This is a genomic window from Bacillus sp. FSL K6-3149 (assembly GCF_038630515.1).
In the GTDB taxonomy this organism is placed as follows: domain Bacteria; phylum Bacillota; class Bacilli; order Bacillales; family Bacillaceae; genus Bacillus; species Bacillus pumilus.
The window spans coordinates 172,367-287,709 of the sequence record NZ_CP152034.1 but is presented as its reverse complement, the minus strand read 5'-3'; the positions used below and the strand labels follow the sequence as shown (position 1 = coordinate 287,709).

Annotated in this window: 123 protein-coding genes, 1 other RNA gene and 2 riboswitches (2 of these 126 running past the window's edge); of the genes, 96 read left to right on the top strand and 28 right to left on the bottom strand. The window is 41.9% G+C overall.

Going from position 1 to position 115,343, the window contains the following annotated elements:
- From gap to MHB83_RS01530, 10 genes are all read left to right on the top strand, one after another.
- On the top strand, positions 1-366 hold the 3' portion of the coding sequence (gap, locus tag MHB83_RS01575) for a type I glyceraldehyde-3-phosphate dehydrogenase (RefSeq protein WP_003212811.1). Its footprint begins 642 nt before the window's first position; the window shows 366 of its 1,008 coding nt (coding positions 643-1,008); the start codon falls outside the window, past its left edge; its stop codon occupies positions 364-366.
- Positions 367-579: 213 nt separating this feature from the next.
- Complete coding sequence (locus MHB83_RS01570; protein ID WP_003213359.1) at positions 580-1,764, top strand: phosphoglycerate kinase; 1,185 nt, start codon at positions 580-582, stop codon at positions 1,762-1,764.
- A gap of 30 nt (positions 1,765-1,794) precedes the next feature.
- Entirely contained in the window at positions 1,795-2,556 is a 762-nt protein-coding gene (tpiA, locus tag MHB83_RS01565; RefSeq protein ID WP_106029339.1) for a triose-phosphate isomerase, read from the top strand.
- Positions 2,549-4,084: a 2,3-bisphosphoglycerate-independent phosphoglycerate mutase gene (gene gpmI, locus MHB83_RS01560; protein ID WP_342496567.1), complete on the top strand. Its 1,536-nt coding sequence runs from the start codon at positions 2,549-2,551 to the stop codon at positions 4,082-4,084. The genes tpiA and gpmI overlap by 8 nt, the downstream gene beginning before the upstream one ends.
- 29 nt (positions 4,085-4,113) lie before the next feature.
- Complete coding sequence (eno, locus tag MHB83_RS01555; protein ID WP_003212752.1) at positions 4,114-5,406, top strand: phosphopyruvate hydratase; 1,293 nt, start codon at positions 4,114-4,116, stop codon at positions 5,404-5,406.
- Positions 5,407-5,662: 256 nt separating this feature from the next.
- Positions 5,663-5,932, top strand: a complete 270-nt coding sequence (locus tag MHB83_RS01550; protein ID WP_034620133.1) for a hypothetical protein — start codon at positions 5,663-5,665, stop codon at positions 5,930-5,932.
- A gap of 58 nt (positions 5,933-5,990) precedes the next feature.
- A complete protein-coding gene (locus MHB83_RS01545; RefSeq protein WP_342468157.1) occupies positions 5,991-6,758 on the top strand; it encodes an ABC transporter ATP-binding protein in 768 nt (255 codons plus the stop codon).
- Positions 6,730-8,127 (top strand): hypothetical protein, encoded by a 1,398-nt coding sequence (locus MHB83_RS01540; RefSeq protein ID WP_342496566.1) that lies wholly within the window; start codon positions 6,730-6,732, stop codon positions 8,125-8,127. Before MHB83_RS01545 ends, MHB83_RS01540 begins: the two co-directional genes overlap by 29 nt.
- Positions 8,124-8,492 carry a hypothetical protein gene (locus MHB83_RS01535; protein ID WP_050944185.1) on the top strand — a complete coding sequence of 123 codons (369 nt, stop codon included), beginning with the start codon at positions 8,124-8,126 and terminating at the stop codon, positions 8,490-8,492. Before MHB83_RS01540 ends, MHB83_RS01535 begins: the two co-directional genes overlap by 4 nt.
- Complete coding sequence (locus MHB83_RS01530; RefSeq protein WP_003213050.1) at positions 8,489-8,770, top strand: hypothetical protein; 282 nt, start codon at positions 8,489-8,491, stop codon at positions 8,768-8,770. The genes MHB83_RS01535 and MHB83_RS01530 overlap by 4 nt, the downstream gene beginning before the upstream one ends.
- A 22-nt stretch (positions 8,771-8,792) precedes the next feature.
- Here MHB83_RS01530 and MHB83_RS01525 read toward each other — a convergent pair whose 3' ends face one another.
- Entirely contained in the window at positions 8,793-9,257 is a 465-nt protein-coding gene (locus MHB83_RS01525; RefSeq protein WP_251190807.1) for a GNAT family N-acetyltransferase, read from the bottom strand.
- A gap of 15 nt (positions 9,258-9,272) precedes the next feature.
- The gene (locus MHB83_RS01520; protein WP_268492586.1) at positions 9,273-9,737 is read right to left on the bottom strand and encodes a hypothetical protein; all 465 of its coding nucleotides are present in this window, start codon (positions 9,735-9,737) and stop codon (positions 9,273-9,275) included.
- Between the two features lie 117 nt (positions 9,738-9,854).
- Here MHB83_RS01520 and MHB83_RS01515 point away from each other — a divergent pair, with 117 nt between their 5' ends.
- On the top strand, positions 9,855-10,487 hold the full coding sequence (locus tag MHB83_RS01515; RefSeq protein WP_003212698.1) for an NAAT family transporter: 633 nt from the start codon (positions 9,855-9,857) through the stop codon (positions 10,485-10,487).
- Positions 10,488-10,542: 55 nt separating this feature from the next.
- Here MHB83_RS01515 and MHB83_RS01510 read toward each other — a convergent pair whose 3' ends face one another.
- Positions 10,543-11,079: a GbsR/MarR family transcriptional regulator gene (locus MHB83_RS01510; RefSeq protein ID WP_212045549.1), complete on the bottom strand. Its 537-nt coding sequence runs from the start codon at positions 11,077-11,079 to the stop codon at positions 10,543-10,545.
- Positions 11,080-11,348: 269 nt separating this feature from the next.
- Between MHB83_RS01510 and MHB83_RS01505 the strand changes: the two genes are divergently transcribed.
- Genes MHB83_RS01505 through MHB83_RS01490 form a run of 4 tightly spaced genes read left to right on the top strand, consistent with a single transcriptional unit; the run spans position 11,349 to position 14,806 of the window.
- A complete protein-coding gene (locus MHB83_RS01505; protein WP_003212926.1) occupies positions 11,349-12,497 on the top strand; it encodes a betaine/proline/choline family ABC transporter ATP-binding protein in 1,149 nt (382 codons plus the stop codon).
- 13 nt (positions 12,498-12,510) lie between these two features.
- On the top strand, positions 12,511-13,164 hold the full coding sequence (locus tag MHB83_RS01500; RefSeq protein ID WP_003213477.1) for an ABC transporter permease: 654 nt from the start codon (positions 12,511-12,513) through the stop codon (positions 13,162-13,164).
- Positions 13,165-13,177: 13 nt separating this feature from the next.
- Positions 13,178-14,095, top strand: coding sequence for an osmoprotectant ABC transporter substrate-binding protein (locus MHB83_RS01495; RefSeq protein WP_340990162.1), 918 nt, complete (start codon positions 13,178-13,180; stop codon positions 14,093-14,095).
- Between the two features lie 21 nt (positions 14,096-14,116).
- Positions 14,117-14,806: an ABC transporter permease gene (locus tag MHB83_RS01490; RefSeq protein ID WP_003213726.1), complete on the top strand. Its 690-nt coding sequence runs from the start codon at positions 14,117-14,119 to the stop codon at positions 14,804-14,806.
- Between the two features lie 80 nt (positions 14,807-14,886).
- Here the strand turns inward: MHB83_RS01490 and MHB83_RS01485 are convergent, their stop codons facing one another.
- From MHB83_RS01485 to MHB83_RS01475, 3 genes are all read right to left on the bottom strand, one after another.
- The gene (locus MHB83_RS01485; RefSeq protein WP_050944175.1) at positions 14,887-15,207 is read right to left on the bottom strand and encodes a helix-turn-helix domain-containing protein; all 321 of its coding nucleotides are present in this window, start codon (positions 15,205-15,207) and stop codon (positions 14,887-14,889) included.
- 82 nt (positions 15,208-15,289) lie between these two features.
- Positions 15,290-15,691 (bottom strand): helix-turn-helix transcriptional regulator, encoded by a 402-nt coding sequence (locus MHB83_RS01480; RefSeq protein ID WP_340990160.1) that lies wholly within the window; start codon positions 15,689-15,691, stop codon positions 15,290-15,292.
- A 130-nt stretch (positions 15,692-15,821) separates the two neighbouring features.
- Positions 15,822-16,226, bottom strand: a complete 405-nt coding sequence (locus tag MHB83_RS01475; RefSeq protein WP_003213200.1) for a helix-turn-helix transcriptional regulator — start codon at positions 16,224-16,226, stop codon at positions 15,822-15,824.
- Positions 16,227-16,379: 153 nt separating this feature from the next.
- On the opposite strand from MHB83_RS01475, the gene MHB83_RS01470 reads away from it, so the two are divergent.
- The 19 genes from MHB83_RS01470 to MHB83_RS01380 all read left to right on the top strand — a co-directional run bounded on the left by MHB83_RS01470 (position 16,380) and on the right by MHB83_RS01380 (position 34,418).
- Positions 16,380-16,613 carry a helix-turn-helix transcriptional regulator gene (locus MHB83_RS01470; protein WP_003213379.1) on the top strand — a complete coding sequence of 78 codons (234 nt, stop codon included), beginning with the start codon at positions 16,380-16,382 and terminating at the stop codon, positions 16,611-16,613.
- Between the two features lie 26 nt (positions 16,614-16,639).
- The gene (locus MHB83_RS01465) at positions 16,640-16,930 is read left to right on the top strand and encodes an AbrB/MazE/SpoVT family DNA-binding domain-containing protein (protein WP_003213714.1); all 291 of its coding nucleotides are present in this window, start codon (positions 16,640-16,642) and stop codon (positions 16,928-16,930) included.
- A gap of 186 nt (positions 16,931-17,116) precedes the next feature.
- Positions 17,117-17,350 carry a preprotein translocase subunit SecG gene (gene secG, locus MHB83_RS01460; protein ID WP_003212746.1) on the top strand — a complete coding sequence of 78 codons (234 nt, stop codon included), beginning with the start codon at positions 17,117-17,119 and terminating at the stop codon, positions 17,348-17,350.
- Positions 17,351-17,474: 124 nt separating this feature from the next.
- Entirely contained in the window at positions 17,475-18,221 is a 747-nt protein-coding gene (locus tag MHB83_RS01455; RefSeq protein WP_212045548.1) for a carboxylesterase, read from the top strand.
- Positions 18,222-18,240: 19 nt separating this feature from the next.
- Positions 18,241-20,583: a ribonuclease R gene (gene rnr, locus MHB83_RS01450; RefSeq protein WP_212045547.1), complete on the top strand. Its 2,343-nt coding sequence runs from the start codon at positions 18,241-18,243 to the stop codon at positions 20,581-20,583.
- A 139-nt stretch (positions 20,584-20,722) separates the two neighbouring features.
- Positions 20,723-21,193, top strand: coding sequence for an SsrA-binding protein SmpB (gene smpB / locus MHB83_RS01445; protein ID WP_003213153.1), 471 nt, complete (start codon positions 20,723-20,725; stop codon positions 21,191-21,193).
- Positions 21,194-21,369: 176 nt separating this feature from the next.
- Positions 21,370-21,731, top strand: a transfer-messenger RNA (tmRNA) gene (gene ssrA / locus MHB83_RS01440).
- A 290-nt stretch (positions 21,732-22,021) separates the two neighbouring features.
- Positions 22,022-22,516, top strand: a complete 495-nt coding sequence (locus MHB83_RS01435) for a hypothetical protein (protein WP_212045546.1) — start codon at positions 22,022-22,024, stop codon at positions 22,514-22,516.
- Positions 22,517-22,527: 11 nt separating this feature from the next.
- Complete coding sequence (locus tag MHB83_RS01430; RefSeq protein ID WP_212045545.1) at positions 22,528-23,073, top strand: hypothetical protein; 546 nt, start codon at positions 22,528-22,530, stop codon at positions 23,071-23,073.
- Positions 23,074-23,484: 411 nt separating this feature from the next.
- Positions 23,485-25,095, top strand: coding sequence for a histidine kinase N-terminal 7TM domain-containing protein (locus MHB83_RS01425; protein ID WP_342496565.1), 1,611 nt, complete (start codon positions 23,485-23,487; stop codon positions 25,093-25,095).
- A 256-nt stretch (positions 25,096-25,351) separates the two neighbouring features.
- Complete coding sequence (locus tag MHB83_RS01420; protein WP_003213149.1) at positions 25,352-25,807, top strand: DUF6376 family protein; 456 nt, start codon at positions 25,352-25,354, stop codon at positions 25,805-25,807.
- Positions 25,808-25,908: 101 nt separating this feature from the next.
- Positions 25,909-26,214: a metal-sensing transcriptional repressor gene (locus tag MHB83_RS01415; protein ID WP_137054397.1), complete on the top strand. Its 306-nt coding sequence runs from the start codon at positions 25,909-25,911 to the stop codon at positions 26,212-26,214.
- 72 nt (positions 26,215-26,286) lie between these two features.
- Complete coding sequence (gene copZ / locus MHB83_RS01410) at positions 26,287-26,493, top strand: copper chaperone CopZ (RefSeq protein ID WP_012011271.1); 207 nt, start codon at positions 26,287-26,289, stop codon at positions 26,491-26,493.
- Positions 26,494-26,573: 80 nt separating this feature from the next.
- Complete coding sequence (locus MHB83_RS01405; RefSeq protein ID WP_342496564.1) at positions 26,574-29,009, top strand: heavy metal translocating P-type ATPase; 2,436 nt, start codon at positions 26,574-26,576, stop codon at positions 29,007-29,009.
- Positions 29,006-29,140 carry a hypothetical protein gene (locus tag MHB83_RS01400; RefSeq protein ID WP_267885135.1) on the top strand — a complete coding sequence of 45 codons (135 nt, stop codon included), beginning with the start codon at positions 29,006-29,008 and terminating at the stop codon, positions 29,138-29,140. Before MHB83_RS01405 ends, MHB83_RS01400 begins: the two co-directional genes overlap by 4 nt.
- Before the next feature lie 176 nt (positions 29,141-29,316).
- Positions 29,317-30,594, top strand: coding sequence for a cation:dicarboxylase symporter family transporter (locus MHB83_RS01395; protein ID WP_003213370.1), 1,278 nt, complete (start codon positions 29,317-29,319; stop codon positions 30,592-30,594).
- 16 nt (positions 30,595-30,610) lie between these two features.
- Entirely contained in the window at positions 30,611-32,056 is a 1,446-nt protein-coding gene (gene aspA, locus MHB83_RS01390) for an aspartate ammonia-lyase (protein ID WP_050944151.1), read from the top strand.
- A 116-nt stretch (positions 32,057-32,172) separates the two neighbouring features.
- Positions 32,173-33,489 (top strand): sensor histidine kinase, encoded by a 1,317-nt coding sequence (locus MHB83_RS01385; RefSeq protein WP_003213283.1) that lies wholly within the window; start codon positions 32,173-32,175, stop codon positions 33,487-33,489.
- Complete coding sequence (locus MHB83_RS01380; RefSeq protein ID WP_003212842.1) at positions 33,486-34,418, top strand: response regulator; 933 nt, start codon at positions 33,486-33,488, stop codon at positions 34,416-34,418. Before MHB83_RS01385 ends, MHB83_RS01380 begins: the two co-directional genes overlap by 4 nt.
- Before the next feature lie 16 nt (positions 34,419-34,434).
- On the opposite strand, the gene MHB83_RS01375 is transcribed toward MHB83_RS01380, so the two are convergent.
- Positions 34,435-35,043 (bottom strand): TetR/AcrR family transcriptional regulator, encoded by a 609-nt coding sequence (locus tag MHB83_RS01375; RefSeq protein ID WP_342496563.1) that lies wholly within the window; start codon positions 35,041-35,043, stop codon positions 34,435-34,437.
- Positions 35,044-35,132: 89 nt separating this feature from the next.
- Between MHB83_RS01375 and MHB83_RS01370 the strand changes: the two genes are divergently transcribed.
- Positions 35,133-35,681, top strand: a complete 549-nt coding sequence (locus tag MHB83_RS01370; RefSeq protein ID WP_003213116.1) for a hypothetical protein — start codon at positions 35,133-35,135, stop codon at positions 35,679-35,681.
- A 37-nt stretch (positions 35,682-35,718) separates the two neighbouring features.
- Here MHB83_RS01370 and MHB83_RS01365 read toward each other — a convergent pair whose 3' ends face one another.
- The 3 genes from MHB83_RS01365 to MHB83_RS01355 are packed head-to-tail and all read right to left on the bottom strand — an operon-like array spanning position 35,719 to position 38,286.
- Positions 35,719-36,657, bottom strand: coding sequence for a metal ABC transporter substrate-binding protein (locus tag MHB83_RS01365; RefSeq protein WP_137054401.1), 939 nt, complete (start codon positions 36,655-36,657; stop codon positions 35,719-35,721).
- Between the two features lie 13 nt (positions 36,658-36,670).
- Entirely contained in the window at positions 36,671-37,543 is an 873-nt protein-coding gene (locus MHB83_RS01360; RefSeq protein WP_003212785.1) for a metal ABC transporter permease, read from the bottom strand.
- On the bottom strand, positions 37,543-38,286 hold the full coding sequence (locus MHB83_RS01355) for a metal ABC transporter ATP-binding protein (RefSeq protein ID WP_012011260.1): 744 nt from the start codon (positions 38,284-38,286) through the stop codon (positions 37,543-37,545). The genes MHB83_RS01360 and MHB83_RS01355 overlap by 1 nt, the downstream gene beginning before the upstream one ends.
- A 431-nt stretch (positions 38,287-38,717) precedes the next feature.
- Here MHB83_RS01355 and MHB83_RS01350 point away from each other — a divergent pair, with 431 nt between their 5' ends.
- The 9 genes from MHB83_RS01350 (at position 38,718) to MHB83_RS01310 (ending at position 48,954) form a co-directional block, all read left to right on the top strand.
- On the top strand, positions 38,718-40,817 hold the full coding sequence (locus MHB83_RS01350; protein ID WP_003213268.1) for a heavy metal translocating P-type ATPase: 2,100 nt from the start codon (positions 38,718-38,720) through the stop codon (positions 40,815-40,817).
- A gap of 144 nt (positions 40,818-40,961) precedes the next feature.
- A complete protein-coding gene (locus MHB83_RS01345) occupies positions 40,962-41,648 on the top strand; it encodes a DsbA family protein (RefSeq protein ID WP_050944130.1) in 687 nt (228 codons plus the stop codon).
- Positions 41,645-42,058 carry a disulfide oxidoreductase gene (locus MHB83_RS01340; protein ID WP_003212957.1) on the top strand — a complete coding sequence of 138 codons (414 nt, stop codon included), beginning with the start codon at positions 41,645-41,647 and terminating at the stop codon, positions 42,056-42,058. The genes MHB83_RS01345 and MHB83_RS01340 overlap by 4 nt, the downstream gene beginning before the upstream one ends.
- Before the next feature lie 146 nt (positions 42,059-42,204).
- Complete coding sequence (locus MHB83_RS01335) at positions 42,205-42,816, top strand: trimeric intracellular cation channel family protein (protein WP_003212961.1); 612 nt, start codon at positions 42,205-42,207, stop codon at positions 42,814-42,816.
- Positions 42,817-43,138: 322 nt separating this feature from the next.
- Positions 43,139-45,154 carry a Na+/H+ antiporter gene (locus tag MHB83_RS01330; protein ID WP_003212699.1) on the top strand — a complete coding sequence of 672 codons (2,016 nt, stop codon included), beginning with the start codon at positions 43,139-43,141 and terminating at the stop codon, positions 45,152-45,154.
- Between the two features lie 63 nt (positions 45,155-45,217).
- Positions 45,218-46,087 (top strand): ROK family protein, encoded by an 870-nt coding sequence (locus tag MHB83_RS01325; RefSeq protein ID WP_335365179.1) that lies wholly within the window; start codon positions 45,218-45,220, stop codon positions 46,085-46,087.
- 69 nt (positions 46,088-46,156) lie between these two features.
- On the top strand, positions 46,157-47,002 hold the full coding sequence (locus tag MHB83_RS01320) for an aldo/keto reductase (protein ID WP_012011253.1): 846 nt from the start codon (positions 46,157-46,159) through the stop codon (positions 47,000-47,002).
- Positions 47,003-47,354: 352 nt separating this feature from the next.
- Positions 47,355-48,017 (top strand): ATP-binding cassette domain-containing protein, encoded by a 663-nt coding sequence (locus tag MHB83_RS01315; protein WP_340990140.1) that lies wholly within the window; start codon positions 47,355-47,357, stop codon positions 48,015-48,017.
- Positions 47,992-48,954: an ABC transporter permease gene (locus MHB83_RS01310; RefSeq protein ID WP_340990138.1), complete on the top strand. Its 963-nt coding sequence runs from the start codon at positions 47,992-47,994 to the stop codon at positions 48,952-48,954. The genes MHB83_RS01315 and MHB83_RS01310 overlap by 26 nt, the downstream gene beginning before the upstream one ends.
- Positions 48,955-48,984: 30 nt before the next feature.
- Here the strand turns inward: MHB83_RS01310 and modB are convergent, their stop codons facing one another.
- The 4 genes from modB to MHB83_RS01290 all read right to left on the bottom strand — a co-directional run bounded on the left by modB (position 48,985) and on the right by MHB83_RS01290 (position 53,044).
- The gene (gene modB / locus MHB83_RS01305; RefSeq protein WP_212045537.1) at positions 48,985-49,650 is read right to left on the bottom strand and encodes a molybdate ABC transporter permease subunit; all 666 of its coding nucleotides are present in this window, start codon (positions 49,648-49,650) and stop codon (positions 48,985-48,987) included.
- Complete coding sequence (gene modA, locus MHB83_RS01300) at positions 49,650-50,426, bottom strand: molybdate ABC transporter substrate-binding protein (RefSeq protein WP_342496562.1); 777 nt, start codon at positions 50,424-50,426, stop codon at positions 49,650-49,652. Before modA ends, modB begins: the two co-directional genes overlap by 1 nt.
- Positions 50,427-50,577: 151 nt before the next feature.
- A complete protein-coding gene (locus MHB83_RS01295; protein ID WP_340866524.1) occupies positions 50,578-52,428 on the bottom strand; it encodes an LTA synthase family protein in 1,851 nt (616 codons plus the stop codon).
- A 124-nt stretch (positions 52,429-52,552) separates the two neighbouring features.
- Entirely contained in the window at positions 52,553-53,044 is a 492-nt protein-coding gene (locus MHB83_RS01290) for a metal-dependent hydrolase (RefSeq protein WP_050944121.1), read from the bottom strand.
- 171 nt (positions 53,045-53,215) lie between these two features.
- Between MHB83_RS01290 and MHB83_RS01285 the strand changes: the two genes are divergently transcribed.
- From MHB83_RS01285 to MHB83_RS01275, 3 genes are all read left to right on the top strand, one after another.
- On the top strand, positions 53,216-53,644 hold the full coding sequence (locus tag MHB83_RS01285; RefSeq protein ID WP_003213061.1) for a MarR family transcriptional regulator: 429 nt from the start codon (positions 53,216-53,218) through the stop codon (positions 53,642-53,644).
- A gap of 82 nt (positions 53,645-53,726) precedes the next feature.
- Positions 53,727-53,870 carry a small acid-soluble spore protein SspJ gene (gene sspJ, locus MHB83_RS01280; protein WP_003213383.1) on the top strand — a complete coding sequence of 48 codons (144 nt, stop codon included), beginning with the start codon at positions 53,727-53,729 and terminating at the stop codon, positions 53,868-53,870.
- Between the two features lie 121 nt (positions 53,871-53,991).
- Positions 53,992-54,170: riboswitch (Lysine riboswitch) on the top strand.
- A gap of 193 nt (positions 54,171-54,363) precedes the next feature.
- On the top strand, positions 54,364-55,770 hold the full coding sequence (locus MHB83_RS01275) for an amino acid permease (RefSeq protein WP_050944120.1): 1,407 nt from the start codon (positions 54,364-54,366) through the stop codon (positions 55,768-55,770).
- Between the two features lie 35 nt (positions 55,771-55,805).
- Here MHB83_RS01275 and MHB83_RS01270 read toward each other — a convergent pair whose 3' ends face one another.
- Complete coding sequence (locus tag MHB83_RS01270) at positions 55,806-56,744, bottom strand: iron-hydroxamate ABC transporter substrate-binding protein (RefSeq protein WP_309215937.1); 939 nt, start codon at positions 56,742-56,744, stop codon at positions 55,806-55,808.
- 259 nt (positions 56,745-57,003) lie between these two features.
- On the opposite strand from MHB83_RS01270, the gene MHB83_RS01265 reads away from it, so the two are divergent.
- The 20 genes from MHB83_RS01265 (at position 57,004) to MHB83_RS01170 (ending at position 78,469) form a co-directional block, all read left to right on the top strand.
- Positions 57,004-58,056, top strand: coding sequence for an iron ABC transporter permease (locus MHB83_RS01265; RefSeq protein WP_137054409.1), 1,053 nt, complete (start codon positions 57,004-57,006; stop codon positions 58,054-58,056).
- On the top strand, positions 58,057-59,079 hold the full coding sequence (locus tag MHB83_RS01260; RefSeq protein WP_342496561.1) for an iron ABC transporter permease: 1,023 nt from the start codon (positions 58,057-58,059) through the stop codon (positions 59,077-59,079).
- Positions 59,080-59,100: 21 nt separating this feature from the next.
- Complete coding sequence (locus tag MHB83_RS01255; RefSeq protein ID WP_137054411.1) at positions 59,101-59,916, top strand: ABC transporter ATP-binding protein; 816 nt, start codon at positions 59,101-59,103, stop codon at positions 59,914-59,916.
- Positions 59,917-60,092: 176 nt separating this feature from the next.
- Entirely contained in the window at positions 60,093-60,815 is a 723-nt protein-coding gene (locus MHB83_RS01250) for a response regulator transcription factor (RefSeq protein ID WP_050944115.1), read from the top strand.
- A gap of 3 nt (positions 60,816-60,818) precedes the next feature.
- Positions 60,819-62,573 (top strand): HAMP domain-containing sensor histidine kinase, encoded by a 1,755-nt coding sequence (locus tag MHB83_RS01245; RefSeq protein ID WP_342496560.1) that lies wholly within the window; start codon positions 60,819-60,821, stop codon positions 62,571-62,573.
- A 136-nt stretch (positions 62,574-62,709) separates the two neighbouring features.
- The gene (gene uxaC / locus MHB83_RS01240) at positions 62,710-64,146 is read left to right on the top strand and encodes a glucuronate isomerase (RefSeq protein ID WP_050944113.1); all 1,437 of its coding nucleotides are present in this window, start codon (positions 62,710-62,712) and stop codon (positions 64,144-64,146) included.
- A gap of 68 nt (positions 64,147-64,214) precedes the next feature.
- Positions 64,215-65,225: a LacI family DNA-binding transcriptional regulator gene (locus tag MHB83_RS01235; RefSeq protein WP_253622245.1), complete on the top strand. Its 1,011-nt coding sequence runs from the start codon at positions 64,215-64,217 to the stop codon at positions 65,223-65,225.
- 59 nt (positions 65,226-65,284) lie between these two features.
- Positions 65,285-66,742, top strand: coding sequence for a tagaturonate reductase (locus tag MHB83_RS01230; protein ID WP_342496559.1), 1,458 nt, complete (start codon positions 65,285-65,287; stop codon positions 66,740-66,742).
- Complete coding sequence (locus tag MHB83_RS01225) at positions 66,739-68,232, top strand: altronate dehydratase family protein (RefSeq protein ID WP_226804035.1); 1,494 nt, start codon at positions 66,739-66,741, stop codon at positions 68,230-68,232. Before MHB83_RS01230 ends, MHB83_RS01225 begins: the two co-directional genes overlap by 4 nt.
- Positions 68,233-68,252: 20 nt before the next feature.
- Positions 68,253-69,644: a glycoside hydrolase family 28 protein gene (locus MHB83_RS01220; protein ID WP_137054416.1), complete on the top strand. Its 1,392-nt coding sequence runs from the start codon at positions 68,253-68,255 to the stop codon at positions 69,642-69,644.
- Positions 69,645-69,816: 172 nt separating this feature from the next.
- Entirely contained in the window at positions 69,817-70,767 is a 951-nt protein-coding gene (locus tag MHB83_RS01215; RefSeq protein WP_050944109.1) for an ABC transporter substrate-binding protein, read from the top strand.
- Positions 70,733-71,791 carry an iron ABC transporter permease gene (locus tag MHB83_RS01210; protein ID WP_050944108.1) on the top strand — a complete coding sequence of 353 codons (1,059 nt, stop codon included), beginning with the start codon at positions 70,733-70,735 and terminating at the stop codon, positions 71,789-71,791. The genes MHB83_RS01215 and MHB83_RS01210 overlap by 35 nt, the downstream gene beginning before the upstream one ends.
- Positions 71,788-73,068, top strand: a complete 1,281-nt coding sequence (locus MHB83_RS01205) for a heme ABC transporter ATP-binding protein (protein ID WP_310025268.1) — start codon at positions 71,788-71,790, stop codon at positions 73,066-73,068. Before MHB83_RS01210 ends, MHB83_RS01205 begins: the two co-directional genes overlap by 4 nt.
- A 122-nt stretch (positions 73,069-73,190) precedes the next feature.
- Entirely contained in the window at positions 73,191-73,760 is a 570-nt protein-coding gene (locus MHB83_RS01200) for a cob(I)yrinic acid a,c-diamide adenosyltransferase (protein ID WP_106035605.1), read from the top strand.
- 166 nt (positions 73,761-73,926) lie between these two features.
- Positions 73,927-74,319, top strand: coding sequence for a hypothetical protein (locus tag MHB83_RS01195; protein WP_050944105.1), 393 nt, complete (start codon positions 73,927-73,929; stop codon positions 74,317-74,319).
- Positions 74,320-74,334: 15 nt separating this feature from the next.
- The gene (locus MHB83_RS01190) at positions 74,335-75,000 is read left to right on the top strand and encodes a PspA/IM30 family protein (protein WP_003213665.1); all 666 of its coding nucleotides are present in this window, start codon (positions 74,335-74,337) and stop codon (positions 74,998-75,000) included.
- A 111-nt stretch (positions 75,001-75,111) separates the two neighbouring features.
- The gene (locus MHB83_RS01185; RefSeq protein ID WP_050944104.1) at positions 75,112-75,981 is read left to right on the top strand and encodes a DUF4097 domain-containing protein; all 870 of its coding nucleotides are present in this window, start codon (positions 75,112-75,114) and stop codon (positions 75,979-75,981) included.
- 30 nt (positions 75,982-76,011) lie between these two features.
- On the top strand, positions 76,012-76,776 hold the full coding sequence (gene liaF, locus MHB83_RS01180; protein ID WP_034620120.1) for a cell wall-active antibiotics response protein LiaF: 765 nt from the start codon (positions 76,012-76,014) through the stop codon (positions 76,774-76,776).
- Complete coding sequence (liaS, locus tag MHB83_RS01175; protein WP_003212649.1) at positions 76,773-77,837, top strand: two-component system sensor histidine kinase LiaS; 1,065 nt, start codon at positions 76,773-76,775, stop codon at positions 77,835-77,837. The genes liaF and liaS overlap by 4 nt, the downstream gene beginning before the upstream one ends.
- Entirely contained in the window at positions 77,834-78,469 is a 636-nt protein-coding gene (locus tag MHB83_RS01170) for a response regulator transcription factor (protein WP_003213157.1), read from the top strand. Before liaS ends, MHB83_RS01170 begins: the two co-directional genes overlap by 4 nt.
- A 48-nt stretch (positions 78,470-78,517) precedes the next feature.
- On the opposite strand, the gene MHB83_RS01165 is transcribed toward MHB83_RS01170, so the two are convergent.
- From MHB83_RS01165 to MHB83_RS01150, 4 genes are read right to left on the bottom strand one after another with little or no spacing between them, the layout of a single operon-like run.
- Entirely contained in the window at positions 78,518-78,886 is a 369-nt protein-coding gene (locus tag MHB83_RS01165; RefSeq protein WP_226804025.1) for a hypothetical protein, read from the bottom strand.
- A gap of 37 nt (positions 78,887-78,923) precedes the next feature.
- Positions 78,924-80,045 carry a Ger(x)C family spore germination protein gene (locus MHB83_RS01160; RefSeq protein WP_050944103.1) on the bottom strand — a complete coding sequence of 374 codons (1,122 nt, stop codon included), beginning with the start codon at positions 80,043-80,045 and terminating at the stop codon, positions 78,924-78,926.
- Positions 80,042-81,136 (bottom strand): endospore germination permease, encoded by a 1,095-nt coding sequence (locus MHB83_RS01155; protein WP_106029297.1) that lies wholly within the window; start codon positions 81,134-81,136, stop codon positions 80,042-80,044. Before MHB83_RS01155 ends, MHB83_RS01160 begins: the two co-directional genes overlap by 4 nt.
- Positions 81,123-82,547 carry a spore germination protein gene (locus MHB83_RS01150; RefSeq protein WP_226804022.1) on the bottom strand — a complete coding sequence of 475 codons (1,425 nt, stop codon included), beginning with the start codon at positions 82,545-82,547 and terminating at the stop codon, positions 81,123-81,125. Before MHB83_RS01150 ends, MHB83_RS01155 begins: the two co-directional genes overlap by 14 nt.
- 114 nt (positions 82,548-82,661) lie before the next feature.
- On the opposite strand from MHB83_RS01150, the gene MHB83_RS01145 reads away from it, so the two are divergent.
- On the top strand, positions 82,662-82,829 hold the full coding sequence (locus MHB83_RS01145) for a YvzF family protein (RefSeq protein ID WP_003213147.1): 168 nt from the start codon (positions 82,662-82,664) through the stop codon (positions 82,827-82,829).
- Between the two features lie 88 nt (positions 82,830-82,917).
- Positions 82,918-84,312, top strand: a complete 1,395-nt coding sequence (fumC, locus tag MHB83_RS01140) for a class II fumarate hydratase (RefSeq protein WP_137054422.1) — start codon at positions 82,918-82,920, stop codon at positions 84,310-84,312.
- Between the two features lie 79 nt (positions 84,313-84,391).
- On the opposite strand, the gene MHB83_RS01135 is transcribed toward fumC, so the two are convergent.
- Complete coding sequence (locus MHB83_RS01135) at positions 84,392-85,270, bottom strand: TetR/AcrR family transcriptional regulator (RefSeq protein ID WP_050944099.1); 879 nt, start codon at positions 85,268-85,270, stop codon at positions 84,392-84,394.
- 192 nt (positions 85,271-85,462) lie between these two features.
- Between MHB83_RS01135 and spxO the strand changes: the two genes are divergently transcribed.
- Entirely contained in the window at positions 85,463-85,627 is a 165-nt protein-coding gene (gene spxO, locus MHB83_RS01130; RefSeq protein ID WP_003212782.1) for an anti-adapter protein SpxO, read from the top strand.
- 20 nt (positions 85,628-85,647) lie between these two features.
- Here the strand turns inward: spxO and MHB83_RS01125 are convergent, their stop codons facing one another.
- Positions 85,648-86,979, bottom strand: coding sequence for a HAMP domain-containing sensor histidine kinase (locus tag MHB83_RS01125; protein WP_106032222.1), 1,332 nt, complete (start codon positions 86,977-86,979; stop codon positions 85,648-85,650).
- Complete coding sequence (locus MHB83_RS01120; RefSeq protein WP_335355884.1) at positions 86,976-87,653, bottom strand: response regulator transcription factor; 678 nt, start codon at positions 87,651-87,653, stop codon at positions 86,976-86,978. The genes MHB83_RS01125 and MHB83_RS01120 overlap by 4 nt, the downstream gene beginning before the upstream one ends.
- 336 nt (positions 87,654-87,989) lie before the next feature.
- Between MHB83_RS01120 and MHB83_RS01115 the strand changes: the two genes are divergently transcribed.
- Positions 87,990-89,360 carry a trypsin-like peptidase domain-containing protein gene (locus MHB83_RS01115; RefSeq protein ID WP_050944096.1) on the top strand — a complete coding sequence of 457 codons (1,371 nt, stop codon included), beginning with the start codon at positions 87,990-87,992 and terminating at the stop codon, positions 89,358-89,360.
- Between the two features lie 45 nt (positions 89,361-89,405).
- Here the strand turns inward: MHB83_RS01115 and MHB83_RS01110 are convergent, their stop codons facing one another.
- Positions 89,406-90,251 carry an oxidoreductase gene (locus MHB83_RS01110; protein ID WP_253622252.1) on the bottom strand — a complete coding sequence of 282 codons (846 nt, stop codon included), beginning with the start codon at positions 90,249-90,251 and terminating at the stop codon, positions 89,406-89,408.
- 111 nt (positions 90,252-90,362) lie between these two features.
- Between MHB83_RS01110 and MHB83_RS01105 the strand changes: the two genes are divergently transcribed.
- From MHB83_RS01105 to MHB83_RS01095, 3 genes are all read left to right on the top strand, one after another.
- Positions 90,363-90,809, top strand: coding sequence for a YusW family protein (locus MHB83_RS01105; protein ID WP_170965972.1), 447 nt, complete (start codon positions 90,363-90,365; stop codon positions 90,807-90,809).
- Between the two features lie 148 nt (positions 90,810-90,957).
- The gene (locus MHB83_RS01100) at positions 90,958-91,788 is read left to right on the top strand and encodes an ABC transporter ATP-binding protein (RefSeq protein WP_003213584.1); all 831 of its coding nucleotides are present in this window, start codon (positions 90,958-90,960) and stop codon (positions 91,786-91,788) included.
- Between the two features lie 71 nt (positions 91,789-91,859).
- The gene (locus tag MHB83_RS01095) at positions 91,860-92,111 is read left to right on the top strand and encodes a YusU family protein (protein ID WP_003213733.1); all 252 of its coding nucleotides are present in this window, start codon (positions 91,860-91,862) and stop codon (positions 92,109-92,111) included.
- Positions 92,112-92,144: 33 nt separating this feature from the next.
- Here the strand turns inward: MHB83_RS01095 and MHB83_RS01090 are convergent, their stop codons facing one another.
- From MHB83_RS01090 to MHB83_RS01080, 3 genes are read right to left on the bottom strand one after another with little or no spacing between them, the layout of a single operon-like run.
- On the bottom strand, positions 92,145-92,492 hold the full coding sequence (locus MHB83_RS01090; RefSeq protein WP_050944092.1) for a spore coat protein: 348 nt from the start codon (positions 92,490-92,492) through the stop codon (positions 92,145-92,147).
- An 11-nt stretch (positions 92,493-92,503) separates the two neighbouring features.
- Positions 92,504-92,737, bottom strand: coding sequence for a hypothetical protein (locus MHB83_RS01085; RefSeq protein ID WP_223250686.1), 234 nt, complete (start codon positions 92,735-92,737; stop codon positions 92,504-92,506).
- Positions 92,738-92,781: 44 nt separating this feature from the next.
- Entirely contained in the window at positions 92,782-92,919 is a 138-nt protein-coding gene (locus tag MHB83_RS01080; protein WP_003212904.1) for a YuzL family protein, read from the bottom strand.
- A gap of 199 nt (positions 92,920-93,118) precedes the next feature.
- Between MHB83_RS01080 and MHB83_RS01075 the strand changes: the two genes are divergently transcribed.
- The 19 genes from MHB83_RS01075 to sufB all read left to right on the top strand — a co-directional run bounded on the left by MHB83_RS01075 (position 93,119) and on the right by sufB (position 110,250).
- Positions 93,119-95,506 carry a 3-hydroxyacyl-CoA dehydrogenase NAD-binding domain-containing protein gene (locus MHB83_RS01075; RefSeq protein WP_342496558.1) on the top strand — a complete coding sequence of 796 codons (2,388 nt, stop codon included), beginning with the start codon at positions 93,119-93,121 and terminating at the stop codon, positions 95,504-95,506.
- 12 nt (positions 95,507-95,518) lie between these two features.
- Positions 95,519-96,694 (top strand): acetyl-CoA C-acetyltransferase, encoded by a 1,176-nt coding sequence (locus MHB83_RS01070; protein WP_342496557.1) that lies wholly within the window; start codon positions 95,519-95,521, stop codon positions 96,692-96,694.
- A gap of 14 nt (positions 96,695-96,708) precedes the next feature.
- Entirely contained in the window at positions 96,709-98,490 is a 1,782-nt protein-coding gene (locus tag MHB83_RS01065; RefSeq protein ID WP_251190843.1) for an acyl-CoA dehydrogenase family protein, read from the top strand.
- Positions 98,491-98,799: 309 nt separating this feature from the next.
- Complete coding sequence (locus MHB83_RS01060) at positions 98,800-99,156, top strand: arsenate reductase family protein (protein WP_003213086.1); 357 nt, start codon at positions 98,800-98,802, stop codon at positions 99,154-99,156.
- A gap of 66 nt (positions 99,157-99,222) precedes the next feature.
- Complete coding sequence (gene gcvH, locus MHB83_RS01055) at positions 99,223-99,606, top strand: glycine cleavage system protein GcvH (RefSeq protein ID WP_003213614.1); 384 nt, start codon at positions 99,223-99,225, stop codon at positions 99,604-99,606.
- Positions 99,607-99,650: 44 nt separating this feature from the next.
- On the top strand, positions 99,651-99,887 hold the full coding sequence (locus MHB83_RS01050) for a YusG family protein (RefSeq protein ID WP_003212882.1): 237 nt from the start codon (positions 99,651-99,653) through the stop codon (positions 99,885-99,887).
- 128 nt (positions 99,888-100,015) lie between these two features.
- Entirely contained in the window at positions 100,016-100,360 is a 345-nt protein-coding gene (locus MHB83_RS01045; protein ID WP_003213068.1) for a toprim domain-containing protein, read from the top strand.
- Positions 100,361-100,372: 12 nt separating this feature from the next.
- A complete protein-coding gene (locus MHB83_RS01040) occupies positions 100,373-100,675 on the top strand; it encodes a thioredoxin family protein (protein WP_003213095.1) in 303 nt (100 codons plus the stop codon).
- Positions 100,676-100,795: 120 nt separating this feature from the next.
- The gene (locus MHB83_RS01035) at positions 100,796-101,137 is read left to right on the top strand and encodes an SCP2 sterol-binding domain-containing protein (RefSeq protein ID WP_003212918.1); all 342 of its coding nucleotides are present in this window, start codon (positions 100,796-100,798) and stop codon (positions 101,135-101,137) included.
- 102 nt (positions 101,138-101,239) lie between these two features.
- Positions 101,240-101,348: riboswitch (SAM riboswitch) on the top strand.
- A gap of 154 nt (positions 101,349-101,502) precedes the next feature.
- The gene (locus tag MHB83_RS01030; protein ID WP_137054426.1) at positions 101,503-102,528 is read left to right on the top strand and encodes a methionine ABC transporter ATP-binding protein; all 1,026 of its coding nucleotides are present in this window, start codon (positions 101,503-101,505) and stop codon (positions 102,526-102,528) included.
- The gene (locus MHB83_RS01025; RefSeq protein ID WP_125586118.1) at positions 102,521-103,189 is read left to right on the top strand and encodes a methionine ABC transporter permease; all 669 of its coding nucleotides are present in this window, start codon (positions 102,521-102,523) and stop codon (positions 103,187-103,189) included. Before MHB83_RS01030 ends, MHB83_RS01025 begins: the two co-directional genes overlap by 8 nt.
- A 14-nt stretch (positions 103,190-103,203) precedes the next feature.
- Positions 103,204-104,025, top strand: a complete 822-nt coding sequence (metQ, locus tag MHB83_RS01020) for a methionine ABC transporter substrate-binding lipoprotein MetQ (RefSeq protein ID WP_003212678.1) — start codon at positions 103,204-103,206, stop codon at positions 104,023-104,025.
- 104 nt (positions 104,026-104,129) lie between these two features.
- Positions 104,130-104,498: a carboxymuconolactone decarboxylase family protein gene (locus tag MHB83_RS01015; protein WP_003212803.1), complete on the top strand. Its 369-nt coding sequence runs from the start codon at positions 104,130-104,132 to the stop codon at positions 104,496-104,498.
- A gap of 215 nt (positions 104,499-104,713) precedes the next feature.
- The gene (locus MHB83_RS01010; RefSeq protein ID WP_162839378.1) at positions 104,714-104,851 is read left to right on the top strand and encodes a hypothetical protein; all 138 of its coding nucleotides are present in this window, start codon (positions 104,714-104,716) and stop codon (positions 104,849-104,851) included.
- A 210-nt stretch (positions 104,852-105,061) separates the two neighbouring features.
- Complete coding sequence (sufC, locus tag MHB83_RS01005; RefSeq protein ID WP_003213654.1) at positions 105,062-105,847, top strand: Fe-S cluster assembly ATPase SufC; 786 nt, start codon at positions 105,062-105,064, stop codon at positions 105,845-105,847.
- 18 nt (positions 105,848-105,865) lie between these two features.
- The gene (gene sufD / locus MHB83_RS01000; protein ID WP_050944088.1) at positions 105,866-107,179 is read left to right on the top strand and encodes a Fe-S cluster assembly protein SufD; all 1,314 of its coding nucleotides are present in this window, start codon (positions 105,866-105,868) and stop codon (positions 107,177-107,179) included.
- Complete coding sequence (locus MHB83_RS00995; protein WP_003213010.1) at positions 107,179-108,399, top strand: cysteine desulfurase; 1,221 nt, start codon at positions 107,179-107,181, stop codon at positions 108,397-108,399. The genes sufD and MHB83_RS00995 overlap by 1 nt, the downstream gene beginning before the upstream one ends.
- Positions 108,389-108,835: a Fe-S cluster assembly sulfur transfer protein SufU gene (gene sufU, locus MHB83_RS00990; protein ID WP_003212941.1), complete on the top strand. Its 447-nt coding sequence runs from the start codon at positions 108,389-108,391 to the stop codon at positions 108,833-108,835. The genes MHB83_RS00995 and sufU overlap by 11 nt, the downstream gene beginning before the upstream one ends.
- 17 nt (positions 108,836-108,852) lie before the next feature.
- The gene (sufB, locus tag MHB83_RS00985; RefSeq protein ID WP_003213112.1) at positions 108,853-110,250 is read left to right on the top strand and encodes a Fe-S cluster assembly protein SufB; all 1,398 of its coding nucleotides are present in this window, start codon (positions 108,853-108,855) and stop codon (positions 110,248-110,250) included.
- 63 nt (positions 110,251-110,313) lie between these two features.
- Here sufB and MHB83_RS00980 read toward each other — a convergent pair whose 3' ends face one another.
- On the bottom strand, positions 110,314-110,964 hold the full coding sequence (locus tag MHB83_RS00980) for an NAD(P)H-dependent oxidoreductase (protein ID WP_335355886.1): 651 nt from the start codon (positions 110,962-110,964) through the stop codon (positions 110,314-110,316).
- Positions 110,965-111,047: 83 nt separating this feature from the next.
- On the opposite strand from MHB83_RS00980, the gene MHB83_RS00975 reads away from it, so the two are divergent.
- Complete coding sequence (locus MHB83_RS00975) at positions 111,048-111,980, top strand: WYL domain-containing protein (RefSeq protein ID WP_335355887.1); 933 nt, start codon at positions 111,048-111,050, stop codon at positions 111,978-111,980.
- Between the two features lie 76 nt (positions 111,981-112,056).
- Here MHB83_RS00975 and MHB83_RS00970 read toward each other — a convergent pair whose 3' ends face one another.
- A complete protein-coding gene (locus MHB83_RS00970) occupies positions 112,057-113,241 on the bottom strand; it encodes a DUF418 domain-containing protein (RefSeq protein ID WP_310025228.1) in 1,185 nt (394 codons plus the stop codon).
- Positions 113,242-113,493: 252 nt separating this feature from the next.
- Between MHB83_RS00970 and MHB83_RS00965 the strand changes: the two genes are divergently transcribed.
- Together MHB83_RS00965 and MHB83_RS00960 are read left to right on the top strand one after the other, a co-directional pair.
- Entirely contained in the window at positions 113,494-114,189 is a 696-nt protein-coding gene (locus tag MHB83_RS00965; RefSeq protein ID WP_050944081.1) for a response regulator transcription factor, read from the top strand.
- On the top strand, positions 114,176-115,343 hold the 5' portion of the coding sequence (locus MHB83_RS00960; protein WP_310025226.1) for a HAMP domain-containing sensor histidine kinase. Its footprint extends 140 nt past the window's final position; 1,168 of the gene's 1,308 nt are visible here — the first part of the coding sequence; it begins with the start codon at positions 114,176-114,178; its stop codon lies off the right edge, out of view. Before MHB83_RS00965 ends, MHB83_RS00960 begins: the two co-directional genes overlap by 14 nt.

Below are 115,343 nucleotides of genomic sequence, written 5' to 3'. Positions count from 1 at the left end.
GCTGTTTCACTTGTATTGCCTGAACTTAAAGGTAAATTAAACGGTGGCGCTATGCGTGTTCCAACACCTAACGTTTCTTTAGTTGACCTTGTGGCTGAATTAAACCAAGATGTAACTGTTGAAGATGTAAATGCAGCACTTAAAGAAGCAGCTGAAGGAGAACTTAATGGAATCCTTGGCTACAGCGAAGAGCCATTAGTATCTGGTGACTACAATGGTAATGCAAACTCTTCAACAATTGATGCTCTTTCTACAATGGTAATGGAAGGCAGCATGGTGAAAGTCATTTCTTGGTACGATAACGAGAGTGGATATTCTCACCGCGTTGTTGACCTTGCAGCTTACATTGCAAAACAAGGTCTTTAATTTGTCACACTGAAGGAACTCACTTGGTTCTTTCCTATAGACACGATATAATGAAGACGGACAAGGGAAGGGGAAGCATCCCTTTCCCTTTTTCTCTGTTTTTATCCGTTCTGCACGATTTCTCGTTTTGATGAGGGCAAAATGGGAAAAGGATAAAGAGAGACTTGTCCAATGCGTAAGGAAACCAGAATAAAGGAGGATCTCCTGACGAGCATGAATAAGAAATCAGTAAAAGACATTGACGTAAAAGGTAAAGTTGTGTTCTGCCGCGTAGATTTTAACGTTCCAATGAAAGACGGAAAAGTGACGGATGATACTCGTATTCGCGCAGCATTACCAACGATTGAGTATTTAACAGGACAAGGCGCAAAGGTACTACTAGCTAGTCATTTGGGTCGTCCGAAGGGTCAAGTTACTGAAGAACTGCGTCTGACACCTGTAGCGAAACGTCTTCAAGAGCTTCTTGGACAAGAAGTGAAAAAAGCGGATGAAGCTTACGGCGACAACGTGAAAAAGCAAATCTCTGACTTAAAAGAAGGAGATGTGCTAGTGCTTGAAAACGTTCGTTTCTATCCTGGTGAAGAAAAGAACGATCCTGAACTATCAAAAGCATTTGCTGATTTAGCCGATGTGTATGTCAATGATGCATTCGGTGCTGCACACCGTGCACATGCATCCACTGCTGGTATTGCAGCATATCTTCCGGCTGTTTCTGGCTTCCTCATGCAAAAAGAGCTTGAGGTTCTAGGAAAAGCCATTTCAAACCCTGATCGCCCATTTACAGCGATTATCGGTGGCGCAAAAGTAAAGGATAAAATCGGTGTGATTGAAAGTCTTCTTGATAAAGTGGACAACCTCATCATCGGCGGCGGACTTGCTTACACATTTGTGAAAGCACTAGGCCACGAAGTAGGAAAATCTTTATTAGAAGAAGACAAAGTCGATTTAGCGAAATCCTTTATGGACCGTGCAAAAGAAAAAGGCGTGAACTTCCTGATTCCAACAGATGTTCTGGTAGCCGACGACTTTTCAAATGATGCGAATACAAGCATTGTGCCAATCTCTGAAATTCCAAGTGATCTAGAAGCACTTGATATTGGAACAGAGACAATAGGCAAGTACGCTGATGTTATTAAAAACAGCAAGCTTGTTGTTTGGAACGGACCAATGGGTGTATTTGAAATCGACGCATTCGCTAAAGGAACAAAAGCAATCGCAGAAGCACTGGCAGAAGCAAAAGATACATATTCTGTCATTGGCGGTGGAGATTCAGCAGCAGCTGTTGAGAAATTTGGTCTGGCTGATCAGATGAGCCATATTTCTACAGGCGGCGGCGCTTCACTTGAATTTATGGAAGGCAAAGAGCTTCCAGGTGTTACTGCATTAAACGATAAATAAGACCAAAACTGCTATAAGGAAGTGTCAATCATGAGAAAACCAATTATAGCTGGGAACTGGAAAATGAACAAAACACTTGGCGAAGCGGTTAGCTTCGTTGAAGAAGTCAAGTCATCCATTCCATCTCCTGACAAAGTGGAAGCAATTGTCTGTGCGCCAGCTCTTTTCCTTGAAAAGCTAAACAGCCTTTCTAACGGAACAGACCTTAAAATTGGTGCACAAAACATGCACTTTGAAGAAAATGGTGCATTCACTGGTGAAATCAGTCCTGCTGCGCTAAAAGATCTTGGCATTGGCTACTCAGTGATCGGTCATTCAGAGCGCCGTGAATTCTTCGCTGAAACAGATGAAACAGTGAACAAAAAAGCACATGCTGCATTCAAGCATGGCATCGTTCCAATTATCTGTGTAGGTGAAACGCTTGAAGAGCGTGAAGCTGGCAAAACAAATGAACTTGTCGCTGATCAAGTGAAGAAAGCACTAGCTGGTTTAACAACTCAGCAAGTTTCTGAATCTGTTATTGCATATGAGCCAATCTGGGCGATCGGTACAGGGAAATCTTCTACAGCGAAAGATGCAAACGACGTTTGTGCGCATATCCGTCAAACGGTTGCAAGCGAATATGGTCAAGAAGCGGCAGACAGCCTTCGCATTCAATATGGCGGAAGCGTGAAACCTGCGAATATTAAAGAATATATGGCAGAATCCGATATTGACGGTGCTTTGGTAGGCGGCGCAAGCTTAGAACCTCAGTCTTTCGTTCAATTATTGGAGGAAGGTCAATATGAGTAAGAAACCAGCTGCATTAATCATCTTAGATGGATTCGGTTTAAGAGGCGAAACAGTTGGTAACGCTGTTGCCCAAGCAAAGAAACCGAACTTCGACCGCTACTGGAACGAATTCCCGCATCAAACCTTAACGGCTTCAGGTGAGGCAGTAGGCCTCCCACAAGGTCAAATGGGGAACTCTGAAGTTGGGCATTTGAACATCGGTGCAGGACGCATTGTGTATCAAAGCTTAACAAGAGTGAATGTTGCCATTCGTGATGGGGAATTTGAGAAAAACGAAACGTTCCTAGAGGCAATGACTTATGCAAAAGAGAATGACAAGGCCCTTCATTTATTCGGTCTCCTGTCAGACGGCGGTGTGCACAGCCACATCCAGCATCTTTTTGCCTTGCTGAAACTAGCGAAAAAAGAAGGCTTAACAAAAGTATACATTCATGGCTTCTTGGACGGACGTGATGTTGGTCAAAAGACAGCCAAAGTGTACTTAAACCAGCTTGAAGAACAAATCAAAGAAATCGGTGTCGGAGAAGTGGCAACACTTTCTGGACGCTATTACTCAATGGACCGTGACAAACGCTGGGATCGTGTGGAGAAAGCATATCGCGCGATGGCGTATGGTGAAGGCCCAAGTTATCAAAACATCTATGATGTCGTTGATGACTCCTATGAAAATGGAATCTACGATGAATTCGTTATTCCATCTGTCATCACGAGAGAAAATGGTGAGCCAGTTGCAAAAGTAAACGACGGCGATTCTGTGATTTTCTATAACTTCCGCCCAGACCGTGCAATCCAAATTTCGAACACCTTCACAAATGAAGATTTCCGCTCGTTTGATCGCGGAGAAGCACATCCGAAGCATTTACACTTCGTCTGCTTCACACACTTCAGTGAAACGGTTGATGGCTATGTTGCCTTCAAACCAGTGAATTTGGATAACACAGTAGGAGAAGTGCTAGCGCAAAATGGATTGAAACAGCTGCGGATTGCTGAAACAGAGAAATATCCTCACGTGACGTTCTTTATGAGCGGTGGACGTGAAGAAGAATTTCCTGGTGAAGACCGCATCTTGATCAATTCGCCAGATGTGGCAACCTATGACCTCAAGCCAGAAATGAGCGCTTATGAGGTAAAGGATGCACTTGTTGCAGACATCAATGCTGACAAGCATGATGCGATCATCCTGAACTTTGCTAACCCGGATATGGTTGGTCATTCAGGTATGCTTGAGCCAACAATTAAAGCCATTGAAGCAGTAGATGAATGCTTAGGAGCTGTTGTCGACGCAATCCTAGCAAAAGGCGGACATGCCATCATCACGGCAGACCACGGTAACGCAGACGTGCTGATTACTGAAGAAGGAAAGCCGCATACTGCACATACGACAAACCCTGTTCCAGTCATCGTAACGAAAAAAGGTGCAATGCTTAGAGAAGGCGGCATTCTAGCCGATCTATCTCCAACGCTTTTAGACTTACTTGGTCTTGAAAAACCAAAAGAGATGACAGGAACATCATTGATTCAGAAATAACAAATTGATTCAAAAGGAGAGAAATAACGATGCCATACATTGTTGACGTATATGCACGCGAAGTATTAGACTCTCGCGGTAACCCAACAGTTGAAGTAGAAGTTTACACAGAATCTGGCGGCTTTGGCCGTGCACTAGTACCAAGTGGTGCCTCTACTGGTGAATATGAAGCAGTAGAACTACGTGACGGAGACAAAGACCGTTACCTTGGAAAAGGTGTTCTGACAGCTGTAAACAACGTAAACGAAATCATTGCACCAGAGCTTTTAGGCTTTGATGTAACTGAACAAGTAGCAATTGACAAAATGTTAATCGAACTTGACGGAACAGAAAACAAAGGGAAATTAGGCGCAAACGCAATCCTTGGCGTATCTATCGCTGTAGCACGTGCGGCTGCTGATTTCTTACAAATTCCACTTTACCAATACCTTGGTGGATTCAACTCCAAAACGCTTCCAGTGCCAATGATGAACATCGTCAACGGCGGAGAGCATGCGGATAACAACGTAGACATTCAAGAATTCATGATTATGCCTGTAGGTGCACCTAACTTCCGTGAAGCACTTCGCATGGGCGCACAAATCTTCCATAGCCTGAAATCTGTATTAAGTGCAAAAGGCTTAAACACAGCTGTAGGTGACGAAGGTGGATTCGCTCCAAACCTTGGTTCTAACGAAGAAGCACTTCAAACAATCGTTGAAGCGATTGAAAAAGCTGGTTTCAAACCAGGTGAAGAAGTGAAACTTGCAATGGATGCTGCATCTTCTGAGTTCTACAACAAAGAAGACGGTAAATATCATTTATCAGGCGAAGGTGTTGTGAAAACATCTGCTGAAATGGTTGACTGGTATGAAGATATGGTATCGAAATACCCAATCATCTCGATCGAAGACGGCCTTGATGAAAACGACTGGGAAGGTCACAAACTATTAACTGAGCGTCTTGGCAGCAAGGTTCAGCTAGTAGGAGATGACTTGTTTGTGACAAACACGAAGAAGCTTTCTGAAGGAATCAAAAACGGCGTTGGTAACTCAATCCTAATCAAAGTAAACCAAATCGGTACATTAACTGAAACATTTGATGCAATCGAAATGGCAAAACGTGCAGGATACACAGCTGTTATCTCTCACCGCTCTGGTGAAACAGAAGACAGCACAATTGCAGACATCGCTGTTGCAACAAACGCTGGACAAATCAAAACAGGTGCTCCGTCTCGTACGGACCGTGTGGCGAAATACAACCAATTACTTCGCATCGAAGATCAATTGGCTGAAACAGCACAATATCATGGCATTGCAACATTCTATAACTTGAATAAATAATGCCAGCAACGCGCTGCGTTCCGCTCTTATAAAAGAGTGGGCGCAGCGTTTTTTTTTGTTGAATGAGATCCCGCAGCTGTTTCAATAGTCACATCCTATTTTTGTAAAAAGTCATCCTTCAGTCAGAGGGAAAGTGAGAAGATCCACCATTTATAAGCAATAGATCATGAAAAATCGACTAAAAATATGATCTGAAATGAACTTATGCTTTCTGTAAGGGGGTGGTATCATTTTACATATATTAGGGGGTGATGAGATGCTGAATCCTTTTAGCCTTCGTTTTCCAGTAGGTGTGTATATGTATATTCTCCACCTACTGGCGGCATATGATGAAAGGAAGCAACGAATTCTAACTTCTAAGAATGTACAGAAAAACGCATTTTGGATTTATGTCCTTGCCGCTATATTGGGCATTATTTCACTTGGAGCATTGATTTGGGCATGTAAGACCTTTGGACAGGGCTCCAAATTTTTAGGAGAGTTCAAATTATTAGGCATGTACGTTAAAATCCAATGCGGGTTCTAACAGGGATGAGAACAGATGCAAGGTCATCTGTTCCATCTGAAACAAACGGAGGGATATGATGCTGACATTACAATTACAAGAAAAAACGTATAGCCGCACCTTCTCTCTCCGCCATATACAAATGAACGTGGAGAAAGGCCAGATGATGCTTCTTTTAGGGCATAATGGTGCAGGAAAGACAACGATGATTCAAGCTATGTTTGGGCTGACGCCATTTACTGGCTACGTTTCCTTACATGGTGCACAGCTGAACCTTCAATCCTCAGCACATATTTCCCTGTTGAAAAAACATGTTTCCTATATTCCTGACGATCATGCGTTGTTCGATTATTTAACACCGAGGGAATACTTTCAATTACTTCAGCTGCCACATGAGCAAGATGTCACTCGAGAAGAGACATTCACCGATTTGTTTGAGCTGAGTCCGTATATGGATCAGCCAATCGCTCAGCTGTCCCATGGCAATCAAAAGAAAACACAGATCATTTCGCAGCTTCTCAGACCGTGTGATTATTATGTGTTCGACGAGCCAACGAACGGACTTGATCCAGATATGATGATCATCTTAAAAAAGGTGCTCATGAAGCTGAGAGATCAAGGCGCTGGCATCTTGATTTCAACTCATCATTTGAGTTTTGGTGATACATTATATGATCATCTCATGATCTTAAGAAATGGTGACGTCAAGCTGAATATGTCCCGCCAAGAAACGAATGAGACATTTCCTCATCAGGCACTTGAAGAGATTTATAAAGAAGTAAATCGAGATTACTATATGCAGGTGGAGAGGTTACTCAATGATTTGGACACGACACGTTCTTCATAAAATAGAGTGGGGCATGCTGACAACGAAAGGAAAGCAGCTTGGAAAAAAGTATCCTTTGCAGCTGCTCGCAGCCGCCGTTTTTCTCTTGCTCATCTATGCGATATACGTTGTCATCAGCCTGCGCTTTTACATGCAGGCAGGTGAAAGTGAGCCAGCTGCGCTATATCTCCAATTTGTCAAAATGTCGCTCTTACTATTAGGAGCAGGGATTGTGTTATCCCGCAATAAACTGAAGCGCCAAGAATATCAATTCTACTTTTTGAACAGTGCCATACAAAGTGTACCCTTTGTCCTTTGTGCGTATTTCTTTCCAGTGCTTTTTTGCTTCCTCATGGCTGGACTGCTTTTTTTACCGATTGTATTAGGTCTTTTTATCACAGGTGTCACCCCATCTCTGTATTGGATCATCGTTGTCTGCATCACATGCGGCATATTGGCACTTTATACGCTCTCTTCATGGATGCTAATGAGGATCGGTGTAAGTTATTTCGTATCAAAAACAAAGGAGCATTTACTGCTACAAACAATCGGCTTTGCGACACTTCAAGTACTCATATTTCTTCTTTTTCAAAAAGCAGTGGAGATGATCCATGTATGGCCGGCTGTCTATCTGACGTTGCTGGTAATTCTTCTAAGCTCTGGCTGGCTATGGGTAAAGGGCTTAGCAGCTTGCTATGTTCATCAAATGTTTTTGCAGCTGAAAACAGAGGTAAAGTCATTTTCTTACCAGAAAATTAGGACGTACTCTTCCTTTCTGACGCATGTGCGGCAGGAAATGGTCTATTTCATCCGATCAACTGTTTTTAAAGAACAAGGCATTTTGTTCCTCTTTCTCGTTTGTTTGACGATTGGGCTGCCATTTGTTTTTACACCGGAAGAAACTGGCTGGCTGTATGCCTTTATTGTGCAGTTTGCGTTAAAGGAAATATTGATCATGCTTCCGCTGATGATTGGCAAAGAATATCATATCAATCAACGGGCCATCTTTATGTTAAATACATCAAAGGGTGCGTATATATTGCCAAGAATTTTATTTTATTACACAATCAATTTACTCATTTATTTTGTGTATATTGGCCTTGCTTATTTGGTGATCGGTATTGAAAGTGAAGGTCATGGCTTGGCGAGTTTGTCCATTTTATTCATGACCGTCATGGCAGCCTGTACGGGGTTTGTCGTGAAAATCAGTGATTTTAATAAACTGTTTGTCATCGTGATGATGATTGCTGTATTCAGCTTCATCGATATGCTTTTATTAGAGTGGCTGTCAGCTCATATGTTTCTTCTTGCCACCGCTTATCTGCTTGGGTCACTTACCTTTTTCAGTTGTATATATGCTGTGATGTTAAAAAGGCCGATATTGCGATGATGGGGCTTGTCATTAGTTTACTAGCGGTTGTGCTCATTCATGAACTCGGTCATATGCTGATGATCATGGTGTGTAACAAAGTCGAAAAAAGGCCGCTCTTTGATTTTGTGGTAACGATTGATTGGAAGCATGTGGCGATCGTCCATGAGACATTTGCCCGGCCGAGCTTTAATCTGATGGTGGCACTTGCAGGTCCGCTGTTTCCGGTACTCTGCTCAATTGTGCTTTTATTAACGTGGAAGCATTCGGTGAGTCATCAGCTGCTGTTTTTTTCTTTACTGAACACTGTGATGCTGCATCCAGCTTGCCCAGACGGGAAAAATATCACAGTCAGTTTAAAAGAGATGAAGGAGAGAAAGAGATGATCAAAGTATTTCATTCGTTTTCTAGCGGCTTAACACTTGCGATGCTGTATATATTTGCTGTGTTTATGACCCCTGTCTTTTTACTACTGCTAGAGGTCAATCATATCGAATCAAGTCCAACGCTGTTTGGTATGCCATTTTATATTATGAAAATTGAAGAGTATCAATTCAGCTCTGAGGCGACGCTTTTTGGATGCGTTGTCTGCTTTTTAGCCGGCGCTGTGCTTTACTTTTTCATTCAATATGTGATTCATGCTATGAAGAAACGAAGAGCATAAAAAAAGCAGGCTGAACAAATAGTCAGTCTGCTTGAAATGTAAGTGACAGCCGTACCATATCTATACACTGAATCCCGTTTTCATAAATTGGTTCATCATAATGCTTAAGGAAGAAATCACGATCGATCGACGTTAGGCGGAAGCCGCATTTTTGATAAAGTGCGAGCTGCTGAATACTCGAGTTGCCTGTGCCGATTTCAATCGTATGAAAACCAGCAGCTTTCGCTTCAGCGATTGCATGGCGGATCAGCTGCTTCCCAATTCCCCTTCCTTGCCATGACTCCTTCACAGCCACATTCATGATTTCCACTGAATGCTGAGAGAGCGATGATAGCACATAGACACCAATCACATCATCTTCATGAAAAGCCGCATAACAAGAACCGGATTGTACATAAGCAAGAACCTTTTCCTTTGAAGGATCAGCTAATAGTAAAAGATCCATTGGGAGAGATTCATCATGAGATAATCGCCGAATCTGTATCACATTTTTTCATCCTTTCTATTCTTTAATATACCCTTGTTTCACGCCCCAATCGTATTGGTCCTGTACCCACTGTGAGGGAGGATGATGAGTGACATTCGGGTCTTTTTTGACAGTTGGTTTCCTTGTAGACTGAGCGGTCTGCTTATTTGCTTGAGCAGTGGCTTTTGCTGCTGCCAGCTCTTTTTGAAGCTGGTCGACTTTTATCTCAAGCGCTTTACGCTGTTTGACCTCTTTTTCATAGGCTTTCTTTTCTTTTTTGAGCTTTTTTGTGACGGTGGCTATTTGCTTTTTTTGTTCATCGTTTTTATGCTTCATATCTGTTTGATCTGATGTTAACTGCGAGAGCTTCAGATCGCTCGTTTTGCTTTCTTGCTGATGTGTTTTCTCTGCTTTTACGATGGTCTGCTGCTGCCCAACAATCCAGCCACCTAAGGCAATAACTGCTACAGAAAGAAGAATGATCGTCATTGTTTTCTTCATGTGTGAACCCCTTTCTTTAAACCATTATTATCATCGGTTAAAGATATACAGGTTTTAACATCACAAGGGAATATTCACATCAGAATGGCAGACACTATGCAAAAAGGAGGGTGTCTGTTGATTTCCTTTATGATTCATGTTGTCGTCTCATTATTTGCTGTATCAAACCCCATAGGAAACGTACCTCTTTTCATCACCTTAACAGAGGGCTATACAGAGAAAGAGCGCTCCCAGACAGCCAAAAAAGCCATCGTGGTCTCTTTTATTATTTTGATTGCCTTTCTATTGGCAGGCAGGCTCATTTTCAAACTGTTTGGAATTGATATTCATGCACTTCGCATCGCTGGCGGTATTTTTATTTTTGGTATCGCTTACAATTTACTGAATGCAAAAGAATCACACGTCCAAAATCCTCATTCGGAGGAAAAGGCAGAAAGCAAAGAGAAGGCAGATATCTCCGTTACGCCGCTCGCCATTCCGATCATCGCTGGTCCCGGTACAATCGCTACAGTGATGAGTTTAACCCCGGGAAGTCAAGGGATGCTCCACATGTTTGCGATTCTAATCGGCATTGTCATCGTTCTTGCCATGACGTATTATGCCTTTCATTATTCAAGTTTTATTATGAGAAAAATGGGGAAAACAGAGATGAATGTCGTGACGCGTTTGATGGGATTAATTCTGGCTGTAGTGGCAGTTGAAATGATCGGCGCAGGCTTAAAAGGGATGTTTCCGATGTTTATGTCATAAGTGTATATAAAAAAGCTGTTTTTTTCTACAATGATGTAAAATAAAACAGCTTTTTTTAAGGTTTCGGCACATGCTTAAATACTTCTTCACTTTCAAAGAACTCAATTAAGCGGCTAATCCAATCATAGTAATCAAGACTTTCCTTGATTTCTGAAAGAAGCAGATTGATTTTATCCTCTGTTTCTTCTGGTAAATCTTTCTGTTCAAGCAGCTCTTGCAATTCCTTGCACGTTTTCTTATGTGCTTTACGGTTTTTACTGACAACACGTGTCCAATTGGCTGCAAACAATGAAATAAACGTTTGGTATTGATCTTGCTCAACGTCATAAAGATCTTTACGTATTCCTTTTTCATAAACCTTTTCCGCAATATTTAAATCGAGCATTTCTCGAACGACTTGACTCATCCTCGTTTTGCTCATGCCGGTCGCCTCTGATAGCTCTTCCAGCGTCATTGGTTTACGGTTCATGTGAATGATACCAAGCACTCTACCCACTGTAGAAGAAAGACCAAAGGCATTCATGTTCTCTGCAGCTTTTTCAATATAATGATCCTGTGCTTTTTGAATGGCGCCTAGCGCTTGCTTGTCCACTCCCCGCTTCATCCCTTCACGACTGACAATTTGTAACACAATATATCATATACCTGTTTGTTGATGAAAACAATAAATATTGAGTAATTGCTAGTAATTTGGAGGAAAAAGGAGAGATATCTAGATATTACGGCGTTAACTGAAAATTTTATATAAATGTTATGCAATACAAACACATCATAAACTTTTTATTTTATAAAGTTTGCACTATAATTAATAAGGTGTAAATTTTCTGAATATATAGATCCAACTAATTGGAGGTGTCTCATTTGCTGAAACTAGAGAATGTATCTAAGACGTATAAAGGCGGAAAAAAAGCTGTCAAAAATATTGATTTAGACATAGCAAAAGGAGAATTTATTTGTTTTATTGGACCGAGTGGCTGTGGTAAGACCACAACCATGAAGATGATCAACCGACTCATCGAACCTTCCTCAGGAAATATTTTTATCGAGGGAGAAAATATCATGAAAAAAGATCCAGTTCAATTAAGAAGAGAAATCGGTTATGTGATTCAGCAAATTGGACTGTTCCCCCATATGACCATCGCGCAAAACATCTCACTTGTGCCGAAGCTCTTAAAATGGCCGGAAGAAAAACGGAAGGAACGAGCACGCGAACTGTTGAAGCTCGTCGACATGGGCCCAGAATTTTTAGAGCGCTATCCTCATGAACTCAGTGGAGGACAGCAGCAGCGCATCGGAGTTCTTCGCGCACTGGCAGCAGAACCCCCTCTGATCCTCATGGATGAACCATTTGGTGCACTTGATCCAATTACACGAGATACATTGCAGGAAGAATTTAAGAAGCTGCAAAAAACGTTAAATAAAACCATCGTATTCGTCACACATGACATGGATGAAGCAATTAAACTGGCTGACCGAATTGTGATTTTAAAAGATGGAGAGATTGTTCAAGTAGGCACACCAGAAGATATTTTGCGTAACCCAGCCAACGAGTTCGTTGAAGAATTCATCGGAAAAGAACGCCTGCTTCAGTCAAATCCGAATATGGAACGTGTAGAACAAATGATGAACACGTCACCAGTCACCATTACAGTCGAACAAACGTTGACTGATGCCATCTATATCATGAGAGAAAAGCGGGTCGATTCCTTGCTTGTAGTAGATGAACATGATGTGTTAAAAGGCTATATCGATATTGAAACAATTGATGCGAACCGCAGAAAAGCGGCTTTCGTTGGTGAGATCTTAAATACAGAGTTCTATACTGTACAAGAAGGCGCACTTCTCAGAGACACCGTTCGGAAAATCTTAATACGCGGTATTAAATATGTACCGGTTGTCGATGCCAAAGGGCATTTAAAAGGCATTGTGACACGGGCAAGTCTTGTAGATGTTGTGTACGACTCCATTTGGGGAGACGATACGCCAGCGTCTGCCATTGAAATGAACTAAGGGAGGTGGACACATGGATCAAATCATCGATTTTCTAGAGAAAAATGGTGGGGAACTCCTCACAAAAATGTGGGAGCATTTATATATTTCCTTAATTGCTGTCGTGCTAGGAATTATCGTTGCCGTTCCTTTAGGCGTCGTTCTCACGCGAATGAAACGAGGCGCAGGTTTTGTCATCGGTGTCGTGAATATCTTTCAAACACTCCCTAGTTTAGCGATTCTTGCATTTTTTATTCCTATTTTGGGGGTTGGGAAAATACCTGCAATCGTTGCTCTCTTTTTCTATTCGGTATTGCCTATTTTGAGAAATACGTATGCCGGCGTCCAAGGTGTGAACAAAAATCTGCTTGAATCCGGTAAAGGGATCGGCATGACGACATGGGAACAAATTCGTCTCGTGGAACTTCCACTTGCTGTACCGATCATTATGGCAGGTGTCCGAACGTCAACGATTTATTTAATTGGCTGGACAACACTTGCTGCTTTTATCGGTGGAGGCGGTCTTGGTGACTACATTTTGATTGGACTTCAGCTATACCAGCCGGAATACATTATTGCAGGTGCCATCCCAGTCACCATTTTAGCGGTCATCATTGACTTTACATTGATGAAGCTGGAGAAAAAAGTAACACCAGAAGGCTTAAAAGGATTGAAGGAAGTTTCATAAGGAGTTGGCTTATGTGAAGAATCGAAAAACAAAATGGATCAGCGCACTGCTTGCTGGATGCTTGCTATTGATAAGCGGCTGTTCACTTCCTGGACTAGCCGGCTCCTCAGGCAATACGCTGCGGGTGGGAGCACAAAACTTTACCGAATCAGAAATCATGGCCTATATGGTTAGCGAGATCATCGAACATTACACTGATAAAAAGACAACCATTGTGAAAAACTTAGGCTCTAATACCGTACAGCAGAAAGCAATGGAAAATGGGGATATCGACATTTCTGCGACAAGATATACAGGGACAGATTTGACGAGTACGCTTGGAATGGATGCGGAAAAAGACCCGGAGCGTGCAATGGAAATCGTCCAAAAAGAATTTAAGAAACGCTATGATTACAAATGGTTTGATTCCTATGGCTTTGACAATACGTATGCCTTTGCCGTGACGCAAAAGATGGCGAAGGAAAACAAGTTAGAAACGGTCTCTGACTTGAAAAAGAATGCGAAGAATTACCGGTTCGGTGTCGATAATATATGGCTCAAAAAGAAAGGCGACGGTTATGAAGGATTCGTGAAAACATACGGAATTGAATTTGGAAGCACGTATCCAATGCAGATTGGTTTAGTGTACGATGCATTAAAAAATGAAAAAATGGATATTGTGCTTGCCTATTCAACAGATGGGCGAATCAAAGCCTATAACCTCAAAATTTTAAAAGATGATAAGCGGTTTTTCCCGCCATATGATGCATCGCCCGTTGTCCCGAAAAAAGTTTTAAAAGAGAACCCAGGGCTTGATAAGGTGATCAACAGACTGATCGGAAAAATTAATACAGAACAAATGCAAGAGCTGAACTATCAAGTCGACGGAGAGCTTCAAGAACCAGCCACCGTTGCGAAGAATTTCCTGAAAAAGCACAATTACTTTGAGTAAGATGGGGAGGTGTCACGGCTGATGGACACACTGCAGCAATTATGGACGTATTATCAGCAGAACGGTTCATATGTGTTAGAAGAATTTTATCGGCATTTTCTCATGTCAGCGTATGGGGTGCTGTTTGCGGCAATAGTCGGAATTCCAGTAGGCATCTTTGTGGCGCATTACCGTAAGCTAAGCAATTGGATCTTCGCCATTACCAACGTCATTCAAACCATACCGGCGTTAGCAATGCTTTCCGTGTTGATGCTCGTGTTAGGACTTGGCGCAAATACAGTCATCATATCACTCTTTCTGTATTCGCTGTTGCCGATCATCCGCAACACGTATACAGGGATTGTCAGCATTGAACATGCTTATTTAGAATCGGGTAAAGCGATGGGCATGACGAAATGGCAAGTGCTGAGAATGGTTGAATTACCGCTTGCTTTATCGGTTATTATGGCTGGTTTAAGAACTGCACTGGTCATCGCTATCGGCATTACAGCGATTGGGACATTTGTTGGCGCGGGAGGTCTAGGTGATATCATCATCAGAGGATCAAACGCCACAAACGGAACAGCCATCATTTTAGCAGGTGCTATTCCAACTGCACTCATGGCCATTATCGCTGACCTAGTCATGGGCTGGCTCGAACGCTATTTAAGCCCAACGAACAAGAAAAAAGAAAGAAAAGCATTAGCTGAAAAAAACATGACATCTGCTTAAGCGGTTGAAAAGACAAAACCTCCCTTACATCTGTAAGGGAGGTAGTTTTATGATGATCAGGCAGTTCACATGCGGGTATTTTATGATTCAAGCGTGATCCATTCAGTAGACCACTTCGAAATTTCCTCAAAAACGGGTGCAAGGGAACGCCCCATATCAGTTAAAGAATACTCAATACGCACGGGTGTTTCAGCAAAAACCTCCCGTTTTACAATGCCTGCTGCTTCCAGCTCTTTTAATCTCTCAGATAATACTCTTCCGCTTAAATTTGTCAGAGCGGCCTCAATTTCACCAAAGCGCTGCGGACTTGAGAGAAGCTGAAAAACAATCAGTGCAACCCAGCGTTTACTCAATAACTCAACTGCTTTTTCAAACCGCGGGCACATGTCAGATTGATTCATCTTTCTTCACTCCAATCTGAACCCATTATACCGTAAATTTGTCATAAATCAGCTCAAAAAGCTTGTTAATGATCAAAACATTCTATGATGACGAACGGCTGTTTAATATAAATAACAGATAGCGGTTAAGATCTTCTATTTCTTTTTTCGAAAGAGTTGACCAAATGTCTCCATCAAATAGCTCGAGATCACCAAGTTCATATTGCGCTGCGGCTTCCTTTATTTTGGATAATGCCGTTTCCTCTTCCTTCAGCTGATGGACAGAAGAGGCTTCCTCAATATAGCCCGCAGCCTGCATCATTTCCTCATAAGGAACCTTTAATGCAACGGCTAGTTTTTTTATCGTAGGAGGCTTCGGAATGCCGCGTTTCCCATTTTCAATACGAGAAATACCAGCAGCACTGACTTCTGAATACATCGCTAATTGGTTCACTGACAGCTTCTTTTCCTCACGTAATGCTCTTAAGTATGCACCAAAGTTCATCAAGGCAAAACCTCACATGGTTATAGATTAGATATATCTATTTTACTTGATTTGTTGACTATTGGCAACAAGTATACCATGAAAATATTGACATTAGTTAATAGTGAATGTATCTTAGGGTTATGCCCCGCTATTTGTTCGTCTTTTTTTGGTTGATGAGCGTGAGAAAGTATTCATTCAGCTGGCTGATGTCTTGTGCGGATAGCCTTTCCCATAGGTCTCCGTCAAAAATGGGAAGATGTTCTACATCCTTTTGAAGCGCCGTTTGATAGATTTTCAACATGGATTCATATTTTGGTTTCATTTCATGAACTTGTTCCTGTTCAATATGACCGGCAAGCAGCATTAAATCCTCATAAGGCACCTTCAAGGCGTGTGCTAATTTTTTTATGGTTAAAGGCTTCGGCACACCACGCTTTCCATTTTCGATACGAGAAATACCAGCAGCGCTTACACCTGAATACATGGCGAGTTGATTGACAGACATTTTTCTATTTTCTCTTAAAATGCGTAATTGTTCACCAAAGTGATTCATGACATCGAACCTCACATTTCAGTATATGACTTATTTTAGTATGATCATTGACCAAAGGAAATAGCAGAGGGGTAAAAGTGTTGACTTAAGTTAATGAATCTGTTTCATGTGAGCACCTACACGTTGTACATATTGATTCCATAGGAGGTTGTAATGATGGTTGAAAAGATTCAGATCAGACGGACTTATGTCATGCAGTATATGATCGAAAACGATATGTCTTTAAATCAGCTCGCTGATGAAATTGGCATTTCTCCTGCCACACTCAGCAGGGTATTAAATGGTCATCGGAAACCAGGCCAGCTTGTCATTGGCAAAATGATTCATTACTTTGATAAAAAATTTGAAGATCTATTTTACTATGAAAATGTTGACAAAAGTCAATGAATGAAATGATCAAGGAGGCAATGTCGTTGAAAAGAACTGGGATGGTCAGACATATTGATTCACTAGGCAGAATTGTTCTGCCTTCAGAAATGCGCAAGGTACTCAATATTAAAGAAGAGCAGCTTTTAGAAATTTTCATTGAAGATCAAACTATTATGCTGAAAAAATATGATGCAGATAAGAGTTGCCTGTTAACTGGACAAGTGACGAAGTATAACAAAAGCTATGGAAATGGGAAAGTGATGCTGAGTCCTGAAGGAGCTGAACGTTTGTTAGTAGAATTAAAACAGCTATTGAAAGAAGAAGCAACCCGTTAAAAACGTGTTTTTAACCGAAAATTGCATATAAAAAATGCTGTATACTACTCTTTGGAATGAAATTGAATCAAAATAACGATTAAAGTCGAGAATATAGAGGGAATCTTTATTTTGATGTTTCGTGACATGCACCTTGTTTTCATGTAAAATAAAGTTATGTGTACCAGTTTGTCTGGAGGTGTTTTCATGCACGCATTTGTTATCACATTACTCGTAATTGTCAGTATCGCACTTATCATCGTTGTATTGTTACAATCTAGTAAAAGTGCTGGACTGTCAGGCGCTATTTCAGGTGGAGCCGAGCAGCTTTTCGGTAAGCAAAAAGCGAGAGGTCTTGACTTGATACTTCACCGTTTAACGGTTATTTTGTCAGTGCTTTTCTTCATCTTAACACTTGCATTGGCATATTTAGGCGTATAAAGCGCGAGTAACAGAAGGTCTGATCTTTTTTCAGACCTTTTTTTATTATCAGCACTCTTTTGTGTTTGTTTCATACATACAAGTGGAAAATATAAACCATATCGGAAGGAAAGGAAGTCACATCATGAAAGTTGTTACACCAAAACCATTTACGTTTAAAGGTGGAGAAAAGGCGGTGCTTCTACTTCACGGTTTTACTGGGAATACAGCCGATGTTCGAATGCTAGGCCGTTATTTGAACGAAAGAGGGTATACGTGTCATGCACCACAATATAAAGGACACGGCGTGCCGCCAGAAGAGCTTGTCCATTTTGGACCGGATGACTGGTGGAAGGATGTAGAAGAAGGCTATCAATTCTTAAAAGATGAAGGCTATGAGGAAATTGCGGTTTGCGGCCTATCCCTCGGAGGAGTTTTTTCATTGAAATTAGGTTACACTGTACCTGTAAAGGGAATTGTACCTATGTGTGCACCTATGTACATAAAAAGTGAAGAAGTCATGTACCAGGGTGTACTAGAATATGCCCGTAACTATAAGAAATTCGAGGGTAAGTCAGAGGAGCAAATTGAACAGGAAATGGAAGAGTTCAAGAAAACGCCAATGGATACACTGAGAAGCCTGCAAGAACTGATTGCAGATGTTAGAAATAATGTCGACATGATTTATTCACCTACTTTTGTTGTTCAGGCACGTCACGATCATATGATTAATACAGACAGTGCGAATATCATTTACAACGAAGTAGAGACAGATCAAAAGCATTTGAAATGGTATGAAGAATCAGGCCATGCGATCACGCTTGATAAAGAGCGCGAGAAGGTTCATCAGGATGTATATGCATTCTTAGAATCACTTCATTGGTCAGTTTAAATATATAGGGGGTTAGAGTGTGCAAAAAGAAGAATTTATGAATGAATTACTCGCTTTTATGAAAGATGAAGCGTATAAACCGTTAACCGTTCAAGAGCTGGAAGTGATGATGGAGATTACCAATCCAGATGATTATAAAGAGCTCGTCAAAGCACTTGTGATGCTGGAAGATCAAGGACTCATCGTTCGCACGCGCAGCGATCGCTACGGTGTACCGGAAAAAATGAACTTGGTAAAAGGAAAGCTGTCTGCTCATGCAAAAGGCTTTGCATTTGTGACACCAGAAGAGTTTGGACAGGATGATATTTTCATTCCGCCTAATGAGCTAGGCACAGCGATGAATGGTGATACGGTCATGGTTCGTGTCAGCCACAAATCAAACGGCACAAAAAAAGAAGGGACTGTCATCCGAATTCTGGAGCGTAATACTCAGACGGTTGTCGGTACCTATACAGAAACGAAAAGCTTTGGCTTTGTCATTCCTGATGATAAAAAAATCACAACCGATATCTTCATCCCGAAATCCGCTAAAAATGGAGCGGTCGAAGGGCATAAAGTTGTCGTGACGCTGACTAGCTACCCAGAAGGAAGAATGAGTGCAGAGGGCGAAGTCACTGAAATCCTTGGTCATAAAAATGACCCTGGCATTGATATACTATCAATCATTCATAAACACGGCCTGCCAGGTGAGTTCCCAGAAGAAGCGCTCCAGCAGGCAGTAGACACACCTGAAACGATTGATGAAAAAGACCTAGAAGGCAGACGTGACTTACGCAATGAAACGATTGTAACCATTGACGGAGCAGATGCGAAGGACTTAGATGATGCCGTTACGGTGCAAAAGCTGGATGATGGCAAATATAAGCTAGGGGTGCATATTGCAGATGTCTCTCATTATGTCACAGAGAACTCTCCGATTGATCAGGAAGCTTATGAGCGTGGAACGAGTGTATATCTCGTAGACCGCGTCATTCCGATGATCCCGCACCGCCTGTCAAACGGTATTTGCTCGTTGAATCCGAAGGTCGATCGTCTCACGCTGTCTTGTGAAATGGTTATTGATCGAAATGGGAAGGTCGTCAAACACGAGATTTTCCAAAGTGTGATCAAAACGACGGAAAGAATGACCTATACTGATGTGAATAAGATTTTAGTCGATCAAGACGAGGAGCTTATAGACAAATACGAGCCGCTCGTCCCAATGTTCCAAGAGATGGAGAAGCTTGCAGAGATCCTTCGCGACAAACGGATGGAGCGCGGGGCAGTAGACTTTGACTTCAAGGAAGCAAAAGTACTTGTAGATGATGAAGGCGCAGCAAAAGACGTTGTCGTTCGCGAGCGTTCAGTCGCAGAGAAATTAATTGAAGAATTCATGCTTGTTGCTAACGAAACAGTTGCAGAGCATTTCCACTGGTTGAATGTACCTTTCATTTATCGGATTCACGAAGAACCAAATCCTGAGAAGCTTCAGCGCTTTTTAGAGTTCGTGACAACGTTTGGTTACATTGTGAAAGGAACGTCGACAAACATCCATCCACGTGCACTTCAAAGTGTACTTGATGCTGTGAGGGATCAACCAGAAGAAGTTGTGATTCAAACTGTCATGCTTCGTTCGATGAAACAGGCGAAATATGATCCAGAAAGCATCGGCCATTTTGGTTTATCAACGGAATTCTATACACATTTCACATCACCGATCCGCCGTTATCCGGATTTAATCGTGCATAGACTAATTAGAACCTATTTGATTCAGAAAAAGACAGACGAAGCAACTCTAGAAAAGTGGGGTCAGCTGCTTCCTGAAATTGCAGATCATGCGTCTACAATGGAGCGCCGCTCAGTTGATGCAGAGCGTGAAACAGATGATCTCAAGAAGGCAGAATTTATGCTTGATAAAATCGGTGAAGAGTTTGATGGCATGATTAGTTCCGTGACGAACTTCGGACTATTTGTTGAACTGCCGAATACAATTGAAGGTCTTGTTCATGTCAGCTACATGACAGACGACTACTATCGCTTTGATGAGCAGCACTTTGCCATGATCGGTGAACGCACAGGAAATGTCTACCGTATCGGTGATGAAATCACAGTCAAAGTGGTGAATGTCAATAAAGATGAGCACTCGATTGATTTTGAAATCGTCGGCATGAAAGGCACCCGCCGTAAATCGCCGAAAGATTTTAAGTTTAAAAAACGAACAGATTCACCAGCGAAAAAAGGGCACGGAGGCCAAAATGCCTCTGGGGATAAAGCCAAAGAGGATAAAGGCGGAAGTGACTGGTTCACAGGCCGTAAGAAGAAGAAAAAGAAAAAACGCGTATTTGATAACGCACCAAAACAAAAGCGTAAAAAGAAAAAGTAACGTGACAAAAAGCAAATAGGGCATCACGCTCTATTTGCTTTTTGACCACATAGCGTCAGCGTTGTCTAAAGCTGGATTGTTTGATAAAATAATCCGTACGATTTGGACCGTGTTTGTGTCAAAAGGAGGGTGTACGCCAATGCCAAAGGGAGAGGGAAAGGTTGTTTCCCAAAACAAAAAAGCAAATCATGACTATTTTATTGAAGAAACGTATGAAGCCGGCCTTGTGTTACAAGGAACTGAGATCAAATCGATTCGTGCAGGAAAAGTGAATTTAAAAGATTCCTTTGCCAAAATCGAACGAGGAGAAGTGTTCCTTCACAACATGCACGTGAGCCCATACGAGCAGGGGAACCGTTATAACCATGATCCGCTGAGAACGAGAAAGCTGCTGCTTCATCGCAAGCAAATCAGTAAATTGATTGGTGCGACAAAGGAAGAGGGCTACTCACTCGTGCCTCTGAAACTCTATTTAAAAAATGGCTTTGCCAAAGTGTTGATCGGAATTGGTAAAGGGAAAAAGAAATACGATAAACGTGAAGATCTGAAGAAAAAAGATGCAAAACGCGAAATCGACCGTGCCTTCCGTGATCGACAAAAGCAATTCTAGCCTGATGCAGATGGCTTGCTGAGAGCGGAAGCATTATGCTACAATATGTTATGCAGTAAACAATCACCGCTTTTCTTACAGAAACCACCAGTTGTTTCAAGCGATAAGATTGTTATAATAGTTATATACGGAAGCAGTTAAGCTGAACGTTTCCATCCCGTATATCCCTTTTACAAGGGGACGTTACGGATTCGACAGGGGCGGTTCGAGCTTGAGCTGCGAGCCGAGAGGCGATCTCGTTAACACGCACTAAATGTAACTGGCAAAACTAAAAGTTTTAACCAAAACTTAGCACTAGCTGCCTAATAAGTGCAGCGAGCTCTTCCTGACATCGCCTATGTGTCTGTGAGGAGCCCAATGAAGTAGGCTACGCTTACGTTTTCGTCTGAGGACGTAAGAAGAGATCCATCAGACTAGCTCTCCAAGCGCCCGTCAGCAGGCATGAGGCTGAGTGAACACCAAATATGTTGACTACGCTCGTAGACGCTTAAGTAATCGATGTCTCTGGACGTGGGTTCGACTCCCACCGTCTCCATCAAAACTTTTAGAATGCAGTCGTATCAAGGGTTTGAAAGCCCTTGATGCGGGTCTGGCAATATGAAAAACTGAGATTTGAATTCAAAAAGACGCTATCGATAGCGTCTTTTTTTTATGCTTTTTATTTATAATCCCTTACAAAAAATCTAAAAGAGGTATTTTTTACTAAAAAATGAGTGAATAGCTAAATATAACTATTTTTGAGCCGATGATTAAATGTAGGGATATTTAACTATAATTCCATAGATTGTTTATTGACTAATTGGATAATAGCAGAAGGAGACAAAGCTAATGTTAAACAAAGTAAAACTGAGATCACTAATTGGAGCTATGGTGATTGGGCTACTAATGGTGTTCGGCACGGCATGCGGGAACAGTGAAAAGGCAGAGAAAGAATATGTTGAATGGTACGATGAATACCGCGTCGATATCGAAGGCGCAATGCTTACATATGCAAAACGTATGATGGAGATCGAACCTGGCAGCAAAGAATGGTTCAAGTCTGTTAAAAAATCACTAGATGGCTTACAAAAAGTTGTTGATAGTGTAGAAAACAAAAAGAATGTGCCTGCCGCTTATAAAAAAGCGCATGAGTATTTACTCAAAGCAAACGCAGGGTATCAATATCTTATCGATGAAACACCAAGTTCTATCAGAACAATGAACGAAGATTCCGTTGACGCACTCGAGACGATTGAGAAAAAGGTTGACTCAGCACTAGATGAAACAAACAAAGCAGATGACGAAGTGAACAAAGTTAGAAAAGACAAAAAAGATAAGAAATGAGGAAACAGATCTTGAAAACAAATAAATCAATCATTGCAACAATCCTTTTAGTATTCGTATTAGCACTGACAACAGCGTGTGGTAAAACAGAAACATCAAGTAGCGAGTCATCAAACCAAAAACAAGAAAGCGCATCATCAAAAGAAACAACGGCTGATTTAGAAGCATACCTTGTATGGTATGATGATCATATGAACGCACTTGAAGCTGAAGCTGCAACGTATGACGATCTTATGGGTAACTCAGCCGTTGGGAATAAAAAATGGGAAGCGAAAGTCGATAAATCACTCAAACGCGCTCAGAAGCTAGTTAAAGAGGGTGACGACAAAGAAGATGTTCCGAGTAGCTTCAAAAAGGCGCACAAACACGTACTTCTTGCCGGTACTGATTATCAATACATTATTGACAACACACATGCTATGATTGCTGATTATGATATTGACCTTATGGAAGACATTTCGGTCAGCCATGACAACGTAACCGTTGATATCGGAAATGCAGATAAAGAACTTGATAAAGTTGTCTATGCAAAACATCTAAGCGGCAGCGAAAAATAAAAAAGGAATCGTCAATGAGTAAAGCAATCAACTCATCCAATAGCTATTGAAGCCGAACACAGCGGTTATGCCGCTGTGTTTTTTATAGGTTTTTTAGTGAAGATACCATTAATCTAGAATCTATTAAGAAAGCGGTGTAAAGCGATTTGTCCAAATAGATGTATTAAATGACGGCCGAGTTAAATGAAGCTTAAGGAAACGATTAGACATTGATATTTCTCTTATCACAATATGCTTCTCCCTCAGTGAAGCAAAAAAATAGTGAAAATAGGATAGGGCCTCACAAACAAAAAACAACCGAAACTTTACAAAAAAACTCCAACCAATTCAAAATCACACCTTCCCATTTGAGACGTCCTCATATATAGTTATATTAGACTAGTTCTAAATAACTGAAATTGGGGCGTTTACATGGATTCGATTGTTTTACATTTTATTGTGATCATGAGTGTTTCTGGCATTCTGTCCGTGATATTATCAATCATTGCTCATGCGAACCGCCACCGGTATATTGGCTGTCAATTGTTTATGTACATGTCTGGAGCAACTGCGATTTATATCTTTGGGCACACATTTGAATTATTGGCAAGTACACCTGGGGAGATTATGTTCTGGGTTTGTTTTCAATACATAGGTCTTCCGTTCATTGCGCCATTCAGTCTGATGATTGTGCTGCAATTTACGGGATTCCATCAATATTTCACAAAGCGCCGCGTGCTTCTCATCTTACTGATTCCAACTCTCACCACCATTATGGTGTTCACCAACTCTTTTCATTCACTCTTTTATCGAAGCATCACGATGAATCCAGTAGACGGATTTTTATTGGCTGACTTTACGATTGGCTATTGGTATATCATTCATGGCGTCTATACATTTGGCTGTTCGATGCTCGCTATTTTTATGCTGGTTTGGTTTTTGCGTGTTACAAAAAAAGAGTATTTAAAGCAGATCCTTATTTTGCTAGTGGGCATGTTACTGCCAATCACGACATCTTTTATCTATTTATTAGGCGTGACACCTCTTCATATTGACCCGGTCCCTGTGGTGATGTTTTTAACCAATGCGCTCTACTTATGGGCGATTATGTCGTTCCAGCTCTTTAAGCTCTCTCCCATTGCGATGGAGCGTGTGTTTGAGCATATGTCTGAAGGGGTTCTCATTTTAGATCGATACCGGACACTCATAGATTACAACCCCGCTGCTGCATCGATCATTCCAGCACTTTCTAATAAAAAGGGGATTGGCTATAAAATAGACGATATTTTCTCAGGGATCATCAAAGATACCGCGTTCTTCCAGTGGCTGCGTTCTCCGCAGGATCATTCGCAATATGATTTAATGTGGAAAAAGGAAGAAGATCAGTCCAGCTATTATCTTCTGACCGCTTCATCGTTATTTAATAGAAGAGGAGAGATCGAGGGCAGGCAAATTGTGATCAGTGATGTAACAGAGCAGCGTTTGCTGCAGGAAGAGCTGGAGCGTCGTGCGTATATTGATGGATTGACGAATATCTTCAATCGGTCTTCATTTATTGAACGAACGCAGATGATCCTGGAAGAGGATTCGCAAGATACGGCTGTTATGCTGTTTGATATTGATTTCTTTAAACAAATCAATGACACACACGGACATCATATTGGAGACGAGGCACTGCGTCATGTTGTCACCATTTGTCAGCAGCATTTACAAATGGACGATTTATTCGGACGATATGGCGGAGAAGAGTTTGCTATTTGTCTGCCGCATCATTCCTTTGAAGAGGCATGTCATATTGCGGAGCAAATTAGACATTCGTTTGAGACGAGTTTCTTTGAGACTGATGAGGAAAAAGTGCAAGTGACAGCGAGCTTTGGAATTGCTCATACAGCTTATGATCCCAATGTATTAGAAACTCTTCTATTTGAAGCGGACCAGGCCTTGTATATGTCAAAACGCCAAGGACGGAACCGGATTTATGCGTCCACTGGAGCGGACTATATGCTGTATGAAGAGCATGATCAGCCGCCGGCTTCTCATTGACGGTTGTCCTGACATTCGATATGATAAACATAACATTTGAACGGTTTCCTAAAGGGGAGTAGCTTTTACGGTTTGGTCGTCATTACAGAAGCAGCGATTGCTTCTCGGCCATTCCGGCATGAACAATGTTAGCCAGACCTTTGCCTATCACACATGAGGCAAAGGTCTGGCTATTTTTAAGGTCTTTTTAAGTCTGTGTGATAGGGAAGCTGAACAAATGATGCTTTTAATCCCACAGATGAAAGGATGATCGATCTTGAAAAAATATGTGATAGCTTTCCTATTTTCCGGAACGCTTGTATTAAGCGGGTGCTCCAGCTTACTTGATCAAGTCAACGATACAACGACATATGTCACTGAGGCAAATGACTATGTCACAGACATTCAGCAATTTACAGAAGACTTTCCAAAGCTCGCTGAAGAAGCTGTCCAAAACGCCGCCAAAAAGGCAGAATTAACGCAGCAGCTTGAATCATTGAAGGCAGACATTCAAGATTTTAATGAGGTCACAGCGCCAAAAATGGCAGAAGACCTGCATGCGCAAATCATTGAAAAAAATAAAGTGCTGTCAGAGGAAATTCAGACGTATTTACAGCAATTAAAAGCAGACAACATCGACGTTGCCGCCATGCTTGAGGACCAGCAAGGATTGATTAAGCAGCTTCAGCAATCCGTCAATCTATTGCAGGACATTGAACAATTAACAAACTAAAGCAAACACTATAGAGTGTATTCAGCATATCTTTGCCTTTTCCGGTGGAGATATGCTTTAATTTAGGTAAAGACAAGTCTTAATGGAAAAAAGGTGATCACATGACAGAACATGAAGAAAGACATATGGCTTCGCCTAGAGCCGAGAAGGATAAAGATCAATTGATCAATCGGTTGAAACGAGTGGAAGGACAAGTGCGTGGGATTCAGCAAATGATTGAAAACGATCGTTACTGTATTGATGTTGTCAATCAAATCTCCGCAGTCAATGCGGCTTTGAAAAAGGTCAGTCTTCATTTGATGGAAAAGCATACACATCACTGCGTAGCGGATGCGATCAAGAGCGGCAATGGGGATGAAGCCATTGAAGAGTTAATGACGGTCTTTACGAAACTGACAAAATCATAGCATTTATGTTTACATTGATACCCTACTAGAGTATAGTAAATTGTAGAAAATGATTGATGGAGGCGATGAGAAGTGGAACAAGCAACACTTCAAGTGCAGGGCATGTCTTGCGGACATTGCGTGAAAGCAGTCGAAGGAAATGTAGGAGAACTAGCAGGTGTTGAATCTGTAAAAGTCCATTTAGACAAAGGAGAGGTGGAAGTTTCATTTCACCCAGATCAAGTCACGTTACACCGTATCTCTGATGTAATTGAAGAACAGGGATATGATGTCGTATAAATGAACATACGTGCTGCATAACAGCACGTATTTTTTTCAAAATATAATACCCCCATGGTGTATATGGAGAGGTGAGGTCAATGAAGAAGGAAATCGACTTTCAAATTACGGGGATGACCTGTGCTGCCTGTGCAGGGCGCATCGAAAAGGGATTGAACAGGCTGGAAGGTGTAGAGGATGCCAATGTGAATTTGGCGCTGGAAACATCTCATATTGTGTATGAAGCAGAACAACTCACACCAGATGATCTCAAGCAAAAAATTCAATCTCTCGGCTACGATGTGGTGATGGAGCAAGCAGAATTTGATATAGAAGGAATGACGTGTGCAGCGTGTGCCAACCGAATCGAGAAAAAAATAAATCGGATGGATGGTGTCGATCACGGATCTGTGAACTTTGCGCTGGAGACCCTTCAGGTCACGTATCACCCAGGCCAAACGTCTACAAGTGATATAAAGCAAGCGGTTCAGTCCATTGGGTATTCTTTAATTGAACCAGCTGCAGATGAAGCAGAGGAAGGAAAAAAAGATCATCGCCAAGCAGCAATAGAGAAGCAGACGGCACGCTTTCTATCCTCAATGATCCTGTCACTGCCACTTCTTTGGGCAATGGTCAGTCATTTTTCTTTCACGTCTTTTATTTGGCTGCCTGAAGCGTTCATGAATCCTTGGGTTCAGCTGGCGTTAGCAGCGCCCGTTCAGTTCATTGTCGGCTGGCCCTTCTATGTAGGTGCGTATAAAGCGTTACGTAATAAAAGTGCCAACATGGATGTTCTTGTCGCACTTGGGACATCAGCTGCGTTTTTCTATAGTTTATATGAAAGCATTCAGTCAGCGGTTCAAGGCACACATGAGGCAGCCCTCTATTACGAAACAAGTGCTGTACTCATTACGTTGATCGTACTCGGAAAATTAATGGAAGCAAGAGCAAAAGGGAGATCATCAGAAGCGATTCAAAAGCTGATGGGCCTACAAGCGAAAGAAGCGGTCATCGAGCGAGAGGGGAAAGAGATGACTGTCCCTATTGCTGAAGTGAAAGTAAATGATCTTGTGTTTGTCAAACCGGGAGAGAAAGTGCCGGTAGATGGAGAGATCGTGGAGGGAACAACCTCAATTGACGAGTCCATGATTACGGGCGAAAGTTTGCCTGTTGATAAAACGGCAGGTGATGCGGTCATCGGGGCAACCATTAATAAAAATGGGTTTGTGAAAGTGAAAGCGACAAAGGTTGGGAAAGAGACCGCCCTTTCACAGATTATTAAAGTCGTGGAACAAGCACAGGGCTCAAAAGCACCGATTCAAAGGATGGCAGATCAAATATCAGGGATATTCGTTCCCATCGTTGTAGGAATTGCCATGCTTACCTTCCTGATTTGGTTTTTCTTTGTTGATCCAGGAAATGTGACGTCAGCCCTTGAAACGTTTATCGCAGTCATCGTCATCGCATGTCCGTGTGCGCTCGGCCTTGCCACACCAACCTCGATTATGGCTGGGAGCGGTCGTGCAGCTGAATCAGGCATTCTGTTTAAAGGCGGAGAGCATTTAGAAGTGACTCAATCACTCGACACGGTGGTTTTAGATAAAACAGGAACTGTGACAAAAGGGGAGCCGAGTCTGACAGATGTGCTGGCATATGCCAATTGGACAGAAGATGCGCTGCTACAGCTAGCAGGATCAGCAGAACAGCAGTCGGAACATCCGCTTGCTAGAGCCATCACAGACGGAATGAAGGAACAAGGTCTTGAAGCGGTCGAGATTGAAGCCTTCCAAGCTGACCCAGGTCATGGAATTGAAGCAACGGCAGCAGGGCGCAAGCTTTTGATTGGAACGCGTAAGCTATTACAGAAACATCATATCCCATATGATCAAGTCGAAGCATCCGTCACAACGCTGGAGCAGCAAGGGAAAACGGCAATGCTCGTCGCGATTGACGGCGAAGTCGCTGGCATTGTCGCGGTCGCAGATACGATCAAATCATCTTCACCTCAAGCGATCAAGCGTCTGAAAGAGCAAGGGATTCACGTCGTGATGATGACAGGTGATAACAAGATGACAGCAGAGGCGATTGCGAAACAGGCGGGCATTGATCATGTCATTGCTGAAGTCCTGCCTGAGGAAAAGGCGGCTCACATCGCGGTGCTTCAGGAACAAGGAAAGAAAGTCGCCATGGTCGGAGATGGTATTAATGATGCCCCGGCCCTTGCGACAGCGAATATTGGGATGGCAGTTGGAACTGGGACAGATGTCGCCATGGAAGCAGCAGATATCACACTCATGACAGGAGACCTCCATGCCATTGCTGATGCGCTTGAATTTAGTCAAAAAACGATGAGAAACATCAAGCAAAATCTATTTTGGGCGCTTGCTTATAATTGTATTGGGATACCGATAGCTGCTTTAGGACTTCTTGCGCCATGGCTTGCAGGAGCAGCAATGGCCTTTAGCTCCGTGTCGGTTGTATTGAATGCGCTCAGATTGCAGCGATTGAAACCGGTTAGAGAGGGAGTGGCACAATGAAGCTGAATGTCAAATGGATTTGGACGATTAGTGCATTGTTCTACGTTGCTCTTGTCCTTATTGGATATGCGATATACGATAGATTTTATCCACAACAAGATACACCAAGTGAACAAATGCAAAATCATTAGGACTTCGCCCAAAAGCGGAGTCTTTTTTTAACAATTTTGTGGAAAAACCCACCTTTTAAAAGATTTTTCATAAAAAATTCACTTCTTTTTGTTCCTTTTTGTCGTTTTTTGTAGGTTCATCGTTAAGATGCGATTAAGCAACAAAGAAAGCGTTATCAAAAAAAGGGGGTTCACGTATGAAAAAGTTAGGGTTAGCTTCACAAATACTCATTGCACTTGTTCTGGGTGTTATCGTGGGAGCGCTGTTTTATCAAAATGAAACCGTTATTAATGTGTTAACGCCGATTGGCGATATATTCATCCATTTAATTAAAATGATCGTTCTTCCAATTGTTATTGCTGCGTTGATTGTAGCAGTAGCTGGTGTAGGGGATATGAAAACCATCGGAAGACTCGGTGGGAAAACGATTCTTTACTTCGAAATTGTGACAACGATTGCATTAGCAGTAGGACTGCTTGCAGCAAACGTCTTCCATCCTGGTACAGGAATTGACATGAGCAACATGGAAAAAGGCGATATCTCTAAATATGAAGAGACATCGAAAGCTTCTTCCGAAAAAGCAAGTTTCTCTGAAACGATTGTGCATCTAGTGCCAACAAACGTTTTCCAATCCATTGCAGAAGGTGATCTATTACCAACGATCTTCTTTACCGTCTTATTCGGATTAGGAATTGCCGCAGTAGGAGACAAAGGGAAACCAGTGTTAGGGTTCTTTGAGGGTATACTCGAAGCCATGTTCTGGGTGACCAATAAAGTGATGAAGTTTGCACCATTTGGTGTATTCGCGCTCATCAGTGTGACGGTGATCAAATTCGGGGTCGGAGCGCTTCTCCCGCTAGGTAAGCTGGTACTTGTCGTTTACGGCACAATGGCATTCTTCGTGATTGTCGTACTTGGCATTATCGCAAAATTAGCTGGAACAAGCGTCTTTACACTATTTAGAGTGCTAAAAGAAGAAATCATTCTTGCATTCTCAACAGCAAGTTCAGAAGCTGTACTGCCTAGACTAATGGATAAAATGGAGAAGTTCGGCTGCCCGAAAGCGATCACGTCGTTCGTTATCCCAACAGGCTACACCTTTAACTTAGATGGAAGTGCCATCTATCAATCCATTGCCGCCATATTTGTTGCACAAATGTACGGCATGCCACTTTCCATCTATGAGCAAATTACGTTACTATTAATCTTGATGCTGACATCTAAAGGAATGGCTGGTGTACCAGGTGCATCAATCGTTGTTGTCATCACAACACTTGGTGCAATGGGACTGCCGCTTGAAGGACTTGCCTTCATCGTTGGGATCGACCGTATTCTTGACATGGTTCGTACAACTGTTAACGTATTTGGTAACTCACTTGCAGCCATTGTCATGTCTAAGTGGGAAAAAGTTTTTGATCAAGAGAAATCGAAGAAGTATATTGAGGAATTAAAACAACAAACAAAAGCAGCGTAAAAGGAGATCTTTTCAAATGACGAAGCTACAGGACAAGCAAGTTCGAATCGAACGAGACTTTCTAGGTGAAAAGGAAGTAGATACTCAAGCGTATTATGGAATTCAAACATTACGTGCAGTAGAGAACTTTCCAATTACTGGCTACCATGTTCATGAGGAACTCATCAAAGCATTAGGGATTGTCAAAAAGGCAGCCGCACTTGCAAATATGGATACAAAGCGACTATATTCTGGTCTTGGGGAAAAAATTGTTCAAGCAGCAGATGAGGTTATTGAAGGAAAATGGAACAATCAATTTATTGTCGATCCAATTCAAGGCGGGGCTGGCACTTCAATGAATATGAATGCCAATGAAGTCATTGCAAACAGAGCGCTTGAACTACTAGGAAAGGAAAAAGGCGCTTATACTGAGCTAAGTCCAAACACGCATGTGAACATGTCGCAGTCAACAAACGACGTTTTCCCAACAGCGATTCATATTTCAACATTGAATATGATTGAAAAACTACTTTATACGATGGAAAACATGCATCAAGTTATGACAGAAAAAGCGCAAGAATTCGATCATGTCATCAAAATGGGACGTACGCATCTTCAGGACGCTGTTCCAATCAGACTTGGTCAAGAGTTTAGTGCTTATGCAAAGGTTCTTGCTCGTGATATTAAACGTATCAAGCAGTCTAAACAGCATTTATATGAAGTCAATATGGGTGCAACAGCAGTCGGAACTGGCTTAAATGCTGATCCTAAATATATTCGCCAGGTGGTTGGCTATCTATCTGACATTAGCGGATTACCGTTAGTTGGAGCTGAAGACCTAGTCGATGCCACGCAAAATACGGATGCTTATACAGAAGTATCAGCTGCACTGAAAGTATGTATGATGAATATGTCTAAAATGGCGAACGATATTCGCTTGATGGCATCAGGTCCAAGAGCAGGCTTTGGTGAGCTTCACTTGCCACCAAGACAGCCAGGTTCATCCATCATGCCAGGGAAAGTCAACCCAGTGATGCCAGAGGTCATGAACCAAGTAGCATTCCAAGTCATCGGAAATGACCACACGATCTGTCTTGCATCAGAGGCTGGTCAGCTTGAGCTGAACGTGATGGAACCAGTCCTTGTGTTCAACTTGCTTCAATCTCTCAGCATCATGAAAAATGTCTTTGAGTCCTTCGTAGACAACTGCTTGCGTGACCTAAAAGCAGATGAATCTAGATTAAAAGAATATGTAGAAAAAAGTGCTGGTGTCATGACAGCGGTGAATCCGCATATTGGTTATGAAGCTGCTGCACGAATTGCCAGAGAAGCGATTCTTACAGGCGTATCTGTACGTGAGCTTTGTCTGCAAAATGATGTTTTATCAGAGGAAGAGCTTGATGTCATCTTGAATCCTTTTGAAATGACTAAACCAGGTATTGCTGGCGCATCACTTTTAGAAAAGGATCGTTTAGAAGATTAAGCAGCATCATGAGAAGCGCACACCGACAAAGTTCCGGTGTGCGCTTTTTTATGGATGTTTGTTTTTCTCAAGCCCACATAGTATACTATCGTCAATTATTAGGGATGTGACTGCGTTTGAATCTACTGAAAAAATGGCTAAATACAGAGCCTTATTTAATTGTGATGCTTATTGTACTGACACCGATTGGCGGAGAGTTTAAATTTTATCCATTTGAGGACAGCTTTCGGGTCAGCTTTGGAACCGTTGTCTTTTTCTTTATCCTACTCCAAATGAAAAAATTCCCAGCATGGGCAAGCGGTATCATTGCAGGGGTTTCTGTTTTTGCGTTTCGCGTGCTTCTTGATACAGCCGTCACAGGTCATCTTCCGCTGGAAGAGGCGATTTCTTTAAGATTTCCTTCCCTGCTTTATTACGTCGTCTACGGCACGCTCTTTTATTTATTAAAGGTCAGACGTTTCCGCGATCAGCCTTGGCTGATTGGAGCGACAGGTATCATCATGGAGCTATGCGCGAGCGTTGTTGAAATGATTGCACTTCGTGGCACCATCGATGAAATTTTAACGATGCGGACGCTGTTTCAACTTTTCGTGTTGGCGATTTTCAGAAGCTTTTTCGTGTTGGCTTGTTATACAATGATTCGATTATATGAAGAGCAGGCGAGAGAGCGTCAGATGAAAAAGGAGAAGGAACATCTGCTCATGCTCCTGTCTAATCTTTACACGGAATCTACATACTTTCATAAAACACTTGCACATGCTGAGCACATTACAGCGACATCCTATCAATTGTATCAATCCCTGCATCACGCAAAGGATGCAGAGTCATTGGATTTGAAAAAGCTCGGAAAAACAGCCCTGCAAATCGCAGGAGAGGTGCATGAGATCAAAAAGGATAACCAGCGGATTTTTTCTGCATTATCAAAGCTGATTCATGAAGAAAATTTTCAGGCGTATGCAAGTCCTGCGCATATTGCTGGGCTCGTGATTCGTATTCATGAAAATTACGCAGAATCTCTTAAAAAAAACATTGTCTTTCATTATGATGAAGATGGGCAGCATCCCGTCTATCACGTGTATACCATTCTATCTTTGTTAAATAATATCGTTTCCAATGCTGTCGAAGCCATTCCGGTGGATGGAGAGGTGTCACTCTCTATTTCCCAGAAAGAGAGCCATGTGATCTTTCAAATTAGTGACAACGGGCCTGGCATTAAAGAGCGTAATCATCATGTGATTTTTAAACCCGGTTTTACTTTAAAATACGATCAGGCTGGGAATCCATCAAGCGGTATCGGTCTTTCCTATGTAAAGGATACAGCGGAGAAGCTTGGCGGAAGTGTTGAGATGAAGAGTATCCCAAATAAACAAACGACTTTCACGTTAACGATACCAATGGATCAAGTTAGTAGAAAAGAGGGGATTGGGAGATGAGATTTTTTATTGTGGATGATGATGAAGCCGTGCGTTCTTCACTCGCTCAGCTTATTGAAGATGAAGAGCTTGGCTTCGTCGCGGGAGAAGCAGAGGATGGCGCAGAGTTAACGGCCAGCTACTTAAATGATTTGCACATTGATATCTTATGTATTGATCTATTGATGCCGGAACGAGACGGACTTGAAACGATTCGAGCCATTAAGGATGAGTTTCATGGCAAATACTTAATGCTGTCACAGGTAGAAACAAAGGAATTAATCGGCCAGGCGTATACGCTTGGTGTCGAGTATTATGTGACAAAGCCAATCAATCGTGTAGAGGTCTTAAGTGTGCTCCACCTCATGATTGAGCGGCTTCATTTAGAGCATTCAATTGAAAATATTCAGCACTCACTCAAATCCGTCATGCAGTTTCAGCAGCGCGGTCAGACGAAAACGAAGCAGCGTGGGAAAAGTCTTGCAGAGGCAGGCCAGTTCTTGCTTGCAGAGCTTGGAATTGTGGGTGAAAAGGGATCTAAAGATTTATTAGATATGATCCTCTTCACAGATCAGTATTTGGCGCTACATACCGAACATCATGATTCATTTCCTTCTTTAAAGGTCATTTTCACGGGTGTCACCGAGGATAAATTAAACGAGCCTTACACATCGGCAGACATTGCAAGAGAAGCGAAGGCAGCGGAACAGCGGGTGAGGCGTGCGATCAACCAATCCTTGAAACACATCGCTTCACTTGGGTTAACTGATTTTTCTCATCCGACCTTTGAAAATTACGCTTCTAAATTCTTTGATTTCACCATCGTGCGAAAGAAAATGAGTGAATTAACAAAAGAGACGAGCGGTAGAGAAGAACATACCCGTATCAATGTGAAGAAATTTGTGCAGGTACTCTACTACGAAGCAAAACGTATTTTTATGGAAGATTAAAAAAAGACATGCTCCCTCATGAGGGAGACATGTCTTTTTCGGTGATGGATTGCAGGTGCATCTGCAGTACGGAGCGTATGAGCTGAGGCGGTAAGCGATGAGGCTGCAAGATTCCATTCAATGCAAGCCCATTGATGACCGCATAAAGCCGCTCAGTTTCGACTAAAAGATCGATATGATCAAGCAAGAGCCCATCCTCTTTTAATTTCATTAAACAATATTGGGTCATTTGGAAAAGCTCGTCATACATCTTTGCATTGAGCGGCTGTAAATCAGGTTCAGTCATCGACTTGACTGTAAAAGCCTGCCACACCTCCATTTCAAATCTTCGTTCTTCATCAAGTGGGAGAACCTGCTCCAATAACGCGAAGACATTTTCTTCCGTTGAACCGTTCAGCTGAAGTCCTGTCATCCGCTCTTTGACTCTTTCCTGAATCAATGTCATAGAGAAAAGAAATAGCTCCTGCTGTGTGGAGAAATAATGACGCATAGAGCCCGCTGAAATGCCAGCTTCTACCGCTACTTTTCGTACAGAAGCGTTTTCCAATCCATCCTGTTTAATCACTCTCATGGCAGCTTGAGCGACTTTTTGTTTTTGTTTATAGTGATCGACGATTTTTGGCATACATTGATTTTAGCACAGCTATTGTTTTTTTAACACAGTTGTGTTATTTTTTATTTAACACAATCGTATTAAAAAGGATGTGGTGAATATTGATCGGGTTATTGATTGTGGCATGTGAAATTGGCTTTTGGCTGTTTATTCTGGTGGGGTTAACACTTCGTTATGTGTTTAGACAGAAAAAGTGGGGCGCCTTCTTCCTCATTTGTACACCGATTTTGGATCTCATACTTCTTGCAGCGACTTATATGGATTTAAGAGAGGGGGCTGTGGCAAGTGTCATTCACGGGCTCGCAGCTGTTTATATTGGGGTGAGTCTCGCTTTTGGACATCAAATGGTGAAATGGGCAGATGTCCGGTTTGCTTATCGATTTGCAGGAGGCCCTAAGCCGAAGGGAAGACCAAAGTACGGGAAGGAACGGTCTGTATATGAAATAGTCGGCTGGACGCGGCATCTCGTCTCTTATGTCATCGGAGCCGGTCTACTATTTGGGTTATCTTATCTCATCCAAGCACCAGAACGAACGGAAGCACTGATGCAGCTAGCGAGAGTATGGGGAATGGTCTTAGCCATTGATTTCGTCATTAGCATCAGCTATGTGATCTGGCCGAAAAAACACCCGCAAAATATAGCCAGCTAATAAAAAAGACAGGCGAACTCACTCCGCCTGTCTTTTCTTATGATGAAAGCCCTTTGTAAATGGTGTCAATATTCCATTTCATCATCTTATAGTAGCTGTCCCCATCCTCACCTTTCTTTCCAATGGAGTCAGTAAATACTTTTCCTTTAATCGGAACACCAGTTTCTTCAGATAGGCTTTCAAGGCTGCGTGGATCGACACTTGTTTCAAGAAAGAGCGCAGGCACTTGATGATCTTTGACGAAATGAATGATGCGCTTCATTTGTCCAGGTGTTCCTTCATTCTCTGTGTTGATCTCCCAAATGTAGCCTGCCTTTAGTCCATAGGCATCTGCAAAATACTTGAAGGCTCCCTCACTTGTCACAAGACGCTTTTTGTCTTTCGGCAGCTGGTCGAACTTGTCTTTTGCTTCATCATGAAGCGCTTGAAGCTTTTTGATATAGTCTTCTGCATTTTTTTCGTAATCCTCTTGATGCTCAGGGTCCGCTTTAATAAGTGCATCTCTGGCATTTTTAGCATACAGAATCCCATTTTCGACATTTAGCCAAGCATGTGGGTCCTGCTGGCTTTCGAGGCCTTTTGAAGATAAATGTTTTACTTTGACGCCTTTACTCATTTCGGCTACAGGTGCATCATCCCCGTCCTTGCCACTCGATTCGAGCAGCTTTTGAAACCAGCCATTCCCTGTTTCAAGGTTTAAGCCATTATATAGAACAAGGTCTGCATCCGTTGTATGCTGAACATCCTTTGGCAGTGGGTCAAATTCATGTGGGTCTGTACCAATGGGAACAATGCTGTGAATAGAGACATGCTCTCCGCCTACTTCCTTCACAATGTCATAAAGAATGGAGTAGGTCGTGACGACTTTTAATGTGCCGTCATCTTTGCCGGAATTATTTTGTTTTGTAGAACAGCCTGTGATGACCATAAGGGCAATGAATACTGCGGTCAAACGGATTGCAAATACCTTCTTCATATATGTCCTCCTTTTACATAGACGCTTCCTTTTTTAGCTGCGTTCGTTTTCGTTTAGATCTTAATGATCTCCATAGAATTCCTTGCTTTGGTGAAAGGATAAAGGCACTCCCGAATAAAATGGTCGCAACTAGCACGATAGAAGCGCCAGACGACAAGTTATACGTAAAACTAAGCCCAAGACCGGCAACGGCAGAAACTGCCCCGAAAAATGCAGATAAATAAATCATAATCCATAGCCGGTCTGTTAAGAGATACGCAGTGGCTGCCGGCGTAATAAGCATGGCAACGACAAGAATAATCCCAACAGTTTGTAGTGAAGCAACGGTCACAAGGGTCAACAAGGTCATGAGAAAATAATGGATCATTCGATTCGGTAAACCGTAAACCGAAGAAATCACCGGATCAAATGAACTAATGAGCAATTCTTTGTAGAAAATGATGACGGCCAGCAGGATAAAAATGCCGATGCCAAGCGTAATCCACATATCAGATGAACGAACAGCTAGAACGTTTCCAAACAAGATATGATATAAATCACTGGAACTTTTCAAAAATGTGATCAAAATAATTCCGATTGAGAAAAAAGCGGTGAAGACAATACCGATGGCAGAGTCATTTTTAATGCGGCTGTTTTGACTCACATATCCGATCCCAATCGCTGTTAATACGCCAGTTAAGACGGCTCCGAAGAAAAAGTTAATTCCCAGCATATAAGAGATGGCGACACCTGGCAGCACAGCATGCGATATGGCGTCTCCCATCAAGGCCATGCCCCGTAAAATGATAAAGCAGCCAATGACCCCGCAAATAATGCCTACCATCACGGATGTAAATAATGCTTTTTGTAAAAACGCATATTCAAAGAGTCCGGTTAAAAATTCCATTACACGTCTCCTCCTGCTGATTTTAAGAATGGTAGCTGCGTTTCATATGCCTCCAGCATGACCTCTGGGCGAAGGATATCGTGTACAGGTCCAGCTTTGATGAGTTTTTTATTTAACAGAACGAGATGGCTGAAGTAATCATCGGCTTTACTTAAATCATGATGGACCACCAAAATGGTTTTTCCTTCATCACGTAATTCCTTCAAAATGCGAACCATTGTTTCTTCACTTGCCATATCAATTCCAACAAATGGTTCATCCAAACAGAAGAGCTGTGCGTTTTGCGCAAGTGCTCTTGCAAGGAAGACACGCTGCTGCTGACCGCCGGATAACTCACCAATTTGTCTTTTGGCAAAGTCCTGCATGCCGACTTTTTCTAAACAGTGGTACGCATATGCCCGGTCTTCTTTTTTCGGACGTTTGATCAGGCCAAGCTTCGGATATGTTCCAAGTAGGACGGTATCCAGCACATGAATAGGAAACGTCCAGTCTAGATCATTTCTCTGAGGTACATAGGCGATCTGTTTTCTAACTTGTTTAAAGGGCTGTTCAAAAAAGCGAATATCCCCTTGATCTTTTTCAATTAAATCCAAGCATGCCTTGAGTAAAGTCGATTTACCGGCACCATTTGGACCTATGATTCCTGTCATCGTTCCTTCCTGTATGGAAAGAGAGATGTTCTCTAAAGCATCCTGCCCGTGATATGAGACATGAAGACGGTCGATTGTTAAAGCATTTGGCATCTCTTGCGGCCCCTTTCGATCATCATTGCACTTCCTAAAGATATATGCATACATTAAATAATTTTGACTAAAGGATGAAATGATTCTCTAACGCTAATTTGTTTCCTTGGGGAAACTTTTATTTCATTCTAAGCGTCTGTCCTTCTTTTGTAAAGAGAAAAAACTGCACTTATTCTGTCAGAGATCAAACGATCGTTTTTATGTTATGCGCAGAAAGGGGGACATGAGCTTGGTTTATTGAAAATCCGTGTGACAGAATGGGACACAAAAAACCAATTATTTCTTCATAAATGATTGACAGAAGATAAGAAATCCTCATATAATAAGGGTAATCCAATATATGAGTATATGCTCATATATAGAGTTTTTAATTTTTAATAGGTTGAATCAATCCAGGGAACGTTACTTATCATATAGAAAAAGGTGAGAACATGAAAAAGATGAAGGATGAATACGTATTAAGCGGTCTTGATTGCGGCAACTGTGCACGGAAAATAGAAACAGGAGTCAGCAAAATGGATGGAGTGGAAGCTTGCTCTGTTAACTTTGCGACAGGCACCTTGACTGTGACGCATGCAGATAAGCAAGAAACGATGACAAAGCGTATTGAAAAAACTGTTCAGTCCATTGAACCTCATGTGAGTGTATCACCGAAAGAAGAAGGACATCATCACGATCATGATCATGGGACAAAAAATTTAAAAACGATTGTGCTGAAATTAATTGGCGGTGCAGTCATTGGAACAGCCGCTTTCTTTATACCTGAAGATGGTGTATTAAAGTTCCTTATGTTCTTCGCAGCATATTTACTAGTCGGCGGTGATGTGGTTTTTAAAGCGCTGAAAAATATCGTGCGAGGCCAAGTATTTGATGAGAACTTTTTAATGACCATTGCAACAGTTGGCGCTTTTGTGATTCAGCAATATCCAGAGGCACTGGCAGTGATGCTCTTTTACCAAATTGGAGAGCTCTTCCAAGGGGCGGCAGTGAATCGTTCAAGACGTTCAATTAGTGAATTAATGAATATACGTCCAGAATACGCGAATCTAAAAGTCGGAAATGAAACGAAAAAAGTGAATCCAGAAGAAGTAAAAGCCGGTGACCGTATTGTCGTGAAGCCTGGTGAAAAAATTCCGCTGGATGGGCTCGTTATTGAGGGCTTCTCGCTTGTTGATACATCCGCATTAACAGGGGAGTCGGTGCCGCGGGATGTAGAAGCGGGAAAAGAAGTTCTTGCAGGATTTGTGAATCAAAACGGTATACTTGAAATTGAAGTTCAAAAAGAGTTAAGCGAATCGGCTGTGACGAAAATTTTAGATTTGGTTGAGAATGCAAGCAGCCGAAAAGCACAGACAGAAAATTTCATTACAAAATTTGCGAAATATTATACACCGGCTGTCGTCGTACTCGCCTTATTGCTTGCCTTTGTGCCGCCGCTTCTTATTCCATCAGCACAATTGTCTGATTGGGTGTACCGGGCACTTGTCTTTCTCGTGATCTCTTGTCCTTGTGCTCTTGTTGTATCCATTCCATTAGGATTTTTCGGGGGGATTGGGGCAGCGTCTAAACGAGGCATCCTTGTCAAAGGCAGTAACTATTTAGAAGCATTGAATTCTGTGAAATATGCGGTATTTGATAAGACGGGCACGCTTACAAAAGGAAACTTTACAGTGACCAATATTGCCACAGTCAGTGACAAGTGGTCAGAAGAAGAGCTGCTTTCTTTTGCAGCACTAGCAGAAGCCCATTCCTCTCACCCTATTGCAGAATCAATTAAAGCGGCATATAGCTCACCGCTTGATGAAAGCCAGATTGAAGCATATGAGGATATCGCGGGACATGGAATTAAAGCGACCATCAGCGGATCTCACGTCTTAGCGGGAAATCACCGCCTGATGGAGCGAGAAGACATTGCGTATGAAAAAGAAAAAAGAAGCGGAACCGTTGTGTACATGGCAATTAACGGTGAGTTTGCCGGATCAATCTTGATCGCAGATGAATTAAAGGACGATGCAATCGAAGCCGTTTCTGCTCTAAAGGCGTCTGGTATTCAAACCGTCATGCTCACTGGTGATGCTAAGCAAGTCGGAACTGCGGTCGCTAAGCAAATTGGCATTGATGAAGTACATGCAGAATTATTACCGCAGGACAAAGTAACGAAATTAGAAGAAATTGATCAGAAAAAAGCGCCTCAAGAAAAGCTATTATTTGTTGGGGACGGCATTAATGATACACCGGTATTAGCAAGAGCGGACATAGGAATTGCAATGGGCGGGCTTGGTTCAGATGCAGCTGTCGAAGCGGCTGATATCGTCATCATGACGGACCAGCCATCAAAGGTAGCAGAAGCCATCGCTGTCGCAAAACGAACAAGAAGGATTGTCTGGCAGAATATCGCATTCGCCCTTGGTGTCAAAGGCGTTTTCCTATTACTCGGAGCATTCGGAATTGCGACGATGTGGGAAGCCGTCTTCTCGGATGTCGGTGTCACCGTACTCGCTGTTTTAAATGCGATGAGGGTCATGAAATAAAATTGTAAGGAAAATTTCATGAATACCATCTTTCATAATGGACCCCCTCTTGTTAAAATAGAAGAAGTTGGATAATGGCATTTTTCTAAGCTATTATCCTTTTTCTTTTTTAAAAGGAATGAAAAAGATAAGGTAGGTGCTTATGTGAGTAAGAAAAATAATCAATCTTCATCCATTAAATTTGCTGTCATTTTAACCATCATCGCAGCTCTTCTCATCGGTATATTTGTTGTGATTGGAAACAAGAACAGCCAAGAAGCACAAACAGTTGACAGTAAGCCTTCGATTAAAGGACAGCCTGTCATAGGAGACAAAGATGCAGCGGTGCAAATTGTCGAGTTTGGGGACTACAAATGTCCGTCATGTAAATCATTCGAAACAGACATTTTCCCAAAACTGAAAGCAGACTACATAGATAAAGGCGATGTATCATTTTCATTTATTAACTTGCCACTGCCTGTTCATGGAGATGGCGCAGTGTTAGCAGCACTAGCTTCTGAAGAAGTATGGAAAGAAGATCCAAAAAACTTCTGGGCATTCCATGAAGCTGTCTATCAAGCACAGCCAGATAGTGAAGCAGAATGGGTTACGCCTGCTAAGCTGACTGAATTAGCGAAAAAGACAACAAAAATTGATACGGACAAACTCAAAGATAACCTATCAAAGAAAACGTATCAGCCGCAGCTGAACACAGACGATCAGCTTGTGAACAAATACAAAGTGAATTCAACACCAACGATTTTCATTAACAATAAACAAGTCCAAAACTTCTATGACTATGATGAAATCAAAGAATTAATTGATCAAGAGCTTAAAGGGAAGAAATCATGAAGAATAAGCTTATTTACTTGTACAGTGCTTGGATTGTCTCGATCGTTGCGACGATGAGCAGCCTGTATTTAAGTGAAATCAAAAAGTTTATTCCATGCGATATGTGCTGGTTCCAGCGTATTTTCATGTACCCGCTCGTGCTTTTACTTGGAATTGCTACGTTCCGGGGTGATGTCAAAGTGAAGTATTACGTACTGCCTTTAGCTGTAATCGGTGCTGGCTTTTCCATCTATCATTATATGGAACAAAAGATCCCAGGCTTTGCGTCGATTCGCCCTTGCCTCAGCGGTATTCCTTGTTCTGTTGATTATTTGAACTGGTTTGGTTTTATCACCATTCCGCTATTAGCACTTATTGCATTTATTCTGATCATCATCAGTATGCTGCTGTTAAATGCAAAAGAAGATTGAGAGATAGCCTGCTTTTTAGCGGGCTATTTTTTATTTTTGCAAAAAGATAAAATTTAAAGAAAATTTGTATTGCTTTTCGCTTATGTCAGATATACATTAAGGGAGTAGTGTTAGATGATCAGATCATGTAAGGAGATAAGCGGAAAATGGCATGGGAAGTCTTAAGTATCATTGGTATTATCGCGTTCGCCATTAGTGGTGCGATAGTGGCAATGGAGGAAGAGTACGATATTCTTGGTGTGTACATTTTAGGGATTGTGACAGCATTTGGCGGTGGAGCGATTCGGAATCTATTAATCGGTCTTCCGGTGTCTGCTTTATGGTCACAGGGCAAGATGTTTACCATTGCTCTTGTATCCATTACGATTGTGTTTCTTTTTCCAAAGCTTTTGCTCAAGCACTGGAGCACATGGGGGAATTTCTCGGATGCGATTGGCTTAGCAGCGTTTGCGATTCAAGGTGCATTATTTGCTGTGCAAAGAGAGCTTCCGCTCAGTGCGGTCATTGTGGCAGCCATTCTGACTGGAAGCGGTGGCGGAATTGTGCGTGATTTATTGGCAGGGCGAAAGCCACTTGTGCTAAAAGCAGAGATTTACGCAGTCTGGGCAGCACTTGGCGGCTTACTCGTAGGACTCGGTTTAGCACAAGGAGAGATTGCTTTGTATTTGCTGTTTCTCATCCTCGTCGTATGCAGGGTTTGTTCCTACCTATTCAAATGGCGGCTTCCCGCTAGGTCTTATTTTTTAAATAAAGGGTAAAACGAGAAAAGAGCGATTTCGCTCTTTTTTTTGTGTTTGAAACGAGCTGGATGTCAGCAGGTAATGGAGTTTTCGTGTAAAATAAAAGCAGGGTCTTTTTGTTCATCATTGGAACAATACATATGATGAAAATTTTGTCAGCTGGCTGAATATCTGGATTCAGCCTTTTTTTGCCTAGATGGATTGTTATGTGTTGGTTTCACATTTTGCGGAATACTAAAGAAGCTTCTATGATCGGACGGATGAATCAACTCGAAATGAACACATCTTTGCATGTAAGCAAAACTTGACGAAAAAATTAAAATAGGAGGGACACGTACTAGTGGAGATTTTTTTGGCAGTGCTCGTACTACTTGCACTCATTGCATCATCTAATATTATCAATCGTTTTGTCCCCTTTATTCCAGTCCCGTTAATTCAAGTGGGCTTAGGAATACTGGTGGCAGCTTTTCCTTCAGGTTTACATATTTCTTTAAATCCTGAACTATTCTTCGTTTTATTCATTGCGCCGCTGTTATTTAATGACGGGAAGCGTACCCCAAGGGATGAGCTGTGGAAATTAAGAGCGCCGATTCTTCTGTTAGCCCTAGGGTTAGTCTTTGCGACAGTCATTGTCGCGGGATATACCATCCATTGGATGATCCCAAGCATACCACTTCCAGCCGCATTTGCGCTTGCAGCGATTTTATCACCGACAGATGTGGTAGCAGTCAGTGCTCTTTCCAGCCGTGTGAACATGCCAAAGGGCATCATGAGACTGCTGGAAGGCGAGGGATTGATGAACGATGCATCAGGACTTGTCGCCTTTAAATTTGCCATTGCAGCAACAGTAACTGGCGCTTTTTCAATTGCTGAGGCATCCTTTAGCTTTGTCCTGATTGCCGCAGGTGGTCTATTGACTGGATTTATTCTATCCTTTTTTATCATTCGTTTTCGCTATTTTCTCCGCCGTTTAGGAATGGACGATGTCACGATGCATATCATTCTGCAAATCCTTACACCATTTGTCATCTATTTAGCAGCTGAAGAAATTGGTGTATCCGGTATTTTAGCGGTTGTTGCTGGCGGTGTGACACATGCCATTGAGCAGGATCGAATGGAAGCAAATTTAGCCAAACTGCAAATTGCTTCATCAAACACATGGAATATTATTTTATTTATTTTAAACGGACTTGTTTTCGTTATTCTTGGATTGCAGATTCCGGATGTATCGACAGTGATTTTCCAGGATGAAGCGTTTAATAATATGCAGGTCATCAGCTACATCTTAATCATCACGCTATGTCTCATGATCCTGAGATTCTTATGGGTATGGCTCTTCTGGGCAGGTAACTGGAGTGTAACGAAAAAGCAGAATGTGAAAAAACCGAAGCTGCGTGCTTCGATGCTGATGACATTCTCTGGTGTTCGTGGTGCTGTCACTTTAGCTGGTGCCTTCTCAATCCCATTTACGCTTGCGGACGGATCACCATTCCCCGAGCGGCATTTGATTATTTTCCTCGCAGCAGGCGTCATTTTATGTACACTCATTTTAGCTAGTGTATTATTGCCTCTTTTATCTGAGAAAAAAGACAAACAAATTGCCGTGGATTTGGATACAAAGGTTCAGCATGCGAAACGGAAGCTGCTGAGAAGTGCCATTAAAACCTTAAGAGAAGGAATGAATGAAGACAACAGGGAAGTGTCTCTAGCACTCATTAATGATTACCGAATGAAGCTGCGTAATATCCAGCGTGAGCCGTACCAATTCGGGATGAGAAGACAGGAACGAAAAATTAGATTGCATGGAATTAAAGCAGAACAAATGAAGCTTCAGCAATTAATTGATGAAGAGAAATTAGATAAAGAAGAAGCCTATGAGCTACAGGAGAGATTTCATGAGCTGGAAATGCTGTATTCAAACTCCTTCAAAATTCGTTTTTCAAAAGTGAAGTTCCTGCGCTTGCTTCAATGGCTCCAATTATGGCGACCGAATCAGCTCGTTTCCAGCGGTATTTTAGAAAACGAAGACTCGTACAAGCAAATCCGTAAGAAAACGGCAGAGGCTGCTGTGGACTCGATCAAACAGCATATGACCGATGAAAATAAACAAACATGTCACCAAGTGATTGGCTTTTACAACCAAGTCATTTATCGATGTGAACACGGTCCAAGCTTCTTTCAGCAAAAAGACCGTTCGTTTGACCGGAAGAAAAAAGAGCTTAACTTCCAAGCTGTACAGACGATTCGAAATGAAATTCAAACTTTGTATGAAAATGGTGAAATCAATCGTGATATTGCCCATCATCTAAGGGAGTATATCAATGATATGGAAGCTGTTCTCCTGACCAACACGTAATGTTGTTATCTTTTTCCCTATGTTTTATGATGAAGAAAGAGAACAAGCAGGGGGAGATCAATGATGGCGTATTATGGAGCAATTGAAGCTGGCGGTACAAAGTTTTGTTGTGCAATTGGCAATGAGCACGGGGACATTCTCGAAGAAATGACAATTCCTACAGAGCACCCAGAAAAAACATTACAAAAGCTCATGCCATTTTTCGAGCAGCATGACATTGAAGCATTAGGGGTCGGCTCCTTTGGACCGATTTGTGTCCAAAAGGACGACCCTTCTTACGGTTATATCATGAACACGCCGAAAGTAGAGTGGAAGCATTACCCGTTCATTCCAGAGCTAGAGAAGCAATTAGAAGTCCCAGTAGCTTTTACAACAGATGTAAATGCGGCAGCCTTAGGTGAATTAACAAAAGGAGCAGCCAAAGGGCTGAATAGTTGTTTGTATATCACGGTCGGTACGGGTATCGGTGCTGGCGCTGTTGTAAAAAACGAGCTTCTTCATGGTCATTCGCACCCAGAAATGGGGCACATCCTTGTCAGGCAGCATGAATCAGACGTGTTTGAAGGAGTCTGCCCAGCGCATGGGACGTGTTTAGAAGGACTGGCAGCTGGACCAGCGATTGAGAAAAGATGGGGGAAATCTGCTAAAGAGCTTACGGAGGAAGAATCAGTTTGGGCACTTGAAGCCGACTATTTGGCGCAGGCGCTGATGCAGTACTCGCTTATTTTAAGCCCAGAGCGCATCATTATGGGCGGGGGCGTCATGAAGCAAAAACAACTGTTTCCACTAATTCGAGAGAAGCTTGCTGCTTATCTCAATGATTATGTAGACCTGCCGCCGCTTGATTCATATATTGTCTCTCCTGGACTTGAAGACAAGGCCGGCATGACAGGTGCTTTGCTGTTAGCCATCGAAGCGAAGAAAAACGCCTGATAATAGAGTTTTAATGGACAACGTGAGATAATGAAAAAGATGGAATCTATGAAAAAGGTGGTTGTTAAAATGGTTAAAAGCTTGAATGATACCGTAACACTGAATAACGGAGTGGAAATGCCTTGGTTTGGTTTAGGTGTATTCAAAGTGGAGGACGGCAATCAAGTGGTAGATGCCGTAAAAGCAGCCATACGCAACGGATACCGCAGTATTGATACGGCTGCCGTTTATAAAAATGAGACAGGCGTAGGCAAAGCAATTAAAGAATCTGGCGTGAAACGAGAAGATTTGTTCATTACGTCTAAAGTATGGAATACGGATCAAGGCTATGATAAAGCGCTGGCTGCATTTGACGCAAGCTTGAATCGATTAGGTCTTGATTACTTAGACCTCTATTTGATTCATTGGCCTGGCCCAAATGCAGAAACATTTAAAGACACATGGCGTGCGCTTGAGAAGCTTTACAAGGATGGGAAAGTGAGAGCCATTGGCGTCAGCAACTTCTACATTCAGCATTTAGAAGAGCTATTAAAAGATGCTGAGGTTGTTCCAGCCGTGAACCAAGTTGAATTTCATCCGAAACTGACACTTGTCGAACTACGTCAATACGCAAAAGAAAAAGGCATTCAAATTGAAGCATGGTCTCCGCTCATGCAAGGAAAGCTATTAGATCATGACGTATTAAAGGACATGGCTGCACGCTACAACAAATCTGTTGCACAGGTCATCCTGCGCTGGGATCTGCAAAGCGGTGTCGTGACGATTCCAAAATCAATCAACGAAGAACGCATTAAACAAAATGCAGATATTTTTGATTTCGAACTTTCAAAAGAAGACATGGAAAAAATCGATGCATTAAACAATAACGAGCGTGTCGGCTCGAATCCAGAGACGATGACGGTTGGGTTTGAATAATAATGAAATAGAATAATGATAAAAACACCTTTCGATAGACGTAGGAGTGAGACACTTCTGTGACTAATGGAAAGGTGTTTTTTTATTAATTGAATTAAAAGCTATCTTGAAAGCGAGCATATCTCCTTAAATCCACCTTAAATCACATGAACTTTATGGAATGATAATGGGTTATATGGTAAATTTTGAATATGAATAAAAGGAGGATCATTATATACAAAAAGTCATTCTTGCTTTGTCTTTACCTTTGTGAGTAACTCTTTTACATATCGAGTTTGGGGTAATTTCATAATAATAAACGAGGCGCTTTTAATAACAATCTACAAAAAATACTTAGAGGAGTTTTTGGAAAATGATCCATGTAAAAGGATTGACAAAAACATATCGACATCAGCCTGTATTTGAGGATTTACATATTCAAATAAAACATCAAAAAATAAATTTCATAATGGGGAAGAATGGATCCGGAAAAACAACTTTTATGAAATGCTTACTTCAGCTAGAACACTATGAAGGGGAAATCTTGTATAATCATCAGCCAATTGATCGAGTAAGAAATGAGATTCAGGTGATGTTTGATGATACTCCACTCTATTTAAATCTAAACGGTTATCAAAATATAAGATTATTGTTAAACAGCCCTGTTGATCAAAAAAAGTGTGATGAACTGGCAAGAGAATACCTGCCACATGAGATTCTCAAGAAAAAGATCAAACATTACTCATATGGACAAAAAAAGAAGCTAAGTTTCATATTCATTGCCTTAACAAAACCAACATATGTATTCTTAGATGAGATATCAAATGGTTTAGATTATGGAACAATGATGGAATTAAAAGCAATGATTAAGAAATGGTCTGAAGACATGACGATTATTGCTACAGGTCATCAGTTTGAATTTTATTCATCTATTGTGGATGAATTGTTTATTTTAAAAGACAAATCAATGATTCAAATCCATGACTTTCAGGAAAAAGGAGAGGATTTGGGTGACATCTATCAAACATATCTTTAAATTAATGAAAAAAGAGTTTTTATATCAATATTATGCCAAAGCATTTCTTGTCTTGTTCATTCCATTAATGCTGATTTCGTTATGGAATGTATATGCTCAATATGAAACAACAAAATCCAACTATGCCCAATATGTAAAAACAGAAAGTGAATACAAAGAGCTCGGGATTGATATTAAGAAGGCTTTGACGATGCCAGTCAACATAGAAGAAGGAGAACTAGCCGGAGCTGAGGGGGAAGTTGTAGAAAATGTCTTGAAATATGATTATGAGCAGTTTATTCATTCACTTCATTTGATGGAACCCACTCAAACGATTTCAACAACTTTAGAATGGATGGGATTTATCTTTTATCCTCTCGTATTTGGTTTATATGCTATTTATTTATCAACATATGATGTTAAATATAAAACGCTGAAAATAAAGGCAGTTCGATATGAGTGGAATGATGTATTGTTTTCTAAGCAATTATCTCTGTATGTCATCATTCTATTATTGATTCCTATTCTTTCTCTTATTTCTTATATAGCTAGCCATATCTTTTATTCTGCCATATCAAATGATATATCTGTTCAATTGTTTACATATCAAGATAGTACGGAACATTCTATATTGCTTCAATTCATGTTTGTTATTTGTACTAGTTGGTTATTTAGTACACTTGTTTTTTATTTAGGTAGTTTATGTCGAAGTTTTATTTTATCAGGGGGCATCTATATGGTTTATTTTTTACTGATTCCTAACTTAGGTGTCTTTGATTTAAAAAATATGATCGCCAACTTAGCTATGCACTTTTTTTTGTTTAAAGGAAACTACCAATTATTTGTGCCGATTCCCATGAATATAACCACCATCCTGATCAGTATTTCATTGCTTTTCTATCTGTCATCCCTGATGACTTATACTATGGTAAAACGGCAAAGTAAATATGTAGTCTAAATCCCCCTATTCTCACATAGAGGGATTTTTTTACGTACTACTTCTACGCACAGCCAAAAGCATAATAAAAGATAAGATCACAATACAGATCGTCCACGCCCAAGCAAGCTCCATGCGTCCAGAATCAATCGCCACATAGATAGCGGTTGGGAGTGTTTGGGTTTTTCCTGGGATGTTGCCGGCAAACATTAAGGTCGCTCCGAATTCTCCAAGGGCTCTTGCAAAGCTAAGGATGCTGCCTGACAAGAGGGATGGAAGGGCAAGAGGTACAGTAATATAGGCAAAGACTTGGAATGAATGAGCACCATCTACTTTTGCAGCCCCTTCAATATCTGACTCAATTGTAGAAAAGCCCGCCTTTGCTGATTGATACATGAGCGGGAATGCCACGACTGTCGAAGCAATAACCGCCGCCCACCATGTGAAAATGACCGGCTGATGGAAGATCCATTCAATCGCGCCCCCTATTACACTATGCTTTCCGAATACGACGAGCAATAAAAAGCCAACGACTGTTGGCGGGAGAACGAGCGGCATCATCAGGAGCGTTTCCACAATCATTTTCCCTTTAAAAGTTGTTCGCGCCATCCAGAAGCCAATTGTTGTGCCAAAAACTGTGGCCAACAGCCCGCTGACGATAGCCACTTGCACGGACAGCCAAATGGGTGATAGAAAGTCTTCAGTCAGCATAGGCATTACGACACTTGAAAGCCGTATTTCTTAAAAATGGATGTGGCTTTATCAGATTGAAGAAATTGAAAAAAGGCTTTGGCTTCCGTAAGATGATTTGTCCCTTTGACAATCCCTACTGGATATATAACCGGGGAGTGCATGTCCGAATTTGCTTCAGCTGCAATCTTTACTTTTTTAGAAACGAGGGCGTCTGTTTTATACACAACACCTGCTTCGACATTTCCAGTTTCAACGTAGCTTAAAACTTGCCGTACATCTTTGGCATAGACAGCATTCTTTTTCACTTGATCCCATATATTCAGTTTTGTGAAAATCTCTTTGCCATATGTACCAGCAGGAACCGATTCAGGTGTGCCAAGAGCGATCTCTCCTTTTACGTGCTGGACGTCTTGAAAGCTTTTAATAGAGGAAGAGCCATCTTTTGGCACAATAAGGACTAGCTCGTTTTGTATGGCGTCCTTGAGATATTCTCGGTCAATGTCTCCAGATTGAACAAGTTTATTGAAGGGCTCTTCAGCTGCTGAGAAAAAGAGATCCGCTTTTGCTCCTTGAGCGATTTGCTGCTTCAATGCGCCGGATGATCCGAAGTTATTCGTTAATGTCACATGTGGATGCTGTTTGTGAAAGGAGGCTTCAATTTCCTTTAGTGCATCCTGAAGACTTGCCGCTGCTGAAATTACAAGCTCTGTTTTTTTATTCGAATTAGATGGCTTCATCTCTGTTTGGCATCCACTCAGAAGCAAACATATGGAGATGAAGGCTAAGAATATATACTTCATGTTCACACCTCTTATCATTCAATATCATGTAGTTCCCTTTATTATAAGCAAACTTATTTGAGCATTCATAGGCTTTCAATAAAAAGAGAAAAGAAAAAGCCGCCAAATGGCGACTTTCAGCGTGACGACTAAGGAGATCGTATTATCCTGTTTACTGCTGATAAAAACGCAGCAAATTCCCATTGATCACCTTGTCTGATAAGGAGAGCTCTTTATTGGCTTTTTCGATATAGGGCTGACATACCTCATCCTGCTTCACGGGTTCTTTTGTTTTTTGATCATAGCAGGTGTTCTTTGTATAGAGATAATCATCTGTAATAAAGTTACCGTTTCTCAATACAGCGAAAGGCGTCCGTTCATTTGAAAATAAATCATTGCCGAATTGAATGGAATCCTTCGTTTCAATCCCTAGTAAGTGAAGAAGTGTCGGCTTGACGTCCATTTGACCAGCTGTTTCAGAAATCGTCTGCGGTGCTTGGTCCGTGACACCAGGAATGTAAATCAAAAACGGAACACGCTGCAGTTTGACCGCATCAAACGGTGTGATTTCCTCTTGATCGAGCAGCTGTGCCATTGCCTCATGATGTGCCTCAGAGATGCCATAGTGGTCACCCATGAGGACAAACATCGTATTGTCATACAATCCTTCTTCTTTCATACGGTCAAAAAACAACTTAATCGCTTCATCTTGATAGCGGACGGTCGTCACATAGCGGTTTAAAATGGTACTGGACGAATCATATTCATCAATAAACTGATCCTTCGGGTCAATTTCAAATGGAAAATGATTGGTCAAAGTAATGAACGTACTGTAATAAGGCTGCTTCAACTTTTTTAAATAATCAATGGATTGATCAAAGAAGTCGATATCCTTTAAGCCCCAGCCAGTGGAATTCCGTTCATTGACATGATATGAATCGACATCATAAAAACGATCAATTCCTAGAGATTTATACATTACATCACGATTCCAAAACGTTTTATTATTCGCATGAAATTGGACGGATTGATAGTTTTCCTTTTTCAACTGCTTGTATAACGTATCATATTCATTATCACTCGCTGTGAAAAAGACAGCGCCGCTGCTTGAAGGGTAGAGGGAATTCGCGACAATAAACTCTGAATCGGACGTCTTCCCCTGTTCTGTCTGCTGATAAAATTCATCAAAATAAAAACTCTTTTTAGCCAATTGATTTAAAAAGGGAGTGATAAATTGTCCATTTACCTTTTGATTCATGACAAATTGCTGCGTCGATTCAAGTGAAATGAACACAACGTTCTTGCCTTTAGCAAGTCCGAAGTACTCTTCGTTTGGTGCGCTGTAATCAGCCTTTGTGTAGTTTGCTACAGTAGAAAGCGTATCTTCATCCGCAAAGGCCTTTTGTCCAATGCGTGCCGTTTGGGCAGCACCGTCGTAAAGATGGAATTGGAACAGCCCGAGGTTTCTGACAATGACTTCACGATCATAAGAGCTTGTCAGAAATCGAGGGTGATCCATCATAGCTGAGCTGACATGAAACAATAGGAAGCTGCAGCAGATCGCATAATATGTTTTGATCGTCTTGTATGACGCTTTTGGGGCTAATGGTTTGCGCTTGAGCAGCCAAGCAAGTACGACAAAATCAACGAGCATCAGCACAAAGAGCGGGTGGAATAATTCCGTCATACTGCTGCCCATATCTCCCATGTTCTTCGCTTGGAATAGCACGGGAATGGTAATGAAATCAATGTAAAAACCATAAAAGATCGTATTCGATATAAGAATCGCCGTAAGAATAAAATTTGCAGTCAATAAAAAAACCTTTTGTTTGGTTTCATTTAAAAAAAGAGCTATTCCAAACAAAGGGAGTAGAAAGCTAAGTGGATTGATCAAAAGCAGCCATTCATGAAACAGATTGGCCGTTCGTATGTGAAAACCTAGTTGATAAATGATGTATGTTTTCATCCACATGAAGAGGATGGAATACACTAAAAACCAGTGATTTTTGAAAAACGCTTTCATTTATGTATCTCCTCATCATTCTGTATTCAGCTGCAAGGCAAAAACACTTATCTTAAACCTACTAAAAAAATGAGGAATGATCAATTCATATCTTATCTTTTTCGCAAAACTCTTTTATATTCTGTTAGAACTGGATGGGGATAGATATGCCGCAGATGACGGCGATGTAATAGCAGGTGACGACAGTGAGAGCAGCTAGTACGACTTGTTCTCCTGTGCTGCCTGTTTTGACATAGAAGGGGAGACGCACTTTAATGGAAGCTGGAAATAAAAATTTAATGCCGTTCACTGTTCCAGCATCAAGGATAAGGTGGCTCGCCATTCCAACTAGTAAACCGATACTTAGGCTGTCATTTGGAATGTATGTTGTCGCAAGAAAATAAATGATCAGCAGAAATAATAAACTGTGAGTGAACGTGCGATGACCGAATACGCTGCTGATCAGTGCCGAGAGCAGCGGAAATTTTCTACCGATTTTACTTTTTGTATGGCAAAGATCGGGGATCAAAGCACCTGCTGATCCAGCTGCAGCCATGATGACTGGGTCGAATCCGTAGTAGTAGGCGACGGCTGTTGAGGCGGCGATTCCGCCCATAATGTGTGTTTTTCCTGTCATGATGCGTACTCCTGTTCTGTTTTTTGTTCAAGTCCTCACTATATCAAGGGTGAATTCATTCAGCAAGACTTATTTCTAAAGAAAAAGAGGGCAAAAGGGTTGGCTGATTGGAAAAACATTCTATAATAAGGGGGAAGTCATGTTGATACTAACGATAAGGATGCGATTCGGATGGGTAATGCAGACATTTTAAAAGAAATTGTTCTTGTACATTATGAAGTCAGCCGTAAATTAAACCGCAAGTTACTTGAGTTAGAAAAAGACATCACGCCTCCGCAGATATATGCTCTTTCTATTTTGATACAAGGCAAAGTATCACATGCCGAAGAGCTGAAACAAAGACTCTCTTTAAACCCAGGTGCAGCCTCCATTGCACTCAATAAATTATGTGAGCAGGGCTATATTCAGAGAGAACGGGACAAAGACGACCCCTCGCTCGTCCGATTAGAAGCCACCGAAAAAGGGCAGGTGATTTATGAAAAGCACACACGTCTTTTCGGAAAGGTGATTCAGCATATGATGTCAGACTTCACAAAGGAAGACTTAAAGACCTATTTGACGTATCTGCAAAAAATGAGACAGACCTTTCATGATGATTGAGCCTTTCCACTTTGTATAATGCGGCGCACTGTAGCACAAATTAAACAGGCAACCGCATTTTATGAAAAGGGAGGAAACAGCGATGTCATTTTTCCAAAAGGATAAAAAGGCGAAAAGCGAGAAAGACCACAAGCAAGTAGATCAGCTGTTAGAAGAAGCAAGCAAAGAGCTAGCAGGCGATCCGCTTCAGGAAGCTGTACAAAAGAAGAAAAACAACGATCAATAAACAGGTATAGGGCAGAGAAAAGGATCTCTGCCCTTTTTCTATGTTTTTCCCTTTGACAGAAGTGAGAATGTTTGATAACCTTCGTGTAGTAAAAATGAATAGAAATCCTCACGCTATGTCTCAGTGAGGTAGAGGTTGCGCGGATGATGAGTCACTCATGGGAGAGATGGAATCGAAGAACATGAGAAAAAAGGCATCAGCGCCGAAGTGTAGAGAGAGCTCCAACTTTCTTTATGCTGGGTCTGCATTGAATAAATGCAGGACTGCCACGTCTTTGAAGCGTGGAGGGCTATCCGGAGATCAAGGTGTATGTTTTGAAAAGCATGGACTGTTGTTCAGGCTTTTTTTTATGTTCTGAGTACCGAAGATAAGGGTATGCTGTTAAGAAAGTGGACCCATGAGGAACATAAAGAATACAAGTCATTGCTTCACAAATATATCAATGAAGATACTGCCGGGTCTGGTCCGAAGTGAATATAACGGAGGTACGGAAATGGAACAGACAAAAAAATGGGGTTTTTGGTTATTGACGGCTTTTGTCGTCGGAAATATGGTAGGTTCAGGCATCTTTATGCTGCCAAGTACGCTTGCCCAGCATGCGAGTCCTTTAGGTGTGACGATGGCATGGCTTGTTACAGGTGGCGGTGTGCTGATGATTGCACTTGTTTTTGGGCATTTGTCCATTCATAAGCCGCAGCTAACGGCAGGACCACAAAGTTATGCAAGAGCACTTTTTAACGATCCGAAAAAGGGGAAAGCGGCCGGTTTTACAATGGTTTGGGGATATTGGGTAGCAAGCTGGATTAGTAATGTCGCGATTATTACGAGTCTTGCCGGTTATTTAACGACATTTTTCCCAATTCTCACAGTGAAGACGGAGATTTTCACCTTTGGTAAAGAAGCGATCACACTTGGTCAGCTGACAACGTTTATTGTATGTACCATTCTTCTTTGGGGAACACATACGATCTTAATTACAAGCTTAAGTGCTGCAAGTAAATTAAACTTTATTACGACCTTTTCAAAGGTACTTGGATTCGTCCTTTTTATTGTTGCGGGATTATTTGCATTCCAAACGGCATTATTTGAACATTATTACTTCCCAGTTGCAGCAGAAGGCGAAGGAATGCTCGGACTTGGAGGCCAAATTCATCATGCGGCCATTTCCACTCTATGGGCATTTATTGGCATCGAATCTGCTGTCATTTTATCAGGAAGAGCGTCCTCGCAGCGCGATGTGAAACGTGCAACGATTACAGGTCTTTTAATTGCACTTTCTATCTACATGATTATTACTTTGATTACAATGGGCGTCCTGCCACACGATCAGTTGCAAGGCTCAGATAAACCATTCGTAGACGTGCTTCAGCTTATTATTGGACCGGCTGGTGGAATTGTGATGGCATTGCTTGCGATTATTTGTTTATTTGGCTCGATGCTTGGCTGGATCTTACTTGGTTCAGAAGTACCATACCAAGCAGCAAAGGCTGGCGATTTCCCGGCAGTATTTGCAAAAACAAACAAAAAAGGCAGTCCTGTTTTTGCTTTAACGGTTACAAATATCATGTCACAGCTGTTTATTTTCTCAGTGATGTCTCGTACGATTAATGAAGCTTTTACCTTTTTAACGACATCAGCGACACTTGCGTATCTCATTCCGTATATTGTGTCTTCGATCTATAGCTTTAAAGTCATCATGCAAGGTGACACGTATGATCTTCAAAAAGGGAAGCGAACAAGAGACGGAATCATTGCGCTTGTTGCGATGGGGTATTCCGCTTGGGTGATTATTTCAGGAACAGCTGATTTGAAAACATTTGGACTTGGCATCGGTCTGTTCTTAGTAGGTATTTTGCTTTATCCATTCATGTCAAAAGGATTTGCCAAAGGAACGGAATAAGGGAAACGTTTCTCCACATATGGAGAAACGTTTTTTTATGATGCAGATGTTAATCGGTCCACAATAAACTCAAGCTGTCCTTCTAATGAAACTGGGTCATTAAAGAAGTAACCGACAGGGTCGATTTCAAATACGTGTTTATTTTGTACAGCAGGAAGTGATGCCCAAATGCTGCTTTCATACACCTGGTCTCCTTTACTTTTTGACCCGCTCCATGGACTAGTGAAAATATAGTCGCCTGCGTATTCTGGCAGCTTTTCAAGGGAAATGTTTGCATAGCCGACGCCGCTGTCGATGGCATCTTTTTTAACTGCCTTTGGCGCACGTAATTTCAGCTCATCATAAATAATTTCGCCTCCGCGTGCAAAGGTGTTTCCAAAGATATAGATCCCTTTATCAAAAGGTGACACGATTGAAACGGTTTTACTGCCGACCGCTTTTGTTACTTTAGGCTTTACCTCAGCTATTTTGGTATCCCATTTTTTGATCCATTCTGCTGCTTTTTTCGGTGTACCTGTCATTTTACCGAATTCTTTTAGTTGATCTTTAAAGGAATATTGATTGTATTTAATGGCAACGGTTGGCGCAATTTTTTTGTATTGATCAAATTTCTCGTCTTCTCCCCAAGCAATAATCATATCTGGCTTCAAAGCGGCGACCTTTTCGACAGAAGGGGTTGTTCCAAGGTTTTTGACACCATCCGTTTTGCCTTTATAGAAAGGGTTTTTAAAGATGGGTGCCGTTGCAGCAATTGGCGTCTTGCCAAGTGTCACGAGGTCACCGTAGTAGCTTTCTGCCAGAAGCACAATTCGTTTTGGATCTTTAGGGAGTTTGACTTCACCTTTTACATCCTGATAGGTGATTGTGTCATCCTGGTTGGCACCAGATTTTTTATTTGAAGTGCTGCCGCAAGCAGCTGTAAAAAGCATGAGAATGGCTAAGGATATCAAAAGAAATCCAGATCGGTTTTTCACAAAGATTCTCTCCTATTCACTCATATATGATAATGATTATCAATTTCAATTATATCGTAACATGATGGAATGAAAAATGCATCGGCTATTTTAGGGCCTAAAGAAAAATGGTGAATTTCTCCCGGTTTTTTGATGAAAATAAAGAAAATGTTCAGAACAATGATTTCAAAAAGAAAAGAAAGTGATATACTAGACTTCGAGATTGATAATCATTATCACTAATGAGGAATAGATTTGAACGGAAAGGAAGAGACTGGTTTTGGGCTCACAATCGAATAAACAGCTGCCGGCCAAAGACGATGCAATGGATATTGTCACGAAACCCTTTGGAACAGCAGTTGTTGTCATCATAGGAATTATCGCTTTAGCATTTGGTCTTTTTTTATCGGTATCATTAGGAGCAGCAAATATTCATCTTCACACGGTATGGGAAGCCATTTTTCAATTTGATCATGAGCAAACTTCACATCAAATCATCCGGGAATTGAGGCTGCCGCGTACAGTTGGGGCTGCACTCGTCGGTGCCTTTTTAGCCGTATCGGGGGCTATTATGCAAGGCATGACAAGAAATGCGCTTGCGTCTCCTGAAATTATGGGTGTGACAAATGGCTCTGCATTTGCGATTGCCATTGCGTTTGCTTTTTTCCCAGGACAATCTTCTTTTACATTAATTCTTTGGTCATTTGTTGGTGCGGCACTCGCTGCCTCTATTGTGTTTGGTGTCGGTACTCTTTCAAAAGGTGGATTGACCCCAGTGAAGCTCGCACTAGCTGGTACGGCTGTTGGGGCACTTTTAAGCTCCATCTCCTCAGCAATTGCCATCCGGTTTGACGTCGCTCAAGACATGAGCTTTTGGTATGCTGGCGGCGTGGCTGGTGTGAATTGGAGCAATATTAAGGTCATCATTCCAGTTGCGGTTGCGGGGCTGATCATCGCAATGATTCTTGCCCGCTCGATCACTGTTCTCAGCTTAGGTGATGAATTGGCAAAAGGGCTTGGACAGTACACGAAAACTGTCAAGGTACTTGGAATATTGGTCGTCATTCTTCTAACAGGTGCTGCTGTCTCAGTGGCCGGTACTATTGGCTTTATCGGGCTTGTGATTCCTCATGTCACTCGTTTCTTGGTCGGAGTTGACTATCGATGGATTATCCCATGCTCAGCTATTTTAGGGGCGGTTCTGTTAATTTATGCAGACATTGCTGCAAGGCTGGTCAATGCCCCATTTGAAACGCCAGTCGGTGCCATTACTGCAATTATAGGCGTTCCTTTCTTCTTATATTTAGCTAGACGTGAAAGGAGCGGGATTTAGATGGAAATGGTGCAGCAGGCAAAGAAAAAGAAATACAAACGAACGATGCTCATGATCTTTTTGGCGATCGTGGCTGTGTTCCTTATTAGTTTAAATACCGGAGAAATTCGCATTTCTCCGATGGATACATTGAAAACATTTTTTGGATTCGGAAGTGAAATGGATGAGCTTGTATTATTCGAGTTCAGACTTCCAAGAATGGTCATCGCTTTACTTGTTGGCGCTTCTATCGCTGTATCAGGAGCGATTTGGCAAGGTGTTTCTCAAAACGGTTTAGCCGATCCAGGCATTCTTGGTGTCAATGCGGGCGCAGGCTTTGCAGTGGTTTTGTTTATTTTTGCTTTCCAAGGTACGATGTCAAACCTAGGTGATTTTACGATCTTTGTACTGCCGCTCTTCGCTTTTGTAGGTGCAGGCTTTGCTGCATTTCTCATCTATGTGTTAGCGTGGAAAAAAGGCATCACACCTGTTCGATTGATTTTAACGGGTATTGGCGTGAATGCTGCGTTTTCAGCAGCAATTGTGGTTATTCAATTAAAAATGAGCCCAAATGATTTTAACCAAGCCATCGTGTGGTTATCAGGAAGCATTTGGGGATCGAGCTGGACGTATGTCCTATCAGTTCTGCCATGGATGCTGATTTTCCTTGTGTTAGCGTTTGTGAGAGCACGTTACTTAAATATCATGAATTTGGGTGACCAGCTTTCCTACGGCTTAGGGATCTTGGTTCATAAAGAAAGAAGCTTTTTTATGCTGATTGCTGTTGCATTAGCAGGTGCTAGTGTCGCTGTTGCAGGTAGTATCTCGTTCTTAGGGTTAGCCGCACCGCACTTGGCGAGAAAGCTTGTTGGACCAAAGCATCAAGGAATGATACCAGCCTCCGCGTTGATTGGCGCATTGTTATTATTACTGGCAGATACACTTGGCCGCGTCATACTTGCACCATCAGAGGTGCCAGTTGGTCTAGTCGTTTCTGCTTTAGGCGCACCTTACTTCATTTACTTATTGATGAAAACGAACTAAGAAGGAAGGAGAGTACAACATATGAAATCGCTCGAAACAGAAAAGCTTTGTATTGGCTATAATGACCGTTTGATTGTAGACGATTTAAATATCAGTATCCCAAAAGGCAAGGTGACAACACTAATCGGACCGAATGGGTGCGGGAAATCAACGATTTTAAAAACAATGTCCCGGATCATGAAGTCCAATCAAGGCGTTGTTTACTTAAATGGTCAGGCTATTCATCAAACGCCTACAAAAGAAATTTCAAAACAAATGGCGATCTTACCGCAAACGCCCGAAGCACCAAGTGGACTGACAGTGTATGAGCTGGTGTCATATGGACGTTTCCCACATCAAAATGGATTTGGACGCTTATCAAATGAAGATAAACGAATCATCAGATGGGCACTTGAGGAAACGGGCATGATTGCTTTTCATGACAGGCCAATTGAAGCACTTTCTGGTGGACAGCGTCAGCGTGTATGGATTGCGATGGCACTTGCCCAGGAAACAGAACTGCTTCTATTGGATGAGCCGACGACGTATTTGGATCTTGCACATCAGCTCGAGATTCTTCAGCTGTTAGAACGGTTAAACAGAGAGCAGGGACGAACTGTGTTGATGGTCATTCATGATTTGAATCATGCGGCACGTTTTTCTCATTACATGATTGCTCTCAATCAAGGAAAAGTCATCAAAGATGGGACGCCTCATGAGGTCATGACCAAAGAGGTGCTTGGTCAGGTATTCCACATTGATGCAGAAATTGTACTTGATCCTAGAACGAATAAGCCGATCTGTTTAACATATGACTTAATGAATCATGAAAGAAAGCTAGAAGCTGTGAATGGATAATAGAAGTAAAAGGAACTCGGTGGAATAGCCGAGTTTTTTTGCGTCTCTGAAACTTCCTAGTACCACCATTTTTCCCAGTTGATATTTTTTCGCTTTTATGCAGAAAAGAGGTACTTTTTTACTTTAGACAATGGTAATATACGGTTAGAGATCATAGCTAGAAAGGAAAGAGATGCGTGGAAACAGCAAAAATATTGATTGCAGATGACGAAGAAGCAATTGTAAAAATGGTTGAACGCGTATTAAAAAAAGAAGGATTCAAGCATATTTATAAAGCCTACCATGCAGATGAAGCATTAGATGTTGTCAAAAACGAGGACATCCACCTTTTACTTCTAGATGTGATGATGCCCGGTAAGTCTGGTTTTGATGTTCTTCCTGAAATGAGAAAATATACGAAAGCGCCCATTTTCTATTTAACCGCAAGAACGTCTGATGTAGATAAACTGACCGGCTTTGCTCAAGGAGCAGATGATTACATCACAAAGCCATTTAACCCGCTAGAGCTAGTGGCTAGAATTAAGGCTCACTTAAACCGAACATATATCTCTTTAAAGGAAGACCACGATGAGGCTCAAAGTCAATACGAATATGCCCATTTCTCTTATCATCCTCATTCAGCCGAATTGAAAGTAAGAGGAGAGGTGACTGCATGCTCAGCTCAGCTGCTCTCCTTGCTGAAGTACTTTTGTGATCATCCGAATGTGGTTCTTTCAAAAGATCAAATCTATGAGAAAGTATGGGGCGTCCCATCATATGGTGATAACAACACCGTGATGGTTCATATCCGAAAGCTGAGAGAAAAGATCGAGCTAGATCCGAGTCAGCCAGAATATATTGTGACGATCCGTGGTATGGGCTATAAATTTATACCGCACCCAGCAAAGGTTCTTAAATAATTTATGAATCTACGAGCAAAACTCTTCTTTCACTTTGTCGGACAAATGTTTATTGTGATTGCCATTTTGATCATCGGAAATACGTTCTCTGATAATTTATATTTAAAAAAATACTACGAGAACATGGCTGAAACCGGTTTAACAAAAGCTGATGGAGATACACTCATGAGCTGGCTTTATTTTAATGAGGATGGAAAAATGGAAGCCGATGATCAGCTGAAACAAGCAGTGAGAAAACGAGACGGATGGCTGCAAGTCATTGATTCAAAAAAGGATAACGTCTATAGCTATCACCGCCCTAAGTCCATTCCAACTTCCTATCAAAAGGATGAAATGATCAAGATCTTTGAAAAAAGACAATTCAAAGATTACAAGATGTACTTCTGGCCCATTGAGATTGATCAAAAAAGCTTTATCGTGTTGTATGGGTTTAAAACAAACAGCACAAAGGTCGCCAATTATCTGAAGCAGCACGAGAAAGACTTGGCTGCATTATCTCAATATTCGGTTGAAACGAAAGAATTCTTGAAGAGAATGAATGGATCGGTGCATCTGTTCAATGATGAAGGGAAATATTTACAAGGTATTCGAGCCAATACCAATTTGAAACATGAGGTAACAGATGTTGAACTGCTCAAGTATCAATCAAAGCCTTGGGAGTTTAGAAGTGATCTGTCTTATATCAGAGTGAATAAAAACCTGTATATCATTATTTCTGTACCAAATAAAGTATACAGCCCAGATGGATTATACGATAAAGAAACAGACGCTTTAAATCAATATACGACCATCTTAATTGCAGGTCTTGCGATTACGATTATTATCGTCATGACATTATGGTACTCGTATCGCTATGGACTGCCGATCTATCACATTATCCGCTGGCTGATTTTCTTATCTAGAAATAAATTGCAGGAACCAACAAATAGAAAAGGAATTCCAATCAGTAAAAATAAAAAAGGTCGTATTAAGCGGGAATACCGATTATTTGAGGATATCCTAAAAACGATGGATCAGCTCACGCTTACATTAAAAGAGAATGAAGCAAACCGAAGAAAAATTCAAACCACAAGGGAAGAATGGATTGCAGGATTGTCTCATGATCTGAAAACACCTCTTAGTACGATTTACGGCTACGGGCTCATGCTTGAATCTGATCAATATCAATGGTCCAAGGAAGAAGTCATGGAAATGGGACAGGTGATTCGTGAGAAATCAGAATACATGTCGACCTTGATTGAAGATTTAAACCTCACGTATCGACTAAAAAATGGCGCATTGCCTATTAATCGAAAGCCTGTCGAGCTTGGTGAATTCTTAGCATCCATTATGGACGAGTTTTCAAGGAGCTCATTTTCAGAAGATTTCCCTTCCTCCTTCGAAGATCAAACTGATGGTGTCATGTTTGAGATCGACAAAGCCTGGTTCAGACGAGTGATTGAGAACCTGCTAGCGAATGCAGTCAAGCATAACCAAAAAGGAACTCATATTACAGCTACCTTATCTGAAACAAATGAGGAAGTTCGGATCGAAATGAAAGACAACGGATGCGGAATGGCACAAGAAACGGTCGATCACTTATTTAACCGCTACTATAGAGGGACAAATACGAACGATCCAACGAATGGAACAGGACTCGGGCTGGCGATTGCAAAAGAGCTTGTCCTGCTGCATGACGGTGATATTCAAGTGGAAAGTGAACAAGGTGCTGGAACAGCTATTGCGATTATCCTTAAAAAATCACCTCCTGTAAAATAGCCAAAAAACGATTTTCCTTTCAAAAGGAGATCGTTTTTTCCTGTTTTAGGATTGAAATCAACTTTGTAAACGATTACAATTAAATTGTTAACGTGAACAAAATAATTTCATACGATAAGAGGGATGGGGGAATTTGATGAAAGCCTTTTTAGATGAGCAGTTTTTACTAAACAGTCCAACGGCGGAAAAGTTATACCATGAGTTTGCAAAGGACCTTCCAATCATAGATTACCATTGTCATTTAAGTCCTAAAGACATCTATGAAAATAAAACCTTCCGAAATATCACCGAGGCATGGCTTTATGGAGATCATTACAAATGGCGTGCCATGAGAGCAAACGGCATCCCTGAAACGCACGTCACGGGGGATGCATCTGATGATGATAAATTTTTGGCGTGGGCAAAGACCGTCCCTATGACCATAGGAAATCCGCTCTATCACTGGACTCATCTAGAGCTGAGAAGGTATTTCGGAGTCGAAGACCTATTAAATGAAAAAAATGCAGACATCATTTGGCAGAAAGTCAATGAAAAGCTGCAAGGAGAGGGATTTGGGGCGAGAGACTTCATCATGAAATCAAACGTTGAAACCGTTGTCACAACAGATGATCCGGTCGATTCTCTTCAATATCATCAAAAACTGCGGGAAGAGGGATTCTCTGTACAAGTGCTTCCAGGGTTTCGACCTGATAAAGCACTCGATATAGCGAATGATCTGTTTGAAAAATATGTTCATGAGCTGGCAGAGGCTTCAGCTATCCCAATACAATCCTACCAAGACTTCTTACATGCCCTCCGTGCGAGAATTGATTTTTTTCATGATCACGGCTGCTTGATCTCAGATCATGCCATTAATGAAATGACATATGAAGAAACGACACAAGAAGAAGTGGAGACCATCTTTCATAAAAGAATGTCTGGTCATCCATTGACGGAAAAAGAGAAGATCAAATTTAAAACAGAGACATTCATTATGCTAGGTCAGGCTTACTGTGAGCGTGGCTGGGCAATGCAGCTTCATATCAATGCACTTAGAAACAACAATACGAAAATGTTTGAGAGGCTCGGACCAGATACGGGGTACGATGCGATGAATGACGAAGACATTGCAAAGCCGCTTTGCCGAATATTAGATCGTTTAGAACAAGAAGATGCATTGCCAAACACGATTCTTTATTCCTTAAATCCAAGGGACAATGTAGTGATATCAACATTGGCTGGAAGCTTTCAAGACGGGAAGACACCTGGGAAGATGCAGCACGGAACAGCCTGGTGGTTTAATGATACGAAGCAAGGAATGACAGAGCAGATGATGGCTCTTTCCAGTATCGGACTGATCAGCCGTTTTATCGGAATGCTAACAGATTCACGAAGCTTTTTGTCCTATACAAGGCATGAATATTTCCGAAGACTGCTTTGTGATATCATCGGGGATTGGGTAGAAAAAGGAGAAGTCCCCTACGACCTTGAGCTGTTAGGGGGCATTGTGAAAGGAATCAGCTATGAAAATGCCAAGCAATATTTTCAATTTGACCGGGCAAAGCAGCTCCATCATCAAAGTAAAATCACATGAGGAAAAAGGTAAGAAAATGAAAGCGGTTTTATGATAAGATGGAAAAAAATCATAAAAGGCGGAATAGCATGACAGTCACAATTAAAGACATAGCAAAATTGGCAAATGTCTCTCATACCACAGTATCAAGGGCTTTGAATAACAGTCCTTTTATTAAAGAGAAGACAAAACAAAAGATTTTGTCGATTGCAAAACAGCTGAACTATTCACCAAATGTCCATGCCAGAGGCCTTGTATCACAAAAATCGTTTACAATCGGTCTGTTTTTCACGAGTTTAACAGAAGGCACATCCTCAAGCTTCTTTGTGGATGCGTTAAAAGGCGTCAATAGCGTCATGACAGAGCATTACAATCTGTTTGTTAGGGGTATTGACGATTTTCACGATTACACAACCATTCATAAACAACGCTACGATGGCATTTTGCTGATGAGCCAAAGCGAGCACGATGAAGCGTTTATCCATCATGTCAAGAAACAGGGCATTCCAATCATTGTGCTGAATCGCCGTGTAGAAAGTAATGAAGTGATGAATATATTAGCAGATGATAGTCAAGGAGCATATCAGGCAGCGCACTATTTCATTCAGCAAGGCCATCAACAAATCGCCATCATTGAAGGAAAAGAAGGCTTTAAATCGACTCAGGAGAGAAAAGCTGGCTTTCTCCAAGCGTTAATTGATCACCATATTCCTATGAAAAAAGAATATATGATCACGGGTGACTACCATATGAAAAGCGGCTATGAATCAATGGAATCTCTGCTGACCCTTGATCATCCGCCAACAGCGCTTTTTTGCTCTAACGATGACATGGCCATTGGTGCGATGAATGCTTTATACGCAAAGGGCAAGACGTGTCCAGGCGATATCTCTATTATTGGTTTTGATGATATTGCATTTTCATCCTATACCACGCCTGCACTGACAACGGTGAAAAAGCCAATCGAAAAAATGTGTGCACTTGGAGCAGAAGCCATCTTATCCGTCATAAACGGTGAAGAGCAGGAAGAGGATCATATGGAAAAAATGTATGTCCACACAGAGCTGATGATCAGGGATTCAGTCAAAAAGGTGCAGTAATCAGCATCTTTTATAGAAGAATGTTCACGTGTGCATAAATTACAGAGAGGGGAATCCATTTGAAACGTTTATCAAAAGCCCTATACCCGGTGCCTGAGTATCCGGAAACGATTTTGCAGATTGGTGAAGGGAATTTTATGCGAGGCTTTATTAATTGGCACATCCAAAAGCTGAACGACTGCACAGATTTTAAAGGAAGAGCTGTTGTTGTACCCCCGAGAAAAGGATCTGTTGCAGCTTTAAATGAACAAGATGGCTTATACACATTATGTATACAGGGCTATCATGACCAGCAAGAAATGAATGAGCGGATGGTCATTCAATCGATCAGCAGAGGAATCAGTACGTATACGGATTATGATGTTTTTTTACAAGTAGCTGAAAACCCCGATCTCCGCTTTGTCTTCTCCAACACGACAGAGGCAGGGCTTATGTTCAGAAAGGCGGATCGCTTGGAGGATCGACCGCAAGCGAGTTTTCCAGGAAAGCTGACGGCGTTCCTATATCACAGGTTTAAAGCATTTGCTGGAGATGAACAAAAAGGGCTGATCATCCTTCCATGTGAACTGGTCGAACATAACGGTGATCGCTTGAAGGAATATGTGATAGACATGGCAACTAAGTGGGACCTGCCGCTTGCGTTTATCACATGGATCAAGGAAGCCAATACGTTTTGTAATACGCTTGTGGATCGGATTGTTCCTGGGTTTTCTAAGGAAGCAGCTGAAATTGTTCAAAAGGAAGAGGGATATATCGACGAGTTGCTTGTCACGGCAGAATACTATCACCTCTTTGTTATTGAAGCACCTGTCTTCGTACAAAAAGAGCTTCCCTTTCAAGAAGCAGGTTTAAATGTCCTTTTTGTAGAGGATATTGCGCCTTATCGCATGAGCAAGGTACGGATTTTAAACGGTGCCCATACAGCGATGGTGCCAATCGCTTACTCATGCGGGGTAGAAACTGTAAAAGAGGCTATGAATGATGAGGATGTTGGCCCGTTCATCCGGCGGATGCTGGAGGAGGAAATACTGCCAGGGCTTGAGCTCTCTCGAGATGAGCTTCTTCTTTATACACAATCGGTTTGGGATCGCTTTTGCAATCCATTTGTGAAGCATCAATTGCTGGATATTGCGCTCAATGGTGTATCTAAGTTTCGAACCCGTATTCTTCCGTCATTGTTTGATTATGTTGAGCAAAAGAAACAGCTGCCAATGAAACTCGTGTTTTCACTCAGCAGCCTCATTTATTTTTACAGAGCACAGGCAGAAAAGATAAAGGATGATGAGACTGTACTGGTATTCATGAAGGAAGCCTTTGAAGGAGAGAACCAATCTAATGAAGCGATCGCAGCTAAGATTCTATCATGTGAGTCATTATGGGGGAAAAATTTAACGGATATAAATGATTTGGTTCATGCTGTAGCTGATCAGCTTACCCTCATACAGGAGCAAGGAATGAGAGCGGCTGTTCAACGAATGCTGCAACATCAATATGAAAGTCAGGGGGAGAAGGCATGAAAGATTTTATTGTGATTCACCCTTCAGATAATGTCGGTATTGCTTTAAAAGTACTTGAACAAGGGGAGGAACTGCATTATCAAGATCATTCCGTTGTTTTAAAAGAGACCATCGCCAAAGGTCATAAGTTTGCATTGGCTGATATCAAGCAAAGAGAGAATATCATGAAATACGGTTACCCCATTGGGCATGCAACGACTGCCATTTCTGCTGGAGAATGGGTGCATACACATAACATCAAAACCAATCTATCAGGCAAGCTCGATTATGAATACGAGCCTTCATTTACAAATAACCCCTATGAAAAAACGAATCTTACATTTAAAGGATATAAACGAAAAAATGGGGAAAGCGGGATTCGCAATGAGCTTTGGATTGTCCCAACCGTTGGATGCGTAAATGGCATCGCCGATCAAATCATCCAAATATTCACCGCTGAAATGGGCGGAAGCATCCATCCGTTTGAAACAGCACTCGTATTAAAGCACAATTACGGATGTTCACAGCTTGGGGACGATCATGAGAATACAAAAATCATTTTACAAAATGCCGTGAAGCATCCCAATGCTGGAGGAGTGCTCGTCCTCGGACTTGGTTGTGAAAATAACGACATTGAAGATTTTCAGTCTACATTAGGTGAATATGACCATGAGAGAGTGAAATTTTTAAGAAGCCAAGAAGTAGGAGATGAGATTGAGGCGGGAGTCGCTTTACTCAAGGAAATTTATGAGGCAGCGAAAGAAGATCACCGTGAAGAAATCCCGTTATCTGAGCTGAAAATCGGCTTGAAGTGCGGGGGATCAGATGGATTCTCCGGCATTACCGCAAATCCGCTTTTAGGAAGGCTGTCCGATTTTATTGTTGCTCAAGGCGGCACGACAGTGTTAACAGAAGTGCCCGAAATGTTTGGAGCAGAAACGATTTTAATGGAGAGAGCGGAATCAGAAGCGACTTTCGACAATATTGTGCAAATGATCAATGACTTTAAACAATACTTCATGGATCATCGACAGCCAGTATATGAAAATCCTTCCCCGGGAAATAAAGCAGGTGGAATTTCGACATTAGAGGATAAATCTCTCGGTTGTACACAAAAAGCAGGAACTTCTGACATTCAAGATGTATTGAAATATGGGGAATTGCTGAAGCGAAAGGGTCTAAATTTATTAAGTGCACCGGGAAATGATTTGGTTGCTTCATCTGCTCTTGCCGCTTCTGGCTGTCAGTTGGTTCTTTTTACTACAGGCAGAGGGACACCATTCGGCACGTTTGTCCCAACAATGAAGGTCTCGACGAATACAGCCTTATATGAAACAAAAAAGCACTGGATTGACTTTAATGCGGGAGAACTGCTTGAAGATGTACCAGAAGATATTGTGTTAGAAAAATTTATTTCAACTGTCATTGATGTGGCGAGCGGGAAGCTATTAAATCATGAAAAAAACAATTTTAGAGAGCTGGCTATTTTCAAAACAGGTGTCACACTTTAAGGCGACTGGGGGATGAGAATGTGTCTAGAAAACGGGATTTGATGTATATCACAGCAGGAACGGTACTCACAGGAATCGGACTCACTCGTTTAGCAAGGCAAGGGAAGAAAGACAAAGAAGCAAACGGAATCGATCAGGTGTTAAAGCAGATAAAAGCACCGCTGTTCCCTGATCGTGAATTTAATGTGGTTCATTATGGGGCAGATGCAAAAGGAACCGAGCTTTCAACAGATGCTATCCAGTCTGCCATTAATGATGCGCACCGTTTGAAAGGGGGACGTGTGCTGATTCCAGAAGGGACGTTTGTGACAGGTGCGCTAGAATTGAAGAGTCATGTAGAGCTGCATTTGCATGAGAAAGCGTATGTGGCATTCAGCCAAAACCCAAAGGATTATTTGCCGCTTGTACTGACAAGATATGAAGGGGTTGAGCTTTATAATTATTCACCTCTCATTTATGCACACCATGCAGAAAACATCGCCATTACAGGAGCTGGAACGCTTGATGGCAGAGGAGATGAGCATCATTGGTGGCCTTGGAAATATGGCACGAATGGCCAGCCTTCTCAAGATCGGGATCGTCAGCTTCTATTTGACATGGCTGAAAAGAGAATACCAGTAGAAGAAAGAGTGTTTGGAGAAGGCCATTATTTAAGATCAAGCTTTATCCAGCCCTACCAATGTCAGCAAGTTCTTATAGAGGGAGTGACAGTGAAGGATTCACCGATGTGGCAAATTCACCCTGTACTAAGTGAACATGTGATTGTCCGTGGAGTCCATATTATCGGTCATGGACCAAACACAGATGGTGTCAATCCGGAGTCTTGCCGGAATGTGCTCATTGAAGATTGTTATTTTGATAATGGCGACGATTGTATTGCCATCAAATCTGGAAGGAACGAGGACGGACGGAGAATAGGGATTCCATCTGAGAACATTGTCATTCGTAGAAATGAGATGCGTGATGGACACGGCGGAGTGACGATTGGGAGTGAAATCTCTGGAGGGGTAAGGTATATCTATGCAGAGAATAATGTCATGGATAGTCCGAACCTTGACCGGGCACTGCGGATTAAAACCAACTCTGTCAGAGGCGGTACCATTGAACATATTTACTTTAAAAACAACACAGTCAAAAGCCTAAAGCATGAAGTGGTCTGTATCGACATGATGTATGAGGAAGGAGATGCGGGTCCACATCGTCCTGTTGTACGTCATATTCAAGTGGAAGGACTGAAAAGCAGCGGCGGACGATATGGTGTGAAAATAGCCGCCTACTCACATTCCCCCGTGACAAACTTCAACATGAAAAATTGTGTCATAGATCATGTGACGTATCCACTTTCTTTGGAGCATGCAGTAGCGCCTTCTTTTCAGAAAGTCGTCATCAATGGGGAACAAATTAATAAATAGATGGGCGGAAAACAGTCTTTTTAGAGGCTGTTTTTCTGTTATCAGAACGAAAAAGACGCTTTTAGAAATCACATATACAACCTAACTGCACTGTAGTATAATATTCCCGAAATTAGAAAAGAATTGACGGAAGAGCTTTCGTCAAGCAGTACATAAATCAGGGGGTTCATTCATGAAAAAGTTAACGGCCATTTGGCTATCGCTATTGCTTGTGATGGGTGTTTTAGCAGGATGTGCAGGTGCTGAAACAGACCATAAAGCAAAGAGTTCACAAAATAACGAAACAGCGGCTGCGGCATTTCCTGTCTCGATTAAAGATGCAGCTGGTAAAACAGTCGAAATCAAAGAACAGCCTAAACGTATTGTCTCATTAATTCCAAGTAATACAGAGGTTGCCTATGCGCTTGGTCTTGGAGATAAAATGGTTGGACGATCTGATTTTGACAATTATCCAAAGGAAGTTGAAAAGGTAGAGAAGATTGGCGGACTTGAATTCAATGTCGAGAAGGTGATTTCCTTAAAGCCTGATCTTGTACTAGCTCATGCCTCGCAGCTGGGATCAAAAGAGGGATTTAAACAGCTAGAGGATGCAGGAATTCAAGTACTGACTGTAAATGATGCCACTTCCTTTAAGGATGTGTACAAATCGATCAATACGATCGGTGAAGCAACAGGTGCAAAAGAAGCATCAACAAAGCTTGTAGACGAGATGAAAGCAAAATTGAATCACATCAAGAAACAAGCAGAGGCGATCTCGAAAGACAAACAAAAAACAGTCTTTGTTGAAGTTTCAGGTACGCCTGAAATTTATACAACAGGTACTCATACATTTATGGATGAAATGCTTTCTGTTATCCATGCGAAAAATGCTGCTGGTGATCAAACTGGCTGGGTGCAAATGACAGAAGAATCGATTATCAAACGAAACCCTGACGTAATCGTCACAATTGATGGTTCCAGCTTAGCTGATCTGAAAAAGAGAGACGGCTGGAATGCGATCAAAGCAGTGAAGGAAAAACAAGTCTTTCAATTGAATACGGATCTCGCATCAAGACCGGGGCCGCGATTGGTTGAAGGAGTCGAGGCTCTTGCGAAAAGCATCTATCCTGACACGTTCAAATAAATTCATCATCGCATACACACTAAGTGCTTTACTTCTTGTGATGAGCATTGGAATGGGAATCTCCTTTGGAAGCTTAGGGATTCCCATTCCTTCTATTCTCCGTATATTTGTTCATGAACTATTCGGTGTGCAGATAGGCACAATAGATTCAATTGATCGCAATATTATGATGAATATCCGGCTGCCGAGAGTGATATTAGCGGCATTAGTCGGAGCAGCGCTGGCGTTATCTGGTGCAGCCTTTCAAGGTTTATTAAAAAATCCTCTTGCTGACCCATATACACTTGGTGTATCACAAGGGGCATCAGTTGGAGCCGTCGCGACCCTATTTTTCAGTTTGCAGCTCCCTTTGCTCGGCAGTTTCACACTGCCTTTTTTCAGTATGACAACAGCGCTTGTGACCCTATGTCTCGTCCTCTTTTTTGCGCGTCTTGTCCATCGGGGGATGAGCATCTCCTCTTTAATTTTAACAGGGGTGATTTTCAGTTCTTTTTTGGGAGCGCTTATATCATTGATGATTGCCTTAACGGGTGATGATTTAAAAGAGATTATTCATTGGCTTCTTGGGAGTGTGTCCATGAGGGGCTGGCGCTATATTGTGCTTTTCCTTCCTTTCTTTCTGATTGGGACCTTTGCATTAATGCTGATGGGGCGAGATTTGAATGTCATGACGTATGGCGAGGAGAAGGCAAAGCTATTAGGTGTACATGTGAAAAGGAGCAAATATATCGTGCTGCTTGCTGGATCGATTCTGACTGGTAGTGCAGTAGCAGTGTCAGGGACAATTGGGTTTGTGGGACTTGTGATTCCGCATTTTATTCGCCTCTTAGCGATCACAGACCACCGGCACCTCCTGCCTTTGTCTATGCTGAATGGCGCTTCCTTTCTCGTTTTAGCAGACGTGTTATCACGTACGATCATTGAGCCGACTGAATTACCGATCGGCATCATCACAGCGTTAATTGGTGCCCCTGTATTCGGCATCATCCTCATCCGTAAATACAGAGGAGGGACGCATCTATGATTCAAGTGAAGGAAATCAAAGGTGGATATGGAGAGAAAGAGGTCATACGTGGCATCAGTTTTGAGGTAAATCAAGGGGAATTTCTCGGTATACTTGGTCCAAATGGAAGCGGGAAGTCGACCTTGCTTAAAATGATCTCTGGGTTGCTGGAACCTGATAGTGGTGAAGTACGCCTGAGCGGTCAACTGATTCAATCCTATCGTCCAAAGGCGCTTGCGCAAAAAATGGCTGTTCTACCGCAGAAAACGGACCAAGCCTTCTCATTTACAGTGGAAGAAACGGTTCAATTCGGTCGTTATCCATATCAAAAAGGATGGCTACAATCTGTTACCCAAGAGGATATGCGAATCGTAAACAAAGTAATGGAACAAACGGATGTTGCACAGTTTAAGAATCAATCTATTCATGAGCTAAGCGGGGGAGAACAGCAGCGTGTGTACTTGGCACAGGCATTAGCCCAGCAGCCTGAATATTTATTGCTGGATGAACCAACCAGTTTTCTTGATTTGGCCTATCAAAAGGATTTGCTTGATTTAATTAAAGAAGAGACCACTTCCTCTAGGCTAACGGTGATCGGTGTGTTTCATGATGTGAACATCGCCAGTTTGTATTGTGACCGGCTGCTGCTGCTTGATGAAGGAAAGACGGAAATAGTAGGGCTGCCGCATCACGTCTTGACGCCTGAGCGAATCAACCGTGTGTATGAAACAGATGTAACACCGCTCCAACACCCGCGAAGGGCAAATCCTCAGCTGATCATTGAACCTGCGGGGGCTTCTGTAGCATCAAATGCAAAGTTAGCGGATGGGTGGAAAACGTATGGAGGAGAAGGAATGACGTTTTCCCTCAAACAGCCGCTCCGCATCCTTTCCTCACATCAGAAAAAGGGCGGCTTCTTTTGGAAAAGGTCTCTCGGAACGGGAAGTGACATGCTTCGTGACGAGTTGGATGATCGTGAGGGACTATTGTTTTATAACCTAACGAGTGGACCAAAACAATTTGCTGCTGAAGACACAGACGACGACATGGTGCTTTACGGTATGCGTCATCAAGAAGAGCTGACCATTTGGCTTGTATTGAAAGAGTCTATATCAGACGGATCGTCTGTTCAGCTTATGGGGCAGCTTGTCCACATGATAAAACAGGAGACGAGCATGTCCATTCATCATCTTTGTATCACTGCTACGGGTATGCAGGAAACAGAAGGTGATGAGCATTTACACGAAAGATTAAAGCAGAAAGTGCACCTTCTTCTTTATTCATTGAATGCCATTTAAAAGTGAACCAAATGGTTCGCTTTTTGTTTATGATGCGATCACAGTACTTTAGTTAAACAAATACATCCTTTTCACTTCAGGTTATACTAAAAGGACAAAGCAAAAGAAAAGGAGGAACACCAATGAAACTTTATACAAAAACAGGGGATCAAGGTCAAACAGGCTTGATCGGCGGGAGAGCCGATAAGGATGATGTGAGAGTAGAGGCGTACGGCACGTTAGATGAGGCGAATAGCTTCATTGGACTCGCACATGCACATTTACGTCAGCATGGCGAATCGTTTCAAGACATTTTGTCAGAGCTGATTGTGATACAGCACGAGCTGTTTGACTGCGGCGGTGATTTGGCAGCAGTCAAACCACCGAAAGAAGGTAAATTAACTGAAGCGTCTGTAGCAGTCCTTGAGCAAAGAATGGATGTCTATGTAGAAGAAGCCGCGCCTCTCACGAAGTTTATTTTACCGGGCGGTCAGGAAGGTGCAGCTCTCTTACATGTGGCGCGGACAGTCGTCAGAAGAGCAGAGCGGCATATGGTGACGCTTGCGAAGCAGGAGGAGATTCCAGCAGTTGCGCTCACTTATGTAAACCGGCTCTCTGACTATTTATTTGCAGCCGCCCGAATCGTGAATCATCGGCTCGGTGAAGCGGATGTTGAATATGAACGAAGTGCAAACGTATTTCGGTCTAAATAAAGGAAAGCACTCTTCAAATGAGAAGAGTGCTTTTTTATTGGGTTCTACCGCTCAGTCTGAGCGAAGTTACGACTCTGGTCGCAATGAAAGATCAATCTGCGACACGTTTTGCCAGCTTTCTTTTTTGACTATAGTAAAAGCAAGGAGAAAGAAAGGAGGCATGAAGATGAAAATAACAAGTAAAACCATCATCGGTTCGATTTTAATGTTTGTCGGTCTATCCATCTTCTTCGGTGGCTCACTAGGAGGACTGATCCCAATTCTGATTGGGGCGTGGCTCATCTATGTAGGTGTAAAGAAATATGAAAAAGGCAGTAAAACCTTCGGCGTCATTCTAGCAGTCATTGGTGTCATGATCGTTGTGCAAGCTCTTCCATTTATCCTTGGAATCGCACTAGCTGGGTGGCTTCTCTACTTCGGCTGGACGATGATCAATGGTAAACAGGCAAAAGAATCATCAAGTAGATCATATATGGAGCCAAACACGTCACCGAAAATGGAAGAACCTATGCACACGTCATTTGATCAAGAATGGGAAGACTTTTTAAAGAAAAAATAAGAGGAGGAAATTCAAATGGTATTCAGAAGAATGAGAGATATGTTTGTTGCAACGGTCAATGAGGGCTTAGATAAAATGGAGAATCCACGTGTCATGCTGAATCAGTACGTTCGTGATATGGAGGACGATATTGCCAAAGCGAAACATGCGATCATCAAACAGCAAACGATTCAACAAGGCTTCCTGCGCAAAGCAGAAGAGACGGAAGCATTTGCTGATAAAAGAAAGAAGCAGGCTGAGCTGGCATTTCATGCAGGAGAAGAAGAATTAGCACGAAAAGCGCTCACAGAAATGAAGTATTTTGAAGAAAAGCATCAGGAATATCAGGAAGCTTATCAGCAATCTGTGAAACAATTAAAAGAGCTGAAAGAGCAATTGCAACAGTTAGAAACGAAGCTGCGTGATATTAAAGACAAGAAGCAGGCACTCATAGCAAGAGCAAATGCCGCACAGGCAAAGCAGCATATGAACGAATCTATGAATAAAGTAGATAGTGAAAGTGCATATAAAGAATTTCTTCGAATGGAGAACCGTATCGAAGAAATGGAGACAAAAGCGGGCAGCTATACACAATTTGAGGATCAAGGAGCATATGCTCATCTAGACTATGCTGATGAGGTTGAAAAAGAATGGCAGAAGCTCAAGCTGGAGAAGAAGCCTGAGCAGCAGCAAGCAAACTAAGAAATCAATGGCAGATCGGAAGAAAAGCAGGATTTTTCTTCCGATATTTGATTTCTTTCTGTTTCGCTTTTCCTTATAATGAAAAGGTCAGAAGATAAAGGGATGGTATGAATGAAGCGATTAATTGGTCTAATTTGTATACTCGTAGGTGTCTTTTTAATGATTGGGATGCTTTTCAAAAACGAAAATCTCTTTCATTTGAGTTTCTCCCGTGAAAAACCAGTCACAACAGCTTCAGCGAAAAAAGATGAAATTGATCAATTAGATATTTCTCTTTCTGGATTTCGCGTGAAGGTAAAACCTGAAAATCGTTCCGATATTTCCGTGATGGTCGTAGGTGGAAAAGGGAAAATGTATGCGGAACAAACAGGCAGTACATTTAAAATCCGTGCTGAAAATAAAGGATTCTTGTTTTTCACTTCATTTGAAAAAGGAGAACTCTTAGTCAAAATGCCAACAGATTATCATAAAAATGTGAAGATTACGGGTGGAAGCGGGGTCAGTGAGATGGACGGCGAAGGGAAGCTGGCACTTGAAGATGTGATCCTCAAATCAACAAGCGGAAACCTCAATGCCGAGAATTTCTCAGCAAACAATGTCGAAATCAAAGCGACATCTGGCAGACTCTCTGTGTCTCACATCGATGCGAAAAATAGCGATATTGGAGCAACCTCAGGGCGTGCCGATATTAAAGATGTCAAAGGCGAAATGCAGCTAGAAATGACAAGTGGTAGATTGACGGCAAGTTTTGATACCATTGAATCACCTGTCTCTTTTCACATGACATCAGGCAGCGCAAAATTTAACCTGCCGGATGAAGGAGATTTTAATGTCCAAGTGAAAAAAACAAGTGGAAGTGTCGATCACACCTATCACTTTGATCAAGCAGATAGTGAAGGTCGAGGCTTTACAGGCACGCGGGGAAAAGGGACACACTTAGTCGATATTGAAATGACAAGCGGAAACTTAAAGCTGCGGTAATGAACGAAACAAAGGAAGGAGGCGAGTCAACTGCGTTTTTCAAGGAATCAAATTTTAGGCATCATTGTCGTGATTTTTGGTATTAATCTATTTCTCAAAATTATTGGGATCGGAGCCGATTTGTTTTGGCCTGTGTTTTTTGCGCTTGCGGGCTATTGGCTGCACTCAAGATCCAAACGTTGGCTCGGTTCAGTTTCCTATATTTTTGCCGGCTTTCTCTTTTTAAAATTCCTGCTCAATATTACGTTTAGTCTCACAGGATATTTATTTGCGGCCTTTTTGATATATGCCGGCTATCGCTTATTGAAAAACAAACCTGTTTTTGATGTCGATAAAAAGGAAGCACCGGAGAGCGATAAGCCTTCATTGAAAGTCAATCTTGAAAAAGAGGGCGAGCAAAAGAAAACAAAGAGCCAGACAAAGCCGCGCAAGGAGCATGACTTTTTTATCGGTGAAGTCAGGCTGATGAAAAAGCCGTTTCAATTAAGTGATTTGACGATTTCAGGGTTTATCGGGGATGTCAAAATCGACTTATCAAAGGCCATCATCGCAGAAGAAGAGAGCACGATCGTGATAAGCGGGCTCATCGGAGATGTGGATATTTTCGTACCGCAGGATATTGAAGTATGTGTGAGTGCATCAGCTGCCATTGGTGATATGAAAATTATTGATGAAAAAAGAAGCGGATTCGGCAGTAAAGTGTATGTGATGACAGACAATTACGATGAGAGCAAACGAAAAGTGAAAATCTCCATCTCTTTACTGATCGGAGATGTGGATGTGAGATACTTATGAGGAAACTCCATCTAGGTATCCAGTGGCAATCTATTCGTCTTGGAGTAGGGATCTCGCTTGGTGTTGTCATCATGACGATGCTGCCCATGTTTTTTTATTATCAGCTTGATCCGATGATTCTCCTCTCTACCCGCTGGTTTGGCATCCCGTTTTTTTGTATTTTACTGATCATTAGTCTTGCCATTGGGTTTTCTGCCTCACATGTATTTGGCTATCAGCATAAAAAGCGTCTTGATCAGCTTGTAGAGTCGATTTTAAAGTTTGAAAATGGGAACTTTGCATACAGACTGCCGTCTCTTGGCGACGATGAAATTGGCTTAGCGGCTGATCAATTAAATGAAATGGCGAAACGAGTGGAAGGTCAAGTAGCCTCTTTGCAAAAGCTCTCGAATGAGCGGGCAGAATGGCAGGTGCAAATGAAAAAGTCGGTCGTCTCAGAAGAACGTCAGCGTTTAGCACGAGAACTGCATGATGCGGTTAGCCAGCAGTTATTTGCGATCTCGATGATGACCTCTGCGATTCTTGAAGTCATGAAGGAAAAGGATGAAAAGATTTTAAAGCAAATGCGCCTAGTCGAACGAATGGCTGGCGATGCACAAAATGAAATGCGTGCGCTTTTGCTTCATCTCAGACCGATCACCCTTGAAGGAAAAGACTTGAAAAAGGGCTTGATTGAGCTCCTAAATGAATTTCAAGCAAAACAGCCGATTGATATTGATTGGGAAATAGAAGATGATGTTCCGCTCTCAAAAGGAGTAGAGGATCACCTCTTCCGAATTGTACAGGAAGCCCTGTCAAATGTATTCAGGCATGCAAAGGCGACAAAGGTGACGGTTCGTCTGCTCATTCGAAATCGGCAGGTGCAGCTGAAGATTATCGACAATGGGATCGGCTTTCAAACCGATCATGTGAAGACGGCCTCCTACGGACTGGAATCAATTCGTGAAAGAACAAGTGAAGTAGGCGGTGTCGCAGAGATTATGTCATTTGAGGGAAAAGGAACACAAATTGATGTGAAGGTTCCCATTTTTGATGAAGGAAAAGGAGAGAACGTTCGATGATTCGAGTGCTTTTAATCGACGATCACGAAATGGTGAGAATGGGGCTTGCTGCTTTTTTAGAGGCACAGGCTGATATTGAAGTCATTGGTGAAGCGTCAGATGGACAAAAAGGTGTAGAGCTCGCAGTTGAATTAAGGCCAGATGTCATTTTAATGGATCTTGTCATGGAAGGCATGGATGGCATCGAAGCAACGAAAAGAATTTGTCAGGAAATTGAAGATGCTCGAATTATCGTTCTGACGAGCTTTATTGACGATGATAAAGTTTATCCAGTGATTGAAGCAGGTGCTTTAAGTTATTTATTAAAAACATCCAAGGCAGGAGAAATTGCAGATGCCATTCGGTCTGCAAGTATCGGCGAACCAAGACTAGAATCAAAAGTAGCTGGAAAGGTGATGAATAAACTTCGTCATTCCTCAAATGGATCGATCCTTCATGATGCATTAACAGCAAGGGAAATGGAAATCTTGAAGCTGATTGCCGATGGGAAATCGAATAAGGTCATCGCTGAGGAACTATTTATTACAATTAAAACAGTGAAGACACATATTACGAACATTCTTTCCAAACTCGATGTAGAAGACCGGACGCAAGCGGCTGTGTATGCGCATCGTCATAAGCTGATCCAATAAAATAAAAAAAACAGCTTTCAAAAGAAAGCTGCTAGAACATGCGTAAATTTAGTCCTTCTGTCCTGTGATCGGACGTTCGGATAGTTGATGGAGCTCAGGAACTGGAAAAGCCTCCTGCTCCTCGGCCGATTTGTCTTCTAGGGCTTTCTTCATCTCGGATAATAGCTTTACGCTCTCCTTTGCCAATGCTGCCTTTTTCTCTTGCAAACCAATGATCTGTGAAAGTCCGACGAATATACCGCCTCCAACAAGAAGGAGCGCAGGGGTTTGTCCATAATAAATCACGATCAAAAATGTGCTCGAAAAGCTGTCGGCTTCAATGAAGAAATCTTCTTTTGATTGCAGGAATACAACGACTAACAGGAGTATTCCTAGAATCAAAAATAGAATGCCGGCCGAAAGTAAAGCTCGTTTCATGATTGACACCCTTTTTTTCTTACCATTTTAACATACTCTATAAGGATTGTGTTGCGCCCTTAGTCCCGAAGTCACGGATTTTCACATTTGCTTTGTAACGAATATCTGATTCACTAAAAATTTCATCCCAATGTTTTGCTTCTTTTCGAAAATCCTTCGGGTAGGCAATACTCGCCTTTTGATAGAACCCACAAATATCTGCTTTGATCTCGTGCTGTAATTCACCGATGAAATCTTTAACGCTTGTCTCTATTCGACGCTTGACAACGCCTTCAATTTCTCTGAGATACTTTTCATTAAAAGCGTTTTCACGTTCATTCCAATCCTCAGACAATCGTCCATCAAGTTCCACTGACACATCAAATTGATATTTTCCGCTGGCTGATTTATTGGTTTTAATATGGTGCTTGAGTTTGAAAATCTCAAAAGAGTAGATGCTGTGTTCATATTCAAATTCAATGACTCCACCCAGTCCGTCTCCAGTTAACAGATTGTATGACTGTACTGCTAACGGAGAGATATTGGTGAGAAATCGCTTATTCTTAATAATAGAGGCTCCATCGATCATTAATTTTCCTTGATCGACGCTGACTTTCGGAATAGCGAAAGATACATTGTTTTGCATGGCAGAAGAAATATCTCCTAATGAGCTAGTCTTAAACATGCGAATGGTCGATTTTCTATTCTCAGAAAGATCGTATAAGGTCGTAGAGGCTGGCTGTCCGTCGTCATTGATTTTCAGCATGTCTCCAGGATTCTTAGAGGTCATAAAGACGAGGCCCCCTCTCCTCGTTTCATTGTCTCGAATGAATTGATTAATGACGAGGTCGAAATCATTCTCATTGATGAGTTCCTCAGAAAACAAAAACACCCGTAGCTGCTGTGCGAAAATGCGATGGCTTTTCAGCGCCGTTGTGCGGAATATTTGATGCACAGAATCCCCGTTTGTTTCAATGATTTTCGTAGGGTCTTTGATGTTTGATTCCTGAGAGATCTTTTGAGGAACAAGGACTTGCATAGATACCTTTAATTTATTCCCTTGGTCCCCTTTGTCTACTGCAAATCCAATCGCCATGTTAAGCTCCTCAATATTTGTGCTATCCCAACAACCACTTAATAGAACCAGCGTCAAAAGAGCAACAGCTGCTTTTTTTTTCATGTTGTGTTCCGCCTCCTTTTGAAAAACACGATGATAAATAAGAGAAACGGGAGAATGCCGAACAGCAGGAAAAAGAGGTTGTTCACATAGGTTAAATAATTTCGCACTGTATCGACATCCTTTGGAAAAATCGCTGCAAAGTAAATGACAATTCCCATTAAAACAAGGACCACTTTTTTAGGAAACTTGGTCAGTTTAGACACCCCGATTGCAGCAAAAAATGTATATCCGACAAAGCTTGTATAAAGCTGAATCAGCCAAACGATAAGCAAAAAGGAGTCAATGCGTTCAATAAAAATCCCCTGAATATCAAATGATTGAAATAAGGCAATGGTCGGCCAAGTCAAAGTCGCCGTTTCTTTAACAGTCAGCGCACCAATCACCATCATATAAGTGAAAATATAAATAATCGCAGGAATCAAAAAGCCGACTGTCCCATAAGCAAAGGTGTGTTTTTGTGTGTTCAGATAAGCAGGCATAAACAGTATCATTTCAATGCCGACAAACGATATGGCAGATGCATTCAAGGAATTGAAGACAGGGGAGAACCCCTCTCCTAAAACGGGACGGAGGTTATCTAACTTAAATTCTTGGAGACTAAGCCCATAAGCGACAAATAAGATGATGAGCGTCACAATCAGTATAAAAGGGAAAAGCCGGGCTAAATCACCAATTCCGCCAATCACCAGATAAAACCCAACTACAATAAAGCTGATCATTGTCACGGCTACTGGCGTGTTTTGAAGCAGAAAGAATTTGACCATTTCCGACATCGCGCGTACTTCATAGCTGGCGACGCCAAGAAAATAAATAATAATCAAGAGATTGGCAAGAGCGCCCAGCCATTTCCCAAGCCCTTCGTTCGTATAATCATAATAAGAGGAGAAGGGGACTTTTTTCATCATCAGGACATTTGCAAAAATAAACACTATGTAAATGACACTCATAAGTAAGAGTGCAATCCAGCCGTCAGGTGTAGCCGCAGCCTGAGCCATCGATCTTGGCAGAATCATCATACTTGCGCCTAGTGTTGTATTTGCAATAATGGCACTTGCCTGATAGCTTGATATCGACTCTTTATGATTGACCATCTCGTTCTCCTTTCTGTTGATTTTTTAAGGGCAATCGAATAATGGAATTGTCCTCGTTTTTATAGCTGAACACAAAATCTGGTGAGAAATACGGTGTGCCAAAACTTTTTTGCCGTGTGAGATGAGTAAGGAGTACGAGCATAAACAGCACAATCCCGTATAAACCAAAGGTAGCCGCAGCAAACATGGACACAAAGCGGAGCACACGAAAGGACATGCCCATCCCGTATTGAGGAACAGTAAAGGACGCAAGGGCCATCACGCTGACGATAATCACCATGATCGAGCTCACAATATGAGCCTGAACGGCTGCCTGGCCAATAACAACCCCGCCAACAAGTCCGATCGTTTGACCGAGCGGGTTTGGCAGCCTTAAGCCGGCTTCCCGCAGGAGCTCAATCGTCATCTCCATGATGAGTGCCTCCACAATAGGCGGAAAGGGGACATTTTCTCTTGTACTTGAGATCGAAATAGCCAGAGTTGTTGGTAAAAGTCCTTGATGGAACGACACAAGCGCAATATAAATGGCTGATAAAAATAATGTCAGAAAGATCGAGGTAAACCGCAGCATACGAATGAGAGAGGCGGCGATCCATCTTTCATAATAATCATCAGGTGATTGCATAATCGTCGCGAGCGAAGCAGGTACAATTAACACAAAAGGTGAATGATCGACAAAAATGGCGACCCGGCCATTATTTAAAGCAGACGCGACTTTATCCGGCCGTTCTGTGTTTTGAATTTGCGGGAAAGGAGAGTACACATTGTCTTCAATGAGCTCCTCAAGAACACCAGAGTCCTGTATATCATCAATGGTGACTTGCTTGAGCCGTTTTTTTACCTCTTTTAAAACAGAGGTTTCAACGATACCGTCAATGTACATGATGGTCACTTGGGTGTATTTCTTTTCCCCGATCTTCATGTTTACTGTTTTGAGGTCAGGGTTTTTCAAGCGCTGTCGCACGAGAGCTAAGTTCGTGTTTAAATCTTCAATGAAGCCAACTTTCGGCCCTCTTACGACTGTTTCAGATGTAGAATCCCCTAAACTGCGTTTCTTCGTTCCATGCGTTTCTAAAATATACGCATGCTGAAATCCATTAATCAGCACCACGCAATGCCCTTCAAAAATCGCATCGACCAATTCTTCAGAGGTCTTCACCGAACGTGTCGTCATCATGGATAAATTAGCTTCCAACTTCTCTTTTGTAAGAGAGGTATGATCTTGGAGAAGCAGCTTTAAAAAGGTTTGAATCTCCATCTTTTCGTTCATTTCTTTTATGTATAAATAGTAAACAACCTGCCCGTGAGGCAGCGTTTTTTTCTCATGGACCAAATCATCCATTTCCTTTAATTGCGGGAGAATGACGGAGAGATTATCGTATAAGTGTTCTTTCAATGGAGTCTGATTCAAAAGGATCACCCGCCTCAAATAACTTTTTCTTAGCATTACCTGCTTGAAAAAACAATATTCTGTGTTACATTATTTTGTGGTAAAAGAAAGAATGAGGGTTTTGGAGGAAACAGGATGGCACAAATTCGTTTAGCAGGAACAAAAGAGGAGATTGACCGTATTCTACAGTCGTTTGACAAGCATTATGAAGTGACATATACATCAAAGGATTACGGAAAAACGAACCCAAAATACAAATATTCGAAAGATGTCCGCGTTTATATTGAACTAAAATTAAAATAAAGATAAAATTTTAATTGAAAACGCTTAAAGGATTTTCGTTTTTTGTATAGAATAGAGTTGAGTGTATAAAGCTATGGAGGGATACATAATGACAGAATTTAGAATCGAAAAAGATACAATGGGCGAAATCAAGGTGCCAAAGGACAAGTTCTGGGGTGCACAAACACAACGAAGCAAAGAAAATTTCAAAATCGGTTCTGAGAAAATGCCAAAGGAAGTTGTGAATGCGTTTGCAATTTTGAAACGTAGCACAGCGATTGCCAACGAACGTCTTGGCAACCTTGAGAGCGAAAAAGCAGAAGCAATTGCTGCTGTATGTGATGACATCATCAGCGGAAAGTATGACGAGCATTTCCCGCTTGTTGTATGGCAGACAGGTAGCGGGACACAAAGTAACATGAATATGAACGAAGTCGTTGCAAATAGAGCAACTGCTTACTTGAAAGATAAAAATAGTGAGTTCAGCATTCATCCGAATGATGACGTCAATCGTAGCCAAAGCTCAAATGACACATTCCCAACTGCTATGCACGTGGCAGCTGTTTTAGCTGTGTACAAAAAATTATTGCCTGCGATTGATCAATTAAGAGCGACTCTTGATGAGAAGGCAAAAGCATATCAAGAGATTGTTAAAATCGGTCGTACGCATTTGCAAGACGCAACTCCACTGACAGTAGGTCAAGAAATTAGCGGCTGGGTGTACATGCTGGACCGTTCAAAAGAAATGATTCTAGAATCAACTGAAAAAATGAGAGAGCTTGCGATTGGCGGAACAGCTGTTGGTACAGGAATTAACGCACATCCTGAGTTTGGCCAATATGTCGCTGAGGAAATCAGCAAGCTGACAGGTCAAAATTTCAATTCTTCACCAAACAAATTCCATGCGCTGACAAGCCATGATGAAATTACGTATGCACACGGTGCCCTAAAAGCACTTGCAGCTGATTTAATGAAAATTGCCAACGATGTGAGATGGCTGGCAAGTGGTCCTCGCTGCGGAATTGGTGAATTGATCATTCCTGAAAATGAGCCAGGAAGCTCCATTATGCCAGGTAAAGTCAACCCAACTCAAAGTGAAGCCTTAACAATGATCGCAGCACAAATCATGGGGAATGACGCAACAATCGGTTTTGCCGCGAGCCAAGGAAACTTTGAGCTGAACGTATTTAAGCCGGTCATCATCTATAACTTCTTGCAATCAGTTGAATTACTTGCTGACGGCATGAACTCATTCCATGACAAGTGTGCAGTTGGAATCGAACCAAACCTAGAAACAATCGAGAAAAACTTGAACGATTCATTGATGCTTGTGACGGCACTTAACCCGCACATCGGATATGAAAATGCAGCGAAAATTGCAAAGCTTGCTCACAAAGAAGGATTAACGTTAAAAGAAGCAGCACTTCAATTAGAGCTGTTAACAGAAGAGCAGTTTGAAGAGTTTGTGAAACCAGAAGAAATGGTGACACCGAAAGCAAAATAAAAACCAGGGGCGGCTGCCCTTGGTTTTTTTCATTGAACGTGATGTGGACAAAAATGAAACCCAGGTTCTGCCTTGGGTTCTACAAATGATCCTCTTTCAAAATACGCAAAAGTGACTCAGATACGGATTGGAGCGGTGCGAACAATTTCAGTTGATGCAGCATACCTTTCACGATGACTTGTCTAGGTTTTTGTTTGTTTAATTCATTTTCTAGAATGCCGAGTGCTTCAAATAAATCAGGCTCGTCTTTCACTTCATAGTGTGCTTCAGCTTGCTCTCTTAATTCTTTTAAAAGAGATTCTGTCAGCGGGTCGAATGACCGTTCATAAATAGGACCAAACCAATCGCTCGCTTGATCTACAGAGATGAGCGGAAGATCATGTCGCGCCATCATACCGCCCATCAAATCATCGATACGGTGAATCATCGTTGCGGCTAGCTCCTCAGCCTCCAGCTGAAAATCATATAAAATCGCAAGCTCGAAATAAACGTGGCTCATGCCCTCAATTGTCAAACAAAGATCAGCCATATAAGGAATCGCTGCATCTCCATATACCTGCTTAATGTTATCAATGTGAAGCTGAATGGTGGCAAGTCTGATTTGTTTTGCGAGCTGCTGCGTTTCTTCATTCATTGGCAGTGCTCGATCGCTCAGCTGCATTTTAATAAAATCCTTTTGCTGCAAAATATTATCGTAGTAGACAGTAAGCTGCTTGCGGTAGGCTTCCTTTGGTGTGCCGCCCTCTGTTTGAACCTCGTGGATCCGGGTAAATACCTTATCGTAATAGTAATGTAAGATTGAAATGAGCAGTGCTTCCTTTGATTTAAAATAAAGATAAAAAGCACCCTTTGACATGTGGCATTCATCCGCAATTTCCTGAACAGACGTTGTATTGTAGCCTTTACTGGCAAACAATTTCATGCCAGCCTCAATGATCATTTTCTCTTTCTTTTTCAATATGAATGTCATCCTTTCTTACCGAGAGACAAATGTCTTAGGAAACGTGCGCAAAGAGATGTGACTTATCGGTCATAAACGACGAAAGTTTTCAAAAATTAATCAGATTGTAACTTGTTTTTTACAGTGTAATTCTTTATATTATAAAGTAAGGTGACCAACTGGTCAAAAAATGTGAAAGGATGATGTTCCATGAGAGAAATCGATGATATGATAAGACGCTTGCGAACAAAAGGAATTCAAGTAGAAAAAGTCAAAATGCCGAAAGAGACAACCATTGAAAAGAAATGGATGTATCAAGCTGGCAAGAAAATCAAAGCCACATACCGTGATTTCAATGGGTATTCATTCATCTAAAAAAGACTGCGGTCAAAAACCTACAGTCTCTTCTTTGGTACCGTGATCGTATAACGTACACCTAGATCATCATTTTCAATTGATATAGACGCTTGATGCATGGAGAGAATTTTTTTGACAATGCTTAATCCAATACCGAATTCGCCCTTTTTTCCCTTACTAAAAGGTTCGTATAGGCTGGATAGCATATGTTCTTCAATTGGAGGACCGTCATTACGAATGACAATGCGTATTTGATCCTCTTCCTGTTTCATTTGAATATCAATTTTCCTTTTTGCGTAGCGAAGTTGATTTTCTAGGACATTTTCAAATAATTTGCTCCATTGTTCTGGATCGCCTTCAAGAGCAGCCTCATCATCTAAGTCCACGTTCCACTGTAATTCATTTTTCGACCAGCGTATTCGGTCGACCACTTCCAGCATCGTATTACTGAGTAGGAAGGAAGCATGTGCAGGGTGTTGATTTGATAAATAATCAAGCTTTGTTAAGTACAGCAAATCCTTGATTTTCTTCTCAAGCTTTTCCGCTTCACCTTCAATGACTTCCACTGTTTGTTCAAGATCTCCCTTAGGAAAAATACCATCTTTAATCGACTGCGTATAGCCGCGGATGACCATGACAGGTGTCTTTAAGTCATGTGATATATTTTGCAAAAGAGTCCGTTCTGTTTCATCCTTTTGAATGAGTTTTTGTCTCATTTCTTCAATGGTATGACCAAGCTTTCCAATTTCATCTTGCCGGTCAACGATGACAGGATCGTCCCAGTCCTCTTGTGCAATCCGCTTCACGTGTTTTTCAAACGCAACGATTGGACGGGATAAGTAGCGGGCAAGCCAAATCGATGGAATCCAGCTTAATAAAATAACGGTGCCCAAGATAAAGATCAGCTGTTTAAACAGCGTAAAGGACAGGTCATCTCGATAAGAGTCTGGCGCATAAGACAAAAGAATATATTGTGTATTGCCTGTTGATACTTTTTTGATGACAAAAAAGATGTGCTGGCCATTCACCTCTTCAGAATAGCGTTTCGTTGCGCTTTTTTGTTTTTTCACAAAGGCTTGGATTTTCTCAATAAAGGCGTGCGGGAAAAACTGCCCCATTTGGTTTAATTCATCTGACGGAATCAGAATGTGTTGCACCGAGCGGTTTTCCGGTGTCGACTTTGGCGAGCCGTCTCGGTTCAACGGATATTCTGTGAGCACCTGCTGTTCATTTTCGATATTTTTATAAATTTCATTCGTGAAAAAATTTCGTAATGTATTGGAAAATAGGATGATCAGAACAATCGAGATGGTGAGCAAAATACCAGAGATGACGATCCAAATTTGAAAAGCGAGTGGTTTGTTCTTCATCCTTTTAGCATCCTATAGCCAAATCCATAGATGGTCTCGACCTTTAAGTCGGGCATTTTTTTGCGTAATCGTCTGACAAGGTCATCGACCACACGATCTGTCCCGAAGTAATCGTGTCCCCAAATTTTGATGAGGATATCTTCACGAGAAAAAGCATGTCCTTGATGATGTGTAAATAAAAGCAGCAAGTCAAATTCCTTAGAAGTTAAGTTAATCAGCTGATCTCCTTCATACACCTCTCTTATATCCTCATGAATGACATATGAGGAGACGGGTGTGACACTTTGCTGCTGCGGAGTATCGCTGTTTTTGTACACAAGCTCAAGCAGCTTTTGCACCCGAATGATCAGCTCGCGCGGAAGAAATGGCTTCGCAATATAGTCACTGCTTCCTAGCTCTAAACCGAGGACACGATCGATATCTGCGTCGCGTGCTGAAATGAAAATGACCGGTACGTTAGGTGATGCGGCTTTGATTTCTTTAATCAGTGTGTAGCCATCTGTATCAGGCAGCATGATATCTAAAATCCATAGATGCGGCGGCTTATTCATTGCTTCGCGTGCCGCTTCTCCGGTTAAAAAAGAGGAGACATTCCAATTTTCACTTTCTAAATATTTGGTTAAAAGTTCGTTTAAGTTTTGTTCATCTTCCACTAAATAAATGGTGTACGACAAAGTCTTCCACATCCTCTCAACGTCATTATAACGGGATACAAAGGCGGCATGTCAATAATCACATGCTTTTTTCACAATTTCACATATTCTTCTCATTATTATCCCATAATGTTTGTTTATGATAAGCTCAAGGGAAAAAAGGGCATAGACAAAAGGCAGATCAATAGGTGCTTTTCACGAATGTGCGCACCTTGCTTTTTTTCTATGAATAAGTATTATATAATTTGACATATTGTCATGTAGTATCTTCAATGATGTTGCCATTAAGAGGACATGAGTCCGATCTACACATATGAATCAAGCAAGTCATGAACATGATGTAAAGGAGTGTAAGCGATGGATTTCCGAAGAGAAGATGAAGAGAAGAAGTTGAATCAACAAGAAGATGTACATCAAGAGAATGAGAAACAAATAGACGAACCTGAAAAAGAAAAGGAACTCGTTTTTCAACCTCATGAAAACGAAGCTTCTGCCACTCAGGAGAGTGTGACAAACCATTCTCCTCAAATGGGGGATGACCGTGTGTCGAAAAAGGAGAAAAAGCGGAAAGCAGCATGGCTCAGTCCGATCCTTGGAGGAATTATTGGCGGAGGCCTTGTGCTTGGCATTACACCGCTTTTGCCGCAGTCACAGAACACAGCAGCAAACACTCAAACGCAAACAGCGTCAAGTGAACCGGCAGCCTCTGAAAATTTCTCAACAAAACAAATCACCAATGCCACGAATGTTTCTGATATGGTAGAAGATTTAGAGCCAACCATTGTGGGAGTCTCAAACTATCAATCTACCCAAAATTCGTTTGGCCTTAGCGGTGATTCAACAGAAGCTGAAGCTGGAACGGGTTCTGGTGTCATCTTTAAAAAGGATGGGAAAAAAGCGTACATTATTACAAATAACCACGTAGTCGAGGGCGCCAATAAATTGAAGGTCACACTTTATGACGGAAAAACAAAAGACGCGAAGCTTGTCGGCAGTGACGTGATGACAGATTTAGCTGTTGTCGAAATCAATGCAGACGGCATTGATAAAGTGGCGAGCTTTGGTGATTCTTCTAAGCTCCGTGCTGGAGACAAAGTGATTGCAATTGGGAACCCGCTTGGTGCCCAGTTCTCTGGTACTGTGACAGAAGGGATTATTAGTGGTCTTGATCGTACAGTTGAAGCGAACACATCATCTGGTACGGTGGAAATGAATGTACTGCAAACAGATGCAGCGATCAATCCAGGAAACAGCGGTGGACCGCTTATCAATACAGATGGTCAAGTCATTGGTATCAATAGCTTAAAAATTAGCGAAAGCGGTGTGGAATCACTCGGCTTTGCGATTCCAAGTAACGATGTCAAACCGATTGTAGATGAGCTGTTGAAAAACGGAAAGGTTGAACGTCCTTACCTTGGCGTACAAATGATTGACCTTGAGCAAGTGCCTGAAACGTATCAAGAAAATACGCTCGGCCTATTTGATAAACAAATCGGCAAAGGGATTTACGTAAAGGATGTATCAAAAGGATCACCTGCACAAAAAGCAGGCTTGAAGTCTGGCGATGTCATCATCAAGTTTAAAGGGAAAAACGTGGCGAACAGCTCTCAGCTGAAAGAAATTTTGTACAAAGAAACAAAAGTCGGCGATAAAACGACAATGACTGTTATTCGTGAAGGGAAAAACAAGAACCTAGACATTACCCTTGGACAGTCTGAAACAGAATAAATGAAAAAACAGGTGGACGTTAAAGGTCTACCTGTTTTTTTATGCTTATTTTTTTGAAGAGAGTGTACGTAATATGATCTTTTCCCACATGCTCCAAGGCAGGAGCTGCTTTGCTGTGAATGAAAGCCGCACTCCTTTCCCAATCGGATATCTCAGCTTTTTCAGCCGCTTCTTCTCGGCTAATCGAATCACAAGCTCTGCGACTTCACGCGGGTCCCCGTAGTTTGATTTCTGGGCATTGATATGAGCCATCATTTTTTGATAGAGGGGTATGTATTTCGAGCCTTCCTCTGGCTGCAACATGTGCTCGTTCATAGACGTGTTCCAAATATTCGTTTGGAAAGAGCCTGGCTCGATCAGGGCTGCCTGTATACCGAACGATGCCAGTTCAATGCGCAAGCTCTCTGTGTAGCCCTCTAAAGCAAACTTGGAGGATACATAAGGAGAAAGTGCGGGCATTCCCATTAATCCGCTGATGCTGCTCATATTGAATATCTTTGCACCATTTGTCATCAGCGGAAGGACGGCTTGTGTCACTTCCATGACTCCGAAAACATTGACATCAAATTGCTGGCGGTACGTGTCAACAGGAACCTCTTCAGCAAAACCCGCATAGGCTGTTCCAGCATTGTTGACAAGCAAGGTAATGGGGGCGTAAGTATGCAACTTTTTCTGAAATGCTTGAATTGACTGCGTGTCTGTCACATCTAATGCTTCAATATGTATCGCTTCGGCTAACGAGGCTTGCTCGATTTCTTCAGCAAGCTTTTTCGCATTGGCTTCCTGCCTGACACCTGCAATCACTGTATAGCCTTGCTTGGCGAGCCCTATCGTGATGAGCTTGCCAAAGCCGCTATTGGCACCAGTTACAATGGCTGTCCTTTTCATCATCTCGTACCTCCTTTTTGTTTCAATTTACCATAGCCCGCTCTTTTATTGAATAACGAAAAGAAGGATGGAGAAGAATAAAAAGCGATGATAAGAAATAGGAGGAAGCGCATGATGTGTTGGAAGAAGGCGGGACAAATAGGAGTGCTGCTTTTTATGCTGTCTGGCTGCCAATCGATTGAGCCGCTCCAGCAAACAAAGGAAGCGGAAGCAGAGAGTCTCTCAGCGGTTCAAATGAAGGAACTTCCATTTGAGCATCTCCACCTGCATGTTCAATACGGGCAGAAAAGCGAATTATACGAAGCCACCTATCGTCAGGCGAAAGGAAAAGAAGAAGCACTGATTCGTGATCATATGAACGGTGTCCGCTATGAAGGTGAAGAAGCTTTACGCGAGATGAAGATGAAGCTAAATGATATGTCGATTCCTAGTGCGAAGATCAATGAAACGTATGTCAATGAGCTATTAGCTGCTTTTAATTTAGACGATGATTATCAGCGAATTCAGGTCGATATGAAGCTTGAAGATGGGACCAAACGTACATTCCAAAAGAAGAAGTAAAACGGAACTTTCTCATTTTTTAATTGAAAATGATTTTCAAAATCACTTAAATCTGATACACTAAATTGAGATAAGTGATCTTTTGCGTCTATATATAGACGATATTTTATATAAAAAATTTGCATGAGAAAAGGAGCGTTTGAGCGGAATGAGTGCCATTTCTACTGAAGGTTTAAGCTTAGGCTACGGAGAAACAATGATCATAGATGAACTAAATGTATCGATCCCTAAGGGTGAAATCACAGTATTTATTGGCAGCAATGGATGCGGTAAATCCACGCTACTTCGCTCTTTGGCCCGTCTCATGAAGCCAATGGGTGGGTCTGTCCTGCTTGAAGGTCATTCCATTGCCAAATTACCAACAAAGGAAGTAGCGAAACAGCTCGCTATTCTTCCGCAAGGACCAGAAGCGCCAGAAGGATTAACCGTGCATCAGCTAGTGAAGCAAGGCAGATATCCTTATCAAAATTGGCTGAAGCAGTGGTCAAAGCAAGACGAAGAAGCAGTGAATCGTGCACTGAAGTCAACAAAGATGGAAGACCTCGCTGATCGAACGGTCGATTCATTATCAGGTGGACAAAGGCAGCGTGCATGGATTGCGATGACGTTAGCGCAGGAGACGGATATCATTTTGTTAGATGAGCCGACGACGTATTTAGATATGACGCATCAAATTGAAATTCTCGACCTTCTGTTTGACTTAAATGAAAAAGAGCAGCGCACGATCGTCATGGTACTTCATGACCTGAATCTCGCATGTAGATATGCTCATCACCTTGTAGCGATTAAAGACAAGACGATTTATGCAGAAGGAAGACCAGAAACGGTCATTAATTGTGATCTTGTGAAAAATGTTTTCGATATGAACTGCCAAGTGACAACAGATCCTTTATTCGGAACTCCATTATGTATTCCGCACGGCAGAGGACGCTGTATTGTGCAGCAAGCGCAAGCGGAGACATTTCTCGCTGCAAGATAATTGTATGTCAAAAGCCTGACATCTGTTACGTACAGAGTCAGGCTTTTTTCTGAAAAAGGAGCGGAAGATCAATGGGAAATGAACTAGATGAAAAGCTGGAAGGCTTGCTTGAGAAATATACTGAGCTACTCCTTGGCGAATCAACAGACGCACTGAAACAAGATGTGAAACAATGGGTGATCTACTCTCATATCGCAAAAAGCATGCCGCCTCTAGCAAAGCATTTTAATGAATCGTATCCAGAGGCTAAGGAAGAAATCAAAGAAACCATTCAGCGAATCAAACAAATGAACGAAGCTCATCGAGCGAATCAAGATCGTTAAAAAAACTGCCAGCTACATACTGGCAGTTTTTCTTTATGACATCTGTGATGGTCCGTATGGAGATTGTTCTGTCAGTGTTTGCTGAAATTTCTGGTGCGCCTGCTGGAGCTTTTGCTGTTCAGCGGCTTCAACAGAATACCAGCCGTATTGGAACATGACATCATATAAATGTCTTTGTGTTTTCTGAGTTTCTAGCGCAATTCGCTGAATATCCTGATAAAGAGATTCATGACTGAATTCATTGAGCGCTGTGTTGTATCCGCTTGTCATATATTTTTCAGTCGACAAGAGATCTGTGACAAAATCACGATCATTCATGTTTGTTGTCGTGGGAACCGGAGTTTGAGGATTCCCGATTTTTTGTTGGTTTTGTTGTTCCATGTTTTTTCCTCCTATTGCATAAAGCCAGTAGACTGGCCTTGCCCTGAGCTGCCTAAATGCTGAAGAATTTGTGTGTAATGCTGATGGTGCATTTGGCCCACTTGATTTAATTCTTGTTTCAATGTTTGATCCTGGCAATGCTCGGCCATAAAGTGAGCCTTTTTCATAGCGATCAAGTTCCAATTCAGCATATCCTCTAAGTACAAGGAATCTTTCACTGAAATGACTTGCGGGGGCATATTCATTTGCTGATTGTTCAAGGTGTGTTCCTCCTTACAATTTTGTTTCCTTACTGATTTTTTTTATATTGTTGATTTTGACTAGTCTTTTTGCCGCCTAGGTCTGCTTCCTGTGATGGACCTGCGTTTCCTTTTACACTTGCAGCACTTACGCCTGCTTTCGATGGGTTTTTCTTCAAACGAGACATGTGGACATCACCTCCATTCTTACAATGCCCTCTCATCTTTAATTCATACGCCGCAAAGTAAGGCACATGAGAATGTGTAAATTTTTGAAATCCGCTCTTGAACTGTTTCGGAAAATCTTTTAAGATAAAGAAAGAGGCATTGCTTTTTTTTGGACAAAAAATGAATGACTGTTCATTCAAAATGTTTAGGGGGATATTTATGGGCAAACATATTCGCAAGGCGGCTGTCATTGGTTCAGGTGTCATGGGCTCAGGCATTGCTGCGCATCTAGCCAATATCGGGATACCAGTAACATTGCTAGATATTGTGCCAAACGAACTGACAAAGGAAGAAACGGCAAAAAAGCGAACGCTTGATCACCCTAGTGTTCGGAATAGATTAAGTCAAGAAGCGATGAAAAAATTGTTAAAGCAAAAGCCAGCACCTCTTACTTCAGCAAAAAACCTATCATACATCACACCGGGAAATCTCACAGATCACCTTTCCTTATTACATGATGCTGACTGGATCATTGAAGTCGTCACTGAAAAGCTCAGCATCAAACAACATGTATTCTCTCTCATCGACGAACACCGCAAAGAAGGCAGTATCGTATCAAGTAACACATCTGGAATTTCGGTTGAAAAAATGGCAGAAGGCCGATCAGAGGATTTTAAACGCCACTTTTTAGGTACACATTTTTTTAACCCAGCTCGTTATTTAAAGCTTTTAGAAATCATTCCTATTCAAGAAACAGATCCAGAAGTACTCCAATTTATGAAAACGTTTGGCGAGGATGTACTTGGTAAAGGCGTCGTTGAAGCGAAAGATACGCCGAACTTTATTGCCAATCGTATTGGTACTTATGGACTCCTTGTGACAGTGCGTGAAATGCTTGAAAACAAATACACCATCGGAGAGGTGGATTCGGTCACAGGACCCCTCATTGGAAGACCGAAAAGTGCGACCTTCCGTACACTTGATGTCGTAGGGATCGACACGTTTTTCCATGTAGCCCGCAACGTATATGACCAAGTAGAAGGAAAGGAAAAAGATATTTTCCAGCTGCCTGAGTTTATTGAAAGAATGCTTGAAAAGGGATGGATTGGCAGCAAGGCAGGGCAAGGATTTTATCAAAAAAATGGGAAGACCATTTTAGAACTTGACCCTGTGACGCTCACATACGGAGAACGAACGAAGCTGAAAGATCCAGGCATTGAGATGGCGAAGCAGCAAAAGGGAACGAAAGCGAAATTGAAAGCGCTTATTTATCAAGATGGTCGTGCAGGACAATTGCTCTGGAACATGACGGCACCTGTGCTCCTTTACTCAGCTCAGTTAACAGGCGAAATTGCGGATGATATTCAGTCCATCGATAACGCAATGAAGTGGGGATTTGGCTGGCAGCACGGTCCATTTGAGCTCTGGGATGCAATTGGTGTGAAAAAAGCAGTCGAGCGCATGGAAGCAGAAGGTCACAGCATCCCGCAGTGGGTGCAAGACATGCTGTCAGAAGGACACGACACATTCTATCAAGAAAATGCTGATGGAGAGCGTGCGTTTTATCACAATGGGGCTTACGAACAGGAAAAAGGAAACGACAAGAATATTTCCTTAGCGAAATTGAAAAAGAAGAACGGCGTGATTTTCAAAAATGCTGGTGCGAGCTTGATTGATATCGGTGATGATGTCGCCTTGCTCGAATTTCACTCCAAAAGCAATGCCATTGGACTAGATGTCATTGACATGATCAATCGCGCTGTCGATGAGGTGGAACAAAATTATAGAGGGCTTGTCATCGGAAACCAAGGCAAGAACTTCTGTGTTGGTGCCAACCTTGCTTTGATTTTAATGGAAGCTCAGGACGATAATTTCTTTGAAATTGACTTTGTGATCCGCCGCTTCCAGCAGGCAATGATGAAGGTGAAATATAGCGACCGTCCAATCGTTGCTGCACCGTTTGGTATGACACTTGGAGGCGGAACAGAGGTTTGTCTGCCGGCAGCAGCTATTCAGGCGTCGAGTGAAGCATACATGGGTCTTGTCGAAGCGGGAGTTGGACTGATTCCAGGCGGCGGTGGAAACAAAGAATTATACCTTCGCCATCTGCAGGGATCAGCGAAGCCGTCACAGACCGCTATACAAGATGCCACGATGAAAACATTTGAAACGATTGCAATGGCTAAAGTATCCACTTCTGCTGAAGAAGCGCGGGATATGAACATGCTCCGCATGAGTGACCGAATCAGCATGAACGGAGACCACCAGATCTATGATGCGAAACAACTTGTGCTCTCTCTTGATGAAGCAGGTTATCGTGCGCCTCTCAAGCAAAAGGTACCCGTCATGGGAGAAACAGGCTATGCAGCGATGATATTGGCGGCTGAAAATATGAGATTATCTGGATACATTTCAGAGCATGACATGACCATTGTTAAAAAATTAGCTCATGTTATTTCCGGCGGAAAACTGCCATTTGGAACAGAGGTAGAGGAGCAATACTTATTAGAGCTTGAAAGAGAAGCCTTTTTAAGTCTTGTAGGAGAAGTGAAATCACAAGCACGCATGCAGCACATGCTCGTCAAAGGAAAACCTTTACGTAACTAAGGGGGAGTCAAAATGAGAGAAGCAGTCATTGTCGCTGGTGCGAGAACACCAGTAGGGAAGGCGAAAAAAGGATCGTTAAAACATGTTCGGCCTGATGATATGGGCGCATTGTGTGTAAAAGAAACATTAAAGCGTGCCGGTGATTACGACGGACAGATAGATGATTTGATCATCGGATGTGCAACACCAGAAGCAGAGCAGGGGTTAAATGTGGCTCGGAATATTGGAGCATTAGCAGGGCTTCAGTATACAGTCCCTGCCATCACCATTAACCGCTACTGCTCATCTGGTCTTCAGTCCATTGCTTATGCGGGTGAGCGGATTATGCTCGGTCAGGCAGAAACGATCTTAGCTGGAGGAGTCGAATCGATGTCACAGGTGCCGATGATGGGTCATTCCATTCGTCCGAATGCTCAATTGGCAGAACAAGCGCCTGAATACTATATGAGCATGGGGCACACGGCAGAGCAGGTGGCGCAAAAGTATCAGGTTACACGTCAAGATCAGGACGCCTTTGCGGTAAGAAGTCATCAAAAGGCAGCCAAAGCATTACAGGAAGGGAAATTTTCAGACGAGATTGTATCCGTTGATGTAACAGAGCGGCGTGTAGGGGAGCAATTTCAATTAGAAGAACATCAATTCACGTTCTCACAGGATGAAGGCGTAAGAGCGGGGACAACAGAAGAGATTCTTTCCACTTTGCGTCCGGCTTTTTCAACAAAAGGCACGGTGACCGCAGGAAACTCTTCACAAACAAGTGACGGCGCTGCGTGTGTGATGATGATGGATCGAGAGAAAGCATCCTCACTTTCCATTCAGCCGCTCGCCAAGTTCAGAGCGTTTGCTGTTGGCGGTGTACCGCCTGAAGTGATGGGAATCGGTCCAATTGAAGCCATTCCACGTGCGCTGAAAATCGCCGGACTTGAGCTGAAAGATATCGGACTGTTTGAATTAAACGAAGCGTTTGCCTCTCAGGCCATTCAAGTCATTCGTCATTTAGGAATTGATGAAGAGAAAGTGAATGTCAATGGCGGGGCAATCGCGCTAGGACATCCGCTCGGCTGTACAGGAACGAAATTGACATTGTCACTCATTCATGAAATGAAACGGCGAAACGAGCAATTTGGCATCGTCACAATGTGTATCGGCGGGGGCATGGGAGCAGCAGGAATTTTTGAATTGATCTAAAGGGGGAAAACAGAATGAAAGCAATGGAAGAGGTAAAAAAGGGTGGAAGCTTCTTAATTGATGAAACGAATTATGAGCATATCTTTACACCAGAGGATTTCTCTGATGAGCATCAAATGATTGGAAAGACAACAGAGGATTATATTTTACAAGACGTTGTTCCATATATAGATCAAATTGAAAAGCATGAATTTGAGCATTCCGTCAGGCTTCTTAAAAAGGCTGGAGAGCTTGGGCTGCTAGGAGCTGACGTGCCTGAAGAATTTGGCGGGCTTGGATTAGATAAAATCAGTTCAGCCATTATTACCGAGAAATTCTCCAGAGCAGGGAGCTTCTCGCTTTCCTATGGCGCCCATGTCGGCATTGGATCTCTGCCAATCGTACTGTTCGGAAATCAAGCGCAAAAGGAAACATATCTGCCAGGACTCGCTTCTGGAGAAACAATTGCGGCGTACGCCCTAACTGAACCAGGATCAGGCTCTGACGCTCTTGGAGCAAAGACAACTGCGGTCTTAAATGAAGCCGGAACTCATTATGTGCTGAATGGGGAAAAACAGTGGATCACAAACTCCGCATTTGCCGACGTCTTTGTCGTATATGCGAAAATTGATGGTGAACACTTCTCTGCTTTTATCGTAGAAAAGGATTTTCCAGGTGTCAAAACGGGACCTGAAGAGAAAAAGATGGGCATAAAAGGTTCATCGACAAGAACGTTAATTCTCGAAGATGCTCAAGTGCCGAAGGAGAATTTACTAGGTGAGGCTGGCAGAGGTCATGTCATTGCCTTTAACATTTTGAATATCGGACGCTACAAGCTGGCTGTCGGAACAGTTGGTGCGTCAAAACGTGTCATTCAATTATCGGCAGAATATGCAAACCAACGTAAGCAATTCCAAACGCCAATTTCTCGATTTAGCTTAATTGGTGAAAAAGTAGCCAACATGTCGGCAAAGCTCTATGCGATGGAAAGTGCTGTTTACCGCACAGTCGGATTATTTGAACAGCGCATGGGTCTATTAAGTGAAGAAGAGCAAAAGGATGGCAAACAAATTGCCCAGTCCATTGCAGAATATGCGATTGAATGCTCTCTTTGTAAAGTGCTTGGCTCTGAAACTTTAGACTATATAGCGGATGAGGGCGTGCAGATTCACGGCGGATATGGATTCATGCAAGAATACGAGGTCGAAAGAGCCTATCGTGACTCGCGGATTAACCGTATTTTTGAAGGGACTAACGAAATCAACCGTCTGCTTGTACCAGGCACATTCTTGAAGAAAGCGATGAAGGGAGAGCTTCCGCTGCTTCAAAAGGCGCAAACCTTACAGGAAGAGCTCATGATGATGATGCCGGAAGAGCCAGGTGATCAGCCGCTGGATCAAGAAAAATACTTGCTCGCCCATGCGAAAAAGATCGCCTTAATGGTATCTGGAATGGCGGCGATGAAGTATGGAAAAGCATTAGACAAAGAGCAAGAGATTCTTGTGAACATAGCGGATATCGTCAATGAAATTTTTGCTGCTGAATCGGCGATTCTGCGTACTGAAAAGGCAATCGCTGCATCAGGGCTAGATAAGAATACTCAAAAGCTTGCTTACACACAAATTTTCACGCAGGAAGCCTTCTTAAAAATTGAAGCTCATGCAAAAGAATCTTTGATCGCGATGGAAGAAGGAGATGCACTCCGCATGAGTCTGTCAGCTCTTCGCAAACTGACAAGATTCACCCCGATCAATGTCATCGCCAAAAAGCGCGAAGTGGCGAAACGAATCTTTGAAGCAGAGAAATATATCGTATAAGACGGCTGAAAAGGTACGGATATCACTCCGCACCTCAGCGTGTAGACAAACCCTCGCATTCGTTGTCAGGTCTGCGCTCCGGTGCTCACGAATGTCAAATTCGCTCCGCTCCGATGCTCGTCCTTCCTAGACTTCAAAGGTTTTCTATCACGCTGAAAAGAAGACAAAGGGCTAAAATAAAAACCATTTTAGCCCTTTGTCAACAATCTGAGGTGCGGATATCACTCCGCACCTTTTTGTAAGCATACATTTAGGTTTTTAAAATATTTTGTGATAAAATGTTCTCACTACTTGCAGGAGGTGAAAATAGTGGCTTTAGATTTTTATGAATACCCATCTTGCGGTACATGCCGAAAAGCAAAAAAATGGCTGGAAGAACACAATAAAGATATCAACAGCATACATATCGTCGAAGAGACGCCTGATAAAGAAACATTAAAAGCGCTTTACGAAAAAAGTGGCTTAGAGCTGAAGAAGTTCTTTAATACAAGCGGACAGAAATACCGAGAGCTACAGCTGAAAGATCAACTTCCTGCAATGTCAGAAGGCGAGCAGCTAGAATTACTCGCATCTAACGGAATGCTGATCAAGCGCCCGATTACAACAGACGGTAAACGAGTCACAGTTGGATTTAATGAAGATACATTTAAAAGCGTCTGGAAATGATGTAACTTTCATTCAGATTGTGGTATCTTCAATATAGATTGAAAGAAAAGACTGGAGGGGTATTGAATGAGCACACCAAAAGATTTACGTTATTCAGAAGAACATGAATGGGTCAAAGTAGAAGGAGATAAGGTGCGTATCGGTATTACGCATTTTGCTCAATCTGAGCTAGGCGATATCGTGTTCGTTGAGCTTCCTGAAGTAGGAGACAAAATTACAGCGGACGAGCCTTTCGGAAGTGTAGAATCAGTGAAAACAGTTTCTGAGCTTTACGCACCGATCAACGGTACAATCGTCGAAGTGAACGATGAGCTGGATGACAGCCCTGAATTCGTCAACGACTCTCCATACGAAAAAGCATGGATGATCGTGGTAGAGCCAGCTGATACATCTGAAATTGAGAACTTGATGACTGCTGAGCAATATGAAGAAATGACAAAAGAAGACTAATTCACGTGAAATTGGACACTCTACCTTTATGGGGGGTGTCCAATTTGTCTTTTCAAAAAGAACATGTGGATATAACAGATCATGTCACTGGACGATTCAAAGAAAGCGGCATGGTGCTGTATCATCAAAATGAAGAGATTGGCACGATGATTAGTGAAAACCAATATGAGTTAAAATCAGGTTATTCCTATGAGCAAAATCGTTTTTATCGTCTGACGGATACATTGACCCACGGAACAGAAAAATATGTAGACTGTGATGATGAAAATGGCTGGTGCTAATCACAGATGAGGCTGCAGTGAGCATAAGCTGCAGTCTTTTTAGTGCAAGCGCCCAATCTTTACAACCTGAATGAAAAATTGTAATCTAAGGGAGAAGTGAACAACGTCAAAAGGGCCGGGTGATCGTGATGAATGTAGAGGTAGAAAAGGTCATCATTGTAGAAGGTAAAACAGACAAACAAAAGCTAAAAGAAGTCATAAGTGAACCTGTTACCATCATTTGCACCAATGGCACGATCAGTACATCGAAGCTGGATCAGCTCGTAGACGAATTATTGGGGAAAGACGTTTACATATTAGCAGACAGTGACGATGCAGGCGACAAACTGCGGAAGCAATTTCGAAAAGAATTCCCTGAAGCATTTCATCTTTTTGTCGACAGAACGTACCGCGAAGTGGCCGCTTCACCGTCAGCCCACATTGCATCTATCCTATTAGCTGCAAACATTGATGTTCATTCGAAATATTTATGAGGGTGGACGTATATGAAAGAGATTGAAGAACACGAATTCAAGGAGATAAAGGACGATTTATTTCTTTTATACTTATATACACCGTTTTGCGGAACATGTCAGCTGGCAAAGAAAATGCTGGCTGTCGTAGACACCATGCAGCCGGATGTACCTTTTTATGAAAATAACTTAAACTACTCACCAGGCTTTGCGAAGGCTTTTGAGATCGAAAGCGTTCCTTGCTTTCTACTGTTTAAAAAAGGTGAGCTGGTGCAAAAAGGCTATGCCTTTCACTCCGTACCATATCTTCATGAAATGATTGAAACCGCTAAATAAAGCGGTTTTTTGTCATATTTCAAGCAATTCATCTGAAAATTTGTCGAGTTATTTATAAAGGACAAGCGAATGTTTGTAGAGAAATGTTATGTATAACCAAATGACAGGGAGGTTATACATGTGGAAAAAGTGAAAACCCATGGAAACACAGGGCAGCGATTATTGCTAAAACCGCTGCTCTCATCATCATCCTTGAAGATTACATTTGAGGCGGAAACAGACTCTTGTACATTGATTGTGGATGAGCGTGGTGAAGTGAAGAAACTACCTGCAATTGAGTTATCGGATCTCATCTTTTATGGTGAGAGAAAAGAAATACTTCAATTATTAGATGGAGATATGTCCTTACAGCAGTTAATTAGCAGGGGACAAGTGAAAGTAAAAGGGTCATTCCGTGCGCTCCTAAGACTAGAGGCGGTGCTTTGGCTGACGAACGGTTTTTTTCGAAAAATGATAACTTAGTCGTTTACTTGGAAATTAGCGATTTACAGCGTTGACATATCTCGGGTAGCATGATATTCTACGTTAGTAAAAACATGAACATCACATAAAACAACATATTTTCTCTTATTAAGAGAGGTGGAGGGACGTGCCCTATGAAACCCGGCAACCGTCAGCATAGCTGAAATTGGTGCCAATTCACTCAAAGCCGCAATGCTTTGAAAGATGAGAGAAAGGCGTATTGAACATAAAAGGCCTTTCTGCTTGCATTGCAGTTAGGTCTTTTTTACTGACCTCACGTCAGGCACGAGGCATGGCAGCAGGAAGAATAAATAACGTATGTGATGGCAACCTATAGATTCAGCAAGAAAGCAGGTGAACAGACTGTGATCCATTTACAGAATGTATCAAAAACGTACCACTCAAAAAGCGGAAATGTTGATGCCGTGAAAGACGTCAACTTGGATATTGATAAAGGTGAAATATTCGGAATTATCGGGTATAGCGGTGCCGGAAAAAGCTCGCTTATTCGCCTATTAAACGGTCTGGAGCTGCCAACAGCAGGAATTGTTGAAGTGGCAGGCAACCGGATCAATGAAGTATCGAATGCGAAACTTCGGAAAGCAAGACAAGAAATCAGCATGATTTTCCAGCACTTTAACCTACTTTGGTCAAGAACAGTGAGACAAAATATTATGTTCCCGCTTGAGATCGCAGGTGTACCTACATCGAAACGGAGAGAGCGTGCGAATGAACTGATTAAATTAGTCGGTTTAGAAGGAAAAGAAAATGCGTATCCGTCTCAGCTTAGCGGCGGACAAAAGCAGCGTGTGGGGATTGCGAGAGCATTAGCAAATGATCCAAAGGTTCTTCTTTGTGACGAAGCGACGTCAGCGCTTGATCCGCAAACAACGGATTCTATCCTTGATCTTTTAGCGGATATCAATAAACGTTTAGGGCTGACAATTGTGCTCATCACACACGAAATGCACGTCATTCGCAAAATTTGTCATCGCGTCGCGGTCATGGAAAATGGACGCATTGTCGAAGAAGGCGAAGTATTACGCGTCTTCAGACAGCCGAAGGAAGAGATGACGAAGCGATTTGTACAGCAGCTTGCTGAACCAGAGGAAGCGAAAGAAACAATCGAGCACGTCTTAGAGCGTGTAAAAGAAGGTCAGGTCGTACGGTTGTCCTTTATTGGCGATTCTGCCGAGCAGCCGCTCATCACTGAAATCGTTCGATCCTTCAATGTCGATGTAAACATCCTTCAAGGAAAGATTTCTCAAACGCAGGAAGGCGCGTTTGGAACACTCTTTATCCATATAAATGGAGAAGAGACCGAGGTAGAAAAAGCCATCGCCTATATCCAAAGCAAACAGGTTGAAATTGAGGTGATGACACATGTTTGAGAAATGGTTTCCGAACGTTGATCTAGACGTCATCTGGAGTGCAACAGGTGAAACAGTGTATATGACACTCATTTCATTGGCATTTGCTTTTGCAATCGGGATTATCCTAGGACTCCTGCTTTTCCTTACAGGAAAAGGCGGTCTTTGGGAAAATAAACCGATCAATGCTGTCATCGGTGCAGTCGTCAACATTTTCAGATCGATTCCTTTTATCATTTTAATCATTCTATTATTAGGGTTTACAAAATTAATTATGGGCACAATTCTAGGTCCAAATGCAGCACTCCCTGCCCTTGTCATTGGGTCAGCTCCATTCTATGCACGTCTTGTTGAAATTGCACTGCGTGAGGTAGACAAAGGAGTCATTGAAGCAGCACGGTCAATGGGAGCGAAAACGTCGACCATCATTTTCAAAGTATTGCTGCCAGAATCATTGCCAGCCCTCATTTCAGGTATTACCGTAACAGCGATTGCTTTAATTGGCTCAACTGCGATTGCAGGTGCAATTGGAGCTGGCGGACTTGGTGACCTTGCTTATGTGGAAGGATACCAATCTGGTAATACAGATGTTACACTTGTTGCCACTGTGTTTATTCTCATCATCGTCTTTATTATTCAAATAATCGGTGATTTGATTACAAATAAAATTGATAAACGTTAAGGGAGGATTTATTCATGAAGAAATTGATTTTAAGTGCACTATTTCTAGCATTTGCAGGCATCTTAGCTGCATGCGGTTCATCTAATAACGCAAGTGATAGCAAAACCATTACGGTTGCCGCTTCAAAAACACCCCATGCCGAGATTCTTGAAGAAGCAAAACCACTTCTAAAAGAAAAAGGCTACGATCTAAAAGTGAAAGTACTTAGTGATTATAAAATGTACAACAAAGCGTTAGCTGAAAAAGAAGTGGATGCAAACTTTTTCCAACATATCCCTTACTTAAATGAAGAAAATAAATCAAACAAAGATTACAACCTAGTTAGTGCTGGTGCGGTTCACCTTGAGCCTTTCGGTATCTACTCTAAGAAATACAAATCAGTAAAAGATATTCCAAACGGCGGGACGATCATCATGACAAACAACGTAGCTGAACAAGGCCGTATGCTTGCACTATTGCAAAATGCTGGTGTCATTAAGATTGATCCTAAAGTTGATACAATCAACGCAACAGTAAAGAACATCAAAGAAAACCCGAAGAACCTAAAGTTCAAAAAAATCGCTCCTGAACTAACAGCGAAAGCTTATGAAAACAGTGAAGGCGATGCTGTGTTTATTAACGTCAACTATGCGATTCAAAATAAATTGAATCCGAAAAAAGATTCAATTGAACTTGAGCAAACAAAGAACAACCCATATGCAAACATCGTGGCGGTTCGCAAAGGTGAAGAAAAATCAGATAAGATCAAGACATTAATGGAAGTTCTTCACTCTGATAAAATCAAAGAATTCATCGACAAAAAATATGACGGTGCTGTACTACCGGTATCTGAATAACAATGTGTTAACCTCGCTTTCATCAAAGCGAGGTTTTTTTGTGTATTTTTTCAAATCTCGCTCATAATAAAAATGTACAAATGACCTGAAGGGATGGAATGAAGATGAATGAACAGCATATGAGCGGATCCATGCAGCAATCACTGACTGATTATAAAACCGCAATGGGTGAATTTCAGAAGAAAATGCCGGTGTTTGGGAAGAAATTCAATGAATTCACGGAGCAGTGCTTTCAGAGCGATTCATTAACGCAAAAGGAAAAACAAATGATTGCCCTTGGCATCAGTATTCATGCACAGGATGAATACTGCATGATTTATCATACAAAGGGAGCGCTCGACCAAGGCGCGACAGAAGAGAATTTGCTAGAGGTCGTCAGTGTGGCGGCAGCGTTCGGCGGCGGTGCTGCACTAAGTCAAGGCATCACAGTTGTTCAGCAATGTATTGACGAATTTGGAGGACAGACGCATTAAGGGAAGGATAAGATGGCATTTATCCATATCAGGGAGTTGAGTCCTTCTCAGCCGATTGTGTGAGAAAATATGCCAGCATAGCGCGTCATATCCCTTTTGAGTGAAGCCACATGTCTTTGATACAATGAAGCTACACTCAAAGAAGGGAATGGTTTATTATTTGTTCGGACCATAGTACACTGGGATTGGATTATACCGCCGAGATGGAAAAGGCCATGCATAAGGCTCATGGCATGAGCTATGCAGAGTACGAAAGAGACCATGACTTACGGATGAAAGTGGAATATAAACGAGAGCAGTCCTATCGAGATGAGAAAAGACAGCTCGCAAAAATGAATATACGAGGCTATTAAATAGCTAAGGGCGGGGAGAACAGTTTCCCGTCCTTTCTTTATGAAAACAGTCTTTTCGACATAAATCCTTTTATCTACCGGCTTTTTTTGTTAGAATTTTGAGAGCATCCTCTCACGCATATCGTGAATGTGTTGTATTCAGTTTTAATTTGTTATAAAATTAGAATGAGAATAAATTGAGAATAATGATTATTTTGGAGGTATCGATATATGACTGCTTCGACATTAACAATTAAGGACTTGCACGTTGAGATTGAAGGGAAAGAAATCTTAAAGGGTGTAAACCTCGAGATAAAAGGTGGAGAATTCCACGCAGTAATGGGACCAAACGGTACAGGTAAATCAACTTTATCTGCTGCCATTATGGGTCACCCTAAATATGAAGTAACAAAAGGTAGCATTTTGCTTGATGGCGAAGATGTACTTGAAATGGAAGTAGATGAGCGCGCTCAAGCAGGTCTTTTCCTTGCGATGCAATACCCATCTGAAATTAGTGGTGTGACAAATGCGGACTTCCTTCGTTCTGCTATTAACGCTCGCAGAGAAGAAGGCGATGAAATCTCTCTAATGAAATTCATCCGCAAAATGGACGAAAACATGGAGTTCCTTGAAATGGACCCAGACATGGCGCAACGCTACCTAAACGAAGGTTTCTCAGGCGGAGAGAAAAAACGCAATGAAATTCTTCAATTAATGATGATTGAACCTAAAATTGCGATCCTTGATGAAATCGATTCTGGTCTTGATATCGATGCGTTGAAAGTGGTTTCTAAAGGAATTAACAGAATGCGCGGCGAAAGCTTCGGCTGCTTAATGATCACTCACTATCAGCGTCTACTGAACTACATCACACCAGATCACGTTCATGTCATGATGCAAGGACGTATCGTGAAATCTGGCGGACCAGAGCTTGCACAACGTCTAGAAGCAGAAGGCTATGACTGGATTAAAAAAGAGTTAGGAATTGAAGACGAAACTGTTGGTCAAGAAGCGTAAGCGTTAGGAGGATTATTGATGACATTAGAAACGAAATTATCAGTAGATCAAGATTATGTCAAAAGCTTCTCCGAGAAGCATCAGGAACCGGCATGGATGAGTTCCCTTCGCTTACAGGCTCTTGAAAAAGCAGAAGACCTTCCAATGCCAAAGCCTGACAAAACGAATATTTCTAAATGGAATTTAACCAATTTCAAACAGCATACAGTCGAAAGTGCGCCATTTGGATCATTAGAAGAGCTTCCTGAAGAAGTGAAATCTCTCATTGATTTAGAGGACACGGATAAGACAGTCTACATTCAGCGTGATCAAACGCCAGCATACTTGTCTCTTTCAACGGAAGCGAAAGACAAAGGCGTGATCTTCACTGATCTTCATACAGCGCTTCGCGAACATGGTGATCTAGTGAAGAAATACTTCATGACGGATGCAGTGAAAGTAGATGAGCATAAACTAACAGCTTTACATGCTGCCTTAGTGAATGGCGGAGCTTTCCTCTATGTACCAAAAAATGTAGAACTTGAAGCGCCAATTCAAGCCGTCTACCTGCATGAAAATGACGACACGACTTTGTTCAACCATGTCATCGTCGTAGCAGACGATCATAGTGCAGTGACATATGTAGAAAACTACATTAGTACAGCAAAACCTGAAGAAGCAATCTTCAATATCGTGTCCGAAGTGTTCACGGGAGCTAATGCCCGCGTCACATACGGCGCAGTAGATAACCTTTCAGAAGGTGTCACAGTCTATGTGAACAGACGCGGTATGGCAAATGGCCGTGACAGTAAAATCGAATGGGCGCTTGGCCTTATGAATGATGGAGACGTCGTGTCTGAAAACATCACAAAGCTTATGGGCGACGGGACATTCGGTGATACAAAATCAGTTGTTGTCGGCCGCGGGAATCAAACGGAAAACTTTACAACAAGCATCATCCACTTCGGTAAAAACTCTGAAGGGTATATCTTGAAGCATGGTGTGATGAAGGATCAAGCATCCTCTATCTTTAACGGAATTGGTAAAATCGAGCATGGCGCAACGAAGTCAAATGCCGAGCAGGAATCACGTGTTCTCATGCTGAGTGAAAAAGCACGCGGTGATGCAAACCCAATTCTATTAATTGATGAAGATGATGTAACAGCAGGGCATGCTGCTTCTGTTGGACGTGTCGATCCAATTCAACTCTATTACCTCATGAGCCGCGGGATTTCCAAAGAAGATGCAGAAAGACTTGTGATTTATGGCTTCTTAAATCCAGTCGTCAAAGAACTGCCGATTGAAGGAGTTAAAAAGCAGCTCGTTTCTGTGATTGAAAGGAAAGTAAAATAATGAATATCAAAGACGTTCGTGAGCAATTTCCAATCCTTCATCAGCAAGTGAACGGACATGATTTGGTGTATTTGGACAGTGCAGCGACTTCTCAAAAACCAAGAGTGGTCATTGATGCAATGAATGAGTATTACCGGTCTTACAACTCGAACGTCCACCGGGGTGTTCATACCCTTGGCACAAAAGCAACGGACGCATACGAGGGTGCGAGAGAGAAAGTTCGTGCATTCATCCGTGCTTCATCTGTCCAAGAAATTATTTTTACTAGAGGTACAACAACTGCACTAAACACAGTGGCGATCAGCTATGCTAGAGCAAACCTCAAAGAAGGCGATGAGATTGTCATTACGCACATGGAGCACCATGCAAATATCATCCCTTGGCAGCAAGCAGCAAAAGCAACTGGCGCCACATTGAAATATATTCCGTTACAGGAAGACGGCACGCTATCGCTGGAAGATGTGAAGCAAACAATCACACATCAAACGAAAATCGTCGCTGTCACACATGTTTCAAACGTATTAGGAACCATCAACCCGATTAAAGAAATCGCCAAAATAGCCCATGATCATGGGGCAATCATTGTCGTCGATGGTGCACAAAGCACGCCGCATATGCAAATTGATGTTCAGGATCTAGATTGTGACTTTTTCGCATTCTCCGGGCATAAAATGTGTGGACCGACTGGCATCGGTGTGCTTTACGGGAAGAAGGACCTTTTGAATAATATGGAGCCTGCTGAGTTTGGCGGTGAAATGATCGACTTTGTGGATCTGTATGATTCTACTTGGAAAGAGCTCCCGTGGAAATTTGAAGCGGGAACACCGATTATTGCCGGAGCAGTTGGACTAGGAAAAGCGATTGATTTCTTAAATGACATTGGTATGGAGGAAGTCAGCCGTTACGAGCATCAGCTTGCCACTTATGCGCTTGAGCGCTTCAAGGAGCTTGAAGGTGCGACTGTTTATGGACCGCAGCACCGAGCTGGGCTTGTGACGTTTAATTTAGATGACGTCCATCCGCATGATGCGTCGACTGTTCTGGATACGGAAGGTGTCGCCATTCGTGCTGGACATCACTGTGCACAGCCGCTCATGAAATGGCTTGGTGTATCAGCGACTGCAAGAGCAAGCTTCTATCTGTACAATACAGAAGAAGAGATTGACGAGCTCATCGCAGCGCTCCGTAAGACAAAGGAGTATTTTACGAATGTCTTTTAATGTAAACTTAGACACACTGTATAGACAAGTGATTATGGATCATTATAAAAATCCGAGAAACAAAGGTGTGTTAAACGACAGCATTGTCGTCGATATGAACAACCCAACGTGTGGTGACCGCATTCGTCTCACGATGAAAATCGAAGACGAAAAAGTCATGGATGCGAAATTTGAAGGAGAAGGATGCTCCATTTCGATGGCATCTGCCTCTATGATGACGCAGGCGATTAAAGGGAAAGATATTGAAACAGCTTTGAAAATGTCTCAGATTTTCTCCGATATGATGCTAGGAAAAGAATACGACGATTCCATTGATCTTGGTGACATTGAGGCGCTGCAGGGAGTGGCAAAATTCCCTGCCCGCATCAAATGTGCAACATTATCCTGGAAGGCGCTTGAAAAAGGCGCATCTGCCGAAGATAACGGCAAATCATAAGATTGGAGTGAAAATGGATGGCTAAAAAAATGCCAGATGTTGGTGAATATAAATACGGCTTTTCTGATAAAGACGTTTCCATTTTCCGTTCAGAGCGCGGACTGACAAAAGAGATCGTTGAAGAAATTTCTCGTATGAAAGAAGAGCCTCAGTGGATGCTCGACTTCCGTTTGAAATCTCTTGAGCTCTTTTACAACATGCCGATGCCACAATGGGGCGGAGATTTAAATGCATTAAACTTTGATGAAATTACGTACTACGTAAAGCCATCAGAGCGCTCTGAGCGTTCTTGGGATGAAGTACCAGAAGAAATCAAAGAAACCTTTGATAAGCTTGGGATCCCTGAAGCAGAGCAAAAGTACTTAGCAGGTGTATCTGCTCAGTATGAATCTGAAGTTGTGTATCACAACATGAAGCAAGACCTTGAAGATCTAGGCATTGTGTTTAAAGATACAGACAGCGCATTAAAAGAGAACGAAGACATCTTCCGTGAGCACTGGGCAAAAGTCATTCCTCCGACTGACAACAAATTTGCTGCGCTTAACTCGGCTGTATGGTCTGGTGGTTCATTTATCTACGTACCAAAGGGCGTCAAAGTAGATACACCACTTCAAGCATACTTCCGTATCAACTCTGAAAACATGGGTCAGTTCGAGCGTACACTTATCATCGTTGATGAAGGCGCACATGTGCATTACGTAGAAGGCTGTACAGCACCAGTTTACACAACAAACTCACTTCACAGTGCGGTTGTTGAAATCGTCGTGAAAAAAGGCGGCTACTGCCGTTACACAACGATTCAAAACTGGGCAAACAACGTCTTCAACCTTGTCACAAAACGTACAGTATGTGAAGAGAATGCGACAATGGAATGGATTGATGGAAACATCGGTTCTAAGCTGACAATGAAATACCCAGCGGTCATCCTAAAAGGTGAAGGCGCTCGTGGTATGACATTAAGTATTGCCCTAGCAGGTAAAGGTCAGCACCAAGATGCAGGTGCAAAAATGATTCACCTTGCACCAAACACATCTTCAACGATCGTATCGAAATCGATTTCCAAACAAGGCGGTAAAGTCACATACCGCGGAATCGTTCACTTCGGACGTAAAGCAGAGGGTGCACGCTCAAACATCGAGTGTGACACACTCATCATGGATAACAAATCAACATCTGATACGATTCCTTACAATGAAATCTTAAACGACAACATTTCATTAGAGCACGAAGCGAAGGTTTCAAAAGTATCAGAAGAGCAGCTATTCTACTTGATGAGCCGCGGAATTTCTGAAGAAGAAGCAACAGAAATGATCGTCATGGGCTTCATCGAGCCATTCACAAAAGAACTGCCAATGGAATACGCCGTTGAAATGAACCGCTTGATTAAGTTTGAAATGGAAGGTTCGATCGGTTAATAATAAAAGACCAAAAACGTGAAATCAAACGTTTTTGGTCTTTTTGTTTTTGAAAAACACAGCTTACATCCCGCTAGGCGAGTAAAACGCATCAAAGGCTTTAGACAAATCGTCAGCTGCAGATGTCAAGATCGTTTCTTCTTCTAAAATCGCTGTTCCTTGTGCCCGGACAATATGAAATTGTTGAAAACCCATCAAGTTTTGGAATATTTCCTTTAGATAATAATATGAAAATTCCAGTGGTGTGTACCGATCGTTATTTGTGAAAATTGAGCCGCTTGCTTGAAGCAAAAGTACACGATAATCATCAGTCATCAGACCAACTGAACCATCTTCTGTATACTTAAACGTTTTTCTAGCAATCAAAATATTATCTATATAATCTTTCATACGTGACGTCACATTAAAATTATGAACAGGTGATACAATCACGATTCGATGATGTGCTTTGAATTGAGCCAATAAAGCAGATGAAGCAGCAGCGATTTTTTCTTCGGTAGCTGTTAATGTTTGTTCAGATGCTTGCTTATCCCAAATACGTAGCAGTTGGTCTTTTTCGATACGAGGAATTTCAGTTTCATGTAAATGTAAAATTGTTGGTTCTTCATGAGGGAATCTTTCTTTAAACTGTTCTAAAAATAGTGTTTGCAGTTTGTTTGAATAACTTTCTTGATGAGTGAAATCAGGGTGTGCGTTAATGATTAATGTTTGCATATACATGCTCCTTTTCTTTTGATAAACTGAGTATAAAATATAAAGGTGACAAAACATGTCACCTTTTTTAAAAGGAAATTCAAATGAAAAAATCAGAACGATTAAACCAAGAACTTATTTTTTTAAGCGATAAACACTCTTTTCAGTTAAAGGATTTACAATCCGAATTTGGCATTTCTAAACGTACGGCTTTGAGAGATATGGAAGAGCTAGAGTCCATGGGCTTAGCTTTTTACGTTGAAAATGGCAGACATGGAGGATATCGACTGGTGAAACAATCTCCAATGGTCCCTATTTATTTCAATACCGATGAAGTTCAAGCTATTTTTTTCGCGCTTAAAGCGCTAGACCTAGTGTCAGCCACACCTTTTAAAAAGTCCTACTCACAAATTCGGCAAAAACTGTTTGCCACAATGTCTGATGAGAGAAAACAAATGATCACAGAGACTTTGGATGTGATTCATTACTATAATGTCGCACCAGTTAGTGAACAAAATCATTTGGAATTGATTTTACAGGCGATGATGGAAGATCAAATCGTGAAGATGACGTACACGCAATATGAAAATAAAAGGATCAGGCTGCAATTTCTTGAGTTGTTTTATCGAAATGGGATTTGGTTCACCAAAGCATATGATGTTCAAAATAAAAAGTGGGGCATCTATAGATGTGACTTTATGAAGGACTTGATCATTGAAGAAGAAGGCAGAGGCACCTTTACGAAGGAAGAATTAAAAACACTGCAGCTCGAGTACGAAAAAACTTATCATGACATCTCATTTAAATGTCGATTAACGGAACAAGGAAAAGAAAAGTTTTTGAAGAATCATTACCCGAATATGAGATTGGAGATCATTGATGATACTCCATATATTATGGGTGGGTACAACCAAGAAGAATTATCGTATATGACCCACTATTTGATCTCATTTGGGAAGCATGTGAAAATTGAATACCCAGATGAATTAAAAGAGAGTTATTTGATTCAATTACAAGAAATGATTGAGCAGTATTGAAAGTGAACGGATTGTCTCTGAATCACAAACTTAACATATTAAAAAAGGCGAACTGTAGCCATTCGCCTTTTTTCTTTTACTTCGCCGCATGAAATGTATTGGTTTTCGATCTGTCATTGACCTTCCCATACGTCAGCTGACGCCAAATAAATTCCATCGGTCCATACTTAAACCTCTTTAACCAAAACGTACTGAAAAGCACAAGGAAGACATACACGCCAATAGCCATGAAGAACGTACCAGCCGGCTGAAGATGATCGACAAGCCCCGCTCCATACTTTAGAAATAGCATGGTTCCAATGATCGAGTGAAGCAAATAACAGGTCAGGGACATCCGTCCGACTTTGGTAAAGACCATCAAAGCACCTCGCAGCTGAGGAACGTGCAGAAACAGCATCGCAAGTGTACTCATATAGAACATACTGCCAGTTAATCCCCCGTTTTGTTCCAGAGCAGTGGCAATGCTCACCCAGAGTGTATGTTCAAAAGGATTGACCGCTGCTATAATCGTACTGCTTTGTGTGATGAGAAAAGCGATGGTACAAATGATCCAAATGCGATTCCAAATCGTTTTTTTCGCCTCCATGTTTTTGAAAAACGCCATTTTCACAAAATAAACACCAAGCAAAAACATGAAGAACATGGAATAGACGATTGAAAATGAGCTGGAAGCCATCGTCACCATATCTGTCCATCGGTCACCAATAGATGCTAAATAAGTCAGACTGTTGTGGCTGGTCAAATCCGGCTTGCCCGATGAGCCTGTACTGATGGTATGAAGCAGCATTGTGAAAAAGGGTGTGAGCAATTGAATCATAAAGAGTGTGATCAGCCAGTATCGGATGGTTTTGGCTGTACGTTTGTAAAAGAAAAGCAATAAAAAGCCAGCGACTGCATAATACGCTAAAATATCACCAATCCAAACAAAGGTGACATGCAGAAGGCCAAACCCTAAGAGAATGGTTAATCTGCGGGCAAACAGCTTGTTCGGACTGTCCACCTTCTGAGCAGCGCGGTCCATAAAAATCATAAAACCAACCCCGAATAGGAAGGAGAACAACGTAATGAATTTCCCTGAGGCGAACCAATTCACCAAGTTGTGAAAGACATCATTTGCTTCCATATCAAACCCCTTCGCCGAATCCACGATCAAAAAGTAATTCACCAGAATAATTCCCATTAAGGCAAATCCCCGTACGATGTCTAAGAAATGAACCCGATCCTTCAAACTCATCGCGTGTTCTACTTTGTTTGCATTCATATCCATGCTCCTTTTCTTGTTATGATAAATGTCATTCGGATCAATCCATCGATCCTTACAATGAATCAATATACGTCCCAATTCTTAACAATTTATGAAGATCCAATTTTTTGAAAATAAATGTGACAAATTGATGGAAGATGATCAAATTTATAAACTGTTAAGATTTCTGCTGTATCTTTTCACATAGCTAGATGATATATAGTAAAGACATAAAAGAAAGTACATCACGTATCATGAGGTGAGAGAAACATGACGCATCGAATATTAGTCGTAGAAGATGATCAGGATATTGGAGACCTTTTGCAGGAATCCCTTACACGTGCTGGATATGAGGTGCAAAGAGCGATGAATGGCGAGCAAGCATTGAAGTTTGCGGACGATTCGCTCGATTTGGTGATTTTGGATGTGATGATGCCAGGCATATCAGGCATCGAAACGTGCCGGCAAATGAGAGCCTCTTCTAACGTCCCGATTCTATTTCTAACAGCTAAATCAAGTACATTTGACAAAACCGAAGGCTTACTTGCCGGTGGGGATGATTATATGACAAAACCCTTTTCACAAGAGGAGCTTCATGCTAGAGTCATTGCACAATTACGCAGGTACACCGTCTATCAGGAAAAGAAGGAACAGGAAGAAACGTTTCTTGTTGGGGGCAAGCTAAGGGTGAGCGAAGAATTTAATGAAGTGTGGAAAGAAAATCAACAAATCAAGCTTTCTGATTTAGAATATCGTATGTTGAAGCTGCTCATGAGCAGGCGAAACAAAATCTTTTCAGCCCAAAATATTTATGAGAGTGTATGGGGACAGCCTTATTTCTATTGTTCCAACAATACGGTGATGGTGCATATTCGAAAGCTGCGTGCCAAAATTGAAGATGATCCTGCACGTCCTGTATATATCAAAACAGAATGGGGAAGAGGATACCGATTTGGCACATCGTAAATATACACTAGCCAAAAAGCTAGCACTATTGATTTTGACAGCTACGGTCGTGAGTGGACTTGTCTTTTTGACGCTGCAAAAGATCACCGATGACCTCATTGACGGATATTTGAGTTCGGACGAGTATTACGAGGCGGAGTCAGCCAGATATATTCAAAAATTCAGCCGCTATGTGTCTGAGAATGAGCTGTCTTCTACAGATCGACAAGCGTTTGGTGAGTGGGTGAAAAAAGAGAATTACATTAATTTGACCATCTTCAAGGATGAAGTGCTGCAATATGACTCCATCTATTCGTCTGCTGATGAATCGGCGTATGGAAAAGAAAAGGTGACCCAGTACGCTGAGCATCATTCGTATCCAGTTCAGTTTAGCGATGGTGAAGGCCGGGTTATGGTGGATGGTTTCTATTCGTCTCGTTACCACGATCTCGCCTTTACACTCGAGCTGCTTGGGGCGACGCTTATTTTTCTCCTCATTGTTCTGCTTGGTATTCGCAAAAGTTTACGCTACCTGCAAACGATTCACCAAGACATTCATATTCTTGAAGGCGGCGAGCTGGACTATGAGATGACGGTGAAAGGGCATGATGAATTAGCGATGATTGCCAAAAGTATTGAGGATCTTCGTAAAGCTTTTCTGGACAAGCTCCAAGCCATTGACGAGCTACAAGAAGAGAGTCACAGCTTGGTTACTGAAATGTCACACGATATGAGAACACCGCTGACATCGCTAATGATGAATTTAGAGTTTGCGAAAAAAGAGGCGGATGGGGCGGATACACGTAAAGATCAATATATAGCAAGTGCTTATGAAAAAGCACTGCAATTGAAAAATCTGTCCGATAATCTGTTTGCCTATTTTCTACTTGATAAAGAACATGAACCTGAGCTTGAGACCGTTGCAGTCAAAGAGGTCATTTACGATCTCCTATCAGATCAGGTGGCGATCTTGCAGCAAGAGACATTCAAGGTTCATCTTTTAGGAGAGCTACCTGACAGCTATATCAACGTGAATGTCGAGGAGCTAGGCAGAGTGTTTGATAATCTGATGTCGAACATACTGAAATACGCCGATCCGAAAAAAGACATCAATCTCACGTTTCTATCCGATCAAGAAATCTTTGAGATCCATGTGAGCAATGCGATAAAAGAGA

Bases quoted from the DNA above. Each gene is read 5' to 3' on its own strand.
- MHB83_RS01570 (WP_003213359.1), top strand. From the start codon at position 580: ATGAATAAGAAATCAGTAAAAGACATTGACGTAAAAGGTAAAGTTGTG.
- tpiA (WP_106029339.1), top strand. From the start codon at position 1,795: ATGAGAAAACCAATTATAGCTGGGAACTGGAAAATGAACAAAACACTT.
- gpmI (WP_342496567.1), top strand. From the start codon at position 2,549: ATGAGTAAGAAACCAGCTGCATTAATCATCTTAGATGGATTCGGTTTA.
- eno (WP_003212752.1), top strand. From the start codon at position 4,114: ATGCCATACATTGTTGACGTATATGCACGCGAAGTATTAGACTCTCGC.
- MHB83_RS01550 (WP_034620133.1), top strand. From the start codon at position 5,663: ATGCTGAATCCTTTTAGCCTTCGTTTTCCAGTAGGTGTGTATATGTAT.
- MHB83_RS01545 (WP_342468157.1), top strand. From the start codon at position 5,991: ATGCTGACATTACAATTACAAGAAAAAACGTATAGCCGCACCTTCTCT.
- MHB83_RS01540 (WP_342496566.1), top strand. From the start codon at position 6,730: ATGATTTGGACACGACACGTTCTTCATAAAATAGAGTGGGGCATGCTG.
- MHB83_RS01535 (WP_050944185.1), top strand. From the start codon at position 8,124: ATGATGGGGCTTGTCATTAGTTTACTAGCGGTTGTGCTCATTCATGAA.
- MHB83_RS01530 (WP_003213050.1), top strand. From the start codon at position 8,489: ATGATCAAAGTATTTCATTCGTTTTCTAGCGGCTTAACACTTGCGATG.
- MHB83_RS01520 (WP_268492586.1), bottom strand. From the start codon at position 9,737: ATGAAGAAAACAATGACGATCATTCTTCTTTCTGTAGCAGTTATTGCC.
- MHB83_RS01500 (WP_003213477.1), top strand. From the start codon at position 12,511: ATGGATCAAATCATCGATTTTCTAGAGAAAAATGGTGGGGAACTCCTC.
- MHB83_RS01490 (WP_003213726.1), top strand. From the start codon at position 14,117: ATGGACACACTGCAGCAATTATGGACGTATTATCAGCAGAACGGTTCA.
- MHB83_RS01485 (WP_050944175.1), bottom strand. From the start codon at position 15,207: ATGAATCAATCTGACATGTGCCCGCGGTTTGAAAAAGCAGTTGAGTTA.
- MHB83_RS01480 (WP_340990160.1), bottom strand. From the start codon at position 15,691: ATGAACTTTGGTGCATACTTAAGAGCATTACGTGAGGAAAAGAAGCTG.
- MHB83_RS01475 (WP_003213200.1), bottom strand. From the start codon at position 16,226: ATGAATCACTTTGGTGAACAATTACGCATTTTAAGAGAAAATAGAAAA.
- MHB83_RS01470 (WP_003213379.1), top strand. From the start codon at position 16,380: ATGATGGTTGAAAAGATTCAGATCAGACGGACTTATGTCATGCAGTAT.
- secG (WP_003212746.1), top strand. From the start codon at position 17,117: ATGCACGCATTTGTTATCACATTACTCGTAATTGTCAGTATCGCACTT.
- MHB83_RS01455 (WP_212045548.1), top strand. From the start codon at position 17,475: ATGAAAGTTGTTACACCAAAACCATTTACGTTTAAAGGTGGAGAAAAG.
- smpB (WP_003213153.1), top strand. From the start codon at position 20,723: ATGCCAAAGGGAGAGGGAAAGGTTGTTTCCCAAAACAAAAAAGCAAAT.
- MHB83_RS01435 (WP_212045546.1), top strand. From the start codon at position 22,022: ATGTTAAACAAAGTAAAACTGAGATCACTAATTGGAGCTATGGTGATT.
- MHB83_RS01425 (WP_342496565.1), top strand. From the start codon at position 23,485: ATGGATTCGATTGTTTTACATTTTATTGTGATCATGAGTGTTTCTGGC.
- MHB83_RS01415 (WP_137054397.1), top strand. From the start codon at position 25,909: ATGACAGAACATGAAGAAAGACATATGGCTTCGCCTAGAGCCGAGAAG.
- MHB83_RS01405 (WP_342496564.1), top strand. From the start codon at position 26,574: ATGAAGAAGGAAATCGACTTTCAAATTACGGGGATGACCTGTGCTGCC.
- MHB83_RS01400 (WP_267885135.1), top strand. From the start codon at position 29,006: ATGAAGCTGAATGTCAAATGGATTTGGACGATTAGTGCATTGTTCTAC.
- MHB83_RS01395 (WP_003213370.1), top strand. From the start codon at position 29,317: ATGAAAAAGTTAGGGTTAGCTTCACAAATACTCATTGCACTTGTTCTG.
- aspA (WP_050944151.1), top strand. From the start codon at position 30,611: ATGACGAAGCTACAGGACAAGCAAGTTCGAATCGAACGAGACTTTCTA.
- MHB83_RS01380 (WP_003212842.1), top strand. From the start codon at position 33,486: ATGAGATTTTTTATTGTGGATGATGATGAAGCCGTGCGTTCTTCACTC.
- MHB83_RS01375 (WP_342496563.1), bottom strand. From the start codon at position 35,043: ATGCCAAAAATCGTCGATCACTATAAACAAAAACAAAAAGTCGCTCAA.
- MHB83_RS01365 (WP_137054401.1), bottom strand. From the start codon at position 36,657: ATGAAGAAGGTATTTGCAATCCGTTTGACCGCAGTATTCATTGCCCTT.
- MHB83_RS01360 (WP_003212785.1), bottom strand. From the start codon at position 37,543: ATGGAATTTTTAACCGGACTCTTTGAATATGCGTTTTTACAAAAAGCA.
- MHB83_RS01355 (WP_012011260.1), bottom strand. From the start codon at position 38,286: ATGCCAAATGCTTTAACAATCGACCGTCTTCATGTCTCATATCACGGG.
- MHB83_RS01350 (WP_003213268.1), top strand. From the start codon at position 38,718: ATGAAAAAGATGAAGGATGAATACGTATTAAGCGGTCTTGATTGCGGC.
- MHB83_RS01340 (WP_003212957.1), top strand. From the start codon at position 41,645: ATGAAGAATAAGCTTATTTACTTGTACAGTGCTTGGATTGTCTCGATC.
- MHB83_RS01335 (WP_003212961.1), top strand. From the start codon at position 42,205: ATGGCATGGGAAGTCTTAAGTATCATTGGTATTATCGCGTTCGCCATT.
- MHB83_RS01325 (WP_335365179.1), top strand. From the start codon at position 45,218: ATGGCGTATTATGGAGCAATTGAAGCTGGCGGTACAAAGTTTTGTTGT.
- MHB83_RS01320 (WP_012011253.1), top strand. From the start codon at position 46,157: ATGGTTAAAAGCTTGAATGATACCGTAACACTGAATAACGGAGTGGAA.
- MHB83_RS01315 (WP_340990140.1), top strand. From the start codon at position 47,355: ATGATCCATGTAAAAGGATTGACAAAAACATATCGACATCAGCCTGTA.
- modB (WP_212045537.1), bottom strand. From the start codon at position 49,650: ATGCCTATGCTGACTGAAGACTTTCTATCACCCATTTGGCTGTCCGTG.
- modA (WP_342496562.1), bottom strand. From the start codon at position 50,426: ATGAAGTATATATTCTTAGCCTTCATCTCCATATGTTTGCTTCTGAGT.
- MHB83_RS01295 (WP_340866524.1), bottom strand. From the start codon at position 52,428: ATGAAAGCGTTTTTCAAAAATCACTGGTTTTTAGTGTATTCCATCCTC.
- MHB83_RS01290 (WP_050944121.1), bottom strand. From the start codon at position 53,044: ATGACAGGAAAAACACACATTATGGGCGGAATCGCCGCCTCAACAGCC.
- MHB83_RS01285 (WP_003213061.1), top strand. From the start codon at position 53,216: ATGGGTAATGCAGACATTTTAAAAGAAATTGTTCTTGTACATTATGAA.
- sspJ (WP_003213383.1), top strand. From the start codon at position 53,727: ATGTCATTTTTCCAAAAGGATAAAAAGGCGAAAAGCGAGAAAGACCAC.
- MHB83_RS01275 (WP_050944120.1), top strand. From the start codon at position 54,364: ATGGAACAGACAAAAAAATGGGGTTTTTGGTTATTGACGGCTTTTGTC.
- MHB83_RS01260 (WP_342496561.1), top strand. From the start codon at position 58,057: ATGGAAATGGTGCAGCAGGCAAAGAAAAAGAAATACAAACGAACGATG.
- MHB83_RS01255 (WP_137054411.1), top strand. From the start codon at position 59,101: ATGAAATCGCTCGAAACAGAAAAGCTTTGTATTGGCTATAATGACCGT.
- MHB83_RS01245 (WP_342496560.1), top strand. From the start codon at position 60,819: ATGAATCTACGAGCAAAACTCTTCTTTCACTTTGTCGGACAAATGTTT.
- uxaC (WP_050944113.1), top strand. From the start codon at position 62,710: ATGAAAGCCTTTTTAGATGAGCAGTTTTTACTAAACAGTCCAACGGCG.
- MHB83_RS01235 (WP_253622245.1), top strand. From the start codon at position 64,215: ATGACAGTCACAATTAAAGACATAGCAAAATTGGCAAATGTCTCTCAT.
- MHB83_RS01225 (WP_226804035.1), top strand. From the start codon at position 66,739: ATGAAAGATTTTATTGTGATTCACCCTTCAGATAATGTCGGTATTGCT.
- MHB83_RS01215 (WP_050944109.1), top strand. From the start codon at position 69,817: ATGAAAAAGTTAACGGCCATTTGGCTATCGCTATTGCTTGTGATGGGT.
- MHB83_RS01205 (WP_310025268.1), top strand. From the start codon at position 71,788: ATGATTCAAGTGAAGGAAATCAAAGGTGGATATGGAGAGAAAGAGGTC.
- MHB83_RS01200 (WP_106035605.1), top strand. From the start codon at position 73,191: ATGAAACTTTATACAAAAACAGGGGATCAAGGTCAAACAGGCTTGATC.
- MHB83_RS01195 (WP_050944105.1), top strand. From the start codon at position 73,927: ATGAAAATAACAAGTAAAACCATCATCGGTTCGATTTTAATGTTTGTC.
- MHB83_RS01190 (WP_003213665.1), top strand. From the start codon at position 74,335: ATGGTATTCAGAAGAATGAGAGATATGTTTGTTGCAACGGTCAATGAG.
- MHB83_RS01185 (WP_050944104.1), top strand. From the start codon at position 75,112: ATGAAGCGATTAATTGGTCTAATTTGTATACTCGTAGGTGTCTTTTTA.
- liaS (WP_003212649.1), top strand. From the start codon at position 76,773: ATGAGGAAACTCCATCTAGGTATCCAGTGGCAATCTATTCGTCTTGGA.
- MHB83_RS01170 (WP_003213157.1), top strand. From the start codon at position 77,834: ATGATTCGAGTGCTTTTAATCGACGATCACGAAATGGTGAGAATGGGG.
- MHB83_RS01165 (WP_226804025.1), bottom strand. From the start codon at position 78,886: ATGAAACGAGCTTTACTTTCGGCCGGCATTCTATTTTTGATTCTAGGA.
- MHB83_RS01160 (WP_050944103.1), bottom strand. From the start codon at position 80,045: ATGAAAAAAAAAGCAGCTGTTGCTCTTTTGACGCTGGTTCTATTAAGT.
- MHB83_RS01155 (WP_106029297.1), bottom strand. From the start codon at position 81,136: ATGGTCAATCATAAAGAGTCGATATCAAGCTATCAGGCAAGTGCCATT.
- MHB83_RS01145 (WP_003213147.1), top strand. From the start codon at position 82,662: ATGGCACAAATTCGTTTAGCAGGAACAAAAGAGGAGATTGACCGTATT.
- fumC (WP_137054422.1), top strand. From the start codon at position 82,918: ATGACAGAATTTAGAATCGAAAAAGATACAATGGGCGAAATCAAGGTG.
- spxO (WP_003212782.1), top strand. From the start codon at position 85,463: ATGAGAGAAATCGATGATATGATAAGACGCTTGCGAACAAAAGGAATT.
- MHB83_RS01125 (WP_106032222.1), bottom strand. From the start codon at position 86,979: ATGAAGAACAAACCACTCGCTTTTCAAATTTGGATCGTCATCTCTGGT.
- MHB83_RS01115 (WP_050944096.1), top strand. From the start codon at position 87,990: ATGGATTTCCGAAGAGAAGATGAAGAGAAGAAGTTGAATCAACAAGAA.
- MHB83_RS01110 (WP_253622252.1), bottom strand. From the start codon at position 90,251: ATGATGAAAAGGACAGCCATTGTAACTGGTGCCAATAGCGGCTTTGGC.
- MHB83_RS01105 (WP_170965972.1), top strand. From the start codon at position 90,363: ATGTGTTGGAAGAAGGCGGGACAAATAGGAGTGCTGCTTTTTATGCTG.
- MHB83_RS01100 (WP_003213584.1), top strand. From the start codon at position 90,958: ATGAGTGCCATTTCTACTGAAGGTTTAAGCTTAGGCTACGGAGAAACA.
- MHB83_RS01095 (WP_003213733.1), top strand. From the start codon at position 91,860: ATGGGAAATGAACTAGATGAAAAGCTGGAAGGCTTGCTTGAGAAATAT.
- MHB83_RS01090 (WP_050944092.1), bottom strand. From the start codon at position 92,492: ATGGAACAACAAAACCAACAAAAAATCGGGAATCCTCAAACTCCGGTT.
- MHB83_RS01085 (WP_223250686.1), bottom strand. From the start codon at position 92,737: ATGAATATGCCCCCGCAAGTCATTTCAGTGAAAGATTCCTTGTACTTA.
- MHB83_RS01080 (WP_003212904.1), bottom strand. From the start codon at position 92,919: ATGTCTCGTTTGAAGAAAAACCCATCGAAAGCAGGCGTAAGTGCTGCA.
- MHB83_RS01075 (WP_342496558.1), top strand. From the start codon at position 93,119: ATGGGCAAACATATTCGCAAGGCGGCTGTCATTGGTTCAGGTGTCATG.
- MHB83_RS01070 (WP_342496557.1), top strand. From the start codon at position 95,519: ATGAGAGAAGCAGTCATTGTCGCTGGTGCGAGAACACCAGTAGGGAAG.
- MHB83_RS01065 (WP_251190843.1), top strand. From the start codon at position 96,709: ATGAAAGCAATGGAAGAGGTAAAAAAGGGTGGAAGCTTCTTAATTGAT.
- gcvH (WP_003213614.1), top strand. From the start codon at position 99,223: ATGAGCACACCAAAAGATTTACGTTATTCAGAAGAACATGAATGGGTC.
- MHB83_RS01045 (WP_003213068.1), top strand. From the start codon at position 100,016: ATGAATGTAGAGGTAGAAAAGGTCATCATTGTAGAAGGTAAAACAGAC.
- MHB83_RS01040 (WP_003213095.1), top strand. From the start codon at position 100,373: ATGAAAGAGATTGAAGAACACGAATTCAAGGAGATAAAGGACGATTTA.
- MHB83_RS01025 (WP_125586118.1), top strand. From the start codon at position 102,521: ATGTTTGAGAAATGGTTTCCGAACGTTGATCTAGACGTCATCTGGAGT.
- metQ (WP_003212678.1), top strand. From the start codon at position 103,204: ATGAAGAAATTGATTTTAAGTGCACTATTTCTAGCATTTGCAGGCATC.
- MHB83_RS01015 (WP_003212803.1), top strand. From the start codon at position 104,130: ATGAATGAACAGCATATGAGCGGATCCATGCAGCAATCACTGACTGAT.
- MHB83_RS01010 (WP_162839378.1), top strand. From the start codon at position 104,714: ATGCATAAGGCTCATGGCATGAGCTATGCAGAGTACGAAAGAGACCAT.
- sufC (WP_003213654.1), top strand. From the start codon at position 105,062: ATGACTGCTTCGACATTAACAATTAAGGACTTGCACGTTGAGATTGAA.
- sufD (WP_050944088.1), top strand. From the start codon at position 105,866: ATGACATTAGAAACGAAATTATCAGTAGATCAAGATTATGTCAAAAGC.
- MHB83_RS00995 (WP_003213010.1), top strand. From the start codon at position 107,179: ATGAATATCAAAGACGTTCGTGAGCAATTTCCAATCCTTCATCAGCAA.
- sufU (WP_003212941.1), top strand. From the start codon at position 108,389: ATGTCTTTTAATGTAAACTTAGACACACTGTATAGACAAGTGATTATG.
- sufB (WP_003213112.1), top strand. From the start codon at position 108,853: ATGGCTAAAAAAATGCCAGATGTTGGTGAATATAAATACGGCTTTTCT.
- MHB83_RS00980 (WP_335355886.1), bottom strand. From the start codon at position 110,964: ATGCAAACATTAATCATTAACGCACACCCTGATTTCACTCATCAAGAA.
- MHB83_RS00975 (WP_335355887.1), top strand. From the start codon at position 111,048: ATGAAAAAATCAGAACGATTAAACCAAGAACTTATTTTTTTAAGCGAT.
- MHB83_RS00970 (WP_310025228.1), bottom strand. From the start codon at position 113,241: ATGAATGCAAACAAAGTAGAACACGCGATGAGTTTGAAGGATCGGGTT.
- MHB83_RS00965 (WP_050944081.1), top strand. From the start codon at position 113,494: ATGACGCATCGAATATTAGTCGTAGAAGATGATCAGGATATTGGAGAC.